The 115,343-nt window shown below is 41.9% G+C and carries 107 protein-coding genes and 1 tRNA gene (2 of these 108 cut by a window edge); 47 read left to right on the top strand and 61 right to left on the bottom strand.

Annotated elements, in window-relative coordinates; all coding sequences use genetic code 11:
- The 5 genes from ureC to H2245_RS08790 all read left to right on the top strand — a co-directional run.
- Positions 1-388 carry the 3' end of an urease subunit alpha gene (ureC, locus tag H2245_RS08810; protein ID WP_182407027.1) on the top strand. It extends 1,319 nt beyond the left edge of the window, so 388 of the gene's 1,707 nt are visible here — the last part of the coding sequence; its start codon lies beyond the left edge, outside the window; it ends in the stop codon at positions 386-388.
- A 21-nt stretch (positions 389-409) separates the two neighbouring features.
- Positions 410-880, top strand: a complete 471-nt coding sequence (ureE, locus tag H2245_RS08805) for an urease accessory protein UreE (RefSeq protein WP_182407026.1) — start codon at positions 410-412, stop codon at positions 878-880.
- Position 881: 1 nt separating this feature from the next.
- A complete protein-coding gene (locus H2245_RS08800) occupies positions 882-1,571 on the top strand; it encodes an urease accessory protein UreF (RefSeq protein WP_182407025.1) in 690 nt (229 codons plus the stop codon).
- A gap of 84 nt (positions 1,572-1,655) precedes the next feature.
- On the top strand, positions 1,656-2,303 hold the full coding sequence (gene ureG / locus H2245_RS08795; RefSeq protein WP_182407024.1) for an urease accessory protein UreG: 648 nt from the start codon (positions 1,656-1,658) through the stop codon (positions 2,301-2,303).
- A 133-nt stretch (positions 2,304-2,436) separates the two neighbouring features.
- Positions 2,437-3,027, top strand: a complete 591-nt coding sequence (locus tag H2245_RS08790) for a HupE/UreJ family protein (RefSeq protein ID WP_182407023.1) — start codon at positions 2,437-2,439, stop codon at positions 3,025-3,027.
- Between the two features lie 102 nt (positions 3,028-3,129).
- Here the strand turns inward: H2245_RS08790 and H2245_RS08785 are convergent, their stop codons facing one another.
- A complete protein-coding gene (locus tag H2245_RS08785; protein WP_182407022.1) occupies positions 3,130-5,133 on the bottom strand; it encodes an Ig-like domain-containing protein in 2,004 nt (667 codons plus the stop codon).
- Between the two features lie 482 nt (positions 5,134-5,615).
- Here H2245_RS08785 and rpmB point away from each other — a divergent pair, with 482 nt between their 5' ends.
- Positions 5,616-5,852 carry a 50S ribosomal protein L28 gene (gene rpmB / locus H2245_RS08780; RefSeq protein ID WP_062533707.1) on the top strand — a complete coding sequence of 79 codons (237 nt, stop codon included), beginning with the start codon at positions 5,616-5,618 and terminating at the stop codon, positions 5,850-5,852.
- 39 nt (positions 5,853-5,891) lie between these two features.
- A complete protein-coding gene (gene rpmG, locus H2245_RS08775; RefSeq protein WP_045444249.1) occupies positions 5,892-6,047 on the top strand; it encodes a 50S ribosomal protein L33 in 156 nt (51 codons plus the stop codon).
- 141 nt (positions 6,048-6,188) lie between these two features.
- Here the strand turns inward: rpmG and H2245_RS08770 are convergent, their stop codons facing one another.
- From H2245_RS08770 to ispH, 10 genes are all read right to left on the bottom strand, one after another.
- A complete protein-coding gene (locus H2245_RS08770; RefSeq protein WP_182407021.1) occupies positions 6,189-6,500 on the bottom strand; it encodes a hypothetical protein in 312 nt (103 codons plus the stop codon).
- Positions 6,501-6,688: 188 nt separating this feature from the next.
- Complete coding sequence (locus H2245_RS08765; RefSeq protein ID WP_182407020.1) at positions 6,689-7,000, bottom strand: hypothetical protein; 312 nt, start codon at positions 6,998-7,000, stop codon at positions 6,689-6,691.
- Positions 7,001-7,090: 90 nt separating this feature from the next.
- Positions 7,091-7,453, bottom strand: a complete 363-nt coding sequence (locus H2245_RS08760) for a hypothetical protein (RefSeq protein ID WP_182407019.1) — start codon at positions 7,451-7,453, stop codon at positions 7,091-7,093.
- 98 nt (positions 7,454-7,551) lie between these two features.
- Positions 7,552-8,250 carry a ribulose-phosphate 3-epimerase gene (gene rpe, locus H2245_RS08755; RefSeq protein WP_182407018.1) on the bottom strand — a complete coding sequence of 233 codons (699 nt, stop codon included), beginning with the start codon at positions 8,248-8,250 and terminating at the stop codon, positions 7,552-7,554.
- 99 nt (positions 8,251-8,349) lie between these two features.
- Positions 8,350-8,613 carry a TIGR03643 family protein gene (locus H2245_RS12185; protein WP_310734130.1) on the bottom strand — a complete coding sequence of 88 codons (264 nt, stop codon included), beginning with the start codon at positions 8,611-8,613 and terminating at the stop codon, positions 8,350-8,352.
- A 267-nt stretch (positions 8,614-8,880) separates the two neighbouring features.
- Positions 8,881-9,771: an S-formylglutathione hydrolase gene (fghA, locus tag H2245_RS08745; protein ID WP_182407017.1), complete on the bottom strand. Its 891-nt coding sequence runs from the start codon at positions 9,769-9,771 to the stop codon at positions 8,881-8,883.
- Between the two features lie 333 nt (positions 9,772-10,104).
- Positions 10,105-11,571, bottom strand: a complete 1,467-nt coding sequence (locus H2245_RS08740; protein WP_182407016.1) for a C13 family peptidase — start codon at positions 11,569-11,571, stop codon at positions 10,105-10,107.
- A gap of 234 nt (positions 11,572-11,805) precedes the next feature.
- Positions 11,806-13,779 (bottom strand): molecular chaperone HtpG, encoded by a 1,974-nt coding sequence (gene htpG, locus H2245_RS08735; RefSeq protein ID WP_182407015.1) that lies wholly within the window; start codon positions 13,777-13,779, stop codon positions 11,806-11,808.
- Between the two features lie 162 nt (positions 13,780-13,941).
- Positions 13,942-14,757 (bottom strand): thioesterase family protein, encoded by an 816-nt coding sequence (locus tag H2245_RS08730; RefSeq protein WP_182407014.1) that lies wholly within the window; start codon positions 14,755-14,757, stop codon positions 13,942-13,944.
- 92 nt (positions 14,758-14,849) lie between these two features.
- Positions 14,850-15,806, bottom strand: a complete 957-nt coding sequence (gene ispH, locus H2245_RS08725) for a 4-hydroxy-3-methylbut-2-enyl diphosphate reductase (RefSeq protein ID WP_182407013.1) — start codon at positions 15,804-15,806, stop codon at positions 14,850-14,852.
- 128 nt (positions 15,807-15,934) lie between these two features.
- Here ispH and gmk point away from each other — a divergent pair, with 128 nt between their 5' ends.
- From gmk to H2245_RS08695, 6 genes are all read left to right on the top strand, one after another.
- Positions 15,935-16,567, top strand: coding sequence for a guanylate kinase (gmk, locus tag H2245_RS08720; protein WP_182407012.1), 633 nt, complete (start codon positions 15,935-15,937; stop codon positions 16,565-16,567).
- A gap of 170 nt (positions 16,568-16,737) precedes the next feature.
- The gene (rpoZ, locus tag H2245_RS08715; RefSeq protein ID WP_182407011.1) at positions 16,738-16,998 is read left to right on the top strand and encodes a DNA-directed RNA polymerase subunit omega; all 261 of its coding nucleotides are present in this window, start codon (positions 16,738-16,740) and stop codon (positions 16,996-16,998) included.
- 412 nt (positions 16,999-17,410) lie between these two features.
- Positions 17,411-19,597 carry a bifunctional (p)ppGpp synthetase/guanosine-3',5'-bis(diphosphate) 3'-pyrophosphohydrolase gene (locus H2245_RS08710; RefSeq protein ID WP_182407010.1) on the top strand — a complete coding sequence of 729 codons (2,187 nt, stop codon included), beginning with the start codon at positions 17,411-17,413 and terminating at the stop codon, positions 19,595-19,597.
- Positions 19,598-19,795: 198 nt separating this feature from the next.
- Positions 19,796-20,176 (top strand): RidA family protein, encoded by a 381-nt coding sequence (locus tag H2245_RS08705; RefSeq protein ID WP_182407009.1) that lies wholly within the window; start codon positions 19,796-19,798, stop codon positions 20,174-20,176.
- A 273-nt stretch (positions 20,177-20,449) separates the two neighbouring features.
- Positions 20,450-22,711 carry a primosomal protein N' gene (locus tag H2245_RS08700; protein WP_182407008.1) on the top strand — a complete coding sequence of 754 codons (2,262 nt, stop codon included), beginning with the start codon at positions 20,450-20,452 and terminating at the stop codon, positions 22,709-22,711.
- Positions 22,712-22,869: 158 nt separating this feature from the next.
- On the top strand, positions 22,870-23,946 hold the full coding sequence (locus tag H2245_RS08695) for a cation diffusion facilitator family transporter (protein WP_182407007.1): 1,077 nt from the start codon (positions 22,870-22,872) through the stop codon (positions 23,944-23,946).
- Between the two features lie 101 nt (positions 23,947-24,047).
- Here H2245_RS08695 and H2245_RS08690 read toward each other — a convergent pair whose 3' ends face one another.
- Positions 24,048-24,365, bottom strand: coding sequence for a hypothetical protein (locus tag H2245_RS08690; RefSeq protein WP_182407006.1), 318 nt, complete (start codon positions 24,363-24,365; stop codon positions 24,048-24,050).
- Between the two features lie 329 nt (positions 24,366-24,694).
- Between H2245_RS08690 and H2245_RS08685 the strand changes: the two genes are divergently transcribed.
- Positions 24,695-25,411, top strand: coding sequence for a hypothetical protein (locus H2245_RS08685; protein ID WP_182407005.1), 717 nt, complete (start codon positions 24,695-24,697; stop codon positions 25,409-25,411).
- Positions 25,412-25,489: 78 nt separating this feature from the next.
- Entirely contained in the window at positions 25,490-27,376 is a 1,887-nt protein-coding gene (locus tag H2245_RS08680) for a monovalent cation:proton antiporter-2 (CPA2) family protein (RefSeq protein WP_182407004.1), read from the top strand.
- A gap of 78 nt (positions 27,377-27,454) precedes the next feature.
- Here H2245_RS08680 and H2245_RS08675 read toward each other — a convergent pair whose 3' ends face one another.
- Complete coding sequence (locus tag H2245_RS08675) at positions 27,455-28,384, bottom strand: pilin (protein ID WP_182407003.1); 930 nt, start codon at positions 28,382-28,384, stop codon at positions 27,455-27,457.
- Between the two features lie 232 nt (positions 28,385-28,616).
- On the opposite strand from H2245_RS08675, the gene trmB reads away from it, so the two are divergent.
- The 3 genes from trmB (at position 28,617) to H2245_RS08660 (ending at position 32,796) form a co-directional block, all read left to right on the top strand.
- Entirely contained in the window at positions 28,617-29,441 is an 825-nt protein-coding gene (gene trmB / locus H2245_RS08670) for a tRNA (guanosine(46)-N7)-methyltransferase TrmB (RefSeq protein WP_404944671.1), read from the top strand.
- 1,246 nt (positions 29,442-30,687) lie between these two features.
- A complete protein-coding gene (gene recA / locus H2245_RS08665) occupies positions 30,688-31,746 on the top strand; it encodes a recombinase RecA (protein ID WP_182407002.1) in 1,059 nt (352 codons plus the stop codon).
- Positions 31,747-31,773: 27 nt separating this feature from the next.
- Positions 31,774-32,796 carry a regulatory protein RecX gene (locus tag H2245_RS08660; RefSeq protein ID WP_182407001.1) on the top strand — a complete coding sequence of 341 codons (1,023 nt, stop codon included), beginning with the start codon at positions 31,774-31,776 and terminating at the stop codon, positions 32,794-32,796.
- Between the two features lie 95 nt (positions 32,797-32,891).
- Here H2245_RS08660 and H2245_RS08655 read toward each other — a convergent pair whose 3' ends face one another.
- The 7 genes from H2245_RS08655 to H2245_RS08625 all read right to left on the bottom strand — a co-directional run bounded on the left by H2245_RS08655 (position 32,892) and on the right by H2245_RS08625 (position 40,511).
- Complete coding sequence (locus H2245_RS08655) at positions 32,892-34,349, bottom strand: anion permease (protein WP_182407113.1); 1,458 nt, start codon at positions 34,347-34,349, stop codon at positions 32,892-32,894.
- Between the two features lie 340 nt (positions 34,350-34,689).
- Positions 34,690-35,409 carry a YidB family protein gene (locus tag H2245_RS08650; protein WP_182407000.1) on the bottom strand — a complete coding sequence of 240 codons (720 nt, stop codon included), beginning with the start codon at positions 35,407-35,409 and terminating at the stop codon, positions 34,690-34,692.
- 204 nt (positions 35,410-35,613) lie between these two features.
- Positions 35,614-36,072 carry a hypothetical protein gene (locus tag H2245_RS08645; protein WP_182406999.1) on the bottom strand — a complete coding sequence of 153 codons (459 nt, stop codon included), beginning with the start codon at positions 36,070-36,072 and terminating at the stop codon, positions 35,614-35,616.
- Positions 36,073-36,201: 129 nt separating this feature from the next.
- Positions 36,202-36,495 (bottom strand): succinate dehydrogenase assembly factor 2, encoded by a 294-nt coding sequence (locus tag H2245_RS08640; protein WP_182406998.1) that lies wholly within the window; start codon positions 36,493-36,495, stop codon positions 36,202-36,204.
- A 64-nt stretch (positions 36,496-36,559) separates the two neighbouring features.
- The gene (gene folP / locus H2245_RS08635) at positions 36,560-37,465 is read right to left on the bottom strand and encodes a dihydropteroate synthase (RefSeq protein ID WP_182406997.1); all 906 of its coding nucleotides are present in this window, start codon (positions 37,463-37,465) and stop codon (positions 36,560-36,562) included.
- 151 nt (positions 37,466-37,616) lie between these two features.
- Complete coding sequence (gene ftsH / locus H2245_RS08630) at positions 37,617-39,512, bottom strand: ATP-dependent zinc metalloprotease FtsH (RefSeq protein ID WP_310734128.1); 1,896 nt, start codon at positions 39,510-39,512, stop codon at positions 37,617-37,619.
- A 366-nt stretch (positions 39,513-39,878) separates the two neighbouring features.
- The gene (locus H2245_RS08625; RefSeq protein WP_182406996.1) at positions 39,879-40,511 is read right to left on the bottom strand and encodes an RlmE family RNA methyltransferase; all 633 of its coding nucleotides are present in this window, start codon (positions 40,509-40,511) and stop codon (positions 39,879-39,881) included.
- A 493-nt stretch (positions 40,512-41,004) separates the two neighbouring features.
- On the opposite strand from H2245_RS08625, the gene H2245_RS08620 reads away from it, so the two are divergent.
- Positions 41,005-41,313: a YhbY family RNA-binding protein gene (locus H2245_RS08620; RefSeq protein WP_182406995.1), complete on the top strand. Its 309-nt coding sequence runs from the start codon at positions 41,005-41,007 to the stop codon at positions 41,311-41,313.
- 189 nt (positions 41,314-41,502) lie between these two features.
- Positions 41,503-42,279, top strand: a complete 777-nt coding sequence (locus tag H2245_RS08615) for a hypothetical protein (RefSeq protein WP_182406994.1) — start codon at positions 41,503-41,505, stop codon at positions 42,277-42,279.
- A gap of 145 nt (positions 42,280-42,424) precedes the next feature.
- On the opposite strand, the gene H2245_RS08610 is transcribed toward H2245_RS08615, so the two are convergent.
- The gene (locus H2245_RS08610) at positions 42,425-43,138 is read right to left on the bottom strand and encodes a CHAP domain-containing protein (RefSeq protein WP_182406993.1); all 714 of its coding nucleotides are present in this window, start codon (positions 43,136-43,138) and stop codon (positions 42,425-42,427) included.
- 183 nt (positions 43,139-43,321) lie between these two features.
- Between H2245_RS08610 and H2245_RS08605 the strand changes: the two genes are divergently transcribed.
- Complete coding sequence (locus H2245_RS08605) at positions 43,322-43,837, top strand: hypothetical protein (RefSeq protein ID WP_182406992.1); 516 nt, start codon at positions 43,322-43,324, stop codon at positions 43,835-43,837.
- Positions 43,838-44,124: 287 nt separating this feature from the next.
- Here the strand turns inward: H2245_RS08605 and lpxC are convergent, their stop codons facing one another.
- The 12 genes from lpxC to H2245_RS08545 form a co-directional block, all read right to left on the bottom strand.
- Positions 44,125-45,042 carry a UDP-3-O-acyl-N-acetylglucosamine deacetylase gene (gene lpxC / locus H2245_RS08600; RefSeq protein WP_182406991.1) on the bottom strand — a complete coding sequence of 306 codons (918 nt, stop codon included), beginning with the start codon at positions 45,040-45,042 and terminating at the stop codon, positions 44,125-44,127.
- A 330-nt stretch (positions 45,043-45,372) separates the two neighbouring features.
- Positions 45,373-46,566, bottom strand: coding sequence for a cell division protein FtsZ (gene ftsZ / locus H2245_RS08595; protein WP_182406990.1), 1,194 nt, complete (start codon positions 46,564-46,566; stop codon positions 45,373-45,375).
- Between the two features lie 181 nt (positions 46,567-46,747).
- Positions 46,748-48,040 carry a cell division protein FtsA gene (gene ftsA / locus H2245_RS08590; RefSeq protein WP_220464403.1) on the bottom strand — a complete coding sequence of 431 codons (1,293 nt, stop codon included), beginning with the start codon at positions 48,038-48,040 and terminating at the stop codon, positions 46,748-46,750.
- A gap of 210 nt (positions 48,041-48,250) precedes the next feature.
- Entirely contained in the window at positions 48,251-49,030 is a 780-nt protein-coding gene (locus tag H2245_RS08585; protein WP_182406988.1) for a cell division protein FtsQ/DivIB, read from the bottom strand.
- Between the two features lie 450 nt (positions 49,031-49,480).
- Positions 49,481-50,467 (bottom strand): D-alanine--D-alanine ligase, encoded by a 987-nt coding sequence (locus tag H2245_RS08580; RefSeq protein ID WP_182406987.1) that lies wholly within the window; start codon positions 50,465-50,467, stop codon positions 49,481-49,483.
- 71 nt (positions 50,468-50,538) lie between these two features.
- A complete protein-coding gene (murC, locus tag H2245_RS08575) occupies positions 50,539-52,011 on the bottom strand; it encodes a UDP-N-acetylmuramate--L-alanine ligase (RefSeq protein WP_182406986.1) in 1,473 nt (490 codons plus the stop codon).
- Between the two features lie 100 nt (positions 52,012-52,111).
- The gene (murG, locus tag H2245_RS08570; protein ID WP_182406985.1) at positions 52,112-53,209 is read right to left on the bottom strand and encodes an undecaprenyldiphospho-muramoylpentapeptide beta-N-acetylglucosaminyltransferase; all 1,098 of its coding nucleotides are present in this window, start codon (positions 53,207-53,209) and stop codon (positions 52,112-52,114) included.
- 274 nt (positions 53,210-53,483) lie between these two features.
- Positions 53,484-54,476: a glutathione synthase gene (gene gshB / locus H2245_RS08565; RefSeq protein WP_182406984.1), complete on the bottom strand. Its 993-nt coding sequence runs from the start codon at positions 54,474-54,476 to the stop codon at positions 53,484-53,486.
- A gap of 86 nt (positions 54,477-54,562) precedes the next feature.
- A complete protein-coding gene (gene pyrE / locus H2245_RS08560) occupies positions 54,563-55,255 on the bottom strand; it encodes an orotate phosphoribosyltransferase (protein ID WP_182406983.1) in 693 nt (230 codons plus the stop codon).
- A gap of 48 nt (positions 55,256-55,303) precedes the next feature.
- On the bottom strand, positions 55,304-56,302 hold the full coding sequence (locus H2245_RS08555; protein ID WP_182406982.1) for a hypothetical protein: 999 nt from the start codon (positions 56,300-56,302) through the stop codon (positions 55,304-55,306).
- Between the two features lie 80 nt (positions 56,303-56,382).
- A complete protein-coding gene (locus tag H2245_RS08550; RefSeq protein WP_182406981.1) occupies positions 56,383-57,240 on the bottom strand; it encodes an NAD-dependent epimerase/dehydratase family protein in 858 nt (285 codons plus the stop codon).
- Positions 57,241-57,290: 50 nt separating this feature from the next.
- Positions 57,291-59,480 (bottom strand): DUF4105 domain-containing protein, encoded by a 2,190-nt coding sequence (locus H2245_RS08545; RefSeq protein ID WP_182406980.1) that lies wholly within the window; start codon positions 59,478-59,480, stop codon positions 57,291-57,293.
- Between the two features lie 149 nt (positions 59,481-59,629).
- Here H2245_RS08545 and ampD point away from each other — a divergent pair, with 149 nt between their 5' ends.
- The 4 genes from ampD (at position 59,630) to H2245_RS08525 (ending at position 63,235) form a co-directional block, all read left to right on the top strand.
- On the top strand, positions 59,630-60,262 hold the full coding sequence (ampD, locus tag H2245_RS08540) for a 1,6-anhydro-N-acetylmuramyl-L-alanine amidase AmpD (RefSeq protein ID WP_182406979.1): 633 nt from the start codon (positions 59,630-59,632) through the stop codon (positions 60,260-60,262).
- A gap of 29 nt (positions 60,263-60,291) precedes the next feature.
- Positions 60,292-60,810, top strand: a complete 519-nt coding sequence (locus tag H2245_RS08535) for a hypothetical protein (protein WP_182406978.1) — start codon at positions 60,292-60,294, stop codon at positions 60,808-60,810.
- A gap of 162 nt (positions 60,811-60,972) precedes the next feature.
- A complete protein-coding gene (murJ, locus tag H2245_RS08530) occupies positions 60,973-62,523 on the top strand; it encodes a murein biosynthesis integral membrane protein MurJ (RefSeq protein ID WP_182406977.1) in 1,551 nt (516 codons plus the stop codon).
- 79 nt (positions 62,524-62,602) lie between these two features.
- Positions 62,603-63,235, top strand: coding sequence for a hypothetical protein (locus H2245_RS08525; protein ID WP_182406976.1), 633 nt, complete (start codon positions 62,603-62,605; stop codon positions 63,233-63,235).
- Between the two features lie 35 nt (positions 63,236-63,270).
- Here H2245_RS08525 and H2245_RS08520 read toward each other — a convergent pair whose 3' ends face one another.
- A complete protein-coding gene (locus tag H2245_RS08520) occupies positions 63,271-63,888 on the bottom strand; it encodes a GNAT family N-acetyltransferase (protein ID WP_182406975.1) in 618 nt (205 codons plus the stop codon).
- Between the two features lie 148 nt (positions 63,889-64,036).
- Here H2245_RS08520 and ribF point away from each other — a divergent pair, with 148 nt between their 5' ends.
- Positions 64,037-65,077: a riboflavin biosynthesis protein RibF gene (ribF, locus tag H2245_RS08515; protein ID WP_182406974.1), complete on the top strand. Its 1,041-nt coding sequence runs from the start codon at positions 64,037-64,039 to the stop codon at positions 65,075-65,077.
- Positions 65,078-65,198: 121 nt separating this feature from the next.
- Here the strand turns inward: ribF and H2245_RS08510 are convergent, their stop codons facing one another.
- The 4 genes from H2245_RS08510 to H2245_RS08495 all read right to left on the bottom strand — a co-directional run bounded on the left by H2245_RS08510 (position 65,199) and on the right by H2245_RS08495 (position 70,069).
- Complete coding sequence (locus H2245_RS08510) at positions 65,199-65,438, bottom strand: DUF2789 family protein (RefSeq protein ID WP_182406973.1); 240 nt, start codon at positions 65,436-65,438, stop codon at positions 65,199-65,201.
- 236 nt (positions 65,439-65,674) lie between these two features.
- The gene (locus H2245_RS08505) at positions 65,675-66,658 is read right to left on the bottom strand and encodes a malate dehydrogenase (RefSeq protein ID WP_182406972.1); all 984 of its coding nucleotides are present in this window, start codon (positions 66,656-66,658) and stop codon (positions 65,675-65,677) included.
- A 197-nt stretch (positions 66,659-66,855) separates the two neighbouring features.
- Entirely contained in the window at positions 66,856-67,563 is a 708-nt protein-coding gene (locus H2245_RS08500; RefSeq protein WP_259365146.1) for a ribonuclease T2, read from the bottom strand.
- A gap of 523 nt (positions 67,564-68,086) precedes the next feature.
- A complete protein-coding gene (locus tag H2245_RS08495) occupies positions 68,087-70,069 on the bottom strand; it encodes a lytic transglycosylase domain-containing protein (RefSeq protein WP_182407110.1) in 1,983 nt (660 codons plus the stop codon).
- Positions 70,070-70,679: 610 nt separating this feature from the next.
- Here H2245_RS08495 and miaB point away from each other — a divergent pair.
- Positions 70,680-72,152, top strand: coding sequence for a tRNA (N6-isopentenyl adenosine(37)-C2)-methylthiotransferase MiaB (gene miaB / locus H2245_RS08490; RefSeq protein WP_182406971.1), 1,473 nt, complete (start codon positions 70,680-70,682; stop codon positions 72,150-72,152).
- Between the two features lie 124 nt (positions 72,153-72,276).
- Here the strand turns inward: miaB and H2245_RS08485 are convergent, their stop codons facing one another.
- The 6 genes from H2245_RS08485 to H2245_RS08460 form a co-directional block, all read right to left on the bottom strand.
- Positions 72,277-72,507 carry a hypothetical protein gene (locus tag H2245_RS08485; protein WP_182406970.1) on the bottom strand — a complete coding sequence of 77 codons (231 nt, stop codon included), beginning with the start codon at positions 72,505-72,507 and terminating at the stop codon, positions 72,277-72,279.
- 38 nt (positions 72,508-72,545) lie between these two features.
- Complete coding sequence (locus H2245_RS08480) at positions 72,546-73,760, bottom strand: RtcB family protein (RefSeq protein WP_182406969.1); 1,215 nt, start codon at positions 73,758-73,760, stop codon at positions 72,546-72,548.
- 716 nt (positions 73,761-74,476) lie between these two features.
- Positions 74,477-75,202 (bottom strand): LysE family translocator, encoded by a 726-nt coding sequence (locus tag H2245_RS08475; RefSeq protein ID WP_182406968.1) that lies wholly within the window; start codon positions 75,200-75,202, stop codon positions 74,477-74,479.
- A gap of 208 nt (positions 75,203-75,410) precedes the next feature.
- Positions 75,411-76,634, bottom strand: a complete 1,224-nt coding sequence (gene argE, locus H2245_RS08470) for an acetylornithine deacetylase (protein ID WP_259365156.1) — start codon at positions 76,632-76,634, stop codon at positions 75,411-75,413.
- 142 nt (positions 76,635-76,776) lie between these two features.
- Positions 76,777-77,256 carry a nucleoside deaminase gene (locus H2245_RS08465; protein ID WP_182406966.1) on the bottom strand — a complete coding sequence of 160 codons (480 nt, stop codon included), beginning with the start codon at positions 77,254-77,256 and terminating at the stop codon, positions 76,777-76,779.
- A gap of 254 nt (positions 77,257-77,510) precedes the next feature.
- Positions 77,511-78,164: a UPF0149 family protein gene (locus tag H2245_RS08460; protein ID WP_182406965.1), complete on the bottom strand. Its 654-nt coding sequence runs from the start codon at positions 78,162-78,164 to the stop codon at positions 77,511-77,513.
- A gap of 215 nt (positions 78,165-78,379) precedes the next feature.
- Here H2245_RS08460 and H2245_RS08455 point away from each other — a divergent pair, with 215 nt between their 5' ends.
- Together H2245_RS08455 and H2245_RS08450 are read left to right on the top strand one after the other, a co-directional pair.
- Positions 78,380-78,838, top strand: a complete 459-nt coding sequence (locus H2245_RS08455) for a hypothetical protein (protein WP_182406964.1) — start codon at positions 78,380-78,382, stop codon at positions 78,836-78,838.
- 89 nt (positions 78,839-78,927) lie between these two features.
- Entirely contained in the window at positions 78,928-79,413 is a 486-nt protein-coding gene (locus H2245_RS08450) for a cell division protein ZapA (protein WP_182406963.1), read from the top strand.
- Positions 79,414-79,458: 45 nt separating this feature from the next.
- Here the strand turns inward: H2245_RS08450 and H2245_RS08445 are convergent, their stop codons facing one another.
- The 4 genes from H2245_RS08445 to H2245_RS08430 form a co-directional block, all read right to left on the bottom strand.
- A complete protein-coding gene (locus H2245_RS08445) occupies positions 79,459-79,782 on the bottom strand; it encodes a hypothetical protein (RefSeq protein WP_310734127.1) in 324 nt (107 codons plus the stop codon).
- 232 nt (positions 79,783-80,014) lie between these two features.
- Positions 80,015-82,108: a glycine--tRNA ligase subunit beta gene (glyS, locus tag H2245_RS08440; RefSeq protein WP_182406962.1), complete on the bottom strand. Its 2,094-nt coding sequence runs from the start codon at positions 82,106-82,108 to the stop codon at positions 80,015-80,017.
- 9 nt (positions 82,109-82,117) lie between these two features.
- Positions 82,118-83,119: a glycine--tRNA ligase subunit alpha gene (gene glyQ, locus H2245_RS08435; protein ID WP_404944672.1), complete on the bottom strand. Its 1,002-nt coding sequence runs from the start codon at positions 83,117-83,119 to the stop codon at positions 82,118-82,120.
- A 402-nt stretch (positions 83,120-83,521) separates the two neighbouring features.
- A complete protein-coding gene (locus H2245_RS08430; RefSeq protein ID WP_182406961.1) occupies positions 83,522-83,734 on the bottom strand; it encodes a PspC domain-containing protein in 213 nt (70 codons plus the stop codon).
- 455 nt (positions 83,735-84,189) lie between these two features.
- On the opposite strand from H2245_RS08430, the gene nadR reads away from it, so the two are divergent.
- Together nadR and pnuC are read left to right on the top strand one after the other, a co-directional pair.
- Positions 84,190-85,233 (top strand): multifunctional transcriptional regulator/nicotinamide-nucleotide adenylyltransferase/ribosylnicotinamide kinase NadR, encoded by a 1,044-nt coding sequence (gene nadR / locus H2245_RS08425; protein ID WP_182406960.1) that lies wholly within the window; start codon positions 84,190-84,192, stop codon positions 85,231-85,233.
- Positions 85,234-85,344: 111 nt separating this feature from the next.
- The gene (gene pnuC, locus H2245_RS08420; RefSeq protein ID WP_182406959.1) at positions 85,345-86,088 is read left to right on the top strand and encodes a nicotinamide riboside transporter PnuC; all 744 of its coding nucleotides are present in this window, start codon (positions 85,345-85,347) and stop codon (positions 86,086-86,088) included.
- Positions 86,089-86,194: 106 nt separating this feature from the next.
- Here the strand turns inward: pnuC and H2245_RS08415 are convergent, their stop codons facing one another.
- On the bottom strand, positions 86,195-86,986 hold the full coding sequence (locus tag H2245_RS08415; protein WP_182406958.1) for a glucose 1-dehydrogenase: 792 nt from the start codon (positions 86,984-86,986) through the stop codon (positions 86,195-86,197).
- Between the two features lie 363 nt (positions 86,987-87,349).
- Positions 87,350-87,424: transfer RNA gene (locus H2245_RS08410), tRNA-Gly, on the bottom strand.
- A gap of 619 nt (positions 87,425-88,043) precedes the next feature.
- On the opposite strand from H2245_RS08410, the gene H2245_RS08405 reads away from it, so the two are divergent.
- From H2245_RS08405 to H2245_RS08390, 4 genes are all read left to right on the top strand, one after another.
- The gene (locus H2245_RS08405) at positions 88,044-88,856 is read left to right on the top strand and encodes a M48 family metallopeptidase (RefSeq protein ID WP_182406957.1); all 813 of its coding nucleotides are present in this window, start codon (positions 88,044-88,046) and stop codon (positions 88,854-88,856) included.
- A gap of 167 nt (positions 88,857-89,023) precedes the next feature.
- On the top strand, positions 89,024-89,353 hold the full coding sequence (locus H2245_RS08400; protein WP_182406956.1) for a BolA family transcriptional regulator: 330 nt from the start codon (positions 89,024-89,026) through the stop codon (positions 89,351-89,353).
- 67 nt (positions 89,354-89,420) lie between these two features.
- The gene (locus H2245_RS08395; RefSeq protein WP_182406955.1) at positions 89,421-89,780 is read left to right on the top strand and encodes a SirB2 family protein; all 360 of its coding nucleotides are present in this window, start codon (positions 89,421-89,423) and stop codon (positions 89,778-89,780) included.
- 154 nt (positions 89,781-89,934) lie between these two features.
- A complete protein-coding gene (locus tag H2245_RS08390; protein WP_182406954.1) occupies positions 89,935-90,336 on the top strand; it encodes a hypothetical protein in 402 nt (133 codons plus the stop codon).
- Positions 90,337-90,428: 92 nt separating this feature from the next.
- Here the strand turns inward: H2245_RS08390 and trxC are convergent, their stop codons facing one another.
- The 3 genes from trxC to H2245_RS08375 form a co-directional block, all read right to left on the bottom strand.
- A complete protein-coding gene (trxC, locus tag H2245_RS08385; RefSeq protein WP_182406953.1) occupies positions 90,429-90,866 on the bottom strand; it encodes a thioredoxin TrxC in 438 nt (145 codons plus the stop codon).
- 73 nt (positions 90,867-90,939) lie between these two features.
- Positions 90,940-91,122 carry a DUF2892 domain-containing protein gene (locus H2245_RS08380; RefSeq protein ID WP_182406952.1) on the bottom strand — a complete coding sequence of 61 codons (183 nt, stop codon included), beginning with the start codon at positions 91,120-91,122 and terminating at the stop codon, positions 90,940-90,942.
- 130 nt (positions 91,123-91,252) lie between these two features.
- Complete coding sequence (locus H2245_RS08375) at positions 91,253-92,125, bottom strand: MBL fold metallo-hydrolase (RefSeq protein ID WP_182406951.1); 873 nt, start codon at positions 92,123-92,125, stop codon at positions 91,253-91,255.
- A 322-nt stretch (positions 92,126-92,447) separates the two neighbouring features.
- On the opposite strand from H2245_RS08375, the gene H2245_RS08370 reads away from it, so the two are divergent.
- The 5 genes from H2245_RS08370 to H2245_RS08350 all read left to right on the top strand — a co-directional run bounded on the left by H2245_RS08370 (position 92,448) and on the right by H2245_RS08350 (position 97,686).
- Positions 92,448-92,825 carry a helix-turn-helix transcriptional regulator gene (locus tag H2245_RS08370; RefSeq protein ID WP_259365144.1) on the top strand — a complete coding sequence of 126 codons (378 nt, stop codon included), beginning with the start codon at positions 92,448-92,450 and terminating at the stop codon, positions 92,823-92,825.
- An 81-nt stretch (positions 92,826-92,906) separates the two neighbouring features.
- Positions 92,907-94,616: a SulP family inorganic anion transporter gene (locus H2245_RS08365; RefSeq protein ID WP_182406950.1), complete on the top strand. Its 1,710-nt coding sequence runs from the start codon at positions 92,907-92,909 to the stop codon at positions 94,614-94,616.
- Positions 94,617-94,871: 255 nt separating this feature from the next.
- Positions 94,872-95,198, top strand: coding sequence for a beta-lactamase hydrolase domain-containing protein (locus tag H2245_RS08360; protein ID WP_182406949.1), 327 nt, complete (start codon positions 94,872-94,874; stop codon positions 95,196-95,198).
- A 60-nt stretch (positions 95,199-95,258) separates the two neighbouring features.
- A complete protein-coding gene (locus tag H2245_RS08355) occupies positions 95,259-95,591 on the top strand; it encodes a TIGR01244 family sulfur transferase (protein ID WP_182406948.1) in 333 nt (110 codons plus the stop codon).
- 544 nt (positions 95,592-96,135) lie between these two features.
- Positions 96,136-97,686: a reverse transcriptase domain-containing protein gene (locus tag H2245_RS08350; protein ID WP_182406947.1), complete on the top strand. Its 1,551-nt coding sequence runs from the start codon at positions 96,136-96,138 to the stop codon at positions 97,684-97,686.
- A gap of 125 nt (positions 97,687-97,811) precedes the next feature.
- On the opposite strand, the gene ahpF is transcribed toward H2245_RS08350, so the two are convergent.
- Positions 97,812-99,401 carry an alkyl hydroperoxide reductase subunit F gene (gene ahpF / locus H2245_RS08345; RefSeq protein WP_182406946.1) on the bottom strand — a complete coding sequence of 530 codons (1,590 nt, stop codon included), beginning with the start codon at positions 99,399-99,401 and terminating at the stop codon, positions 97,812-97,814.
- 483 nt (positions 99,402-99,884) lie between these two features.
- Between ahpF and H2245_RS08340 the strand changes: the two genes are divergently transcribed.
- Entirely contained in the window at positions 99,885-100,133 is a 249-nt protein-coding gene (locus H2245_RS08340; protein ID WP_182406945.1) for a YdcH family protein, read from the top strand.
- Positions 100,134-100,322: 189 nt separating this feature from the next.
- On the opposite strand, the gene ahpC is transcribed toward H2245_RS08340, so the two are convergent.
- Positions 100,323-100,889: an alkyl hydroperoxide reductase subunit C gene (ahpC, locus tag H2245_RS08335; protein WP_182406944.1), complete on the bottom strand. Its 567-nt coding sequence runs from the start codon at positions 100,887-100,889 to the stop codon at positions 100,323-100,325.
- Between the two features lie 295 nt (positions 100,890-101,184).
- Between ahpC and H2245_RS08330 the strand changes: the two genes are divergently transcribed.
- Positions 101,185-102,096, top strand: coding sequence for a hydrogen peroxide-inducible genes activator (locus H2245_RS08330; RefSeq protein ID WP_182406943.1), 912 nt, complete (start codon positions 101,185-101,187; stop codon positions 102,094-102,096).
- A 66-nt stretch (positions 102,097-102,162) separates the two neighbouring features.
- Here H2245_RS08330 and H2245_RS08325 read toward each other — a convergent pair whose 3' ends face one another.
- The 6 genes from H2245_RS08325 to H2245_RS08300 form a co-directional block, all read right to left on the bottom strand.
- Entirely contained in the window at positions 102,163-102,828 is a 666-nt protein-coding gene (locus H2245_RS08325; protein ID WP_182406942.1) for a M48 family metallopeptidase, read from the bottom strand.
- Positions 102,829-102,876: 48 nt separating this feature from the next.
- Positions 102,877-104,274 (bottom strand): DUF1513 domain-containing protein, encoded by a 1,398-nt coding sequence (locus tag H2245_RS08320; RefSeq protein ID WP_182406941.1) that lies wholly within the window; start codon positions 104,272-104,274, stop codon positions 102,877-102,879.
- 105 nt (positions 104,275-104,379) lie between these two features.
- A complete protein-coding gene (locus H2245_RS08315; RefSeq protein WP_182406940.1) occupies positions 104,380-105,528 on the bottom strand; it encodes an imelysin family protein in 1,149 nt (382 codons plus the stop codon).
- Positions 105,529-105,662: 134 nt separating this feature from the next.
- Positions 105,663-107,282 carry a di-heme oxidoredictase family protein gene (locus H2245_RS08310; RefSeq protein ID WP_182406939.1) on the bottom strand — a complete coding sequence of 540 codons (1,620 nt, stop codon included), beginning with the start codon at positions 107,280-107,282 and terminating at the stop codon, positions 105,663-105,665.
- A 315-nt stretch (positions 107,283-107,597) separates the two neighbouring features.
- Positions 107,598-109,046 carry an imelysin family protein gene (locus tag H2245_RS08305; RefSeq protein ID WP_182406938.1) on the bottom strand — a complete coding sequence of 483 codons (1,449 nt, stop codon included), beginning with the start codon at positions 109,044-109,046 and terminating at the stop codon, positions 107,598-107,600.
- A gap of 320 nt (positions 109,047-109,366) precedes the next feature.
- On the bottom strand, positions 109,367-110,020 hold the full coding sequence (locus H2245_RS08300) for an OmpA family protein (protein ID WP_182406937.1): 654 nt from the start codon (positions 110,018-110,020) through the stop codon (positions 109,367-109,369).
- 484 nt (positions 110,021-110,504) lie between these two features.
- On the opposite strand from H2245_RS08300, the gene H2245_RS08295 reads away from it, so the two are divergent.
- The 5 genes from H2245_RS08295 to minE form a co-directional block, all read left to right on the top strand.
- A complete protein-coding gene (locus tag H2245_RS08295) occupies positions 110,505-111,470 on the top strand; it encodes an acyltransferase (RefSeq protein ID WP_182406936.1) in 966 nt (321 codons plus the stop codon).
- Between the two features lie 287 nt (positions 111,471-111,757).
- Positions 111,758-112,840 carry a hypothetical protein gene (locus H2245_RS08290; protein ID WP_310734126.1) on the top strand — a complete coding sequence of 361 codons (1,083 nt, stop codon included), beginning with the start codon at positions 111,758-111,760 and terminating at the stop codon, positions 112,838-112,840.
- Between the two features lie 255 nt (positions 112,841-113,095).
- Positions 113,096-113,998 carry a septum site-determining protein MinC gene (minC, locus tag H2245_RS08285; RefSeq protein ID WP_182406935.1) on the top strand — a complete coding sequence of 301 codons (903 nt, stop codon included), beginning with the start codon at positions 113,096-113,098 and terminating at the stop codon, positions 113,996-113,998.
- A 327-nt stretch (positions 113,999-114,325) separates the two neighbouring features.
- Positions 114,326-115,138 carry a septum site-determining protein MinD gene (gene minD / locus H2245_RS08280; protein ID WP_182406934.1) on the top strand — a complete coding sequence of 271 codons (813 nt, stop codon included), beginning with the start codon at positions 114,326-114,328 and terminating at the stop codon, positions 115,136-115,138.
- A 2-nt stretch (positions 115,139-115,140) separates the two neighbouring features.
- A protein-coding gene (minE, locus tag H2245_RS08275; RefSeq protein WP_182406933.1) for a cell division topological specificity factor MinE crosses the window boundary here: on the top strand, positions 115,141-115,343 show its 5' portion. Its footprint extends 85 nt past the window's final position; only the first 203 of its 288 coding nucleotides appear in the window; the start codon lies at positions 115,141-115,143; its stop codon lies beyond the right edge, outside the window.

The raw sequence follows: 115,343 nt of genomic DNA, 5'->3' as shown, positions 1-115,343 counted from the left end.
TTTTGGCATCAAGCCTGCGCTAATTTTAAAAGGCGGTATGATTGCTTATGCACCAATGGGCGATATTAATGGCTCAATCCCTACCCCGCAGCCAGTGCATTACCGTCCAATGTTTGGCGCTCAAGGTCGCGGTGCAGCTGCTACTAGCATTACCTTTGTTAGCCAAGCGGCACTCGATCGTGATATTAAAACCAAGCTAGCATTAACTCGTGAGCTTAATGCCTGTTTTAATACCCGCTCGATTCAAAAGCAAGACATGATCCATAATGGCGCAACCCCTGAGCTTGAAGTCGATGCTCAGACCTATGAAGTGCGCTGTGATGGAGAGTTATTGACCTGCGAGCCTGCCGAAGTGCTACCAATGGCACAATTATATATGTTGTTTTAAGACGCCTAATGGGGAAAACTTATGTTAAAAATCATTCACTATTTAGGACAAACGACGCAAGCGGTCGACGATAGCGTGACCTTGCCGTTTGAAGTGCGCCAAAAAGGTCGCTTTAAAGCGGTGAGCGAGAACGGAGTTGAATTGGGTGTGTTTTTAGAGCGTGGTCAAGTGTTAGCTGATGGCGACAAACTGCAAGCAGAGGATGGGCAAGTTTTTGCTGTAGTGGCTAAACCTGAAAACGTGGTCACCGCGCATGCTAATGATTGGGCAAGCTTTGCCCGCGCCTGCTATCACTTGGGCAACCGTCACGTTACCTTGCAATTAGGCGATCGCTGGTTACGCTTTCAACCCGATCATGTGCTTGAACATTTAGCGGAGCATTTAGGTCTGCGCTTAACTACTGAAGATGCACCTTTTCATCCCGAAGCAGGCGCATACCATGGTCATGCGCACAGTCCTGAGCACAGCCACAATCATCACCATGAACACTAATATGAATGCCACTAAACAGGCGGCTGTAGACAATGATGCTCAGCAATTACTGGCGCTATTGCACCTGTCCAGTCCTGCTTTACCCATCGGTGCTTTTGCCTACTCTAGCGGCTTAGAGTCAGCCATTGAACTTGGTTGGGTGAAAACCGAAGCGGAATTGCAAAGCTGGCTCGATGGGATGTTAAATGGATTGGCGCATTTGGATATTCCTGTATTGCTGCGCTTGTGTGCTGCTAGAGCTGAAAACGATACACAACAGCTGCAATATTGGAGTGATTTTTTACGCGCCAATCGGGAAAGTTATGAATTGTTATTTGAAGATGAACAACTTGCACTGGCATTAGTACGACTACTAAAAGGGCAAGCGCTCGACGTCAGCTCATTGCCGACTGAGCCTTCTTTTATGGCAGTTTATAGTCTGGCGGCTGAACATTGGGGTTTAAATGCCTCATGGGCGGCGCTTGGCTATTTATGGAGCTGGCTTGAAAATCAGCTTACGGTAGCGAGCAAAACCATTCCATTAGGGCAAACCTCAGCTCAGCGACTCTTAATTGCACTAAAACCTGCGCTATTGGCACATTTTGCCGTGGCGCAACAGCTCGAAGATGACCAACTTGGCTTAAGCTTGCTTGGGCAAGTGCACGCCAGCTGCATTCACGAAACGCAATATTCGCGTTTGTTTCGCAGCTGATTTCGTTATAAAACAATTTTTGGTGATAACGCGCATTGCTTTATCACCACCGTTTTATCACCCTTATTTATTTTGGAGACAATCATGACAACTCAATGTTTACGAGTCGGTGTCGGCGGACCTGTTGGATCAGGTAAAACAGCACTTTTACGTCAGTTATGTTTGGCATTACGTGGTCATTATGATTTGGCAGTAGTGACCAATGACATTTATACCAAAGAAGATGCACAATTTTTACTGCGCCATCAGGCATTGTCTGACGATCGCATTATGGGCGTTGAGACAGGCGGCTGCCCGCATACCGCGATTCGCGAAGATGCCTCGATGAATTTGGCGGCTATTGATACCCTACAAGAGCGCCACCCAAATTTAGAATTGGTATTGGTTGAAAGTGGCGGTGATAATTTATCCGCGACCTTTAGCCCTGAGCTATCAGACCTGACTCTGTATGTGATTGATGTGTGTGCCGGTGATAAGATTCCGCGTAAAGGCGGTCCGGGTATCACCAAGTCTGACTTATTAATTATTAATAAAACTGACTTAGCACCACTGGTTAATGCCTCACTTGAGGTGATGGCACGCGATGCCAAGCTCATGCGTGGCGAACGTCCTTTTGTATTTGCAAATTTAGAGCGCGGTGATGGGGTACTTGAGATTATTAAGTTTATTCAACGTGAAGGTATGCTTGCACCGTTGCCAGCTGATTTTTCAGTGGTCACCAGTGAGGCATAGGCTAAATGCTTAGTTTAAGCACGTAATAAACAGTTCACTTAATCTAACAGCACATATACCATTGCCCTATTGTCTATAGTTAAGTATTGACCTTTAGGCACTTATATTTAGACATCTATATTTAGGAACTCTTATGAACACACATAAAATGCGTCATGCCCTACTACTTGCCTCTTTTGGTCTACTGCCATCAGTCGCGTTTGCTCATCCTGGTCATGAAACCGCAGGTATGCTCTCAGGTATGCTGCATCCGTTATTAGGCTGGGATCATCTGCTGGCAATGGTTGCCGTTGGCATGTTGGCAGTGATGGGACGTCAAAAAATCGCATGGCAACTGCCAGTGGCATTCGTCAGCTTTATGCTGATTGGTGCGTTACTTGGCATGAATGGTTTGGCAATTCCCGCAGTTGAAACAGACATTTTATTATCACTTGTGGCATTAGGCGCGTTACTCGCCTTTGGGCGCGCAAGCTATCTGCCAGCCTTAACAGTAGGTTGTGCGTTGTTTGGTACATTGCACGGTAATGCGCACGGTATTGAGCTACCAGCCAACGCAGCGGCAATGAGCTATGTCTCAGGCTTTATGCTAGCGACCATTGCTCTCCATTTAGCAGGCTGCGCACTTGCTAGTATTGGCGCAAGCAAATGGCAATCTATGGCACTTAAAACCAGTGGTGTTGCTATTGTGGGTGCAGGCTTATTTGGTATCTTAAGCGTGATGTAATGATTACTTTATAAGTTTAGTACAGATTTCATAAGCACAAATAAAAACCCCCGATATGATATCGGGGGTTTTTATTTGGATATTAGATTCCTGAGCTTGGCTTTATATAATATTAATATTTTTAGTAGTGACATTAGCAGATGGTGCAGGTGTTGTTACCGTTACTTTTATTTTATCACCAGCATTACAGTCAGAGTAACTAAACCCGTATCTAACGGCTTTTTCAAAAGCTTCTTTATTACTTAATGGAACAGTATTTGGCACTGTCTCATAGCCACTAACAAATTCAGCTTTACAGCTACTACCTTCAGCAGTGGCACTAATTGTAGTACCTGATACCATAGATACAGACTGCATTGAATTACCGAACATCTGGAAATATCTAGTACCAGATTTGGCAGGCAATGTATCTGGCAACGCTTCAAATACAGGTGTACTGCTAGCTAAGCCCAAGACAAACTGATAGCGTAATGTTGCCGCCAGACCATTGTCACAGGTGCCTGCTATATTGGGCTGATAAACTAACGATGGTGCACACAGAGCGTCTGATGCGCCCTTTCTATATATAAATTCCCCTAAATTAGCATCATATTGATTATTTTCGTTATCATCACGGAAAAAGTCACCAATATTTTGAGTTAATATATCTCCTACACCAAACATGTTATCGCCATCAATATCTGTGTAGGCTTTATCACCTTCTACATAAGCGATAACGGTGACACGATTGTCTGCAGGGTATGGATTTTGAGTGCTAAACTCAACTGAGCAGATACCGTCCTTAGTTGTACAGTTTGGCGATACTCTTCCACCCTCCGAAACAAAACTTACTACCGTGCCATTAGGCACGGGGTTACCAGTTCTATCTACTAAGCTTACTTTAATAGTTGAAACATCACCATCGCGCTCATTAGCTAATACATTTTTAGTAATAGAAACACTAAAGCCATTCTGGGTGGCGCGTCCTGTAGCTACAGAGACATCCTTCGATAATGCAAATATATTGGCATTAGATTTTAAAGTCGCTTTTATTTCTACAGGCCCGGGTAATGCTCCTGGATACAGGTTAATCATAACCTGACCTTGCCCATCGGTTATTACTATTTGAGGAGATTGATTATTCAGTGTGACAAAACTAAAATCAGCAGGTGCATACACTTTACTTATTTCTACTTGTTGATTGGCTGCCGGTCGACCATTTGCGAATATTGTAAACTCTATTTTTCCTGAGCTTGATGACCCACTGTTATTAGCCCCTAATTGCACTTTATTTGTTGTCGTATAAACTACCGAACTGGCTTGTACGTTGGCAATATTAATTGTCACTGCTTGTTTGTTCGATTGGCTATTTATAGGGGTTGCAGTAATAGTTTGTTGTCCTTCACAAAGGTTACCATTTTCGTCTATCGCCTTATAGGTTGTAGCCACATCGCCTTGGTTACTTGATACTACGTTATTGTTGTCAAAAGTACCGCAACTTGCCGTAAAGTTTACAGTAGAATCATTTTTATAAAGACTATTCACAGTATCTTTTGTTTTTAACGTAATGCTTGCATTACCGCCTGATACTAAATTGTAGGAAGACAGCATAATATTTTCTAATACAATATCTACTGACTGTAATGTAAAGTTATAACTAGGCGTTGTCGCTGTCAATCCATTCTCCATAACAGTAGCTTTCACCTGATAACTGCCGGTATCTGTGTTATCTAACGGTTTAACAGAGGTACTCGCCTCTCCTTTCTCGTTTGTCAGTACTGACCCATTACTAGTGCCAAATTTGACTCCGTTACCTTCAAAAGTAACTAAAGCGCTACTGATAGGCTGTCCTTGAGCATCAGTGACAGTAACACTAGCAACTGCTCCTTCAGAGCTAATCGTACGTGTTAAATTGCCATTCGTATCTTTTAAAGAAAGAGTGGTTATATTAACCTTACTAGCTGGCGTTCCTGTACCACTACCACCACCCGTATTACCACCTGTACCAGGCGCGGGCGTAATCACATCCACCGTATCACCACCGCCACAGCCACCTAATGCAAGCGCGCAAGTTAAAGAAGCTAGTTGAAACAACTTAGTAGCAGAAGGTAGTGAAATATGGGACATGATTTAGGCTCCGCGGCAGCAAGAATGTAAAAAAAGCAAAAATAAATATACATCAGTATTAGGTGGTTAACTCAATGTAATAGTTATTAGAAATAGATAAAGGCAAGAGTAACAGAATGTATGCTATATATCACAATAACTTTACTGAATTTTTATCTGACTTACAACTGAATGTTCGGCGCTTGCATCATACAATCAATAACATAGCCACTTAAATTTAGGGTATAATAAGCAGCTTTTATAGCCACCGTCATTACAAAAAATTTGAATATTCATAAAATTTATGGTATAAATGTCGGCTTTAAAATTTTCTGAATTGATATTGATGTTATTAGCCTTTAGATGACAAAAATATCAATTCAACCTTCATATAGTTTTGTTTGGTGCAACGGTGCCGCTTGCTGTGTCCATGCCGCAAATACGTGCAACTTGCCCAGACCTGGTATGAGAAAACCTCATACCTCATAGATTAGGAGTTCGCCATGTCTAGAGTTTGCCAAGTGACTGGAAAGCGCCCTATGGTGGGTAATAATGTTTCGCACGCAAACAACAAAACCCGTCGTCGCTTTCTACCAAACCTTCATCATCATCGTTTTTGGGTAGAATCTGAAAACCGTTTTGTACGTCTACGTATCTCTACTAAGGGTATGCGTATCATCGACAAATTAGGTATTGATAAAGTGCTAGTAGATTTGCGCGCACAAGGTCAAAAAGTTTAAGCCACGCGCTTGCATGCCATCATTTAAAGGAAAGCTATCATGAGAGATAAAATCAAATTGGTGTCAACGGCTGGTACTGGCTATTACTATACCACCACCAAAAACAAGCGCACGATGCCTGGCAAAATGGAGATGAAGAAATTCGATCCAAAAATTCGCCAACACGTGATGTTTAAAGAAGCAAAAATTAAATAATTTTTATTGATTATTTAACGTAAAAAAAGGGTTTATCGATTGATAAACCCTTTTTTATTGTTTGCTGTTTACTATTAAAATCTTTAATCATAACTTAATGACTTTTATTAACATTCGCGATATCAAATAAAGGTTAACTTGTTAGCTATAATGCGTTGGCTCTTTATCATAGACATGAGCATGCCATTGGCTCATCTGCTTTTTCATAATGACCTGAATAGCCGCATGAATCATATGCTGACCAATCGACTGGGTATCACTGCCAAGTATCTCTCTCAGCTTATCAGAGAAATCAATGGTCATTAATGGCTCATCGCTCTTCTCGGCATCACGCAACACCAACTTGCCATCTTCTGCCTCTACCAACTCAAGCGTCGTCTCTTTGGCGAAGCCTGCAAAAGAGTCAGGGCTATCATTGTCTACTTCTATCTCATTATCAATATCATATGGCATTCAGTGTTTTTCCTTATTATCCCGTTTTATCATTTTATATAGCGCCTTACCTTATGACAAAAAGGGGCAAATACATTACCTTTACAATGGATGCTTTGCTTACCAAATTCAAGGGAGTTCTGATAAGTCTTCTGTATAAACCAGCAAAAACAATGAACCAAATAGCCACTTTAACGCTAATAGTTGGCTTAGCGCCAGTAGCGTAACTTAGCTATGGTAAATAAAAACGCTACAAACATACCCAAATAGTAAACCAGTTTTAACTCTAAACTAGGGTCACGATATTTAAACGGTAGCGCGACCGTGGCAGTAGCAGTCGGTAATATTAGTAACATCAATAGCCAATTTTCGATGACGTTCAGCCAGCCTTGTAAGTCGGTGCCATGACGTAATGACGCTAAACCGAGCAACAAACAGCCGATAATCAAGCTGGTAAATAGACCGTTCGGCAAGTCTTTAGGATAAATAATATTGGCAAGAGCTGTCGGTACGATTCGCATGCAAGTTTCCAAAAATAATCACGCATGACGTATAAACATCACATCGATTAAAGACATCAATAGAGTTAAAGAAAAAAATTTAACAAACAATTAGCTGTAGCCACCCATCAACCACAGCATAGCAATACAAGAGGTCAGACAGCCAAGACTAATCGCATTCCAGCCTTCAATATGCACACCATTAAGCTTATTAAATACCTTTGAGCCTAGCCAAAACAGAAGTGGAATACCAACAACAAATGCGGGCACTAAGACAATCGCGTGGCGCAGTACATCGTCAACATCATCGCCGGCTATTATTCGAAAGCCGTAACCTGCAAGGCTTAATATAAGGGCAAATAGTGCTAACCCTATGGTAATACCCTTAGGTACGAGGCTGCGTTTTTTAAAGGATTTTTGATAACCTTGCGCATTTGTAGACGCGGACGGGGTCACCGTATCTTGCGTATTCATAATTTACCTCTGTTGTGCGTATCATGATGATATTGATTAATACTTTAATAAGGCTATATGCTGATAAATCAATAACTTAATAAAACCTTTATTAATCATTATTCACCAATAGCACTGTTTACAAGTGACAGTTCTTGACGCATAGCATCAATAGCGGCACAGTAATCTGTTTGATTAAAGATGGCAGAACCAGCGACAAACATATCTGCCCCTGCTTCAGCAATGGCGCGAATATTATTGGCTTTAATGCCACCATCCACTTCTAAGCGAATATCACGACCACTAGCATCTATCAATTTGCGAACCGCACGTACCTTATCTAAAGTGCTCTCGATAAAGGACTGACCACCGAAACCCGGGTTGACGCTCATCAATAAGATTTGGTCAACTTTGTCCATAACATAATCTAAATAATGTAGAGGCGTGGCAGGGTTAAGCACCAATCCACATTTTGCACCACCATCTTTAATCAATTGCAATGAGCGATCAACGTGAGCACTGGCTTCTGGATGAAAGGTAATAACGCTGGCACCCGCTTCTAAAAACTGCTCAATCATGCCATCGACAGGAGATACCATCAGATGTACATCAATGGGTGCATCAATACCATAATCACGCAGCGCCTTACATATCATACTCCCAAACGTGAGGTTGGGCACATAATGATTGTCCATCACATCAAAATGGATGATATCCGCCCCTGCTTTTAGAACCGTTTCTACCTCTTCGCCTAAGCGGGCGAAGTCAGCAGATAAGATAGAGGGAGCGATTAAATAAGGCTGAGAGGGACAGATCATAGTTGAGCTACCTAGTTAGGGTTTGCTAGAGATTGTAGACAAGTTAAATATTAGAAAAGATAAATATGTTTAAAAATTTAAGATGGCGTAATAATACCATTATTGTGGCTTATATTGCGTTTTGCAATAAGCGCGACCCACTATAAAAGAACGCTTTGCTTGATGTTTGGTCGCGCGACCGCTTACCCGCTGTCGCCACAAACGAAAAGAAGAAGGCTTTAGCTCCTGACGCATCAATATAATCACATCTGCCTCACTAAGCCCATAACTTTGCGCTATCGCCGTAAACGGTGTTCTATCTTCCCACGCCATCTCTATTACACGTGACAGCTCAGGTACGCTTAGTACTTTATTAAACGCCACATTGGTAGCTTTTAATAAGCGCTCATTTGATGTCTCGATACTTTTGTCGCCACCTTCTTTAACAGTATGGGTGACAACCCTTAAATCATCAATATCAGCTTGTCGCTTTGCTCGTATTGCTTTATCTATATCCGCTTGCATGATAGCAAGAGACGACGAAAGGTTTTTCATAAGAACTTCGCTTCTAAGTTATTAACTTCTAAAAAACTAACTTTAAAAAATTATACGAATCATTATGTCGTTGCGCCCTTAAAACACAGGCTCTCGTTAGCTCAACTGTGCCATGCGCCAATGGTGCTCAATATGATCTTCAATTACCGATTGAATAAAATAGTAGCTGTGGTCATGACCTGCTTGATAACGTAGCGTTAATGGCTGTCCTGCCTTCGCACACGCTTGCTGCAACTTTGGCGTTTGTAATTGCCCATCTGCTAAAAACTCGTCGGCAGCGCCTTGATCTACCAAAATACTGGTGTACTGCTGACCGACAGCTTCAATAGTGTGAGCGGCATCGGACGCTTGCCATTTTTCTTTATCATCGCCAAAGTATTCTGTAAAAGCGGCTTGACCCCATGCGGATTCACTGGCGGCGCAGACCGGCGATAAAGCCGATACGCTGACAAATTTACTAGGGAAGGTAAAGCCTAATAGTAGCGCGCCATGTCCACCCATTGAGTGACCCATAATCCCGATACTGGCAATACCAAATTCGGTACGCAACAAATCATATAGCTCATCGGCAATATAGCTTTGCATATTAAAGTTGTCTGACCACGGCGCCTGAGTGGCATCAACGTAATAGCTCGCCCCTTGCCCGACGAAATAACGCTCATCATTTGGCACATCCTGCTCATCACTACTTCTAGGAGAAGTATCTGGCGCAATAAATATCATGCCAAGCTCGCTACATTTTTGTTGAAAATGCGCTTTATGAGTGACGTTATCTGCATTACAAGTTAGCCCCGACAAATATAAGATGGCTGGGCATAAGTGTCCGGCAAGCGCCTCATCGGGCAAATAAATACTGAAGGTCATCGCCGTTTTTGTCGCGTCAGACTGATGGCAATAATAGCGCTGCTCACCATCAAAACAACGGTTTGTACTGATCGTAGTCAGCTTAGTATTGGCAGGCAAACTATGGGCTTGAGGGATACTCATGATAGACGTTCCTTTTATATGACAATAATACAAATCGAAATCATTAAAATTAGTGAAGAGCAAAAATAGCAGTTAATAAAAAGGCGCTAACACTCTGGTGCATAGCGCGTACAAAATATAGGATTAGTATGATTTATTATTATTTTTAGAATCAATCTTAATGCTAAGTTTCCATTATACAAACTTAGTTCCACTAAACTGTAGGCTTTATATAAGAGCTTGTTAAGCCTTTATATAGCCATAAATATTTATATAAGGTTAAGACTCTTTAAAGAAAAATTACTCAAATTCTTTAGCAGCATTGATGGGTAGTATATTTATAGTGACTGCGTGCTACTGTACCGCCTCAGGCACAATACGAATATTAGTATCCTTGATGGCATTACCCACAATAGCATTATCATTACTAACACTGGGAGTAGGCGGACGAGTCTTATCAAACAATACTTGCTCGAATGCAGGTAGCGCGGTTTTCATTAAGCTACCGACGACCATTTGCGGATTTGATGGCTCAAAACCCATAAAGCCTTCACGCTCACGAATCCGTAAGCTAGCATCTTTAAATGCGGCGGCAAAGCTGGTATTTTCACGTAGACTTTCAGCAAAAAAGGCTTGTCCAAAATAAGTCATCTCTGCAGTATTAGTGCAACCAAACGACATTTTATCAGCAGCCGAGGCGGTAATTACCACTGTGGTTGGTGACTGCAATTCATCAATAAAGGAGCCTGAATAACAAGCTGACACTACAATGACACGCCAGCGAATACCGGATGCATCCAGCGCCTGACGCAGCCATACTGGATCTAAATCTTCCATCTCAATAGGTGGGTTAGCAAGCTGCACAATATCTGTGGTGCCATGCGAAGATAAAGTCAATAACAGCACATCTTCATCGGCATTCATTTGCTGACCAATTCGCTTTAACCCTTGCAAAATACTGGTCTTAGTAGCAATTGGCTCATCGAGCCAGCTATAGGTATTATTAATCAATGTGAGCGAGTTGCCACTGGTGCCAAAACGCACATCAAACAACTCACGAACGCGATTAATCTCAGAGCGAAAGACATTTTGTTCAGCAAATCCCGCTACACCCATAAAATACCAATCACTTTTCCCCGGTATATTCGGCTTAATGCTGGCTAACGCTTGCGCTAATAGATGCGGTTGCTTGTACAATGCTGCCTCTTCCAATACAGGCTGTACCGGAATTTGTTTAAAAATAGGCTGGTCGGCAATATTGCCTTGCCAAATAGTCAGTAGTGCAACCGCGCCCACTAAAACGATTAAACGCTCCCACCATGGGGTTCGCAGACGACGAGCAAATAACCACAATAATGCCAGCGTTTGCCATAAGAATAATATTAAAAACAATATCGGTAAAAAAGAATAGCTCCACTCTGGCAACCACCCATGACTACCCAAAAACTGCACCGCGCTTTGCAATAGAGCTGATAACGTATCCGCCACTAACCACAATATGACAGGAACAAACACCAGCGACTGATTACCCGCACGCCGCGCTAAAATGATACCGCCAAGTAAAATAATCGTTGGCCAAATCAGATAGCTAACCAGCCCTTGCTCATTAAACACGCTACCACTTTCGGCAGCCAGCCATGAAAACAACACATTACTACCGAGCGCTAATAACGCAAAAGTAGCAAACTGCATAAAGGTAGGCTTAACCCATGAAAAGGCGCGTGTTGACCCCACCAACATCCACAACGAGGCGATAATATTGGCGGCAAAATTAAGCGAAAAACGCTGAAGAGAGATGGTTTTGAGCGACGAAAGTGACAAAGACTTACACCTCTGGTCAGTCGAGAGAAAAAGAGCGGTATCAATAATTTGATAATACTTTTCAATAGTCTATCTTGGTAATCTATCGCGATTGTAACGGATTGTGAGTAAAGACGATAAGGATGATTTGTAAATCTCATAAAAAAAAGAGGTCTTAAACTAAGACCTCTTTTTTATTCAACGCTCTTATTTTTCTTAGCCTACTATTCAAATTGAATGACAGCTAAATAGATATCAGCGCATTAATAGTTCATTCACACGTTTGAGATAAGCTGCTGGGTCTTCTAATTGACCGCCATCTGCTAACAATGCTTGATCAAAAATCACTTGTGCCAAAGTGTCAAAATCAGCATCAGATTGCTCGCTGGTCTCCAACTTTTTAATCAGTGGATGATTAGGATTAATCTCAAGCGTTGGTTTGCTTTCCGGAACATCCTGCCCCATTTGCTTAAGCATTTGAATCATTTGTGGCGACAGCTCGCCTTCACCAACGACCAGGCAGGCTGGACTATCGACCAAACGTGTTGATACTTTGACGTCTTTGGCACGCAAACCTAATGCGGCTTTGAATTTATCAACCACAGGCTTGAGCGTCTCTTCAGCTTTTGAAGCTTCAGCTTTTTCGGCTTCATCCTGCAAATCGCCCAAGTCTACTGCACCTTTAGCGATATTTTGCAGCGGCATCTCATCAAATGACGTTAAAAAATTCATTGCCCATTCATCAACACGACTGGTCATCAAGATAACTTCGATGCCTTTTTTCTTAAATAGCTCTAATTGTGGGCTATTTTTTGCTGCTGCCAGACTGTCAGCCGTTAGGTAATAAATGGCTTTTTGACCGTCTTTCATACACGCTTTATAATCTTCAAAGCTAGTAGTTTCGCTATCTTGGGTGCTGGTCGCATAGCGTAATAATTTGGCAATACGTTCTTGGTTGCCCATGTCTTCGCCAACGCCTTCTTTGATGACATCACCAAATTCAGCATAGAACTGCGCAAACTTCTCTTGTTTGTCCACATCTTCGCTATTAGCTAGGCTTGCTAATAAAGTCAAAATACGACGGGCGTTACCATCACGGATAGATTTAACATCACGCGATTCTTGTAAAATTTCGCGGCTGACGTTCAATGGCAAATCGGCTGAATCAATGACACCTTTTACAAAACGCAGGTACATCGGTAGCAACTGCTCAGCGTCATCCATAATAAAGACGCGCTTCACGTATAGCTTTAAGCCATGCTGCTGCTCGCGTGTGTATAAATCGACTGGCGCTTTTTTCGGGATATATAACAGCTGGGTATATTGAACCCGACCTTCAACACGGTTATGCGTCCACGCGAGCGGCGCGTCCATGTCATAGGTGATGTTTTTATAAAAATCGACATACTCATCATCTTCAACTTCAGACGCCGTACGTGTCCATAACGCACTGGCTTTATTAATGGTTTCCCATTCGTCGGTCAATACCATCTCGCCGCCAGCTGGCGTATCGTCGTTTTCATCTTCCTTAACGTCTTCTTGCCAAATTTCTTTACGCATCTGAATCGGCAAACTGATATGGTCAGAATATTTATTCACTAACTGCTTAATTTTTCCACGGTCTAAATAGCTGTCTTCGCCTTCAGAGTACTGATCTTTTAGATGTAAAGTGATACTGGTACCGCGCTCTGCTTTGCTAATCTTTTCAACCGTAAAGCTACCCGTGCCATCAGATACCCAGCGCACGCCATTTTCTTCGGCATCGCCAGCTTTGCGGGTTTCAACGCTGATGGTGTCAGCGACGATAAAGCCAGAATAGAAACCTACACCGAACTGCCCGATTAACTGACCATCTTGCTTTTGAGAGTCAGACAATTTGTCTAGGAAAGCTTTAGTGCCAGACTTTGCAATCGTGCCCAAGTTTTCAATCGCATCAGCTTCATTCATGCCAATACCATTATCGGCAAAGGTAATGGTTTTAGCGTCTTCATCGACTGCAATACGAATGCGCAACTCACCGTCATCTTCATACAGGCTGTCGTCATTGGTGGCTTCAAAACGCAATTTATCACAAGCATCAGAAGCATTGGACACCAATTCACGGACGAAAATTTCAGAATTAGAGTACAGTGAATGGGTCACCAAATGTAATAATTGGGCAACTTCTGCTTCAAAGGTATGTTTTTTTAATTCTGGGTTTTGGTTGTCTGCTGAGGTTTGTTCGCTCATAACCGCTCCTTAATGAATAAATAAAAGTAACAAGTTACCGTCGTTCAAACTGACGGACTGTTTATACAAATAGGGGCATAGCAAAAAATTTCAAGCATGAAGCATAGCTTTATTATCATAAACGCCATTATTGATAGCAGTTAACCAAGTAGCACTTACCAATTAGCACGGCATTGGACGCACGGTAAGAATTTGCTCACTGCGCCCAAAGGGACCATAAACATCATGCAATATAGCACTGGTCAGCCCGATGCCATCAGTTCCATACTGCTGGACAGCCTCAAGACCAAGCCACCGACCTTGTGGCAAGCGGTGCATATGAATTTGTAGGTCGGTATTGGGAAACATCCATTGTGCCTCATCCAAGCCCAGCCCGGTACGCGGCACGACGCCATTGGCGGTATCAACCATGCCCATCAAATGGGTTAAATCTTCTGTTGGTACGCCTGATATCATATCGACATCATTCGTAACCCAAACCATGCCACGACCGGGACGGCGATTTGGCTCGGATACCAGTGTTAATGTTTTAATATAACTGCCTGGCCACTTGTGCATCTCTTGCCATTCAGGCAATTGCTCAGGCTGATAAAGAGCAACTGAATCTTCAATTCCAGCAATCGCACGAGTATCTTGCGTCATTAATCGCCACGCACGCGCAATAATGCAATCACGACCTTGACAGCTAAGGACAGATTCTATAAGCGCAATGGTCTTGCCAGCACGGATAAAGCGGGTGGTAATACTGGCTTCTGCTAACGGTATCCGCCCTAAGATATCTAGGCTAATGCGTGCAAGTCGCATATCCTTTTGTGGTGCGAACTGACTTAGCTCATGAGTTAATAATCCAGTTGCTGACGCCATGTGCTGGTCATCAGGATTCCATGTCCCTTGGGTATGATACGTGGGTTGATAACGCGCCACATGGCTACCATCGGCTTGGGGTTCACGATTGATAAACTGGTAATACGCGCTCATGCTTGTCCTTAATCTAGCTTAATTTGGAGTTAGGAGTATTATTAATATCGTCTAATGTAATATTAACCAAACAGCTGTCCTATAATGAACACCTAAAGATTTACTTGGGCTACGGGAATACGCAGCTCTTTTGGCAAGCTAAAGGTAACATTTTCTTCAATACCGGCAAGTTCATCCGGCACTTCTCCACCCCAGTCTTGCAATTGCTGCAGCACTTCTTGAATCAAAACTTCAGGCGCGGACGCACCCGCTGTTACCCCAACGGTTTTTACATTCATGAACCAGCTGCTGTCCATTTCACTGGCGTTATCAATCAGATAGGCTTGGCAATCCATACGTTCAGCAAGCTCACGCAAACGATTGGAATTTGATGAGTTTGGCGAACCTACTACCAGTACTACCTCACAACGACCCGCCAAATCTTTAACTGCATCTTGGCGATTTTGAGTGGCATAACAGATATCGTCTTTGCGCGGTCCCTGAATGCTGGGGAATTTAGTGCGCAGCGCATCGATAACGCGCGCGGTGTCATCCATCGATAAGGTGGTTTGAGTGACAAAGGCTAAACGCTCCGCATCTTGTACAATCAGCTTGTCAACATCCTCTTCATTTTCAACCAAATGAATGTGCCCGCCATGCAGATGGCTAAAGCGCCCCATCGTACCTTCCACTTCAGGGTGTCCTGCATGACCAATTAATACTGCGTCCATACCGTCGTGGGCGAACTTTGCCACTTCCATATGCACTTTGGTCACTAGCGGGCATGTGGCATCAAATACAGTCAAATCTCGGCGCGCTGCTTCATCTTCAACCGCTTTTGACACCCCATGGGCGGAGAAAATCACAATGGCACCGTCAGGCACTTCATGCAGCTCTTCAACGAAAACCGCACCGCGATTGGCAAGGTCTGACACCACAAACTTATTATGCACCACTTCATGACGAACATAGATGGGTGGCTCAAAACGCAGTAAAGCTTGGTTGACAATAGCAATGGCGCGATCGACACCAGCACAAAACCCACGAGGATTGGCAAGATAAATTTGCATAAGACGACCTATCATTGGATAATTTAGATTGGGCTAAAAAAATTAGGCTAACAAGAGTTGCTACTTTAGCATAATTCGCTCTTTCTCCGCACCTTTCAACCCCATTCCTCTCTTTTAGGACACCTTGTATGACAGGTTCATTATTTATTATCACCGCCGCCTCAGGTACAGGCAAGACCTCATTGGTCAAACAGCTGCTTGCCACCACCAATGACTTGACAGTCAGTGTGTCTCATACCACTCGTAGCCCACGCCCGGGTGAAATTGATGGTCAGCATTATCATTTTACTGATATACAGACTTTTACCTCAGCGATTGGTGAAGGCAAATTTTTAGAACATGCTGAGGTGTTTGGTAATTATTATGGCACGTCCGAGCACAGTGTCCGCGCGCAATTAGAATCGGGTATTGATGTGATCTTAGAGATTGACTGGCAAGGGGCATTACAAGTTAAACGCCTCTTTACCGACGCCACCATGATTTTTATTTTACCGCCAAGCGTGGCAACCTTGCGCCAGCGTCTCTCAACGCGCGCCACCGATAGTACAGACGTCATCGAACAGCGTTTAGCTGGCTCAGTACATGAAATGTCGCAGTATGTACATGCCGATTATGTGGTGATTAATGATAATTTTGAAGTCGCATTAACGGAATTAAAAGCCATTATCGTCGCTGACCGACAAACGCTTTCGCGGCAACAAAGCCGTTATCAAACCACCATTGCTACCTTATTACAAAAAGATGGCAGTCAGTCTCAGTAATACCGTAAAAGCATTTGGTAAACTGCGCTAAAAAGCCTCTGCTTGTATGACTAAAAAATGCTATAATAGCGAGTTATTACCCCTACATTTTATGATATATTTTATCAAGGCAGTACGTGCTCCTGTACGCCGTGCTCAGCCGCTGATAAACACAACCGAGGTAGCTATCTATGGCACGCGTAACGATTGAAGACTGTTTGGATAATGTGGATAATCGCTTTGAGTTGGTATTGGTCGCCAGTAAGCGCGCCCGTCAATTGGCTAAAGGTACTGCTGAACCATTAGTAGACGTTGATAATGATAAGCCAACGGTATTGGCATTACGTGAAATCGCTGCGGGTAAAATCACTCGTGATATCCTTAATCAGCCAGAGCATCATTTTGCTGCCAGCTCGTTAGACTTAGCATTATCGGGCAATCACGGCTTCTAAATGTATTTGCTTATCAATAAGCATTATCTTATAAATATTTATGGGTACTAGTTGATAACTAATTATTTATCCATTCATATAACAAGACAGACAAATGTTTATTTTAAGAACCACAGTATAATGCTGTGGTTTTTGCCGTTTATATAACATTGATAACCAATAGTTATAATAACCTTCAGCTTTATTTACCCTCTCTTTGCGGTTAGTGGTTGACATTCATGTCAATTTGCGATTAATTAGAGGGTGGTTTATAAATTATAACTATACCCATTCTAGCAGTACCTTCTTTCGTTTTTCATTATGCTGTGTCTGTTTTATTTCTGAGTTACCTTCTTTACTTCTAAGTTAATTGCTAACTTTACTCTTATAGCCCCTTTAAGCTGTTCAGTAAATACAATAGGATAGTCACTCTATGAGCCAAACCTTGCCCAAACTCAGTCATCATATGGTTGATGAAGCTCAATATAATTTGCTACGTTCGGTCGGCTATTTGAGTGTGGCTGAACGGCGCGATATTATTGATGCTTGTGAGTTCGGTGATATTGCCCATATTAAAGACAAGCGTAAATCTGGAGAACCTTATATCACTCATCCGATTGCGGTTGCTGAAATATTGGCAGGCTTTCGCTTGGATCGCGACACGATTATCGCTGCGATTTTGCACGACACGGTAGAAGATACGGAAGTAAGTGATGAGCAGGTGGCGCAGCGTTATGGAACAGTGGTGGCGCGACTGGTCGATGGTGTGACCAAACTAAAATCCTCGAAGCACAATAAGCAAGAAAATAAGGCAGCAACCTTTCACAAGATATTGACCGCTACCCTTGATGATCCGCGCGTATTGATTATTAAGCTCGCTGACCGTCTGCATAATATGTCTACCCTTGATTCGGTACGCCCTGAAAAACAGCGCTCAACGGCGCAAGAAACGTTGGATTTTTATGTTCCCTTCGCTCGATTGATGGGGCTAAATGATATTGCTGATTATATCGAGGTGCTGTGTTATCGCAACCTTGATTCTGATATGTATAACAAATTGTCTGATAAATTGTTGCAACATGGGCTTGGACGTAATTTTCAGCGAGAAGCCATTCATCGCTATTTAACCATTGTATTGACCAATCTGGGACTGAGCGGACACGTTAAAGTATTGGACAATCGTGTGGTTATTTTCCGCCAATTTTTTCGTAATCGCGGTGAAATCAATGCGTTATTACGCCATTATGCGTTTGAGATTGTGCTCGATAATATTGAGGAATGCGATAAGCTGGCGTATTATTTGATTAAAAAATATCAAATTGATGATGCCCATATCCAAGACAATATTCGCCGTCCGCTACCTGGTGGCAATCAATCGCTGACCCTGATTTATGAGCGCGATAATGACTTTGTTAAAGCCACGATTTTAACCAAACAGATGCAACATGCGGCACGACTTGGGGTCATTGGCGCTGAGCACGCCTCTGATGTGAGCCAATCAGTCATTCAAGCATCACTGCGTAACATGAAAGATTTGGTAGATGAAGACACGTTAAATGAGAATAGCCCAGATTTTTCAGCGGCGGTATCGACTATTAACGATCTTATGGATTACCTGCACTCTAGTAAAATTCTTTGTTACAGTCCGCAAGGGCGTGCTTATGAGTTGCCACAAGGCGCAACCGCGCTCGATTTTGCCTATGCGGTAGGTCCTATGGTCGGTAACGTCGCGGTAGGTACCAATATTGATGGTAAAAAAGCACGTTTGGGTACGGTAGTCAAAAACGGGCAAACGGTTGAGATTGAAGTTGAAAGTGATGCGGAGCCAAAAGCGGAATGGCTTGGCTTTGTAGTGACTAACAAAGCGCGTGAAGAGATTCTGCGTTGGTTCAAAGATTTAGCGCCCGAAGACAAGCAGCGTCATGGACAGCAAGCATTGGACCGTGCGTTACAAACGTATCAGAAGAGCCTTGATGACTTGAGCGCTAGCGACTGGGAAAATCTACTTGAATGGCGCGGTTTGAGCGAAAAGAACACTTTATTTGAGCAAATCAGCTCTGGAACCTTACTGCCCCAACTTGTCGTCTCACGGCTGTTTAGCGATGAAGTCGCCTGTATCCAATCACAAGAGCACGGTACTGATATGGTGCAACCGCAGCAGCTAGTCGCCAATGCTGCGGGCGTTGAACTGGACTTTGCCAACTGTTGTCATCCAATTTATGGTGATCCTATCGTTGGGCACTTATCACGCCACGGACTGGTCGCCCATCGACATAAATGCTTTTCTCTCGATGATATTCGTAAGGACAATCCTTATCAAGTCATCCAATTGCGCTGGCGTGACGATAAAGCCATTCGACGCAATGATAACGGCGAATACGATGAGAAAATCCGTTTCCCAGCGTATTTAAAGCTATCCATTGCCCTAAGCGATGAGCAAATCAGTGAAGTCATTTATCATTTACGTCAGCTAAATATCGGTATCGAAACCGTTGATGTACGCAGTGGCGATACCATCATGCATATTATCGTTCGTAGTCGTATTCATTTAGCCCAAGGTATTCGTAGTATGCGCTCTTTATTGGGCTTCCCTAATATAATGCGTCTATATCAACTATAAGATTACCAGCTTTGAATGATGATTTTTAATGTTAGGGGTTGTAAGATTTTTAGTTAAGGTGATGTGCGATTGCTGCTAAATAAACCATGAAAAAGAGGATAAAACCCTTTATCATGGCTAGGTATAAATTCTCTAGCCAGCTGCTCAAACGTTAGCGATATTAAAAGTTAACCTATTTTAAACCCAAAAGGACATATCATGACTCGTCAAACTATCTCAACTGATAAAGCCCCTGCCGCTGTTGGCACCTACTCACAAGCAGTAAAAGTTGACAACACGGTATACATCTCAGGTCAGCTTGGTCTTGATCCTGTGACTATGGAGCTAAAAGAAGGTTTTGCAGCCCAAGCGAAGCAAGCCTTTGAAAATATCAAAGCCATTTGCGAAGCCGCTGGTGGTAGCTTAAATGACGTGGTTAAATTTAACGTGTCGTTAACCGATTTAAATGACTTTGCTGCACTTAATGAAGTATTTGTGGCAAATTTAAGTGAGCCATATCCTGCACGTGCTGCGGTGCAAGTGGCGGCGCTACCTAAAGGTGGTGTGGTTGAGATTGAGTCTATTTTATATATTGCTTAAGACTTTTATAACTTAGTTATTCGGTACAGCCGAAACATTATTATTAACTTAAAACTTGCTGCTATTGTAGTGAATCAATAAGCCCGAATATATTTATTTGGGCTTATTTGCGTTGAATGGTTTAATAGTTTTTATATTTTATATTTTATATTTTATATTTTATATTTCAGCGTCTATGTTTTAGTTCGTATATTTTAGCTACTGTATTTCGGTTATTATCATTCAGACCCCATACTATTATTTTTACCCTATAAGAGGCTGCTGCCGCGCGTTATGTTGGTACAAGTCGCTCTACCCGTTCCCCTTTACCAAGTATTTGACTATAGCGTGTTGGTAAATACAAATGCTGTGTTGCCTACTATCGGCAGCCGTGTCCAAGTCTCTTTTGGCCGCCAAACGCTTATAGGTATTGTGGTTGCTCATATTGCTCAAGTAGACAGCAGCGTCCCTGCCAGTAAGTTAAAGCCCATTACTCAATGCTTGGACGACACGCCTATTTTAGATGAGCAAATGCTGGCATTGGCATCATGGCTGGCACGTTATTATCATTATCCTTTGGGCGATGTGCTGGCTGTTATGTTGCCAACGTTAATACGTCAAGGTAAACCGCTGGATTTATTGATTACCCATTGGCGAATTTTACCGCATGTGACTGATACTGATTTTCGTGCCAATGCCAATAAGCAAAAGCAGCAATTTGATATGTTAAAGCTGCACGGTGAGCGCGGTGCTAGTGAAGAGGTTTTATTATTAGAAGGTATGCAGCGCAGTTTTTTAACGACGTTAGAGGAAAAAGGACTGATTGAGCGTTATATTAAGCTAAAAACAGCCCCCAAAGCGGTCAGCTTAGCGAAAATGCCGCTTACACTCAATGACGAGCAACAATTAGCGGTTGATAGTATTCTTAGCGCGCATCGTACTGGGCAATATAGTGGATTTTTATTAAACGGTATCACGGGTAGTGGTAAAACAGAAGTGTACTTGCAAGCAATGCAAGCAGTGTTAGAAGCCGGTCAGCAAGTGCTAATTTTAGTGCCTGAGATTGGACTAACACCGCAGACCCGCGCACGCTTTGCCAGTCGTTTTGCGGCGCAAATTGTGCTATTACATTCGGGCATGAGTGATACTTATCGACTGCAAGGCTGGCAAGATTGCCGCACGGGACACGCGCAAATCATTATCGGCACGCGCTCAGCGGTACTGTATCCTTTTGCCAATCTTGGACTAATTATCGTTGACGAAGCACATGATGGCTCTTATAAACAACAAGATAGCCTGCGCTATCATGCGGCTGACTTAGCATTATATCGCGGTATGCAAGCCAAGATTCCTGTAGTGCTCGGTACGGCAACGCCGACTCTTGAGCACCTAAAACTAGCGACTGACGGCAAGTTAATAGAATGCCAACTGCGCACACGCGCTGGTAGTGCCAAGCTTGCCAGCATGCAACTGATTGATGCGCGCTTGCAATCAACCCATCAGCAAAATCAGGATGACGGCGCGCGTTATGATACTGGACTGACGGACCAGCTAATTGGTGCAATAAAGCAAACTTTGGAAGCCGGTGAGCAAGTATTAATTTTTCTAAATAGGCGCGGTTATGCGCCTGTTTTACTCTGTGAAGCCTGTGGTTGGCAAGCTGATTGCCCGCGCTGCGATGCCCATTTAACCGTGCATTATAGTAATCAGTCCAATCACAATTCGTACCTTAAATGCCACCATTGCGATTGGCAAGCGTATATTCCTGCAGTATGTCCCGATTGTAGTAGTCAAAATATAGCTGCTAAAGGCATGGGTACCACGCGCCTAAGTGAAAACCTGCATGCTATTTTTGCTAATCCACAAACCAGCAAACAGCTTTATCCCATTATTCAAATCGACCGTGATACCACACGCAAAAAGGACAGCTGGGAGAAAATCTATCAGCAAATCAATGCAGGCAAACCTGCCATCTTAGTTGGTACGCAGATGGTTGCTAAAGGGCATCATTTCCCCAATGTCACCTTGGTCTGTTTACCCAATGCAGATCGTGGCTTTTTATCCGCTGATTTCCGCTCGCCTGAACATACCGCTCAGCTCATGATTCAAGTCGCGGGGCGTGCTGGTCGCGGTGATAAAGTTGGACGCGTTCTAATTCAAACCTTACAACCTGATAATCCGTTATTGCTTAAACTGGTAAAAGAGGGCTACTTACCTTTTGCTCAAGAGCTATTACAAGAGCGTAAAATGATGGGATTGCCACCGTATAGCCATGCCGCCCTGATTCGCTGTGAAGGTAAAACGCTGGTTGCCACGACTCAAGCACTAAAAGATGCCATTGCGCTCTTGCCAGCCGGACATAATTTAGCGGTACTCGGTCCTATTGATGCGCCTATGACTAAAAAAAATAGCCGTTACCACGCGCAACTGTTACTACTCGCCAAAAACCGCAATCAATTACATCAAGTGTTAAACCACTGGTGGCAACCCGTACTTGCGCTGCCCAGCGCTAAGTATTTAAAGCTCACTTTAGATATTGATCCGGTAGGTTGGTAGTATTTTTTCTTTGTCATTATCTACATTTAACTTTATATTGGTAGTGGCTTTAAGACTGATACTTGTGGTTTACAGCTATTTACTAGCGGATATGTTAAGTTTTTTAGATGCTTTATTAATATAAAACCCTTTTAACTTTTATTATGCTGAGTGTCGTTATGAGTCAACACCATTCCCAGCTTGAATCAAATAATGATAAACGCTTAGACGGTCATTCTGATAACCATAATAGTGGGCAGAGCACCAAAGGCTATCAGCGCACTTTATTATTTAGCTTTATTATCATTGCTGGTTATATGGTGGTTGAAGCCATTGGCGGCTGGCTGACGGGCAGCTTAGCCCTATTGTCTGACGCTGGGCACATGCTGAGCGATGCCATTGCCTTGGGCGCAACGCTACTGGCGTTTAAAATCGGTGAAAAAGCAGCCACAAGTCAAAAAACTTTTGGCTATAAGCGCTTTGAGATATTGGTGGCGGGGGTTAATGGGGCAACGCTGGTAATTATCGCACTGATGATTTTTTATGAAGCCATTAAACGCTTTAATTCACCGCCAGAAATCGCCACCCAAGGGATGCTTATCATCGCTACCATCGGTATGTTGGTTAATATAGGGGTGGCATGGCTGATGCATCGTGGTAGCCATGATGGACATGGACACAATCATGGTGCCACTTCAGATGCTGATACAAACAAACCTGATAACCTTAATATGCAAAGCGCCTATTTGCATGTGTTAAGTGATTTAATGGGTTCGGTTGCTGCCATTATCGCTGCGTTATTAATGATGACGTTGGGTTGGGTATGGGCAGATGCTGCCGCTTCCGTTATCGTCGCAATATTGATATTAATAAGCGGCTGCCGCGTGATGCGCGATTCGGTACATATATTGATGGAAGGCACGCCAAAGGGATTATCACTAGAAACAATTGAGCAGCGCTTGGTTGAGCATGCGCAGGTGCAAAAAGTGCATGATATCCACGTTTGGAGTATTACCAGTGGTCTGCATGCACTATCGTGTCATGTGGTTGTCGATGGCGACATGCGCATTCACGAGGCAAGCAAGCTCATTGCTGAGCTTGAACAACGGCTGCAAGACTTGAGTATTAGTCATGCGACCATTCAAGTAGAAAGCGGCACTCATCCACAAACTGTCGCCCACTCTGACGCGCTCGTTTGCGATATTGCTGCTCGTTCTACAAGCAATAGTAGTCATCATCATGGGCATTCCCATTGATTGATATACCCAATTTTTCCAACTATCATCTTTTTTAGGCGCTAAAAAACTTATCATACAGCCTACCCTTTGGCTTTTTAACTTATGCGTTTATAAGACTGTTAACGCTTATAACTTTGATATTCCTGATAACGCTGATAGCCATAACGAATAGTCGACCAAAAGAACCAAATCGGTGTTAGCAGCCAAATTAGCGTCGCGAGACCTAATAAAGTAAATCGAATTCCCATATCAAATACCCCATCTCTAACATTTGGCAAATAAGAAGAACCCATATTAGAGGTAAAGAACAGCCAATATCCAAAAAAAAGTAACAGTCCGGCGCTCAACAAGTTTGTTATTACTTTACTCAGTATATCCAAGATAAAACGATGTTTTTGATAATCCGTTCTTATTTTTTTATCTTTATTTATATACACATAAAACTCCATAAACGCTGCTGTTTGTTATTGTTGTCGAACGCTTAATATAATCTTTTTTATTATGGATTTATAAGTACTTCTCATTTATTAAAGTTCTCTTATAAAAAGATAAAGATACATATCTCTATGAGAAATTGGCAAGATAAAATCGATAAGGTCAAAAATCATCAACAAATTAATCGCACGCCCGTTTGTAGCGTTGTGTTAGGATGAGAAAAATGATAAAAATAAATGACCCTTTGATTATTGTTTGCCTTTATTGATTTTGCTATCTCTTTATTTACTTTATCCAAGTTGTTACTTACTACCATTTGATGACCACTACCATGTCTAGACGTTCAGCCGCTTTTGTCGCCCCAACTTTATTAGAAGGCGCTATCCTTGACCCTTTATCTACAGAGGGTAAAAAACATGCGAAACTGTTGCTCTCAACGCTGCAAGAGGATATCGCGCGTTTTCGGGATGCTCATTTTCCACCTGATATTTTACGCCAAGTTCGTGATATGCCCATCTATGAAGGTAATTTGGCAGAAGTACAAACCTATCAGCAAGGTTGGCAAGCGCTCATTGACCGTGCGATGGCGTTTTATCCGAGCGCCTACTTGCCGCCAGATTATCTACCGCTTCCTGCCAGCCTTGAAATTCCGCAATTTGTTTATCACGTTCAACGCTTACATCTGACCAAAACTCGTGCTAAAGAATCAAAAAGCTTCGGTTCTGTTGGTGCGGTGATAGATAAATGTGGCGATTATACCCCGCAAGAAATCACACGTATGTCAGCAATATTTGAGGCTAATGATGAGGCACGATTGGTGGCGCATCGAGAGTTTATTGATTTGCGTGCTTATGTGTTTTGCCGTGATAATAAGGGCGAGATGTTAGAGCCTGAGCGGTTACGTTTTTATCGTACCGGTCTTATTGTCCATGCCCTGCCTAATTTTAAAATTGTTGACAGTCGGCAAACGCCGCGCAAGCGCCGTAATGATGCTTATAGCAATCCATTAGCGGACAATGGCGAGTGGAAAATCTATCGTAAAAAATAATTTTTATCACACTTATTCTTAATACTTTTTGTGCTGTTTTTTGTTGTACCATTTTTTAGACACTGCTGAGGAAACAATATGTTCGCTGCCGCTATCGGCTCACCAAACTTGATGTTACAAGCGACTATTTTTCTGGGTGCAGCGCTACTTTTTGTACCGCTGGGCAAGCGGTTTGGCATCGCCACGGTGCTGGGTTATTTAATCACCGGCTTAATACTTGGTCCCAGTGCTTTTGATATCGTTGGCGATGCTGAAAGCCTGCTGCATTTTTCTGAGTTTGGCGTGGTCATGCTGCTATTTATTATAGGGCTTGAGCTACAACCCTCTCGCCTTTGGGCGCTACGGCGATCTATCTTTATGCTTGGCGGTTTGCAAGTCGGGTTGACTGGCGTGCTACTGATGGCAATTTTATATCAGTTTTTCTCATTACAATTAGATACTGCTTTTATCGTCGGCTTTGGCTTGGCACTCTCCTCCACCGCCTTTGTTTTGCAAATTTTGACGGAAAAACAGCAACTCTCTAGCACTCATGGGCGTGAAGCTTTTACTATTTTACTGTTTCAAGATATCGCTGTTATTCCGTTACTGGCGGTTATTCCCTTCTTATCAGGCGTACGTGAACAAAGCTACGATTTAATTTATTTTGGCAAAGTATTTGCTGTTTTTGCAGGTTTGATTTTTTCTAGCCGCTATATCGTGCGTCCATTTTTTAAATTTGTGGCATTAAGTGGTGCCAGTGAATTGCTCACCGCTGTGGCGCTATTTATCGTTATGGGTGTGTCCATATTAATGGAGCATATCGGGCTATCAATGGCGTTAGGCGCATTTTTAACTGGCGTATTACTCGCTGATTCTGAGTACCGACATGAGTTAGAGGCTAGTATCGAGCCATTTAAAGGGCTATTGCTCGGCTTATTTTTTATGTCGGTAGGTATGCTAACTGACGTTAAACTGGTCATGTCTCAGCCACTATTTGTTATTGGCTGTGCCATTGGGCTCATGTTTCTAAAGTTCGGTGTAGTCACTGCAATTGCCAAGGTTTCTGGTAATCGCTGGCCGACCAGTATTCGACTGGGGGTGACGTTGGCACAAGGCGGAGAATTTGCCTTTGTTTTGTTTAGTGTGGCGTCTGCTCAAAATGTCTTGCGCCCTGAGCTAGCGAATATGCTGAACCTTATTGTCACCATTTCAATGGCGCTTACCCCAGTTGCCTTTGTACTATTAGAGAAGTTTGGCGAGCCTTATTTTGCCAAGCGAAAACCCAGCCGTGAATACGACACCATTCCTGACGAAGAGCATGCAGTCATTATTGCTGGCTTTGGACGCGTTGGACAGATTATTGGGCGGGTATTACGGCTGCACAATATTGAATTTACCGCGATTGAACGTTCTGCAAATCGGGTAGATTTTGTGCGTAAATTCGGCAATCAAGTCTATTATGGCGACCCAAAAAATCCTGAAATTTTGCGTGCAGCAGGTATCAAAAAAGCCCGCTTATTTATTATTGCGGTAGATGATTTGGAGCGCTCGATAACCACTGCGCAGTATTTAACCCGCAATTATCCCAATCTGATTATTTTAGCGCGCGCACGTGACCGTCAGCATTACTACCGCCTGCGTGAAGTCGGTGTGCGCCATATTTGGCGTGAGACTTATTTATCATCGCTCGATATGTCGCGTGAGTCTTTGCAACTGCTGGGTATATCGCCGCAAAAAGCACGCGAAACCATTCAAACTTTTCGTAATTACGACGATGATTTGATTGAACGCCAACAAGCCATTTATGGTGACGAAGCCAGTATGATTGAGTCGGCGCAATCCGCCTTGGCAGAGCTTGAGAGTTTGTTTGATGAAGATATTGATAAAGCCCGAAAAATGGATTTGGGTGAATTTCATGAAGCGTTAAGACAACAAGCAACGCCTGTTGAGGTGACAGACTCGCCGAGTCCTAACGATAAAACTTAGGTATCACGATGCTATTAAAATAAATGACTGAAAATCAGATTATTATTTAATTTTCATGGACTTCACACGTTACTGATGTTAATTACTAATACAACTTTTAGGCGCTTGTTTCTTATTCAGAGAGCTGACGCATTGCCAGTTATCACTGGTTGCCTCGTGATAAAAGACTAAAGTTTGACCATTTAAATAGCGAATTGGGAATTGTGCATTTCGTACGGTAGCAATCACCGCGCAATCAGTAACCGGTACACCGTCTGCTTGATTACTCACATGCATGGTGACTTTCTGGGCGTCAGTACTTAGTGGTAAATCAATGGGGCAACTTCCTGTCTGCTGGTAAATAATCGCTACGCGTGTTTGAGCATTTTTGGCAATATCATAAGCGTCAAATAGCACTTCACGCTCCTTTTGCTTGGCAATAATAGGTAAGAACTGTACATTGATGACCATTAGTGCAAAGGCAAAAAACCCAAACCCCAGTCCTAACCCGTATAAACTTACTCCACCTTCACGCTTTAGATGAACCTTTTGTGCGGCCTCATCACGCGGATAATCATTAATCGCATCGGCAATTTCTCGCCGTGCCATCCGGTAATAATACGCATCTGTCCAGCGCGCCACCATAAACGACCAAAACAGCCAAATCATCGCCGCAATACCAATTCGCGTTGCCATATGATAGGCATCGGGGATATAGGACATCGCTGCAAATTCAAAAAATACCAGCACCAATGCCACATTAAGCTGAATAAAAGACCATCCCGCAACGCTATAAACAATCGCATCCATATAACGCTTGCGATACAACAGCCAAGGAAAAGTCATAAAAAAAGCTGCCCAATGCCATTTGGGCGACAAATACCCTTGCTTATCAAACTGCTCAAAGCGCTTTATGTAATAGCGCTGAGTTCGATGTCCAATAAACCACTGGTCTAATTGTTTACGCTTGGCAGCCGTCAGTTTTTCTTGATAAAACGGCGGCGGCGAATCCGTCTCAATGAATAACATAGGAGCCTCGGTTGGCTAATAAATTTGGCTGATAAACCAGAAATCTTATTATCAGTTCTATATTATAAGATAATGCCAAGCCCTATGTATAGTTGACTATAGGTGTAAAATGAATAGATAAGCGTTGATGTGCTGACCTGACTATAAATGAGCGACGGATAGACGTTCACACTAGAAATAATTTCGCCTATAATAGACTCAAACTCTAACCTTATTAAGCCCTAACCTCTTTATGAATAACTTGACCAATCCAGACACTCATACCATGCCCGATAATGACGCTGATATTAGCGTTGATGTTGACATTAATAGTGCAGCGGATGATACCGCTAACGCCCCAGAATCAAGTAAACATATCCGTATAGTAAATACCTTTATGAAGCGCCGTACGCATATGAATAAAAATGCTGAGCAAGCGCTGACTGACCCAGAATTTAGTCAGTATTTGGTCAATAATAGCTGCGGTGATGGCAATCTTGACGGTATTGATGACTTGCGGATTTTATTTGCCGATACGCCAAATGGTATTGAAGCGCAGCTTACACTTGAAATTGGCTTTGGTCTTGGTGACTCATTTATCGAGATGGCAGCAGCCGAACCGGCGCGCAATTTTGTTGGTATTGAAGTCCATGAGCCTGGTATTGGTAAATGCGCTTACATGGCAGGTACACAAAACTTAAGCAACGTTAAAATCATCAATGGTGATGCCATTCAACTGCTTAAACAATTACCAGAAAACCATATCGACCGTATTCAGCTGTACTTCCCTGATCCATGGCAAAAAAAGCGCCATTATAAACGCCGCTTTGTGAGCCCCGAGCGCATGGCAATTGTGTTGCGTAGTCTCAAGAAAGGTGGCTGGTTTCATACCGCAACCGATTGGGAGCATTATGCCTTTTGGATGGTTGAAGTGTTAGACAACATCTCAGGATTGACCAACCTAGCGGGTAATGGCAACTTCACGCCTCGTCCAGATTTTCGTCCGATGACGAAATTCGAGCGTCGCGGCTTAGAACGTGGGCACGGAGTTTGGGATTTAATTTATAGCAAAGATTAAATATTACCGTTTGGTACATCATCTATCCTAATAATAGCGGCTGTATGATACAGTCGCTTTTTTATAGCAATGTACTTTTATCTATTATCCTAAACCGCAAGAAACTCAATATTTACCCGCAACTAGAATTCTTTCTAATAAAGCCACCGAGAAATTCTCATTTTCTTGCATTAATAATTGTTATTAAAAAGTAGAATATATTCTTTTAACATCACTAAGATATTCTCATGTAACAACGGCGTTACTTATCATTTGATTAACTTAATACGCAATCCAAACCTATTATCTTTATGCCTATCATCGATTATAGATGCCAATCTTATAGTTTCTAAACCATACGATACCCATAAATCAGCCATCATAAAGACTGTTTGCTCCGCTAATAAATGCTTATTGATAAACATCAATGATGTGAAACATAGCAATAACTGATGTCTTTTATTGCGGATTAATAGTCTGGAATTCGATTATTTTAATAATATGGCGACTTATCATTATTATTATGCCAAGCGCAAACCTTGGTAACATAAGGGATACACGAGTTCTCCACATTAACTGTGGATAACCTTGTGGATAACCATCTACTTGACACGCAGCTGGCTTGATGGAATAAAGGATAAGATAAAACTGGTTACTTTTTGTACAATTTATTTAGATAATAAAATCAATAACTTACCTATAGGCTAAATAATAGCTTAATTATCTTAAAATAATTTTTAAGCATGAAAATGTTTCACAGTATTTACTGTAAGTACCTATTTATAAGGGTTGATGACCAATTAGATTACTATCATCAATCTATTCACCTTATCATAGTAAACACAGCATTTCATAACGAATAATTCGAATAATAATTAGCTGCAGAAATTTAATAAAACATTGTGCTTTATCGTTTGGATTTTTTATATACGACAGTGAATGTCGTATAGCGTTTCCTATTCTCAGCTATCTTAAGCTGACTTTGATATAATAACCTTAGCCCATCAAACGATGGATAAAACTATAAATGACATAACATAGCGATGTAAGCAATTATCTATAAAATGGACTTTGTTTCACTTTTATTATTTACATTAAAGTAATACGAGTCATTTGTATTACTTTGTGCTTAGCATAATTATCATGACAGATACGATAAAAAACGCGATGACGCCTAAGATAAGTTTCTGGTACAGTTCTTCACTTTTTATCCTCACCTCTACTTCTTTAAGTTTTTATATTATTAATTAACGACAAGGTATCCATTATGGACGACAATAAAGCAAAAGCTCTTAAAGCGGCACTCGGCCAAATTGAAAAGCAGTTCGGTAAAAACACCATCATGCATTTAGGCGATAGTTCCGCAGCGCTTGATGTCGATGTGGTCTCAACGGGTTCGCTCGGTTTAGATATTGCTCTTGGCATTGGCGGTTTACCAAAAGGTCGTATTGTTGAGATTTACGGTCCAGAAAGCTCAGGTAAAACGACCATGACGCTCCAAGCTATCGCAGAGTGTCAAAAACAAGGCGGGACTTGCGCCTTTATTGATGCTGAGCACGCACTAGATCCTGTTTATGCGCGTAAGCTTGGGGTAAATACTAACGACTTATTAATCTCTCAGCCAGATAACGGTGAGCAAGCGCTCGAGATTACGGATATGTTGGTACGTTCAGGTGCCGTCGATATGATTGTCATTGACTCCGTTGCTGCATTGACGCCGCGTGCTGAAATTGAAGGCGAAATGGGCGACTCACACATGGGCCTACAAGCACGTTTGATGAGCCAAGCATTACGTAAAATCACCGGTAACGCCAAACGCTCCAACTGTATGGTGGTGTTTATCAACCAAATTCGTATGAAAATTGGCGTGATGTTCGGTAGCCCAGAAACCACAACAGGTGGTAACGCGCTTAAGTTCTACGCCTCAGTGCGTATGGATATTCGTCGCATTGGTGCGGTCAAAAATGGTGACGAAATCATCGGTAACCAAACCCGTGTGAAGGTCATCAAAAACAAAATGGCACCACCGTTTCGCCAAGCTGAATTTGAAATCACCTATGGTGAAGGCACCAATCATCTAGCAGAAGTAATTGATTTGGGCGTGGAAATCGGTGCTGTTGGCAAAGCAGGCTCATGGTATAGCTACGGCGATGAAAAAATTGGTCAAGGTAAAGCCAATTCAGTGCTGTTTTTAAAAGAAAATCCGGTGATTGCTGAAGAAATTGAAGCTAAAATTCGTGCCGAAAAACTCGGTGTGAAAGATGACAGTAAAGTACCAGATGCAGCCGATCTTAATGAAGAATTAGATGCAGAGCCAATGCAATAGCCATTTATTGATTATCGATTAGCCGTTATGAAGATTCAAACATTAGCCGAAATACTCGCTGAGTCAGAACCTGACTCAGCGAGCTCGTCTGTATCTAAAAAAAAGAGCATCTCTAAAACTGACAGCAACACTAATAAATATCCTAACAAGCCAAAATTAGACTATCAAACATCTGATGGCTACCCGTCTTCCAATCCTACTATTAGTAATGATTCTTTTACTACTCATCTATCATCTAAAAAATCCAAAAAACGCAAAAAAAAATTTCACCCAGCAGCGAATTTTATTGCTGAACCTACCGACGCACCTGACTATCAGACGCTAGCGCCGCAAAGTATCAAAGAGATGCTGGCTGAAGTAAAACGAGATATCCACAACAATAATAACGATATTTCTGTTACCAATTCATTATTATTATCAAGTTCAGAAATATCCTTAATCGACCCTACAGACAATTTACCCTCTGCCCTTAAAGCATATTTACGCTCGCCGGAACAACGCCAAGCAGATATAGACGCTATTAAAGCGGAAAGCCGTTTGCGATGGTTGGCATTTTATTATCTGTCACGGCGTGAATATGGCAAAGCTGAACTGCGGCAAAAACTGATTGATAAAGAACAAGAGCTTGAAAAAATCGACACTTTGTTAGACGAGTTTGAAGAAAAAGGCTATCAAAGTGACTATCGCACTACCTTAATGCTCATCCGTGAAAGTATTCGTAAAGGTCGTGGTCGAGGTCATATTAAGCAGGAGTTTTATCGTAAAAAAATTGAGATGCCAAGCAATATTGATGAGCTGATCGATATGGCAAATGAAGATTCTGATGAGTTTAGAGAGTTTATTGATGATAGCGAAGACAGCTTAGTTGTAGGCGTTGATTGGTTGAAACTTGCGGTCACGGCTCGTACCAAAAAATATGGTGACGATATCCCAACTGAGCAAAAATCAAAAGCGCAACAATTGCGTTTTTTGCAATATCGCGGCTTCGATATGGATATTTGCTTTCAAGCGCTCAAATATACGTTAGATACTTTAGATGAGCGCTTTTAGCATGAATTTTTCACATTTTTTAATTAAGACTTTTATTAAACGTTTTTAATGCCGTATATTTTACGAAATGATTCTGATACATCTAAAATAACGGATTAATAGTAGCCCAGTATCTTCCACCACACTAGCCCAGCGCCAATCCATACTACCAGATTCACTACACTCATTATTGCCCCTATAGTCCACCACTCGCCAAGAGTTATATAATTAGAGTTAAAAATAACAGGCGCGGTTCCCGTTGCGTAATGGGTCAAAGTCATCATAATATTACCTGCTGCCGCTAATATTAATGCGTATAGCATTGGTGGCGCACCTAAGCTTAGGCCTACGGCGTAAAAAGCGGCAAACAGCGCGGTAATATGCGCAGTGGTACTGGCAAAAAAGTAATGAATATATAGATAAACCAAGGTTAAAATAGCAACTGCGCCCATCCAACCAACACCTGTCATACCGATCATATTTTCAATATTACTTGAAAACCAGCTTACCAAGCCCAGCGTATTTAAATATGATGCCATCATAATTAACGCACCAAACCAAATAATGGTATCCCAAGCAGATTTTTCCTTAAGAATATCTTCCCAAGACAACACGCCGGTTAATATTAACGTGGTCAAACCAATAAACGCGGTCGTTGTTGCATCAACACTAAAGCGCGCACCAAAAATTAGCTCGGGGATATTCGCCCACAGCACCAACATCAGAGCAAATACGCCAAGCATTATTTTTTCATCGCGACTGACGTCACCCATCTCCGTTAGATTATCTTTGGCAAAACCTTTAGCATCAGGAGTTTCCTTTACTTCAGGCGGATAAATAAGATAAATCACCAGCGGCATGAGGAGCAAACATAGCATCCCTGGGATAAACATCGCCACTGCCCAAGTCGTCCATGATAGCTCAATTTGGCTGCCTGTAGCCTTATTCACCAAATCGACCACTAATGGATTGGGTGCGGTAGCAGTAATAAACATACCGGAGGTGATTGGATTGGCATGATAATTAACCATCGCTAAATAACGACCAATCTTCTTTTGCGTGCCCTCTTCTGGCGTTGAATGAAAGCTCTGTGCAATAGATTTCATAATAGGGTGAATAATACCGCCACCACGCGCTGTATTAGACGGTGTAATAGGAGCAATCATCAGCTCAGCTGCAGTCAAAGAATAGGCGACCCCTATCGTTTTTTTACCGAAAATAGAGATAAAATAATAAGCAATGCGGCGACCCAATCCGGTTTTGATTAACCCTCGTGAAATCATCACGGCGATACCAATTAGCCAAATCAATGGGCTAGAATAGCTAGATAGGGCATCTCGTATTGCCGCTCCAGGACTCTCATTGGTAACCCCGGTAAGCGCAACCAACGTCACTGCAATAATAGCAATCGCACCAATTGGCAGTACTTTGCCAATAATAGCCACAATAGTTGCGATAAATAACGCCAGCATATGCCACGCTTCTGGCGTTACGCCTGAAGGTACTGGAATAAAAAACCAGATAATCAGACCGACTGATACGGCAATAGCAGCAGGAATAGGCTTAAAGGGCATCATAGAAACCTCCTTGTCACAAACTTGAATCACTATCTAGCACTATTTATAAAGCAAAATAGAATGGGTAATGATGCCATCATATAATAGTTAGCAATAACCGCTATGCCTGCTCACCGTTTTTAACATATCTTTTTATTTCTTATTAAACCAATCTAAAGTTATCGGTTAGATATAATGAGAGATAGCTATGAGTCGATTCAAGATAAAAAATGGACAGATATAAAAAAGAGCACATTAATAAATGTACTCTTTTTTATTACTTTTTATTAAAATCTATTTCATTAAAATACAATTTATTCAAATATCGCCTATCAAAAAGTAATTTATCAAACAGCTGTTACTTTTTCAGCGCACTTAATCGGCTCGATAACTGGCTGATAATTTGATCAATTTCATCATTGGCTTCTGACTCATTGTCCAAATTGCCATGTGGTGTCAGCTGATTCATCACCTCAGGTAGTAGCTCTGCCAACCCTTGACGCACTTCCATATCATTAGCCCCAGTATGCGCTGCCACTTGCTGAATTTCATTTTCATCAAACAGGCGATTGACGTCATTAGGGTCAAGATTGTCATTAAGCTCATGATTACTCATCCAAGATCGCGCTTGCTGCTCATAGCCCATGCCCGTTATTTTAGAGAGTGCACCACTTAAGCCGCCATTACGCTGTATCCAGCTGAGTACCATTGGCATCAGTGCCGCCACTAACATACCTTTACCGCCAAAACCACCTCTAGTGCGTTGACCGCCAAGCACACTACCTAAAATATCGCCTAAACCACCAGACTGACTACCAGCACGACCTTGATTGTTACCGCCAACCAGACCGCCTAATATATCCTCTAGCCCAAAATGATTGTCGGGCTGACGATCATATTGCTGAGGATTATAGTCACGTGGCTGATTGCGACTGCCAGTCAACACGCCACCTAAAATATCGCCAAGACCGCCCGTGCGACGTGGGTTGATACTTTGATTGATAGGATTACGCTGATGATCTTCTGGATCGATAGCACTACGTGCAACTTGCGATACTAAATTCCCTAATAAGCTCATGATATTATCCTTTTATTCTTAAAGTTCTTATAAATCAATAGTCAATAAATCCTTAACCAATATAGCAAATCTCGTTTATCGTCTAGATAGTTGTTTTGTTATAGGATGTAGAGCTTCGTTATTAGATAGAATTGTTAAAAACAATAAATTAAGACATTAATTAGTAAAAAAGAACTAAATATGATTGAATAATTTCCTACTCATTTAATGAGCGGTTATCGGAATAACAGTAGCTAGTATATTTAGCTGTCGCCATTCCTGAACGGTTACTTGGTCGCGAAAGATGGTGACAGACAAAACGCGTTGATGAGGTTCAATAATAATAAATTCAAAGTGAATACAGGACGGATAACGGTGCAACTTAGATAAATGCGCTTGCCATAGCGCATCGTCACGACTGGTACGCATGAGTAATTGCCAATGCTGGTCTACACGATGTTGCAATGGTGGCTGACTAATGTGTAACAATATCGGACGAGTTAATGCCAAATAACACGCAACTCCCGCGGTTACGATAAGCAGTAATACATATTGAGCAAGCGACAACTGGGCAAGCCAAGCCAATAATCCCATTGCAGTTATAAAGCTAGTGTACAATGCTGTCCGTAAACGACTAGACGGCTTGATTGGCGTATCGATACGTAAGGACTTTACGTCAGTCATATTCGTAATACCCATATTGTCATCAGCCGCCTATTTTAGATAAACCATAAAGCTAAATGCATTTTACTTTTGAGACTAGCCTATTCTTTAACTGATATTATTTTTAAATAATAGCGCCACTTATTCACCTTATAGAGATTTAGAATGACGCCATGTTTTAATTTTATTAACCAGCGCCCAAATTGCTTCATCTTCAGGTTGACTCTGATTGGTAAAATAATCCAATAAATCAGGATCTTCATGGGTAAGCATCTGGGCAAAAGTCTCTTGTTCATCTGATGTTGACGTTAGATATAGCTCTTTTACATAAGGGTCAATGTAAAAATCTAATTCTTTGAGTCCACGGCGGGCTTGGTAAATAATACGGCGTTGCTCGTCGGTTGGTGCAGGTGATGATTGATTAGCTGAGTGTATGACGCTCATAACAGTGACCTTTATTTGAAGTTATAATTAAAATCTAGTGTAAAGTAGCATTAATCTTAAAGACTTAAATAATTTTGGTTTCATTGTATTCTACCAATTGCTGCCATAGGGCGACGGCTTGTTGCATCATAGCGACATTATGGGTGCGCAGGATACTGGCACCTTGTTGCAGTGCAAAAACACCAGCAGCAGTTCCTACTGCATCTCTCTCAAGAGCTTGAGTTTGAGTAACAGCTGGTATGCCACTTTTTGTCAACACTTCAGCTAAAAACCGTTTGCGCGATATACCAAACATGATTGGATAACCAAGACTTTGCAGCGAGTTCAGCTCTGTTAATAATGCACAATGATGAGTATAATTTTTAGCAAAACCAAAACCTGGATCAATAATAATGTTTTCACGTTTAACGCCAAGGTTTATTACCTCATCAACTCTAGACGTTAACTCCGCCTTAACCTCTTGAATGACATTTGTATAATGGGCAAGATTATTCATGGTGGTCGGCTCGCCGCGCATGTGCATTAACATCACCGGAATATCAAGCTTTACTGCCATTAGCGGCGCACCTTCCCGACTTAAAGCGCGTACATCGTTCCAAATATCTGCCCCTTCATTGTAAGCCGCCTGCATTACGTCCGGGTTACTGGTATCGATAGATAACCATATCTCCTCACCACACTGCTGTCGAATTGCCTTAACAATAGGAACGACACGCTGCAATTCGTCATCAGTTACTACCGTTTCGGCATTTGGACGTGTAGATTCACCGCCAATGTCAATAATGGTAGCACCTGCTGCAATCATATCTTTACAATGGGCAAATGCCTTAACAATGCTGTTAAATTGACCGCCATCAGAAAACGAATCCGGTGTCACATTTAAGATGCCCATAATATGAGGCTGGGATAAATCCAAACACTTACCGCGACTGCTTATGCTAAAAATAGGTAACGGCTGAAACAATGACATAATCAATCCATCAAAAATAAATAGTATAAAAAATTGAATCAGCCCATCATACCAGCAAATCAGCTAGTTTTTAAAATAGCCCGTGAAATTAGTAGGCACAAAAAAGCCCTTTGTAAAAAGGGCTTTTTATATAAGACAATAACTGCTCACTCTACATTGCTGGAAGTGGCGGCGGTGTTGAACCAGTCGTTTTTATATCATTCTTCGATAAGTTCACTTCAGTATGCTGATAGACTTTAGGTGGACGAGGGGCTTCACCCGCTAAGATATCCTGCAACTGATCACGGTCAATCGTTTCCCACTTCATTAGCGCATCAACCATTGCATGCATCTTATCATGATTGGCTTCAATCAATTCACGAGCAATATCATATTGCTCTTCTAACATTCGGCGTACTTCTTCATCAACTTTTTGCTGCGTGGCTTCCGATATCGTACGGCTGCCCCCACCAAAGTAACCTTGCGAGCTGTCATCATCTTCATATACCATAATGCCAAGTGCATCTGACATGCCGTATTTAGTGACCATCGCACGTGCCATTTTAGTTGCACGCTCAAAGTCATTTGATGCACCAGTTGACATTTGATTGATAAACACTTCTTCGGCAATACGACCACCAAATAAAATAGCAATATCGCTCAGCATTTTAGATTTATAAAGACTGGTCTGGTCATGTTCAGGCAACTGCCAAGTGACACCTAGAGCAAATCCGCGTGGCATGATCGTCACTTTATGCACAGGGTCTGTGCCCGGCAATAACTCCGCTACTAAAGCATGACCGGACTCATGATATGCAGTAGCACGGCGCTCTTCTTCACGAATCACCATTGATTTGCGCTCAGGACCCATATATAGCTTATCCTTTGCATCTTCAAAATCATTCATATCAACGCTACGCTTGTTACGACGTGCTGCAAATAATGCCGCCTCGTTTACAAGGTTGGCAAGCTGTGCACCACTAAATCCTGGCGTACCTCGCGCCAATGAATGAGCATCAACACTGGTCGTATTAGGCAATTTTCTTAAATGCACTTTTAGAATCTGTTCGCGCCCTTTGATGTCTGGCAAGCCTACCTGTACCTGACGGTCAAAACGACCCGGACGTAGTAATGCTTTATCAAGAACATCGGCACGGTTGGTTGCCGCAATGACAATCACACCTTCATTGCCTTCAAAACCATCCATCTCAACCAGTAATTGGTTGAGCGTTTGTTCGCGCTCATCATTACCACCGCCCATACCGGAACCACGATGACGACCGACTGCATCAATCTCGTCAATAAAGATGATACATGGCGCGCTTTTCTTTGCTTGCTCGAACATATCACGTACGCGTGAGGCACCGACACCAACGAACATCTCAACAAAGTCAGAACCTGAGATAGAAAAGAACGGCACTTTGGCTTCACCAGCGATGGCTCTTGCTAATAGTGTTTTACCTGTACCTGGCGGACCTACCATCAAGATACCACGTGGAATCGTTGCACCAAGTTTTGTAAATCGATCTGGCGAACGTAAAAACTCAACGACTTCCACCACTTCTTCTTTAGCTTCTTCACAACCGGCAACATCATCAAAGTTCACTTTGATTTGATCTTCGGTAAGCATTTTAGCTTTCGACTTACCAAAGCTCATCGGTCCGCCGCCTTTACCGCCAGCGCCGCCTTGCATATTACGCATAAAGAATAAAAAGAGACCAATAATCAGTAGAATTGGGAAGCTGGCTATCAATAGCTGCATGAGCACACTTTGACGCTTAGGCGCAGTACCCTGCACTTCAACTTTATTTTCACGCAGTAATGGCATCAGCTCGTCATCCATCACAGCTGGACGGATGGTCTCAAATGCAGAACCATTCTTTTTCTCACCGGTGATCTGCTCGCCGTCAATCTCAATACTGGCTACTTGCTTTTCTGACACTGCGGTCACAAACTCAGAGTAGTTAAGGTTATCCGGCTCAGATGATTTATCAAAGCCGCTAAACACCAGCACTAAAACGCCGATTACCACCAGCCACAATAAGGTATTTTTTACCATGTCGCTCACTAGTTATTCCCATCCCTTACTTATTGGTGTTTTTACTAAACACGTGACGTCTTCAAAGTGATGATCTACTATTCATTAAAACTATTTTTAGATAAATATATAAACGTTTAAAGTACTTTAAAAATTCCGTTCTATCTAAAAACATATAATGACTGCAATAGATGGTTCGCTCTTAAACGACTCTGCTCAAAACAATTTATTGTTAAAAGTGCCGAAAACAAAGTTAATATACCACGATATGTGGTTTTAACTTTCACAATTCAAGCAGAACGCCAGTTTATTCGGTTAACAAATGTAGCTATTTCTGACATAACTTATCACATCACAATTCGCTACATATAGATATTAATTACATTCGTCCAGTCATTATTTAATAGCAATCCAAAATATCTCTTTTGAACGTGCGCGTGATGCGTCAGGCTTGATACTACGGATTTTGCTGAATTTTTCCTGCATCTGCTTACGCAATTCCTGTTCACCCGCTCCTTGAAACATCTTCATAATCAAGGCACCGCCTTCAGGTAAGGTCGCTAAAGCAAAATCTACTGCAAGCTCGCACAGATACATCATCCGTGGCTGATCTACCGCACTATTGCCAGAAGTATTGGGTGCCATATCAGACAACACGACATCCACTTGCCGATCACCAACCTCTGCCATAATGCTATCGAAAACTTCAGCTTCACGAAAGTCGCCCTGTATAAAGGTCACATTCTCTAATCTATCCATTGGTAAAATATCAGAGGCAATCAAAATACCTGTCTCACCAACCAATTTTCCTGCAACCTGTGACCAACTGCCGGGCGCACTGCCCAAATCCACCACAGTCATACCTTTACTAATCAGTTTTGTTTTCTCATTAATTTCTAGCAATTTATAGGCAGCACGCGCGCGATAGCCTTCTTTTTGAGCTTGCTTTACATAAAAGTCATCAAGATGCTCTTTCATCCAAGCACTGCTGCTTTTTGAGAGACTTTTATTCTTAATACGCGTGGCCAAAATAGGTGCTCCTATTTAACAATAAAATCGTTTTGAGTATCAAAGGGTTAGATGAAGGATAAAAGGTTTGGTAATAGACTGAACCTATATAAGTGTCAGCCATTGATTTATATATGTGGTCAACATAAGCGACTACAAGCTGATACGTTAAATTAACGATAGAATGGTCTAAATTAACGATAGTATGAATGATTTAACAGATTTATCAGCCAGTAGCGTTTATAATGTCCTATTAAGGTCAGTTTAACATTTTCATGCTATAAAATCGTGCAGAATCCCAGTGATTTTATCTCAAAACCTTTTTACCTATTACTTATTAAGCATTTAGCATTAACGTTATGATTTTTCATAAACGAGCTGTTTAGATTGATATCACAGTGCTCTTAATCCTAATAATTAAGAAGATAAACCGGCTAATGATGAGCTTGTTAATATAGGTATCATGTTTTACTCTGACTTTTATATTTTTTATTTCTCAACGCTTAGGAATTTTATGGAACTTGATAACGCTACGCTTAAACGTCTAAAAGGTATTGGTCACGAGCTAAAGCCTATTGTCATGATTGGCAACAACGGCGTCACCCCAGCTATTACTGAAGAAATCGACCGTGCCTTATCGGATCATGAGCTAATTAAAGTAAAGCTGCCAGCGGGTAGTAAAGACGAGCGTGATGCGGTGACTACTGCGCTTGCAAAAAATGCTAAAGCTCAAGTAATTCATACTATTGGACGTATGGCGTTATTATTACGTAAAAACCCTAATGCCAACCCAAAGCTGTCGAATTTATCACGTCACGCATAGTTACGTGTCTTGATGATATTAATTGATGATTAAGTTGAAATAATAACTTGCATCATTAGCAGTGCAAAGTATAAAAGCCGCAGTACATGAGTGCTCGCGGCTTTTATATTATCTAAATATTGACTAATAGAAAGTCACTAATTATTCATCTCTAGTCTTATTCATTTTTATTCTTTATGGCATTGCTTCATGACTCAAACCTTTAAATTATGCTTAGCAACAGAAATACTAGAAGTCGATGCCGAACATTTAGGCGTGACAATAACACAGCTAAAGGATATTCAAGTAACTGTTAGTATTACTCTCACTCAAGAGCCAATACCTAGCCTATCTTTTACGTACCGTATTCAACTACCTGATTCTCGCTTGGCTTCCCAATTAAACTGGGCGAAATGGCAAGCTATAAACGTCAGCTTTACCGATTTTTTATGGGAGCAGACTTGTCTGGAATGTTTTATTGCTAGTGGGTTTAATGAGCATAACGAGACGGCAAGTTATATTGAGATTAATGCCAGTCCGAGTGGTCATTATGCGCTGTATCAGTTCGAGAGTTATCGCAATCCCAAATCATTGCCACCCTCGCCATTATTACAGGAAAATAAAAAAGCACGCGCGTACATTGATTGGCATAACGATGAGCAGGGCTATAACGGTAAAACAATATCAAAAGTCGTGCGTGCCATTACCCCTTCTTCAGCTCTTAAGCTTATAGCTAATAGCTGTGATTTAAGCAGTGACCTATTTGTTCCACGTTATTACTATCAGCGTAGCTTTAGCGTACCAGTAGCGCAACTGTTATTATCGTCAGACAAAAATCATACGTATTATGAGCCGAATAAATATATTAAGTATATACATCCATGTGTAATTCTACAGTTTGGTCAGGCACAATTATATTATGCACCGGCTCACGCCTCGCCCCCCGACTTTCATCAGCGCGCCTATTGGTCACGGTTTAAATATTAGACTCTATGGTTTAAAGAAATACTATTGATTAATAGCTATTTAGGACCTGCTCTCATTCCAAAAAAATATAAGCATTAAAAAACCCAGTAATGTTATAACGTCATTACTGGGTTTTTTAATGGGGACAGCTTTTAATTAATAATTACTACTTATCAGCCATCGCTAAATAAATACCACGGTTAGACGCATCATCAACATATTGCGAATCGCGCCAGGTGCTGTAACCATAGATATTACTATACGGACTTATACTATTTTGACGAAAATCAGATATCCAGTTTGAGCCATCAAAAATCTGAATATGACCGTGTGGATGCTTTGAGCTGCGATCAAACACTACGACATCACCGATTTGAGTAGGCATGTCATTGCTAATTTTAGTAAATCCAGCTTGAGCAAGCGTGCCACGGGTAGCATACTGATAAGCGGATGGATTTGGCGTGAAGTCATAACCTGCTGATTGTAGCGCTTTACGAACATAACGCGCACAATAACCAGAACTTCTAGACAGTGCCACTCGTGACGCACGGGCAGCTGCAATAGCAGGCGCCGAATTGTGATCTAATACCGACTTAAACTGCTCTTTCTTTTCAGCATATAAACGACGCGATAACGTATCAAGCTCACTACCTTTTTGCTTTAATACGTTGATGGCGCGGGTAATCTCAGTATTGTTAGAAACATGTACCCCACCATTATTGGTGCTGTAGATGTTTTGCGATGAACCGTAGGAATTTGATTTAGCGATATTTGCTCTGCTATCAGCCAGTGTACTATTTGAGATGATATTGACAGAAGCACCACTCGTTTGTGCTACGCCCATGCTCAATACTGACAAAATTAATAAAGCCTTTTTCATAAATTTACTACCTATTGTTAATGCAAGTGTGCTCATCATCCGTGACAAAGCAGTAATTAATTTAGAAGAGATTACAATCAAATAAACATGATAAAATCTTGATATTCACAGTGTGCGCTTTTCAGTTAAGCAAATTTTCAACCAGTCGCTGTTATACCACCACCTAATAGATGAGTGATTACGATGTCAAAAAAACAGCCTAATCGGCTCGCTCAACTTATCGATCACCAAGCATTTTCTGGTAGCGCTCTACCGCGAAGTTTGGCTGATAACGTGCGTCTTTATACGCAGGCTACCCATGAAGTAAAAACATTATTAATAGACTGTTTACCAGAAGAGATACTAAATAGCTGCTGGGTGGTGCGTCTTACTACAGAGCAACTTACTCTCAGTGTAAACTCAATGACCGCAGCCAATCATATTCGTTATTTACAAAATGCTTATCTTGAAGTATTAACCAAACAGTCTATTACATTTAAACAACTCAAGCAGATTCATGTCGTGATAGCAAAAATTCCTGCTAAATCTCCTTATAATGAGGAGTCACTAACGCCTGTCTCATCCTCATCAAATGCTGTTAGAACCAATGCAAATAAGGGGCTGAGTCAAAATATAAAAAGGACTATATCACAGGCTGCAAAGCATGTCACGGCTGATAAAGACTTGCAAAAGGCGCTCTTACAGCTATTAGATGACTAAAAAGCCTTAAATTACAATGTAAAGTTAGGTAAACCAAGTACCAAAAAGTTGACTAAAAAGACATGTTTTTCGAGCTAGTTAGGTTAAAAAAAACGTCTACTGTTTAAATCGATACTTTTGATTTAAACAGTAGACGTTTTTTTGTCGGTTGAAGGGTTTGTAAACTCTAGCTTTCAGCGTGCTCTTCAAAAACAATAATATTGGAAAGAAAGTACAGCAAACATTATGCGCTTTCGCATTATGTAATCTTACGTAAATGTTGCGATACATCCTGTATAAGCTTGTATTTATCCTTCAACAGTTAAAGCACTTAAAGGTAAATATTCTATAGGACAAGTTACATTGTCATCAAAAGTTACAATTTCAAAGTTATCTGAGTCAGATAAAATTTCACGAACTAGCAAATTATTTAATGCGTGCCCAGATTTATAGGCGTTAAAACGACCCAATAATGGATAACCAATCAAGTATAAATCTCCCAAAGCATCCAAAATTTTATGACGTACAAACTCATCAGCAAAGCGTAAACCTTCGACATTTAATATCTTGGCATCATCAATCACAATAGCATTATCCATGCTGCCTCCTAACGCCAAATTATTTCGACGTAAGGCTTCAATATCATTTAAAAACCCAAAGGTGCGCGCTCCACTTAACTCTTCGATAAAGTTGTGAGTAGAAAAACGCAGCTGAGCATGCTGTAAATCTTTGTTAAATGCGGGATGGTCAAAATCAATCTCAAAATTCAGCTCAAAACCATCGTATGGACGTAACTCTGCCCATTTATCATCGACCTTAACCCGTACCGGACGGACGATTTTTAGAAACTTCTTAGGACTGTCTTGTTCGCAGAAACCAGCTTGTAGTAAAAGATTCACAAACGGCGCAGCACTACCATCCATAATAGGAATTTCAGCAGCAGATACACGGATTAATAAATTGTCAACGCCAAGACCAGCAATCGCACTGAGTAGATGCTCTACTGTGCCCACGCGCGTGCCACCAAATACCAAATTGGATGACATCATGGTATCTTGTACTAAAAAAGCACTGGCAGGAATTGGTGTACAACCAAAAATATCGGAACGCTCAAAAACGACTCCTGTATCAACAGGCTGCGGATAAAACTCTAAATCAACAGGTTCGCCACTATGTAGACCAATACCAGTCATAGATATCATTTGATTAATAGTTCGTTGATTCATGGCTACTTCCTCACATATCTTGTTACAATTATCCTAGTGTACCATTTGCAACCTCTAATTCGCTATAGTTAATAAGAGGTAATTTACTCATTCCAAAGTTTAATTACACTTATCAATAAAATTGTATGTTTACTTTTAGGTAATTTTATTTGTTAAAGATAAACATAATTAAAGTAAACATCATGATAAATACTATTTTTTTGTCAGTTTACCCTTCATAAAACGCAAAAAAGCCAGCAATATCTATGCTGGCTTTTTAACTTTTTTTAAAGCTTAGAACTCATTAAATAATGAAATAAGCGGTCACATAATAAAAAACAATTCTCTTAATTATCTATTCTGTTGGCGCTTTAGATAATCTTGAATGCTGTTAGTTTTAGTCTGTGGCTGTTCTTGCATAGCTGGCGCACGGGTTATACTATCTTGATACAGCTGAGTTTTTGACTGCTGCTGGCTGTTTAGCGCACTGGTATGCTGACTTGGATCAACTGATTGTGTGCTGGTGACAGATGGAATCGGTTGTTGAGTCTTTGGTAATCCAGCATCTTCATCTAAAGTCAAACCAGTCGCAATGACTGTAACATGTAATTCATCGCCCATATCTTCATCGACAACTGAACCGTAGAAGATATTGGCATCATCAGTATCGGTAATACCTTCTACGATTTCACTGATTTTGCTAAATTCATCAAGAGATAGGCTTTGTGAAGAAATCACGTTAACCAATAGACCTTTTGCATTTTCTAAACGTAGATCATCAAGCAACGGCGATTTAATAGCTTTTTCAGTGGCTTCACGTGCACGATCGTCGCCACTGGCGCGACCAATACCCATCATTGCATGTCCTTTAGCTGTCATTGCCGTACGGATATCGTTAAAGTCAATATTAACCAAACCTGAACGCGCGATGGTTTCAGCAATACCTTGTACTGCGTGCATCAATACATCATCCGCTTTTTTAAACGCATCTTGCATCGATAAGTTACCGTAAACACTCATCAACTTATCATTCGGAATAGTGATGATTGAGTCCACAAAGTTGGTCAATTGCTCAATACCCGCTTTAGCGGCTTTAATACGTTTACCACCTTCAAATTTAAAAGGTGTGGTCACGACGGCTACGGTCAATACTTCCATTTCTTTTGCAATACGAGCCACAACAGGTGCTGCACCCGTTCCTGTGCCACCGCCCATACCTGCGGTAATAAACACCATGTCTGAGTGCTCAAGTAACGCGCGAATCGCTTCTTCTTCACTTTCAGCCGCTTCGCGACCCACTTCTGGATTAGCACCAGCGCCCAAACCACGGTTACTTTTAGCGCCGAGCTGTAATTTATGCGGTGCAGTCAGACGATCAAGGGCTTGCTTATCCGTATTGGCACAGACAAACGTTACCCCTTTAATGCCTTGTTGCACCATGTGCTCAACAGCGTTACCGCCGCCACCGCCAACCCCAAACACGATAAAGCGGGCTTGACCATTAGTTTGAGGTTTATTATCATCTGGCATGGTGTATTTTGACATAGAAAAGATTCTCCAGTTGCAGATAGCATAAGGGTCGATAGGTAATCAGGCGCTCGCATGGCATGCTATCGACGTACTATATATAAATGTATACAAATAAAATAGGGTAAAAAAGCATGCTTTATATAGACATGGTAAATTTACCACAATAAATCATGACAATTCTTTCAAATAAAATAGCTTACCGTACCTTTTTAAATAGACCACTAAACCGCTGCCCAACTCCCTGAAAAACGTTGGTAAAGCTTGATTTTTCAATGGATTCAATCTCACTTTGTTCACTATGACGAAATTGCTCGCTTTGGCTGTATAATAAAGTACCGAAAGCGGTATGGTAAGCTCGATCATTTATATAGGTATTAAGCTGCTTTGACGCTTCTTGATTATCAACGTGGTTATATGCACTAATATGAGGATGACTGTTGCTCAAAACTACGGGCATTTTAAGCAGTTTTTTGGCAAAAGGTACCATACCTTTAATGGTGCCACCACCACCTGTTAACACAATGCCACGATCGATATATCCTATTAGCCCTGCTTGATGTAATTGTCGCATGACTTCAGTGAAGATACTGACATAACGGGCTTCTATCGTTTGTGCAAGCTTATACACACTCACGTTAATCTCATCGTTTGACCCTTGCGCTCTGAATATAAAAAAAGAGCTAGGATCAATACTTTGTACATCAACAGTGCCATGTAATTTCTTTAGCTTTTCCGCTTCAATCATAGAGATACCGAAATCTGCTGAAATATCCATCGTAACTTCATGACTACCCGTTGGAACGCAATGCGTAAAGATCAGCTTATTTTCTTTATAGACACAAATGCTGGTGGTGCTAGCACCAATGTCTACCAAACATACGCCTTGCTGACGCTCTTCTGTTATCAGGCTATATTCCGCGCTGGTTACAGCATCAAATACCACATGATCCACACCCACATCACAACTTTGCAAAAGCTTCTGCAAATTTTGACGACTAGCAACTGGCAACATCATCATGTGGTACATAACGGTAATATCTGTGGCAACCATCTCAATAGCGTCATCAACGATGGCGTCCTGATCGTCAATATAAATACCTTGTTGACAACAATGCATCAAATAACAGTTTGACGGTAAGTCTTGTTTTTTAGCATCTGATAGCGCCTTTACCATATCGGTAGTGCGCACCACATCACCTTCAACACTAGCATGACCAGCATTGTTTTTACTCAACAACTCCGGAGTTGATAGCGTCAACCAAACACTATGAACTCGGCAGTTAGCAGTATCTTCTGCTTCTTGAATCGCTTGCTTTATTGCGCCTTGTAAACGTTCTCGGTGTTTAATTTGGCCTTGATAAAAATCACTATTTTTGACATGACCAACACCCATGATGCGGATATCTTTTGCAGACACCACATTACCAATGACAGCATATACTGCTGTGGCACTTAAATGAACAACAACCAAATTTTCAGTATTTTTCATGGTACAAGACAAATTATCGTTAAACAGGAGACTGCATGACGTCTCCATTAAATCATTAAAAAAAACAAAGCCAAACAGCAATACGCCATAAATACTAAACTTAAATAAACACTGATTCTATCTTAAGCAATTCGCTGTAATTACTGTTTAGGTATAGCTGAAAAATAAGATAACAGCCTACAAAATATTGATTAAAATTACTACTGTCACTTAACTTGGTGCGATTGGCGCTGCTGATTGCCAAGCAATACTGAAGCCATTTTTGTAACGTAAATCTATCGATTGTATTTCATGACGACGGGCACTTAACTGATTGCCTAATAATTGACTCAAACTCAGAAGCTTCTGCGCGGTATTTTCATTGTCTACAATTACACGTAGGCCATTACTAAAACGCACCAGCCATGTCATTCGCGGTGATAAAATAATATCTTCAACTTGCATACCAAGAGGCGCATACCACTCATTAATCTGCTGCATTTGCTGCATAATAACAGGAGCTTGCGTAATCTCACCTTGTAACATAGCAAAGTCGTCTTGAATCAATTCGTCACTATCTGCAGGAACAAATACCACTCCTTTAGCATCAACCAGTCTTTCTGTACCAAATTTGGCTACCGCTTGTTTAGGCAGTGCCGTAATCACAATACCCCGTTGCCAATCACGGGTGACACTAATTTGATCCACCCATGACAAATCAACTGCGATATCACGCAATGTCTGCAAATCCGTCGTAAAAAAGCTACTAATCGACTGCTGATTCATCGTTTGCTGCAATGCATGGTGCTGCATAGCTGTCAGCCCTTGATGACTGACTTCAATGGCAGCAGGTGGCGCATCGCGTAATGCTTTGCCCCCCATTATTAGAATTAGTAGTAATAAACCAATCACTAATGCCATAAAAAAGTATTTAACTGAGGGGGGTAATGTCTTCTGATGATTCATAGCATCACTCATCAAGTCAGTAGCGGCTTTGACAGTTTGAGTCATCAGTTCATTTGTTCCTATTTCTACCCTAACTTAGCATGAGAGCAATTATTTAATGAATAAAATGGTAGTTAAGCAAACAGTTTATTTTAAAAATATGCTTAAAAAGAATTAGTACTACTCATTTACCAGATATTACTAAAACTAATATATTGTTAATCAATGGCAAATAAATTCAGTTTATATGTTTTAATAAACTAATCGTGTACCAATAATAATAAATAGCTATTAGATAAATAAAATTACTTGATATTGCTAAAGCAAAGTTGTAAACACAATATTAACGTACTTTGATGATAAACAATAGCTTATCACCAATCGTAGCAGACAAATTTACACAAATTTACACTAAAATATTATTCAGCACAACTATAGAGACATAAGTAGTATTAGGATCAATAAATTATCTTATGTTTTGTACTGTTGGGAATGTACTTTTTACTAACTTGTAGGCTATAAAGTCTGGGATAAAATATGCCAGCATAAACTTTCAAAATCCATGCCACGTGCTTTGGCTGCCATGGGTACGAGGCTATGACTGGTCATACCTGGTACGGTATTAATCTCAAGCAGCCAAAAATTACCCTCTGTGTCTTGCATCGCATCAATACGACCCCATCCTTCAGCATTGACGGCGCGGAAGGCAGCAAGACTTAACGCTTGTAAATGCGTTTCTTCTGCTAAGCTTAATCCACAGGGAATATAATAAGAGGTATCATTACGATTATATTTGGCTTCAAAATCATAAAAATTAGTGATGTCAGCAGGCTCTAAGCGAATAACCGGATAAGCTTCATCATCAATAATAACAATGGTAAATTCACGACCGGTAATCCAGCGCTCTGCCATAACAACATCGCCACACTCTACAGCAGTTGCATAAGCAGGAGGCAGCTCATCTAAATGGTTGACCTTAGTCATACCAATGCTAGAGCCTTCGTGCACGGGTTTGATAATTAATGGCAGTCCTAACGTATCAACCACTTGCTGCCAATCAGTATCAGCGGTAAGCAATGAGAATGGCGCTGTAGGTAAGTCGCAGCCTTGCCACAATTGCTTCGTACGTACTTTATCCATGCCAAGAGCAGATGCTAGAACCCCAGAACCTGTTTGCGGGATATCTAACCATTGAAGCACGCCTTGCAATACACCATCTTCGCCGCCGCGACCGTGCAATACGTTAAAAACGCGATCAAAATTGCGCAGCTCGGTAATGTCTTGATCCTGGGGGTCAAAATGAGTGGCGTCAACGCCTTGGCTTTGCAATGCCTTTAAGACAGCAGCGCCACTATCTAAAGATATGACACGCTCATTACTATTGCCGCCGTAAACTACAGCAACTTTACCAAATACTTTGGCATCTTTATGAGTATGCGCAAGGCTCGTACTTTCTTTGTTGTCATCTTTTTGATTTTCTTGAGTGTTATGTGTTTGCGTCATCAGGAACATTCCTAAAGTTGAGCTTAAAATCTATTTAGTAAAATTGTACTTTCAGTATTATTTGTTAAGAGCTACTTAAGATAAAGCTGATTAGTAACCAAGTCGATAGCAATCTGTCCAATGTTGCCCGCACCTTGGGTTAAGAGTAGATCATTGGCTTGCAGTAAGCGCTGCATCGCAGGCGCAACATTATTCTTATCAATAATCGTTGGTTCAACTGTTCCACGTAATCGAATGCTACGCGCCAGTGCTTTGGTATCTGCGCCAGCGATTGGGCTCTCTCCTGCTGAATACACATCTAATAATAACAACTCATCGACAGTCGATAGTACTTCTACAAAATCGTCAAAACAGTCGCGCGTACGGGTATAACGGTGCGGTTGAAATAGCATGACTAAACGACGCTCTGGAAAGCTTTGACGAGCTGCTTTAATGGTAGCATCAACCTCTCTTGGATGATGACCATAATCATCAATGAGTAAGATATTGCCGTCATCAACCTTTACAGGTTCATGTTGCTCAAAGCGACGCCCGACACCTGCAAATTTCTGTAGCGCGCGTTTAATGGCTTCATCATCAACACCTTCATCGGTCGCCATAGTGATGGCAGCCAGCGCATTATAAACGTTATGAATACCTGGAATATTTAAGGTAAGATGCAAAGGGTTACGGTCGCGGCGCAAGACGGTAAAATGGGTTTTAGTACCTTCACTCACAACATCAATCGCTTGCACATCATTGAATGGTTCCAGCCCAAAGGTCAATACTGGACGTCCAATATCATCAATCATCGCGTACAGTTCAGCATCGTCACCGCACACTACTGCCAAGCCATAAAACGGCATATTTTGTAAAAACTGAATATAGGCAGCTTTTAATTTATCAAAGCTATTGCCATAGGTTTCCATATGATCTTGATCAATGTTGGTTACAATCGCTGCCATCGGGTGTAAGGTCAAAAATGACGCATCAGACTCATCTGCTTCGGCAACCAAAAAACGGCTACTACCTAACGCAGCATTTTTGCCAGACGCATTAAGTTTACCGCCAATCACGTAGGTCGGATCGAGATTTCCTTCAGCAAGCATAGTTGTCAATAGACTGGTGGTAGTCGTTTTACCATGAGCGCCAGCCACAGCAATACCATGACGATAGCGCATCAGTTCACCGAGCATATCTGCACGGCGAACTACTGGCAGACGAGCCTTTAAGGCAGCGGTGATTTCAGGGTTACTGCGGTCAATGGCAGATGAGACAACAACCACATCTGTCTGAGCAATATTTTTGGAATCATGACCGATAAATATTTCAATACCAATATCTTGCAAACGTCTTGTTACAGGACTTTCAGCAATGTCTGAGCCACTCACTTTATAACCCTGATTACTCATAACCTCAGCAATCCCGCACATTCCCGCACCGCCAATGCCCACAAAATGTAAATGCTGAATGCGACGCATCTCTGGTATTTCAATCAGGCGAGTTGGCGATGCTTTATCACTAGGGGTAGCGGCGGTGTCATTAGTAAGAGTGGTTGTGGACATAAGGGTTTCTCGTTATCAAAGCATCATAAAATTAAGGCATCGTAAAATGCGGTATATAGGGTTGGCAAAATAGTTGTTAAAATAATTATTAAAGTTATGCTTAGAGGGCGTGCCAAATAATATCGGCAACCTGCTGGCTAGCATTTCGATTGGCAAGCGCATGACCTTTTTGTGCCATCGCAAGACAAGCTTGTCGATTCAGAACCGATAATTCATCGCTTAAGCGCTTCGGTGTTAGCTCAGATTGTGGTAATAACAGTGCAGCGTTACGCTCTGTTAAAGTATGCGCATTAGCCGTTTGATGGTCGTCTACCGCGCTTGGGAGTGGCACAAAAATCGCCGCGATACCGACATTTTGAATTTCAGTAACAGTCAACGCGCCAGCGCGGCACACAATAATATCTGCCCATTGATACGCTGCTGCCATATCAGTAATAAAAGGCTGCACGGTGGTTTGATGAATGCCCAAATCCTCAGCATCATAAGCCGCTTGCGTCACTGCCTCATTATCACGACCACATTGATGGCGCACTTCAAAAGGCGTAGTGATAAGTGCTAGCGCCTTAGGAACGGTACTATTAAGTACTTGTGCACCCAACGAGCCACCAACCACTAATAACCGCAGTGGCGATTCATCATTAACATCATAACGCTCAGCTGGAGCCGCCACGTCGGTGATGGCATTGCGAACCGGATTACCAACCGTTTCTAACTTACTATTAGAGTCACCATCAAGCTCACTATTGGCAAAGGTATCTTCAAAGGCTTGCAGTACTTTAGTAGCAATTTTGGCTAAATAGCGATTGCTCATGCCAGCAATGGCGTTTTGCTCATGGATAACTAGCGGGGTCCCCGTCATGCGTGCGGCAATACCGCCCGGAGCAGTAACATAGCCGCCAAACCCGACTACCATATCAATCTTATTACTACGAATAATCTTGATAACCGCCATGGTCGCTGATAGTAAAGTAATCGGCATTTTAAGTAGACGCCCCACTCCTTTACCGCGCAGGCCTTGCATAGCAATGGCGTGAAACGCATAATCGGTTGGCGCAACCAAGCGATTTTCCATACCATTTTCTGTGCCAAGCCAATGAATCACCGCGCCACGCTCAGCCAGCAATTCGCTGACTGCCAGCGCTGGGAACACATGACCACCTGTACCAGCAGCCATCATCAATATATGCGGTTTCTTCATTGCTTTTAGCCTTTCTTATCTTTTTTCAAAAAAATGAGTATCTTTACCACACTCATTTTTGAACCATTTATCCATTAAATAGCCGTGTCGTAAAGCCCGCATAGTATAGAGTAAATTAAGGCGCGACATGTAGCGTTTTATAGCTAAATAAACGTCTAAACCTTGATTTTCTATATTCCTAAACCTTTTTATTAAGCAGCGCTTTATGACATAAGCGATTGAGTCGTGCTGACGTCTATTACGCCCATTATTAGCCTTAAAATTTAGGAATAATTTAGAATCGCGCTTCAACGGCTTTTATAAAGTCCGTGGCGATATCTGTACCGCATTGATCATCAATCTCACGAACACACGTTGGACTAGTGACATTAATTTCAGTAATACGTCCGCCAATAAGGTCGAGTCCGACAAACATTAGCCCTTTTTCTTTGACAATTGGTGCAACTACATGCGCCACTTGGCGTTCAATATCGGTCAATGGCATGGCAACCCCACTACCGCCTGCCGCTAAATTGCCGCGAGTTTCGCCTTTGGTTGGAATACGCGCTAAAGAGTAATCAATGACCACACCATCAACAATCAGAACCCGCTTATCGCCTTCTTTAATCTCAGGCAAATAACGCTGTGCCATAATCGGTAAGGTTTCAAGCTCGGTCAACATCTCAAGCGTGACGCCAATATTGTGACTGTCAGCTGTCAGGCGGAAAATACCCGTACCGCCCATACCATCAAGCGGTTTGACAATCACATCTTGCTGCTCAGCGATAAACTTACGGATATGTACCTGTTTACTAGTGACAATCGTTGGGCTCATATAATCGCTGAACCAGGTGGCAAACAGCTTTTCGTTACAGTCGCGTATCGCTTTTGGGTCATTGACGACGAGCACGCCTACCGCTTTGGCATGGTCTAATAAATGAGTGGCATAAGTAAAACGCATATCGAACGGCGGATCTTTACGCATTAAAATCACATCATAGTCTGTAGCTGGACAAGTGGCTTTTTCACTTAACGTATAAAAATTATCAGGGTCACGTTTGACGGTCACGGGATGCGCATCAATCATTAATTGACCACGATCAAGCCACAAATCATGAATTTGACAATAGCCAAGTGTATGCCCGCGGTCTTGCGCTGACCACATCATCGCCAGACTCGTGTCTTTTTTATAATTAATCTGTTCAATCGGATCCATGATGACAAGGATATTTAAAGAACGGCTATTCAAAGAACGACTGTTTGACGCTAAAGGGGCAGCTTGGCTCATGATCGACTCACTTAAGTATGGTAGTTTTGCGTACAGTGGTTACTAATGATGTGGTTATGAATAAACAGGCAAAAACATTCGGTTATTTATACGCCATACTGAGTACGGTAATGCTGCATTTTTGCAAGCTGGCTTGCAACCTGAGTGGCGTCTTGATGGGCGCTTTGTTCACCGGCTAAATAACCGATTAAGTCATCCATATCAACGAGGGCACGAACCGGCACTTGTAAATTGGCAACCAGTTCTTGAATGGCAGAAAGCTCGCCTTGTCCTTTTTCTTTACGGTCTAAGGCGACAAGAATACCAGCAACACTCGCACCTGCGGTTTCTAAAATATCTATCACTTCGCGCATTGCCGTACCTGCGGTGATAACATCGTCCAGTATCCAAACGGCTTTACCGTTTACATCAGCGCCGACTAAATTGCCGCCTTCGCCGTGAGTTTTCACTTCTTTACGATTATATCCCCACTCGGCATTGATACCATGATGGAGCCATAGTGCTTGTGCCGTTGCCGCCACAAATGGAATACCTTTATACGCCGCACCAAAGATAACCAGTTCTTTATTGCTATCACCAGCTTTTTGCATTTGTTCCGCTAAGGCATCGGCATAACCACGCGCCAATAGCGATAGCATCTCGCCCGTTGCTAATAAACCAGCATTAAAAAAATACGGGCTAACTCGACCCGACTTCAGCACAAACTCACCAAACTTGAGTACTTGGTTATCTAAGGCGAGTTGAATAAAGTCATGAGCGGTAAATGATGGGGTGTGCATAAGGCATTCCTATGGGGAAAATTTTTGCATTATTGTACGCATTATTGGTCAGCTTGACCAACCATTGATAGCATAATCTTGCATATTGGCGTAGCGCGTCAGCAGACCACAGCGTGAAGAAACGTTAAAGTAACAGTGACCATCCTCCGCTATCTGCAACTCCCAACCCAAATGCTGCGCTGCTACGATAATGTGTCCAGCAAACAGTCGGATTTGACGATATTGATAGCGTAACGCTGGCGTGCGACAAACTTGGCTCAGTATATAGCTACGCACATACTGACAAATTTGCTCGGCGCTATAGCTGTGATTGATACTTTTACGGGTGGCACATTGGCTCAACACATGTACTGCCACACTACACGCCATAATATCGGTGGCAAGACTACCAACGCCCGATTCAAATTGCTCAGGTTGTAATATGACTTGCCAATCATCGGCATAGATACTGTTTAATAGTTCGTTAGGATTATAACGTTTAATGATTGCTCGTAATGAAGACTGTTTCTCATCCGTATTAATTTTATTGTCGTTATTTTTATCATTATTACTAACCAAGTTATCGACCATAAAACCATAACGCGTTAACTGCGGATGTTTCTTAATAACCTGCCCAATATCCGCCATATCCAGCAACGTCATGGTATCAAGTGACATTAATAAAGGCTGCTCGCTATGGTTATGATAAAAGCTATCCGGAAGCGCTATCAGCTGTGCCGCTTTAAGAAAACCGAGATAGTCGGCAAACGATTCTGACGCCAACAGCTGCCACTTTGATAGATTGTCGGTATGGGGCTTATGAAAACGCCCTGAGCGACCATACAGATGATTGAGCTGACCATTGACGCGCCGCGTAGGTTCTGGAATATCGCTAAGCGGGCGAGCGGGGTCAAGCGCGGTTTGGCGTGGATCAAAATTCGGATGGATAATGGCAGGTTGTGCATTATTAGCCAGTAAAGACAACTGCTCAACGCTACCTTCTGTATGCACACCTTGCCCTGATAGCTTTTGAGCTGAGCGGTCATCAGAAGTAAAAGGCTGAGTCATAATGTTTCCAAGACAATAGTCATATCAAGTAAAAACGAAATCGAAAAAAATTCTGGTAAGCAATTTAGGCTCTTTTTTTATTAACCATCATCATGATATCGCAAAATATCTTGATAACCGGCTTGCCAATCAGGATAAGTGAGCCAAGCTAACGGAATGTTGCTATGTAACCGTTTCCCCGTAACAGCAGATTTTGAAGTATCGACTTCTGGCAATGTGGCACTGATTTGCTGGCTAAGCCACTTAGTTAATTCGAAAATCGTCACCGGCGCGTAATCGGTGGCAATATAAATAGGTTTTGGCATATCTATTGTCAATACTTTTACGATAATCGCGACCAAATCGCTGTCCATAATGCGGTTGCTCCAATCCTCAGCAGCAATCGGCGCTTTTTGTTCTTCGCGGGCTTTACGTAGACGCATCAACCGCTCGCGTCCGTAGATACCACTTGGACGAATAATAATCGCTTTATCGCCAAAGCCCTGTTGTAATGCTTGTTCCGCTTGCAATATAATTTTTGATGCGCCGCGCTCAGGTACGATAGGCGCAGTATTTTCATCAATCCACTCACCATTATTTTGCCCATAAACACCTGTTGATGAGATGAAAATAATACGCTCAAGGTTAATTAATTTATCCGCAAGTGTGGCTAAATGCTGGCAAATTGCTAAATAGCTGGCGTGATAGCCATCCGTTGAATAATCATCAGGCGTCACAATAACTGCAATACGGGTAAACTCTTGCAATTGCTCAGCCGTTAATGTTAATGCGTCCGCTTGGATAAAATCCGCCTTATCATCCAAAGCGTATTGGCTACGTTCACTACGCGCCAGGCCCGTTACGGCGACACTATCTTGTAAAGAATCTTGTACAAGTCGATTGGTCACTGGCAAACCAATATCGCCTTGTCCAATAATCAGCCATTGTTGCGTCGTCATCAGCTATCCTTATTTATATTTATTTTGAATAAATTACTTAAAATTAATTGTTAGAAATAACGCATATAGGCCAGTTTAATATCGTCATTGGCATTGATGCGATCTTGCCATTCATAACTGGCGTCAAGGCGCAATGCTTGCTTTTTATCAATATCATAGTGCAGCCCAAGGGTGGTTATCGGCTGCCAGTAATGACCACGAACATCAGGCGCGTCGCTGCTGCCATGATACCAATACGGCAGTTGCAATTCAGCTTGCGCACGTAACTGATTGTTAATCTGATAGTGGCAACCCGCGTTTACGCCAGCGCCAACACGATAGCCTCTATTCAGCCCGCGCCCGCCTTGCACTGCCCCCGTGCCAAAAGCATAACAAAGCTGCGGCGGCATCTCACCACTTATCAAACCTGAGGTATCGGTACGCGGTGCACCAAATGCCCACGATTTTCCATACTCTAACGTCGTGCTACCCACTAAATGGTCGGTGCCGTCTTGTTGCGAGCCATCATTAACACGGGTCGCTTCAATACTTGCGCCCCACGTTTTGCCTTTCTTAGCAGAATTTACTGGATTAAATGAGCGCCCACGAATCAAGGTGAAATTTTGCAACACAGTACTCTTTGGCGCATTGCCGTTGCTATCTTCATCATTATCGTAAAAACGTAAGGTTGCCGCCAATCCTTCTAAATTAAAAAACTGACCAAATCCGGCGGGGCGATCCAGCGTATCGTGCAAGCCTGCCCGCAGACCAACATCGATATAGCTATTATCGCCGCGCTGCCCAATTCCAACATGGGCGCGTTGCATGGGGTGACGATCAAGCGGATTGTTATCAGGGGCGGAGATGGTCAATGGCAATAAGGTTTGACCATTCTTGGATAGGCTAGATACCGGATTAATAATTGGCGAGGCAATGTTATTGATATCGTCTTCACTCAAAGACTGATAACCCAATCTTGCCTGCTTTTGCGCAGTATTAAGCTGCGCTTGGCGGATGGTATCGTCCGCTGGAGTATAACGAGTGTTGGTTAGTAACTTTTCACGATTCAGTAAATTGACCACATCAGAGGGAATCACCACATAAGGCAGCTGACTTAATAACTGCTGGTTAGGGCGTACCACATCGATAAGACGCAAAATCTCAGAAGCACAGTTATCGGTTGCAAAATAATAAGGTATCGACAAATCCTTAGTTTCCCACACGTGTAACATAATCTGTTGGACTTCTGCAGGCGTCAAATCAAGCTGATACGTCCAAGTATCTCGCTCATCGTTTTTGAGATAATCGGCTAATTTCTTTGGATATGGGTCAATTTCAATCAAATTATCATAACGTCCGCTCATGGCCTTGATGGCAAAAAGCGCAAAATTATCCTTATTATCGCCATCAACGGTATCATTTAGGGCATAAGCATGATGAATTTGGGTAAAGTCTTTAGCGCTGGCTGCCGAGTCAATGCGTAATAAAGTATGCCCAAAAGCAGATATCGGATTGTCCAAATACTCCTGTGCAAACATAACTGACAGCTGCTTTGGCGCTATCGTTGCCATCCAGTCATCGAGCTCTGGGCATGCGACTTGCAGCTCAGCCTTATCAATACTCAATGTCTCAGCAAGCCATTGTACACGCGCTGGAAATCGGCAAAGGGCAGAATCATTTGCAACCGTGCGTGCAGTGTCGGCAGGCAATGCTACTTGTTCCGCCATTGCTACCAATAGGGCATCAAGCTCAGCAGCGGCGTCTTGTTGTCCATTCGGCGTTAAGAAAAACTCGGCATCATCAACTTCACTTTTCGTATTTTTTTTAGCAAACAAGCCTTTTTTATCGTCAATAATATACAGCAGTCGCCGCCACGTTGTATGCTCGGCTAGATTGTCCGTTTGCACTTGCTGCCGCCATGTGGTTAATAATTGCTCAGCATTAGCATTACCACTGGTATTAGAGTTAACCATTTGCTTGCCAGCGCTATTGCTAGTTTTATGATTAATATTATTATCTGCACTGTTATTATTTATAAGGATGCTATTATCCGTGGCGCGTGTAATGCTACGTTTCACGGTAGTGGTATCGGCATTAGTGGGTGCTAATTCGCCAGTGGTCACCAGTGACAAGGGGGTCGGTAATATAGCGTGTGACTGCGTGCTGAATAACAGACCGGCAATAACCAACGGTAAGTAGGTACGCTGACAGATGGGCTGCGACGTATGACAGTGGGTAAAAGCATTAGAAATATTCGACATAGCGTAGCACCTCTTATTTTATGATGTATATGTGATGAGCGATTTTAACACTACTGGGTTAATAAGATTAATCGGCATAATATGCTATAACGTTTGCTCATCATATTCATTGGGTGCACACTTGGCTATCCCTTATAATAGAGGCTGTTATGTCCACTACCTTACCACTGTCAACACCAATAACATTATCACGTTCAGTATCTCCAATGACGATCAGTGATGGGCGCTTATCAGCAGCCACATGGTTATGTTCACCGAACTATAATGAGCGCCCTGCTGGCATGAGCATTGATACGATCGTCATTCATAATATTAGCTTACCACCGAATGAGTTTGGCGCGTGCAGCGTGGATGGTAGGCATTATGTCAAAGCTTTATTTACCAATCAATTAGACTGGCAAGCGCACCCTTATTTTCAAAAAATTGAAGGTGCTGAGGTTTCCTCGCATCTTTTTATTGAACGCAATGGTAGCATCACTCAGTTTGTAAACTTTAATGATCGGGCATGGCATGCTGGCAGGTCGAGCTACCTTGGTAGACCTGAATGTAATGATTATAGCATTGGCATTGAGCTTGAAGGCTCAGATTTTGTGCCGTTTACCGAGGTTCAATATGAGATTCTGGCACAAGTGGTGACTGCAATCTATCATGCCTACCCTAAAACACGGCGGCATTTAACCGGACATAGTGATATTGCGCCAAATCGTAAAACGGATCCAGGTGATTATTTTGAATGGACAAAATTGCGCGCAGATATTGCGGGATTATTAGAACAAAATTAATCACCCCACTTTTATAAATTAGGAAAGCTATGACTTGGATTGAAGTGGTCGATTCAGCCGTAAAAATAGGATTAGGAGCGTTGATAGCTGGCGTTATTGCTTTTTTATTGTCTTCAACCCAACATCGTAATGAGCTTAAAAAATCTAAAGTAGAACGCGAGTTCGAGATGCTAAAAGAAGTTGCAGAGAAAGTGGAGAATTTTAATACTATTACTTTAAACTACTGGGCATTCGTCACTGATTGGCGGCGCAGGTTAATTTTGGATACTTCTATCCCTATGTCTAACAGTTTGAGAGATACTCAACAAAAATTATTTGACAGCTTCAGTGAATTAACGACAGCAGAGTCTTTACTACTCTTATTTGGATACAACAATGCTTCAGTTAAACTAAGAGAATATGGGGAAACGGTAATAGCATTTAAAAAAAGAGTGGAATCTTTAGATGCACATTTCGATAACAATGATACAGCCAACTATAGAAAAACTATCATTGATAAACGCTCCGAATTATTTAATCTACTGAATGAGATTTATAAGACGATTTAGTTATCAAGTAATCTACTAGGATTATAATCATAATTCAGCTAGCCAAGCCATTTGTATGGAAGCCATTTATCTATGTTATGAAAATGCTATAATCCGACAGTTTTTTCGACCTCAGCATATTAATAAACAACATTAATAGATAAATTCGCATAATAGGTTCTCATGGCAAAAAGTCGGTTATTTCGTTCAACGATGGTGGTTAGTAGCATGACCATGCTGTCGCGTATTTTAGGTTTGGTACGTGACATCGTATTATTAGGGGTATTTGGCGCTGGCGGATTGATGGATGCCTTTTTGGTCGCCTTTAAAATCCCCAATTTTTTGCGCAGACTGTTTGCCGAAGGGGCATTTAGTCAAGCGTTTGTGCCAGTGTTATCAGAGTACAAAGAAAAATATAGTCTGCAAGAGGTGCAGATTTTAGTCAGTCGTACTTCAGGCGCATTGATGTTAATTTTGTCTATGCTGACCTTAGTAGTCATCTTGATGGCTCCGTGGGTGATAACGTTATTTGCCCCTGGTTTTGCTGACCAACCTGATAAATTTGGTATTGCCACTGAGCTGCTGCGCTTGACCTTCCCCTATTTATTATTTATTTCCATGACTGCTTTTGCTAGTGGCATTTTACAGAGCTACGGACGCTTTGCTGCACCTGCTTTCGCACCAGTATTACTCAACCTATGTATGATTGGCGGTGCGCTGGTTTTTGCGCCCATGTTTGATACACCGATTATGGCGCTTGGCTATTCGGTAGCGATTGCAGGATTATTGCAGCTGCTTATCCAATTGCCACAATTGTCGCAGCAAAAACTGTTGGTACTGCCGAAAATCGACTTTCAACATGAAGGGGTTAGACGTATCTTAAAGCTGATGCTGCCCGCTATTTTTGGGGTTTCAGTAACGCAAATTAATCTACTGTTGAATACCGTCTTTGCCTCGCTGATGATTGGCGGTTCGGTATCGTGGCTGTATGCTGCGGAGCGTATGAGTGAGCTGCCGCTGGGATTAATCGGTGTTGCTATCGGTACGGTTATTTTGCCAAGCTTATCAAAAAGTGAAGCGCAAAAAGATGATATCAGCTTTAGAAAAACGATTGATTGGGCAGCACGTTTGATTATTTTGGTGGGTTTACCGGCTGCTGCCGCTTTATTTATACTGTCTGACGTACTCATGCAGGCGTTATTTATGCGCGGTGAATTTACGCTGCGTGATGCGCAGATGAGCTCACTGGCACTGCGCAGTATGTCAGGTGGTATTTTAGGTTTTATGTTGATAAAAATCTTTGCGCCAGCTTTCTTTGCCCGTCAAGACATTCGTACACCAGTACGTATTGGTATTATTTCTGTCTTTGCTAACATGGTTTTTAGCGTCATTTTTATTGGTATCTTTTACTTTTTCGATATTCCATTGCATGGTGGTTTGGCACTCGCCACTACAGCTGCTTCGTTTGTCAATGCAGGCTTACTCTATTACTTCTTACATCAACGCGAAATTTTCCGTTTTGGCAGCCACTGGAAAAAGCTATTTACGCAGTTCTTCCTTGCGGCAGGCGCAATGATTGCGGCACTTTATGCCATGCTGCCCTACTTCCCAACCGATTCAGCACAATGGCAGCGCGTCGTTGCGTTGATGATCATGTGTGTCGTTGGGGCGGTCATTTATGGCGGCGTATTATTGGCAACTGGCTTTCGTCCGCATCAACTTAAGCATGGTTAAAGCTCAGCAACTACCACATTTATCACTAAATATACACATGCCTATATGCTGACTGTATCCATAAATTTTGAGGTTTGTTATGAAAGTATCTTCGTTAACGTTGCAACGATTACCTATGCTGTTTGCGACCAGTATATTAGGTGCGGGATTATTATTAAGTGGTTGTAGCAAGGACACTGACGATAAAACAGAGGTAGTAGTAACGGAAAAAGATGTTAACACTACGCCAGTAACTGAGACAGTAGACACTATTGATAGCAGCACGATTGATGATCCTGACGCTGAAGCAACTGCGACGACTGACAGCACGTCTGATTCTACAACGAGCACCAGCGACACGGAAATGGTTAGTAAAGCCATCAGCCCTATCGCAGCCGCTACTAAGCAGCCAAGTTTGCTAACCAATCCTACCGAAGTGGGCACAGCAGAAGATACAGTAAAACTGGCGCTAGACACGTTATATTATGGCGATGTTAAAAAGGCAGCAACTTATTACCAAGTGGACATGGCAAACTTTGAGGAAGAGCTGAAAAATACCCAGTTTGCCTTTCAGCAAACCGTTGAGTCCGTTACCATCATTGAAACTAAATATAATAAAGACAAAACTCGCGCCACAGTTATCGGTGAATTAAAACTAAAAAACCAAAGTGAACCTGCGCCATTGAGTTATATACTCCAAAAAATAGACGGTCAGTGGAAAATTTTGGGCTAAAACAGTAAGCACAGATAAAGCAGCTAAAGTACGATTTAATCATCAACAGATACCGCTTTACCAAGCATCACCACATCGGCAATAAACCCTTGCATGTCACAGACTTGCGGCATATAACCCCACTGCGTAAAGCCAAGCTTGGTAAATAAACCCAAACTTGGCTGATTGTGGGCAAAAATCAGTGCCACTACATTTCGAATGCTCAGACTGGGTGCTTGGGTCAACATCCATCGTGCCAGTAACCCGCCCAGCCCTTTCCCGTGATAGTCTTGATGCAAATAAATGCTGATTTCACTACTAATATGGTAAGCCGGACGCGCATATAAATCACTAAAACTACCCCATGCCACTATTGGCGAAGCAAAACCCGCCTGCTTACTATTCTGAATAGTAGATTGCTCAGTATTTTGTGTTGCGATATCAATAGCTTTAACCACGTAAATTGGACGCTTTTCATTATTGATATGCTCGTTAAACCAATCAATTCGTTCAGCCATCGTCACTGGGGTTAAATTTGCCGTTGCTTGTTTGCCCGCGACGCTTTGATTATAAATCGCCAAAATCTCTGCTAAGTCAGCGTCCTGGGCGCGTTGTACTACAAATTGCTCATTAAGCATGACGGCTGTCGTATTGTTGTCAATCAAAGCAGTCATTGCAAGCCTCTTACTATATATAGCTAGTGATTTATGGTTAATGATGTCAGTCTTGCTATTTTACTTTATAATGGCAAGTTTTGGACACAGCAACCTCTTAGCTAACTGTGTTTTTATTTTTATTTGGTCTTAGCATAGCTGCAAATATATGAAAACTTACTTTCTTGAGCAATTGCTTGCGCCACCAGCCGGTCTAGCCACTGAACGCCAACCGGTAGCGTTAGCGCCTTGTGTGCTGACTATTGGCAACTTTGATGGGGTTCATTTAGGGCATCAAGCCATGCTCGCCCAAATGCAGACGTTAGCCAATACGCACAAGCTTAGCTCAGCAGTGATGCTATTCGAGCCGCAGCCGCGAGAGTTTTTTGCACCCGAATCCGCACCAGCGCGCCTGACCAATTTGGCAGAAAAACAAGCCTTATTAGCAGCCTATGGTGTTGAGACTTTAATCGTTGCTAGCTTCGATGCAGAGTTTCGAGCGCTCTCCGCGCACGCCTTTGCTGATTTATTAGTGCAGCGTTTAAACGTCAAAGCTTTGGTGCTCGGAGATGATTTTCGCTTTGGGCATGATCGGACGGGCGATAGTGAATTTTTGCGTCAGTATGGTTTGCTGGTCATCAACTTGGATACGGTTACTGACCACAGCGCCGCCAGTGAACGTATCAGCTCAACCCGCGTTCGTAACTTACTACTAGCCGGTAATATCAATGAAGCTAGTCAATTATTAGGCCGAGATTATACAATCACGGGAACGGTTATTGGCGGTGATAAAATCGGTCGTACCATGGATTTCCCCACGGCAAATATCGACCTTGCTCGTATAAAACCTGCACTGCATGGTATTTTTGCGGTCGATGTGGTGATACTGGATACTAATGGACAGGTAGTAGAAAACGGTTTTAATGCACTCATAGAAGATGGGCAAATAGGGCTATCAGGTCTTCGTGCGCACAGCTTATTTGGCGCTGCGAATGTTGGTATCCGACCGTCAATAGATAAACCACACGACTGGCGCTTAGAAGTACATTTCCCACACTTACACGCCAATCTATACGATCAGACTTTAGAAGTACGGTTTTTGCACTTCTTGCATGGTGAGCGCCATTACGGCGGTTTAGAGGCATTAAAGACAGGTATTAAACAGGACGTGGTAGAGTTACTAGCGTGGCGGGAACAGCAGTTAAAGTGAAAAGCATCAAGGCTATACCTGATTATTACTTTAAAAACAAAAAACCCACGATGATAATAATTGTGGGTTTTTTATACGATTCATATAATTTTAAACTATCAGCTTATGACCAAAACAGATATCAAGCTTGCGGATGTAAACGCACGTTTAAATCATCAATCACTTCAACCCAAGCGGCATCTTTCTTCCATTCTTCTTGTAGAAACATACATTGCTGTGCAGTCCAAATACTGGCATCAGTCAAAGACTCATCTTTTGCCAACTGATTCTTTTCAACAAACGCATCAATCGCGTCATCTGAACTATCTAAGCCTAATTGAGCAAATAATTCATTAATACTGTATTCAGGTTCGCCTAACATTTTTGTTCTCCTTGAGTTTTCTACTTATGGTACTAACCATTATTTAATTTTTAAATTAAAAACTTTGTTAACGCATTTATTGTAGCAAGCCTTATTCCAAGAACTGTTATTCAACGTTACCACTTATGTTAACATCTAGAATCTAATAGCTTAAATTAAAGACGTAAAAAAGCCCTCGAATTAAAGAAGGCTTTTTTATACCAAACGTTCAAAGCAGATTAGCTACCATCTACTTATTATGGTAGTAAATGAGATACCGCATCACGCTCTTCGTTAAGCTCTTGCTCAGTGGCTGCCATTTTCTCTTTTGAGAAATCAGATGACACATCAACGCCTTCTACGATAGTCCAATCACCATTGCTGCAAGTACATGGGAACGAGTAAATCAAGCCTTTAGAGATGCCATATTCGCCGTTTGAGTAGACACCCATTGATACCCAATCATTCTCATCAGTACCCATAACCCATGTACGAACGTGAGCAATAGCGGCATTGGCAGCAGACGCAGCAGAAGATGCACCACGCGCTTTAATAATAGCAGCACCGCGTTGTTGTACTTCTGGGATATAAGTCGCTTCGTACCAGTCACGATCTACCAAATCTAACGCAGGCTTGTCGTTCACAGTACAAGACGTCAAATCAGGATACTGAGTCGATGAGTGATTGCCCCAGATGGTCATTTTTTTCACATCATTAACGGTGCTGTCGGTTTTTTGCGCCAACTGCGCCATGGCACGGTTATGATCCAAACGGGTCATTGCAGTGAAATTACGCGGGTCTAAATCTGGTGCGTTACGCTGAGCAATAACGGCGTTGGTGTTCGCAGGGTTGCCGACGACCAATACTTTTACATCACGGCTTGCTACGTCGTTTAATGCTTTACCTTGCGCTGAGAAAATAGCCGCGTTGGCTTCTAACAAATCTTTACGTTCCATACCTGGACCACGCGGACGTGAACCAACCAATAACGCATAATCAACATCTTTAAAGGCAACGGTTGCATCATCCGTTTGTACAATACCTGCCAATAACGGAAATGCACAGTCTTCTAATTCCATGACCACACCCTTTAACGCATCAAGCGCAGGCGCGATTTCGAGTAATTGCAAAATAACCGGCTGATCTTTACCTAACATCTCACCAGATGCAATGCGAAAAAGCATGGCATAGCTGATATTACCAGCAGCGCCAGTTACGGCAACACGAACAGGCTGTTTCATAGAATATTCCTTAATTGATTATTGGATGATTCATGATTATGTAGATAGCGACCGGCTATATGCATAATAGCAGTCATAAACCGAGGGTTAGTGTAGCACTTCGTTTAGTAAATCGTCTAGAGACAATACAGTGAATACACGGCTACTGTTTGGCTATATTGTTACATTTTATAATGATACGATTTATCTCAAGTTGGTCACTTACCACCAGAAATAATAAAGTTTTTACCGCAATTATCCACCACATTACTACAATTTGCATACTGCCCGCCTTCATAGCAGACATGGACATCGGTCAAAACAGACTGACGACGGCGGCTGTCTTTTTGACAAATCAAGTCAATACCAGCAGGTGTCATGCCATTATTTAGGCGCGCCATTTGTCCAACGAAGCGTGATTTTGATACCGTATAGCTGTTACCCGTATTCAGTTCATTGGGTAGCTTGAGTTGACCGGCATGATTGACAATTAGCCGAAAATAGCTGCTCGAGCTCAGTGGGCTACAAGCACCATAACGTTGCCATGCTTGGCTGCGTACTGTGCTGTCCGGCATGATACGATTAACCACTTTTAACTGGAGTGGCGTCAAACGTGGCTCACTGCCGCGTCCACAGCGCTCGCCATAACCTAAGTCCAACCCAGACACTGTTAATGAGTAACCTTCAAGACATTGTCGCATTCGCGCGCGCGACGGTTGCAGACTACATAATGCGGGCGTCATCTCAATCATCAGCACTTGCTGACCTGATCTAACCGGATTTGCTGCTTGAGCAGGTAATAATACTATTCCCTGTAGCAGTAGCACAGTGCCAGCAGTCACTACAACGTGCGTGTTGTTACTGGCGCTATTATAAGAAGTTTGAGTAATGGTCTGCAGCATTGACTTAAAGTGTTTTTTTATCATAAGGAATATGGCATCTAGCGGTTCTCGAACAGGAATAATGACATTAGAGTCGAAAAAAAGTGATAGAAATCTTTAACTTACCCAGCTTTTTTATAATGCACTTATAACTCAGCAATGTTCTAACGTAATGAATTCAATTAAACAAACTTAAGAAACACGTAAAAATACAGTTAATTGAAGAATAATCTAGCAAATAATAAGTAGCTGATAATTCTGACAATAGTAGCAATTTTATGGTTTTAATCTATAGCAGAATCGTAAGCTTGATATGATTGTCGGTATATTCCAACCAATAGTCGGGAGATAAGAAAGCAACATTCAGTGTTATTGATTTAATAGTCAGTGGTGAGCGCACCGCAATCCACGATAAATGGTCAAAAAAATAAGCACTCAGTTATCAATAACCAAGCACTTATATTATGAGCTCTGTGAGCAAAAGCTGTCTAAAACGTTCCTTTATTTATCAAAAATCGCTAAGCCCATCAAGCCTTTTATCATAAAACGGTACGCTCAAATAATCTGATTAAAACCCAGCAGGAATAGTGCCCATGCGCTGACTGATGCCTTGTGGGCGACCAAGTAAACTGCTATAAATCGTGGCGTTTTCCATCACGTGCTTGACATAATTTCGGGTTTCAGGATAAGCAATCGATTCAACATATTGATCAGCGGCTAACGCGCCATAATTGGGCTGCCAACGTTTGGCTTTATTAGGTCCAGCGTTGTAACCCGCGGTTGCCAATACAGGCTGATAATTTAGTTTTGCAAGAATATCACTCATGTACCATGTGCCATAACGGATATTGGTATCGCCACTATTGGCACGGCTGGCGCTATAAGACTCACCTAAATTACGGGCGATATATTTTGCGGTATCGGGCATGATTTGCATCAAGCCACTAGCGCCAACATTCGAGCGCGCGGAGCTGACAAAACGGCTTTCTTGACGCATAATGCCATATGCCCACGCAGGATCAATACCGACAGATTGACTATATCGTACTACAGAGCTTTGGTGCGGCATCGGATGCGATAGTGCAAGGTTGGTAGCCGTATTGGTATTGTCAGCAGCATAAACCGCACGGTCAAGCCAGCCCATATCGTGTGCTTGGCGAGCGGCGGCAATGATTAAATTATCATCACGATTATCGCGTGCCTGCTTCACCGCCCAGTTCCATTCGCGGTTGGCATCGTTACGATTGGCATCGGCATTGTATAAGGCAAAAGCACGAGCGAAGTGTGGATTCTGCATCACGCGGGTGCGATCTGAGCCACTTATATTCGGCAAGCTATTGCCCAAACGATTAGCATCTAAGCGCTGTCCGACTTTATCTTTCGCCATTAAGCCATAGTATTCGTTACTCTTCGCTAAATGCTGATACATTTTTTTGGCGATATTACGTTTGTTATTATCATTTGATTGCTCGTAGGCACGCGCAAGCCAGTACTGCCATTGGTTGGACTTTTGGGTTTCAGCATCCATTCTGGAAATGGCTTCCACAACGTCATCCCAGCGGCTAAAGCGAATCGCGGCTTTGGCGTATTCTTCAGCTTCTTCTTGATTAAAATCATTATCTAAGCTATTACGAAACCAGTTTACCGCTTCGATATCAAAGCCATCATCGGTATTAAAACCCATGCGCTTGACCGCCACAGTGCGATAGGCATAACGGCGCGTTTCTTCATTTAATAATTTTTGAGCGCGTTGGTTGTCTCGGCTGATGTCAAACTCAACTTGCTGCGCCGCCTCCCGGTAAGATTTATCGGCAATGCGTCCAATGGCGTAAAGATAAAGGTATTGATTGACTTGGCTGGCGGGTTGGCTAGCAAAACGAGTTAGAAACGCATTGGGATTGAGCTGAATCTCACTTAATGCCGAATACGGAATGGACAGCCCTAATCGTGATGACAACGCCATGATATCGCCGGTACTGCCTTTACGCAGCATTCTCTTCAGGCGCGCTGTCCTATCCTTATTGCTAATCAGTGGATTATTATTCATCTCGGCTGCCAGCTGGTCACACAACGCAGGTTGCTTTGTGGTGTTCAGCCAAACAAATGGCTTTTCTGCCAGCGCACGCATAGTATCGCCACCGTGGTTGAAGCCAAGGGCAATGGCACAGCTTTCACTCCGGTCTGGATTGGTCACTAAGTTTGCCACTTGGCGCACAGATGCATAATCTCCAGAAGCCGCTTTGGTCTCAGCAAAATCTGCCACCAGCTTTTCTGCCATGACCGTCTTTGGATACTGACGAGCAAACTGTGCCACTGCCACTGAACTTTGCGTATTCAAATCTAAATTCATCCGCCAGTAAGTCGGATACATGGCAAATAAGCCGCCACTCATGATCTGCTCATAATTATAAAGCGCATTGATATCACCGCGACTGGCAGCTTGCGCGGCAGCATTAAAAGAGCTGGCACCAGTGTCTGGCGCGTAGCTGTTTTGCGAATAACTGCCATAAGGGTCAGCGCAAGCCACTTGCGACAAGCCAAGCGCACTCATTGCGGCTGCCACACTAAAGGCGCCTAAACGTAGCGAGCGCTGCTTATTATTAAACTGAGGATTTTGATTGGCAGCAGGCTGCTTTGTCATACGTATTCTCTTTATTAACTGAATGTTTGTTTGATGTCTATTTAATATCTGTTTTTTAAATTTAAGACATTCTTGATTTAGAGTATTTTCAAATTTAAGGCTTTTTTAAGAATTTTTTGATAGTTTTTGATAGTAACGGTTGTCACTATGGCACTTAACACCCCTATCATACCGCGTTCATTCTACTATATTCTTTTCACTTGCAGCCACTATCCTTACCATTTATCTCTGAATAAGACAGTACGGGGTAACACAAGTTGAATAATACATACGATTTAACTTATTTTTTGCAAAAACGTACCTTGGTTATTTATTAAAAATAGCTCACTGTTGCTTATAATAAGCGCAGCACTGTGTACGATTATACGTTAAGCAGTTGATAGTATTATTAATAATTTTTTATCCTTATCGTTAATCATAAACGGTTACTTTTCACATTGGTAGTCGATTATGATAAAATACGCCACCTATAATGGCGTGCTGCTACTATATTTTGTTTGCTAATCATGGACTTATCCTTATGAGTGTTTCTGTATTCGACCCCCGCACCGTTGACGCTGCAGTCGCAACCCCTGCTGTCACAGCACTCGTAGAGCCAAGTGCTGCGCAAGCAGAGGTTAGCGCGGTTAAAAAAGTCTTTATTACCACCCAAGGCTGTCAGATGAATGTCTATGATTCTGACAAGATGCTTGATGTGCTGGGTGACTCACACGGCATGCAAGTGACGCATAATATCGATGAAGCAGATGTGCTGTTAATGAACACCTGCTCCATTCGCGAAAAGGCACAAGAAAAAGTATTTTCAGAACTTGGACGCTGGCGCAAATTAAAAGAAAAACGTCCTGATTTGGTCATTGGCGTTGGCGGCTGCGTGGCATCGCAAGAAGGCGATAACATCCAAAAACGCGCGCCGTATGTTGATATGGTATTTGGTCCACAAACCTTGCACCGCTTGCCTGAGCTGTATGATCAATCTAACGAACAAAAAGACATCGCACCCAAAAATCGTATTGGTACGGTGGATGTATCATTTCCAAGTATTGAAAAATTTGACTTCTTGCCAGAGCCAAAAGTCGATGGGTTTAAGGCCTTTGTCTCTATTATGGAAGGCTGCTCAAAATATTGCTCATTTTGTGTCGTGCCTTATACACGCGGTGAAGAATTATCGCGTCCGCTCGATGACGTATTGGCTGAGATTGATACTCTAGCCGAGCAAGGCGTGCGTGAAATTAACCTTCTGGGTCAAAACGTTAATGGCTATCGTGGCGAAAAAGACGATGGAAGCATTTGCCGATTTGCCGAGCTGTTGCATTACGTCTCGCATGTCGATGGCGTTGAGCGCATTCGTTATACCACCAGCCATCCACTAGAATTTACCGATGATATCATCGATGCTTATGCACAATTACCACAATTGGTATCGCATCTACATTTGCCAGTACAAAGTGGCTCAAATGCGATTTTAGCAGCGATGAAACGTAACCATACCATTGATGTCTATACCACTCAAATTGACAAGCTCAAAGCGGTGCGCCCCGATATTCATTTATCCAGCGACTTTATCATTGGCTTTCCGGGTGAGACGGATGCTGATTTTCAAGATACCTTGCAATTGGCAAAAGATTTAAACTTTGACCATTCTTACAGCTTTATTTATTCTAAACGTCCGGGTACACCGGCATCAGAATTACCCGATGATGTGAGTTTTGCCACTAAAAAAGCGCGCTTAGCTGAATTCCAAAAAGTAATTATCGACTCAACGCTACAAAAATCGCATGACATGGTCGGCACTACCGCTCGCGTCTTGGTCGAGCAAGTTGCCAATCGCCATCCTGATTGCTTGATCGGTACGGCGGATAATACGCGCACCGTAATGTTTCCTTATGACGAAGATAAAATGGATGAGCTACTGGGTAAAATCGTCAACGTCCGTATCACTGATTTTGTTAGTCCGCATATGGTAAAAGGTGAGTTGGTAGAAGTAGTCGCTTAGATTTTAAAATTTTAACGATTAAAAACTTAATCATTAAAAAATTATCGTAATAAAAAGCCGTACACTAAGTTAGATAGTGCACGGCTTTTTTGTGGATGAAAACGGCTTGGCGTTTGATTAACCTTTATTCTGATAACCAATCTGTCTGCCGCAAGTTTTGCTTGGTTTCACGGCGACGTTTTTTACGCACACAGTCAATATCTTCTTTTTCATGAATACCGCCTTTTTTTAATAGCGGATTCAGTACCAAGTAATTACGCGGTTTGACTGCGCCCAGTGAAAATGACTGCTTTTCTTGCTGCTCTAACTGCCGTTCAATTTTTTTGGCTTGTTTAAGCGTTTCTTTTAAGCTCATTATTTTACCTATCTTAGTCTTTTAAAAATTTGAAGACGTTAGCCTTTCACACACATGACTTGCTTGAGCGTATGCACCACTTCTACCAAGTCCGACTGGTTTGCCATCACCTCATCAATGTCTTTATACGCACTCGGTATTTCGTCGAGTACGCTTTTGTCTTTTCGACATTCAACGCCTTCGGTTTGCGCTTTTAGCTCATCAACAGTGAACGAGCGCACCGCCTTACTACGGCTCATGCGTCGCCCTGCGCCATGTGAACAGGAGCAAAACGATTCATCATTACCCAGACCACGCACAATAAAGGACTTGGCGCCCATTGAACCAGGGATAATACCCAGCTCGCCTTCGTAAGCACTAATCGCGCCTTTACGAGTGACATAAACCTGCTCGCCGAAATGCACTTCTTCATTGACATAATTATGATGGCAGTTAATCGCCTCTTTGGTCAGCTGAAACAGTGGCAATCCAGATTGACGTGATTGTAGGGCATCAATTACCAAGCGCATCATCTCGCGGCGGTTTTCCAAAGCATAGTCTTGCGCCCACTCGACAGCCTCAATGTAATCGGCAAAACTTTTCGACCCTTCAGCAAAATAAGACAAGTCTTGATCCGGCACATGTCCAAAGCGTGATTGGCGCTCCTTTTTGGCAAGAGCAATAAAATATTGCCCGATACAATTACCAATACCACGACTGCCCGAATGCAACATCACCCAAACGTCTTGATTTTCATCCAAACATAGCTCGATAAAATGATTGCCACCGCCCAAAGTTCCTAACTGTTTTGCCCACGTCCGCTCAAAACCTCTGAGCATTTTTAATAGCCCCGGATGTTTATCCGTAATCGGCTGCAGGCGTTTATTAAGTGGGTCAAGTGTCGACATCTTAGCCGCGATTTGCTTATGCATATTAAAACCGACCGGCACTTGCTGCTCAATGGCAAGGCGCAATGACTTTAAACTATCGGGTAAATCACTGGCTGTCAGGGACAAGCGCACCGCATTCATCCCGCAACCGATATCCACCCCCACCGCCGCCGGAATAATCGCCGATTTGGTTGGAATTACGCTGCCCACCGTTGCACCAATACCCACATGCACATCCGGCATGACCGCGATATGTGAGTGGATAAATTCTAATTTTGCCACATTGCGCAGCTGATCCATCGCGCCTTGGTCAATATCAGTGGTATAAATCTTGACGGGTACACCGTGGTGTCCACTATCATTTAGTATTAATTGAATACTCATGAATTCATTTTTCCGTTTTTCTATTTATATTTTTTAGTTATTTTGGTATTTTATTAATTAGCTTATTTATTAATTCATAGTCTTAATTATTTAAATTTAGGCAGCACTAATTCACCTTAACTTAAAAAGGTTAAAAAATAGAATTAGTAAATAATAGACAATAAAAAACCATTATCTTTATTTATTCTAAAAAATAGAATCCATAAAAATAGGTTTATTTTATAAGTTCTTGTTAGACGTTTAAGAGGATGAGAAGTGGAGTCATATACAGCGGCGACCAATACTGCAAAAATATAATGCGTATACAAACCATATCAACAAAAAAATGGCTGACAAGTTTATAAACACAATGCTTTTAGCAAAAAGGTCTAAGATAACGCAAAGGCAGTCGGATAAAGCGAGTGCTACTTAGCCTAACCATAGTGAGGTTATCATCACTGATGTTCTCTCCACATACTCCATCTTTAAAAACGTTTGAATATTTAGGTGTGACATTATGATTCCTCCCTTGGTTGTGGCTTATTGCCAATGATTGACAACAGCAAATAAAACTGGATACGCTAAACAATAAATATTGTTAGGTATGATTGGATAATAGACGATTATAATAAACCTTTAAAATTAAATGTCAATTATTTTTTATAGTGAATATAAATTTTATGTATTAGAAATAAATAATTTATTAAATGCTTTTCTAAAAAATTAATATTTATTAGTTAATGAATAAAATGATTTCCCACTTCAATTAATAAAGCCAGTGCAATGATGACGAAGATTACGCCACAACCGCGATTCAACCACGCCAAACGCGCGCCAACATCCAGCCAACCTGATAGTTTTTTGCCACCGATGGTATAAATTAGCTGCCAAATAGTCTCACTCAAATAAAGCGCTAGCGTCAGCACCACATATTGCGCCCAGAGTGAACGAGAAAAATTAATAAACTTGGGGAAAAATGCGGCAAAAAATAAAATCGCTTTAGGGTTGGATAAGGCAACCCAAACGCCGGTACGAAACAAAATAAAGTTGCTGGGTGCTATCGTCACGGCAGCACTCGATAACGAGCGCGGAGCAGGAATATTCAACGGCTTATCAGGGTAGCTAGCTGCCACTTCGTCACTCAGTATCTGTGCATCGTCCATCAAGCTGCTATTATTTGCCGCATTACGCCAAGCACTAATGCCCAAATACAGTAAATACAATCCGCCTACCGCTTTAATCAGCGTCAAAATCCACGGCGATTGGCGACTGATGACATCTAGCCCCAATAAGGTTGATAAGAGTAAAATAAACAGCCCTAGGCTAAGCCCTGCCAGCGTCCATAACGTCCGTTTAACGCCATAATTCAGCCCATACTGGAACGCCAGCAACATATTAGGACCTGGAGTTGCCGATATAAAAAACGTACTCACAAAAAATACCACAAACAGATGCCAAGACATCAACTAACCCCTACTTTTTGAATAGTGCACATTTAGCTAATGCACTCACTGCCCTAAATATAAAAAGCAAACACCGCCATGAGGGCGGTGTTTATTGAGACAGTTTAAACCATAATAGGCGCTAAAATAAACTGCTTATTCAGCTCCTGCTAAAATATCAGACTAAAAGTGACGTAAAAGTCTGATTCTAAAAACAGGGACAACCCTCCTAACGGCAACGTTCTAATAATTGCGCTAAGAAATTATCACAACGTTCGAGCTCGCTCAGCTCGACATACTCATCGGCTTTATGTGCCTGTTCAATGCTGCCCGGACCACAAATGATAGTAGGAATACCGGCATCGGTAAATTGCCCGCCCTCAGTGGCATAGGCAACTTTATGACGCTTATCATCGGTGACGAGTGCGGCAATAAGATGTTGCAGCTCAGCACTGTCATCATCGGTCATTGCCGGTACGCTTTCTTGCTGTTGTAACTCAATACCTGTCTCGGGTGCACGCGCTTGCATTTGCGCCGTTAACTCAGCAACTTTAGCTTGAATGGGCAGCAAAATATCGTCTTGAGTCATGTGTGGCAAATTACGATAGTCAAAGGTAAACTCACATAAATTTGGCACGATGTTGGTTGCCGTTCCCCCTTGAATAGTACCCACTGATAAGGTCGAATAAGGCACATCAAACAACGGGTCATTATCATCGCGGTGGGTTAACTGCTCAGCTAACGTATCGACAAAGCCCACCAAACGACTGGCATAACTGATTGCATTGACCCCTTGCGGGGTTAAAGAGGAATGCGCAGACTTGCCATGCACACGGCAGCGATAAACTGCAATGCCCTTATGCGCGACCACCATCGTCATATTGGTCGGCTCTCCCACGATACAATAATCAGGCGTGATATTGCGCGCTGCCAAATCTGCCAATATCAATGGCGCACCAAGGCAACCCACCTCTTCATCAAATGACAAAGCCAAATGCAACGGGCGACGTAGTTGACCTTTGTTAGACAACGCCACCGCATCCGGTAACATCGTCAACGCACAAGCAATAAAACCCTTCATGTCACAAGCCCCGCGTCCATAAAGACGCGACCCACGGATAGTGGCGGTAAAGGGATCAGACGTCCATGCCTGCCCATCGACAGGTACAACATCGGTATGACCAGATAGCACCAAGCCACCCGTAACGATATCAGCTTGTTTGCCAGCAGGAACAGTGACAAATAAATTGGCTTTACTTCTTGCCTCATTAAAGGTCAAATCAACGCTTAAGCCTAATCGCGCACAATAAACCTGCACATCTTCAATCAACGTAAGATTTGAATAGCGGCTGACCGTATCAAATGCAATCAGACGCGTGAGCCAGTCAACACTATTACTGGGATAACTATTCGTAATGTCATTCTCCATAGTATTATCAATCATATCACTCATTGTATTCTCACTCTTATTATTGGTGGTCATCACAAATCCTCAGTCAGCCTAATTCAACGATTACGCCTTATTGACTAACAACCTTGATTGGTAACGTTAATTGCCAATATTAAAGGTCAATATGAGAGATCGATGTCAATTATCAGTATTTAAATGCGCGCAATTGCAATGCTTTCATCTCTTCATCTAAGCCTGCAATCGGACCGTCAACGGGTATATGTGGCGCAACTTCTTGGATGGATAATGTGTTAATCGGTGATGTGGATTCCACACCCACCTCATCCATCCACTCGCCCAATTGTTTTGAAGAGCTAATATAGACAATACGACCGAGCCCTGCCCAAGCATGAGCAGCTGAGCACATAGCGCAATGCTCACCTGACGTATAAACCACTGTTGTTTTTCTGGCTGCTGCACTCATGTTTTGCGCTGCCCATTTCGCTACGGCAATCTCAGGATGGTACGTGGCATCCACACTATTGGCGCGATTCCGATCTTCGTTCATCACGTTACCATCACTATCCACTAACACACTGCCAAACGGCTCGTCTCCTGCCTCTAATGCTTCAGTCGCAAGCTCAATACAACGGCGCAAATGAGCGTTATCTTTATCAGTTATCATAACTCCATCTCTCTTATATCTTGTTATCGCGGCATACTGTTATTTCAACACAACGTTATCGCCACCTATTTTATACCACGACTATGATAACAAAGGCTCATCACATAGAGAGTTACCTTATTTATGAATAAAGTAACTCTAGTTGCAAGCCATTTCACTAAATAAAACAGCTATTTTACAAAGTCTTATTACTAAAAAAAACAGCGGCTGGTGACCACTGTTTTATAAAAAATACTGTTCGCAAGTTAGTTCACTTACGACGGATTATTTTGATTCATCACATCAATGACAGGTGGCATTGGCTTTGGCAATTTGCCTTCTGCTTGCAGCTCTTTGGTGGTTTTAGCATCCATTTTTAGCCCAGCAATCAATGCTAAATCTTTGACCGATTTACGTTGGCGCGTAGCAAAGCTGACTGGAATCATGCGCGCAAACTCATAAATATAAATATAAGATTCCTCGCCGCCTTCATATTCTTCATCGTCTTCTAAACGAATGCCGCCAATTTTTGCCAAGTCCATCAGCATCTCATTTTCTTCGGCACTGATTCGACAGTCAGAGATACCAAAACCCGTCATAAAGCCATTTGCCCACTGTTTTAGTGCAATTACTCGCTCATATAAGTCATGGTCATCATCAGGCACGAGTGGCGTATAGGCATAGGCATCATCTTTATCTTTAAGCTGAAAAACCGTATCTTCTGCCTCTTCGGTCAACAGCGTTAACGCAGCATCAGGTAGCGACGCAAAGCTCAACTCTTCTAAAATAGTTGCCCAACCTTGCTCATCAGGGGCATCACATGCGGTCATCAATCCTGTCATAAAACCATGTATTTCACTGACAGATACATCTGTCCAATCCTCAAACGCCTCACACCATGTGTTCCAGCCAGAGATATTGTCATTCATAAAAATTATCCTAATAAGTCATGCGCGTATAATAAGTATTGCGCGGCACACTAGCGACGCTTGGACGCTACGTTACTAATGCGATTCTACCGTAAAAAATAAAGTCCGGAGTGCAATTACTTTGTTGATATAGCTATAATGCGGTCACCTGTGGCATTATTAAACATATCACACAAAATTCATTCACATTCACACGTTAAGGGTAAAAACTGACTATGTATGAGCACCTGTTACATTTAGAAAAAACGATACTGACGATTAAAAAACAGCATCGACTGGTCAGTGCTGAGCTGAATATGCTAAAGCAACAAAGTAGCGGCTCAAAAGAGTTTAACGCGCTGAAGACCAATCTTGAAAGCACTCAGACAGAACGAGATACCCTCAAAAAACAATTGAGCGCCTTTGATGAGCGTTATCAAAATCTTGCCGAAGCCCATCATATGCTTGGCGAAGAGCAAGACAAATTGCAACAACAGCTTGCTGACTTGCAACAGCAGAATAAAGCACTGCAACAACAAAATGCTGATATACAGCAGAAAAACGCGACCTTGCAACATCAAATAGCAGAAGTCGATAAGAAAAACATCAACCTACAAGAAAAAAATAGACTGGCATCTGAGCGTACTCAAGTGGTCTTAGATCGACTGACACATATTGATCAAGTAGATGGTTAAGAATGGGTGAATTTAACCAATAGCTGTCTCTACCATTATTTTTATCGACTTATGCCTTTAACCCAACTTGATACCTTGTAGGATTTCTTATGACCGACGCCAATAGCGATACTGATATTAATGACTATATTGACCCACAAATCAGTGAAAATATTTCAGCAGACTCAGTAGAAATAACTGAAACCTCTGATTCTGAGCTCACTTTGAACAGCAATGATAGCCAAGATTTAGAATCTAGTACCACGGAGTTAGAGCAAGCTGACGACGAAACACCAGAGCCACAGATGAAAAAAGTGGATATCGTCATTGCAGGTAATACCTATCCAATCTACTGCCCTATCAATGAAGAAGAAGCATTGCGCTCAGCGGTATATGTTATTAATAACTCCGTTCTGGATCTCAAAGAGCAAGCGCCAAATTTAACCCAAGAAAATCTGCTGGTATTATGCTGTTTAAATCTTCAAGAGAAAATTCATAGCCAGCAAAAAGACGTTGAGCAACATTATCATAACGCTGAACAGTCAGAGATGCTGTTGAATAAAATCATTGATGACGCTGATTCTGTTTTACTATAGATCGTCTTTGTTACCGTTAAGTCTCACCCAACGGTAAACTGCATATTAAACGTTGTCTTGTTTAGTGGCGTGCTTTTTGCCTGCGTGGAAGTCCGCTTGGTGTTCATAATTGCAGAAGAATAAGTCGCCTTCAGTATAAGTAACGATATTACTATCGTTACTTGCTGACGCTGATTCTAATGGCACTGATTGCGGCTCTAGAACACCACGATACTCCGCCAAACTGTGACCACAAAAGTTGCATTGGCGCGGTGTAGTGATATCGCCTTTTTTCGGCATCATACTTTTGGGTGGACGCGGATACATAACTTTATAAAAGCCCCACATCACAATCCAGACGATAATTAAGATAGTAATCACGGCAAACACGGCAGTGCTCCTGTAAATTATGGGAATAAATGCAAATCAATAAAAGTAAGGGTTATTGCTAAAGTTTACTGCAATTTAATTTATCTACCTAGCTATTGCCTGCTTTAATCATGCAAACAATAAGACTTGTTAGAAACTCAATAATAACAAATAAAAAAGATTGGTATAAAAAAACTGGCTCTAGGTAGCCAGTTTCTTTATTTTAAAAATCACGATAATTTAGATAATCAGCTTATAGCTGCAACTCACTAATATCAGCCACGGTTAAAAACAGTGCGCGTACTTGTTTTAATAATGCCAAGCGGTTATTTTTCAGCGCCGTATCTTCACTATTCACCATAACCCCATCAAAGAACTGAGTTAACGGCTCATCTAAGCTGGCTAAGGTTTGCAGCGCTTGCGTGTAATTGGCTTGCGCTAATAGTGGCTGTACAGCGGTTTGCGCGTGGCGAACGCTGCTATATAACGCTTGTTCAGCAGGCTCAGTTAATAGCGTCTCATCTACGCTTTCAGAAACTGCGCTTTCGGATTTTGCCAAAATATTTGCGACACGTTTATTAGAATCGGCAAGCATTGACGCTTGCGATAACGCTCTGAACGCTTGTACTGCACGAATACGCTGGTCAAAATCAAGCGGCATATGCGGATTAATTGCTTGTACCGCTTGAATGGTATCAACGCTGACGCCTTGCTCGGTATACATTGCCCGATAGCGAGAATTTAAAAAGTTCATCACTTGGGTAAAGGTATCGCCCATATTAGTAATTTTACTACCGCTCGCATCGTTATAATTTTTTATCGCTTGCTCAACGAGCACAATTAAATTAATTGGCAACTGTTTTTCGATTAAAATACGTAATATTCCAATCGCTGAGCGGCGCAAGCTAAACGGATCCTTTGAGCCTGTTGGCGGTTGACCGATGGCAAAAATACCGACTAAAGTATCTAAGCGATCCGCCAATGCCAAACAAATACCAATTGGCGTTTTTGGCAACGCATCACCGCTGAATTTCGGTAGATACTGCTCCTCTAAACTGGCAGCAACGGCTTCAGGCTCACCGTTTAAGCGGGCATAATACGTGCCGGCAATACCTTGTAAATCAGGATATTCACTAACCAGCGAGCTTGCCAAATCTGCTTTCGATAACATTGCAGCACGTGCCGTTTCATCAATATTAACTTGTTGACCTTGCTCTTGTAACAACGTGGCGATAAAGGTCGCAAGCTTAGCAATACGAGCCGATTTCTCCCAAATGCTGCCAAGTTGGTCTTGAAAAATACGGGTCTTTAAATTTTCGGTCAGTGCTGATAAAGGCTGCTTTTGATCTTGTAAGAAGAAGAACTCGGCATCAGCCAAGCGCGGACGCACCACTTTTTCATTGCCTTCAATAATTTGCTTAGGGTCTTTAGAGGCAATATTGGTAATAAAAATAAAATAAGGCTGCAATTTACCGTCTTTATCGGTCAAGCAAAAATACTTTTGATCGGCTTGCATGGTTGAGATGAGCGCTTCTTGCGGGACTTGTAAAAAGCGCGGCTCAAAATCTGCACGTAAGGCAATTGGAAAATCAACCAATGCCGTCACTTCATCTAATAAATCTTGCGGTACAATAGCAGTCGCATTGATTTCGTCCGCCAGCGCTTGAACTTGATTGTTAATAAAGGCTTGGCGCTTATCAAAATCCGCTACGACTTTAAGACCCTCTAATAGCGCCTCGTAGTCATTGGCATGATTGATAGCGTGATAGTCGGGGCTATGAAAACGATGTCCGCGCGTCTGCTGACCGCTTTGATGACCCTGAATGGTGGCATCAATCACTGTATCGTCAGCCATTAATACTACCCACTGTACAGGACGCACAAACTCATTACGGCTGGTACCTGAACGCATACGTTTGGCAATCGGTAAATTATCGAGCGCCGTTTGGAAAATTTGCGGTAATAAATCAGCCACCGCTTTACCATGAACCATTTGCTCATAGCCCACATAATCGCCTTTATCAGTATTTATAATCATCAGCTCACTGGCTTCAATACCCAAGCCCTTAGCAAAACCAATAGCGGCACGCGTTGGATTACCTTCAGCATCGAACGCAGCTTTAATTGCAGGTCCACGTTTTTGCTCACTACGATCAGGCTGCTTGTCAGCAATACCGTGAATCTGCAAAGCCAAACGGCGCGGTGCGGCAAAGGCTTTAATAGTGTCAAAGCTAATATCAGCGTCTGATAATTGCTCAGTCACGCTGTTTTGGAGCGCGTCACGTAAGGTCTTTAAACTTTTTGGCGGCAGTTCTTCACACCCCAGTTCAAACAGAATAGTGGTCATGGGATGCTCCTATTTATTATTATTTTTAGTAGATTTGCTTTTAGCAGCTTTCTCATTAGTACTAGCATGGACATTCACATCATCAGCAGCTTCTTTTGGCAAATACTTATCCAGCGCTGCTTGACGATGGTCATCATCTGCCAATGGGAAGCCTAGTTTTGCGCGGGATTCAACATAACCGAAGGCAACTTTACGCGATAAGGTACGTACGCGCAGAATAAAACGCTGACGCTCAGTGACAGAAATCGCACCGCGCGCATCGAGTAAGTTGAAAGCGTGTGAGGCTTTTAGCACCATCTCATACGCAGGTAATGGCAATCCAGCATCGACCAATTTATCCGCTTGCTGCTCATAAAAATCAAACAGCTCGCCCATCTTCGGCACATCGGCATGCTCAAAGTTATAGGTTGATTGCTCAACTTCGTTTTGATGGAAAACGTCACCATAGGTCACACGACCGAACTCGCCATCCGCCCATACCAAATCATAAACACTATCGACGCCCTGCACATACATAGCCAAGCGCTCAAGACCATAAGTAATCTCGCCAGTGACAGGGAAACATTCAATGCCGCCCACTTGCTGGAAATAAGTAAACTGCGTCACTTCCATACCGTTAAGCCAAACCTCCCAACCAAGTCCCCACGCGCCAAGCGTTGGCGACTCCCAATTGTCTTCAACAAAACGAATATCATGCACCAAAGGGTCAATACCAATGGCTTTTAGCGAACCCAAATAAAGCTCTTGAATATTAGGCGGATTAGGCTTAAGCATTACTTGAAACTGATAGTAATGCTGCAAGCGATTGGGGTTGTTACCGTAGCGACCATCGGTTGGACGACGTGACGGCTGCACATAGGCGGCATTCCAGCGCTCAGGACCTAGTGCGCGCAAAAAGGTCGCAGTATGAAACGTACCCGCGCCCACTTCCATATCATAAGGTTGCAATATCACGCAGCCCTTATCCGCCCAGTAATTTTGTAAGGTTAAAATCAAATCTTGGAAAGTCATCGCTTGGGAATTCATAGGAAAATCACTGTGAAATGAGGAGTATTTGACGAAAGGAAAACATAATAATCGATTAATCAGGCGCAGCTCATTTGCCTGCAACACGACTGGTCTGCTTACCTTACTAAAAAATGGCTATTTTAGCCATATCTACGCCAATTAAATTTATAGTCAGCTCATGACTTTATTGTCATTAAGCGCAACTATAGCTTAATTAATAATTGAGTACGAACAAGTAACCCTTAACACTATAGTGCAAATAATTAGGCACGAAAAAAATACCCAGATGAGTAAACATCTGGGTAGGAGGAAAGGTTTATTACTGGTATCCTGTTTCGACAGGCTTTTTATTTCTTATAATTAATTTACTCTTACAATTTTTCGATTCACTTACACTTCAGTAGCCTATCGATACGACTCGTTACCTGCTTTTGGCATGACTATCCATAGCACAATATAAATCAGAATACCCGGTACTGCTGCACTCAATGATGAGATAATTACAAATAACAATCGCACCCACAGTGGTGACCAGCCCACATATTCTGCAATGCCACCCATCACACCAGCTATCATGCAATTATTTCTTGAACGATGTAATTTTGCTAATTTAGCCAACGCTCGCACCTCTTATTATTTGTTTTTTATAAATATATTTGTTATTTGCCATGTATTTATTTGGCTTACGTTTAAGTATAGCAACCCTTAGGCTATTCACTGTTGATTATGTGGATGTGCTTTGTGACTTTATGATACATAAACTTGCTTTTAACTGTCAAATAGCTTAGTTAAGCTGCTGATTTTAAATAAGTATTTCAAAATATTTCAAAGTTAGTAGCTTGCTTTGGTAAACCCAAATTAATAGATTATCCTCGAATTATAGTTTGTTCTTTTTTACATACTGTCATCATAGTCCCATTAGCGTTTACAATAACCCACCTGCATCCTTTATTAAACCTTTATACCATAACAGTTTGTTGCTTATTTAGGCAATATTCGACTATCTACACACGAAACACGAATCCCTTTAATTAGTGACACCTATACAATAATGACATATAACAAGGATAATTATGTTTGCTACTGGTTTGATGATCGGTCATTTTGAACCACTCCATTTGGGGCAAATGCGCAGTATATTAGCTGCTGCTGGGCAAGTGCGGACCTTGCATATTGTGATTACTTCGCACCCTCTGCCGCATCCTAATTTTAAGATTACGCTGCAAGATAAGGCGCGCTGGCTACAAATGGCCTGTGCTGACCTGCCTTTTATCCAGATTCATATTCATGATGACATTACATTGCCGCTGCACGAAAGTTTTATTAACGTGTCGATTGATATTGAAATGAGCAATACAAAATTGCAGCGGTTGGTTGAGACATTAAACTTGCCAACAGAGACAGTATTGTTTGTAGCAGCCAATCATCCTTTAGCACAACAATCTGTACGCTCGCAGTTAATAATGGAAGTTATCGCCACCCCATTGCAGCCAGAATTTAACTCTTATGATATTGCCCTTGACCCTATTGCCCATTGGTCAGCAATTCATCCGCAAGCGCGCGGCGATTATACCAAGACTGTGGCTATCGTTGGCGGTGAAAGCTCAGGAAAGACTACCTTGGTGCATAAGTTAGCTAATTATTACGGGGCAAGCTTTGCGCTGGAGATGGGGCGATTATATGTGGCAACCGATTTGGGCGGTACGGAAACGGGTTTGCAATATAGTGATTATGCCCCCATTGCGCTCGATCATGCCGAGGCAATACGAGCTGCTAAAGCCGCAGCTACGGCACCGGTGACGATTATTGATACCGACTTTGTCACCACGCAAGCGTTTTGCGAAGAATATGAAGGACGAACTCATCCGTTTGTAGGCGCGTGTATTGATGAATTTCGTGTAGACCACACCATTATGCTCGATAACAATACACCGTGGGTTGCCGATGGGATGCGCTCATTAGGCGATTCTGATGCGCGCGGACGTTTTGAGCAGCGATTATTAGATATTTTTAATCGTCATGATATCGCGCCTTACTTGATTGACAAACCCGATTACGATGCTCGCTATCAGCAGGCGCTTGCCTTTATCGATCAGCATATCTATGGTAAAAAATAAACGCGATAATAATAAATCGTTATAAGCCAAAAAAATTTATAATAATAATTTTATTATCAGTATCTTAATACATATAGGACTGATAGCACTATTTTCTAGGACAACAAATTTATGCGCATTCAGCTATTGGATAATATTACGGGAAAATGGGCGCTGCAATGGATTGTAATTTGGTTTCTTTGCGGGGTTGCTGCGTTATCAGCAGGATTTTGGTTAACCACTGAACACTCAACCCTAGATATATTTTATTTGGGCGTGTCGTTTATTGGTTTGGTATGCGTGGTATCGCTGTCTTTTCGCAAGAATGTGTTAGGCAATGGTTTTGGTATGGCAGCAACGGCAGGTGAAGTTGTAGTGCAAGGTACTGCCGGTTCAGTCGGCTTAATGCTCGCGCCGCTGTTTAACTTTTTTACCCACGTTTATGGGCTGTTTTATTGGTCAAAGCATACCGACCCTGACGGTGACATGGTGCCCAAATCTGCAAACAAATGGGTATGGATGTTAACCGCTGCTTTTATCGTCATTGGTTTAGCCCTGTTCCCCACCGTTAATAGATTGCTGGCAAGTTATGGGTTTGCCGTGGTTGCAGAAGATGACAGTTTGTTTTTAGGATTTATCTCTTTCTTCTGGATTAACGTCATTGCCTTTGTATTATCAATTACTGCTCAAGCAGCCATGATTTTACGCTACTCCTTTAATTGGTGGCTATGGATTACATCAAACTTCGTTTGGCTCATTGTAAACCTCATGTCTGGTAATTATATTTTTGCGATTCAAACCATGGTCTATCAAATCAACTCATTTATTGGACTTTATGAATGGTATCGCAGTGAGCAAAATGCGTTGAATGCTTAATGAGATTGAACGAAAAATAGCATAATAAAAAAAGGGTCGTTCCAACTGGAACGACCCTTTTTTACTTAATAAGCTAGATAATTATAATTAATAATTATCACTCAATTTAGCTTAGTGTCTGTACACCGCCACCATTCACAAATATCGTCTGGCCACTCACCCACGTTGAAATTGGCGAGGCAAAATACAACATCGCACCGGCAATATCGTCCGCTTCACCCAAACGTTGAATCGGTGTATTCGCCAGCATTTTCTTTTCAATCTCTGGCGTCAGTACGGTTTTTAGCGCATCGGTACGTGTGGCACCAGGACCTACAGCATTAACGCGTACTTCAGGACCAAAATCATGCGCTAAGTTCGCTACCATATGATTAACCGCTGCTTTTGAACCTGCATAACCGCTCATATTCGGATCTTTATTAATACTAGACATCGAGGTCGTAAATACGATAGAACCATAACCTGATTCTTTCATATAAGGTACACATAACTGACACAAGCGCCAACCGCTAAAGACATTTAGCTCAAAGTCACGGCGAATATCATCAACCGATGCTGTAGCTGGGTTTTCACGACCACCACCGCCGCCGCCCGCATTGTTAATCAGAATATTAATAGTGCCAAACTCAGCGACCACTTTCTCGACCATAGCAACCAAGTCATCATCTTTTAAAATATTACATTCTACGGCAAGTGCTTTTACACCAAGCGCCTCAATATCTTTTACTGCTGCTTGTGCATCTTCAAGTTTTAAATCGGCAATGGCAATGTTAGCACCCGCTTCTGCAAAACGTAGCGCCGTGGCTTTACCAATACCATTGGCGCCGCCCGTTACAATGGCAACTTTACCTGACAAATCGAATAGTTCGTTAAAGGACTGATGTTTAAATTCTTGCATAATAATTCCTTAATATAGATGTGCTCAGATGATTTACAGCATTATTAAATAGATACGTATTGGAAAAAGATGACTAACATATACATTAATCTTAAAATTAACCAATTGCTAATACGACCATTTTCAACGTGATTGTAATTGCAACGCTGAGTAGAAATAATTATGCGCGGAATAACCAAGCTAAATGTTCTAAGTTCACACACTTTTTGTAATGATTTTTATTTGACCCGCTATCAAACCATTATAGGCATTGTTATTAGCTGTATATGCTGCTAACAGATTGTTAACTCAAATTTTAGGCATAAAAAAAGCCCCACTTCTTATAATAAGAAGTGAGGCTTTAGTGCTTTTTACAGCCATATTTGGAGCGGGAAAAGAGATTCGAACTCTCGACCCCAACCTTGGCAAGGTTATGCTCTACCACTGAGCTATTCCCGCTTAGTATCTAGCTATAGTGTTATTGCTAACAGCTACGTCTCGATAGGCTGGCTATTCTATCAGATATTCGTTACGTGTCAACAGCTTTCTTGATTTTATTTTATGATTATAAGGTATTTTCATCTATAAGAAGCATCAGGACAATCTATCTCATTGTTTTGATAAATAATTTTATACTTACTTGTTTATAAATAATTTTGAATAAAAAAGCGTTGTTATAGATAAGACCGTAGGGGAATTTAGGCATTGCGATTTTAATGGTTAAATATAGCGATAAATTAAGGTAAGAAAGTATCTTGTTACTTACTGTTACGCATTGCTGACAAGTGACAAGCTCAATTACATTGCCGCGTTATATTGTTACTGTCGTTGCACTAGTTTTCTGTGCTTATGGTTATTATACTGATAGCGATTATAAACACGCTTATTTATTAGTATAGCCATTCAGCGTTATTATAAAAAATTATTTACAAAGTATCATTATAACTCTCTATTATATAATTGCTTTTTGTTGATCAGCTAAGCTTATCTCTAGGCAACTTATTCTATTATCTCTATAAATGTCTACTACCTGCAGTACCTTTGTTCGATTTTATATTTTACAGTGAGGATGTTTTTTATGAAAAAATTATTAACCACGACGATAATGGCTGCATCATTATCGGCATTGACCTTAACTGGTTGCACTAGTACGACCAGCACAGGCGCGGTTGGCGTTGATCGTCAGCAGCTATTGTTAGTGTCAAGTGAGCAAGTATTACAGCTTTCAGCACAAAGTTATAATAAAGCCATTCAAGACGCCCGTTCGAAAGGCGTACTAGACACAAATAAAGCTCAATTAAGTCGATTAAAAGGCATTGCCAATCGGTTGGTGAGCCAAGTGAATGTATATCGTCCGGATGCGGCAAAATGGAATTGGGAAGTGCATACCATTAAGTCTAATGAGTTGAATGCTTTTGTCATGCCAGGTGGTAAGGTAATGTTCTACACGGGTATTATTGATCGTTTGAATTTATCTGATGATGAAATTGCCGCGATTATGGGACATGAGATGGCGCACGCACTGCGTGAACATTCACGCGAGCGTCTGTCACGTGAATACGCGACTCAAACCGGTATTGGCGTTGCCGCTAGCGTCTTTGGTCTATCGCAAGGTCAGGCGCAATTGGCAGGTCTAGCGGGTGACTTAGGTCTGAGCCGTCCACACAGTCGTACGCAAGAAGCAGAAGCCGATCAAATCGGTCTTGAGCTGATGGCACGTGCTGGCTATAACCCGCAAGCTGCGGTCACTTTGTGGCAAAAAATGCAACGTGCCAGCCAAGGCGAGCCACCACAATTCCTAAGCACGCATCCAACGAGCAGCAACCGTATTGCACAGCTACAATCTTTGATGCCAAAAGTGGTGCCACTGTATCAAAAGGCACGCCGTTAAGTCTTATTTATCAGTGACAGCCATGAAAAGCAGAGCGTACTATATAAAATATAGCGCTCTGCTTTTTTTATGTGCCCTATATAAGTATGATGCACCAATATCAGGCTCTGCTATAATCAATAAAATTAATTCGACCATTGTTAGCCATTATTGAGTAAAGGAACGCTATGAGCACCTTATCTGCCCCTACTGCTACTGCCCTGCAGCATTCATTACAGCCACTACAACCCACTCATTTATCTCTGGTTAACGAATCCATGAGTCATGCAGGATATTTTGATGGAAAAGAGAGCCATTTTAAGCTGACGCTTGTTAGTGATGCTTTTATTGGTAAGCGCTTAGTTGCCCGTCATCAATTGGTTTATGACTTGGTCGCTGACTTACTCACTTCGAAAGGTGGCAATGTGCACGCGCTGGCAATTCATGCCTATACGCCAGATGAGTGGCAAGGTCAGAGCCCTAATAGCCCAAATTGCGCCGGTCAAAACGCAGGCTAATTACCCTTATTATTATTCATCCCATAGTTGAGCGTAAACACTGTCAAGGTAAAGGAAATAAGATTTAATGAAACATCTACATATGTTATTGGCGGTATTGGTTATCGCTCTTTTTTTATATCAAAGTTATTTGGTATTAAGCACCAAGGATCGCGCGCCTCGAGCGGTTAAAATCGCCAATCATATTGTATATGCATTGGTATTACTGTCAGGCGCTTGGATGCTTTTACAACTGCTGAATGCGAATGCCCCTGTACAATGGGTCATTGCCAAAATGGTATTATTTGTGGCTGCTATTAGTGCGAGTATGAAAGCCTTTAATCCGCGTTCGACCCCTGTTCAAAATAAAGCCGGTATTTTTATCGCTACAGTTGCTTATATTGGTATCGTTATCTTAGCGTATGTAAAACCTGACAACTTATTTTAACTAGGCTCTAACTTTAAATAGTTATAAGCTTATTTAACATGGCTTCTAGATTTTATTTAAATGGGTCATATATTTATTTTTACTATCTTAAGTTGAGCTAACTCCTTAAAATAGAATGTAATGTTACAAAATACTTTAGCCTTATGGAGTCACTATGAAAACTCTTACTGCAGCGACATTATTGGCGACAGCCGGCATCTTTGTTCTTACTGGTTGTGCATCTACTGGCAATATTACTCCACAATATGTACCACCTAATACTTACCAAAGCTACGATTGCCAAGCACTGAACCAAGAATATATACGCGTCAATCGCTACGTTGATGCCGCGCGTAAAGAACAATCATCTTTATCAACATCAGGCGTTGGCGTTGGCGTGTCGGCTGGACGCTGGGGTATCTCGCCAAACATCAGCTTTGGTGTTGGCAAAAGCAACGATACCAAAGGTCGTGATGCTAAATTATCACGCTTGTATGGCGAGCGTGATGCCATTATCCAGTCAGCACGTATCCAGCGCTGTAGTTTTGCCAATGGTATTAAGATTTATGGCGAGTAATCCTTTATAAGCGCGTAAACAATAAAAAGCCAATACGTGATAAACGTATTGGCTTTTTTAGTTATGATAATACAAAAAATATCAGTTATTTATTAAGCTTTTAAACTTCGTACCCACTGCACAATCTGGTCAGTAGGCAACGCACCTGATTGCCTCGCCACTTCTTTACCATGCCTGAATGCAACCATCGTTGGCAAACTACGTATATTATAAGGCGCAGCGTCTTGCTCATACTTGTCTGTTTGCAATTTCGCAAAAACCACGTGCGGTAACTGACTTGCCGCTGTCTTAAATTGCGGCGCCATCATAAGACATGGCTGACACCAGCTTGCCCAAAAATCCACAATAGTCAGAACATCATTTTTCTGAATGACCTTGTTGACAGTTTGTCCAGTGAGCTCAAGTGGACTACCCGTTAATAAAGGCTTACCACATTTACCACACTTCGGCGTGGCGCTTAGTTTTGCAGCAGGCACACGGTTGGTAGCTTGGCAATGCGGACATATCACATGGCAATCTTGCTCATTCATAATATAACTCCTATTCTGACTTATATATTCTGACGGTATTCATTTTACATAGCTATTATATGAGTGATGCCAATTATCTTCTACAGGTATTCATACCTAGTATCGAATATAGTGGGCAAAAGCGGAATAGTCCAGTTAATAGAGGCACCACACCAATCACACCCCACCAGCTTTGATAATAAACGCCAATACCAATAATAATGATACCAGCGATAATACGAAGCGTTCTTTCAGTACTGCCCACATTAATTTTCATGACTGACTCCTTATAAGTTATAAAAAAACAAAGTTTTTGCAAGCAAACCAGTCATGGCTTATAGCGTAGACTAGCATTATTGTGACGACTATGCGTTTCATACTTACTTAATGCTGGCTATAATTACGATTTACTGACCAAACACATTAATCGGTACTTTTAAATAACGTGTTCCATTGGCTTCAGGCTCAGGAAAATGACCTGCATCAATATTGACTTGTACAGAAGGAATAATTAGGCGCGGCATCTCTAATGTTGCATCACGGCGTTCGCGCATCTGTACAAATTCAGCTTCGTTAATACCCTCTTTAACATGAATATTATTTTGTTTTTGTGCGGCAACGGTTGCCGTTGGACAATGCTTGCGCCCCTCGCTTGGATAGTCATGACATAAATACATTACTGTATCTTCATCCAGTGATAGTAGCTTTTGGATGGATTGATATAACGTCTTGGCATTTCCACCGGGAAAGTCACAGCGCGCAGTGCCAACATCGGGAGCAAATAGCGTATCACCTACGAAAACTACCGCTTTTTCATCATCAGTAGCAATGTAAGCCATATCTGCTGGTGTATGCCCCGGAACGTGCATGGCAGTGATTGTAATACTACCAAGCGCTAAGGTATCGCCTTCATCTGTTAAGATATCAAACTGACTGGCGTCAGTGCGAAAGCTGGTGTCAAAGTTATAAATTTGCTTAAATATCTTTTGTACTTCAGTAATATGGCAGCCCATCACTAACTGTCCGCCTAATGTTTCTTTCAGATGAATGGCCGCTGAAAGATGGTCAGCATGAGCATGAGTCTCGATAATATAAACCAACTCCCAGCCTTGACCCTGAACAAATTCAATCACCTCATCAATACCAGTCGTTGCAGTACGTCCCGACTTCGCATCAAAGTCCAATACAGGATCAATTACAGCGCATAAATTCTGTTGAATATCCGCTAGAATATGAGTATAAGTCTCTGTGTCGTTATGTAAGAAGGAATGAACTTGCATGGCTGCCTCACTATTGTATTTATATATTTATTTTTATCAGTGCTTAATTTTCATGATTAAGCTTTAATTAGTAATATAGCAACGATCAAACACTTTATCAATTTATATAATGTAAATGAATATAACCTGATATAATAAGTCATGTTATTGATAATTCATTACCTTTTATGCACTAAAACTATTTTATAGTTTTAAACATCTCTACAAGACAACGGATTGCAGATCGTCACCGTTAACTTTTACATTGGACACTCAAATGACTATAGCCAATCAATCTAAAATAATTACATCTGCTAATACTGTCTCCTATCAGGAGCATCATATGAATACATTTTCCCAAGAAATTGGTAGTACTGAAGTTGCTATGTCTGACCTTACTCCCAGTCAAGTTCCTAATGACCTTGCCGCACAAATGAAGCAAGCCTCTATGCAGGCCAGCCAGCTGTTAAAATCGCTTTCACACCCTGATCGATTATTATTACTTTGTCAGCTGACTCAAGGCGAATATTGCGTCAGTGAGCTTGAAAACTTAGTCGGTGTCGGACAACCAAGCCTATCGCAGCAGTTGGGCATTCTGCGTAAAGACGAGCTGGTAACTACGCGCCGTGAAGGCAAGCAAATTTATTATAGTATCGCCAGTGACGATGCCTTGGCAGTATTGCAGCTATTGTATGAGCGCTTTTGTGCCAAAACAAAATAGTAATGACCAGTTATAGTGAATGAGAGGTTTTTTAACATAATGATAAAACGTAACGACAACTTAATATGATGATAATTTAATATGCCTACTATCGCTGCTCGACTAATTCCCAATTGGCTGCGTCACTATCAGCTAAAAATGCTACCTACTGATGTGGTGGCTGGACTGGTCGTGGGCGTGTTGGTGATTCCTCAAAGCTTAGGTTATGCGGTATTAGCGGGATTGCCACCAGTTTATGGCTTATATGCAGCAATTGTACCGGTGCTGATTTATGCGTGGATTGGGTCAAGCAATGTACAAGCGGTGGGACCTGCGGCAGTGACGGCAATTATGACGGCAAGCGCGCTGCATCCTTATGCTAATCAAGGGGTTGAGCAATATGTACTGATGGCGGGGCTGCTAGCAATAATGGTTGGCGCATTACTATGGGTTGCTGGACAGTTAAAGCTTGGCTGGATTATGCAATTTATCAGTCGTGGGGTTTCGGCAGGTTTTGTCAGTGGTGCCGCAGTGCTTATTTTTATCAGTCAGCTAAAGTATCTGACCGGTATTCCGATAGCGGGTAATGGCTTAATCGGTTATTTATCGAGTATGGTCATGTATGCGCGCGAGCTGCATCCACTAACCTTAGTTATCGGTGTTGTTACCTTTGCGCTTATGGTGATGAACCGCTACGGGAAGCGCTGGTTTTGGCAATCTTGGTTATCACCTTCGTATGCTAAATGGGCGGAGCGTCTATTTCCTTTATTACTGTTGGGTATTGCCATTATTTTGAGTGCGTTGTTGCACTGGTCAGCGCATGGCGTAGCAACAATTGGCAGCATTCCACAAGGATTGCCAACGTTCACCGTACCCTATGTGCCAGACTTTCGTGAAGCGCTGAATTTATTACCTACAGCTGGTTTAATGGCATTAATTGCCTTTGTGTCAAGCAGTTCAGTCGCAAGTACCTATGCGCGGCTGCGTGGTGAAAGCTTTGATGCCAATCGCGAGCTAAAAGGATTAGGACTGGCAAATCTGGCTGGCGGTCTTTTTCAAAGCTTTCCCATTGCCGGTGGTTTTTCACGTACTGCTATTAACGTGGATTCTGGAGCAAAAACGCCACTTGCCAGCATCGTCACAGTGCTAATCATGATTATCGCCTTGATTGCTTTTGGCGATGTCCTTGCCCCGCTACCCTTTGCTATTTTGGGCGCGACCATTATGGCAGCCATCATTGGTCTGATTGATGTGGCAACATTAAAATCAGCTTGGCAACGTGATCGCTTGGATGCCGCCAGTTTCTTAGCCGCCTTCATTGGAGTATTGGTATTCGGTTTAAATACCGGACTGGTTATTGGCTTAATGGTGTCCTTTGCCAGCTTAATTTGGCAATCGAGCCAGCCGCATGTCGCTATTGTTGGGCAACTTGCCGGTACCAGCCACTTTCGCAATATCAATCGTCACGATGTGGTCACTTATCATAACTTATTGATGCTGCGTATTGATGAGAGCTTGTTTTTTGGTAATAGTGAATCGGTGCATCGACGCGTAATTGATGCCACGAAGCAATATCCAGACGCACGCGAGATTATCTTTATCATGGCAGCGGTGAATCATATTGATTTGACCGCACAAGAGATGCTCATAAGCTTAAATAAAGAGCTGCTGGCACAACAAAAAAGGCTGCACTTTAGCTTTATTAAAGGACCTATCATGGATGTTATCGGTGACACGCCACTGATTACTGAGCTGAGCGGAGCGGTTTATTTAAGCAATATGGATGCGGTTAATGCCTTAAAAGACGGCTAAGTTTTTCAATTGTTTTTCAGCACTTAGCTTGTCGTACTGATAGTACATAACTGATATGGTGATAATCATAGTCTAATATAGCTATCACGATACGGACATATCTATTGCCGTCTGCCACAAAATACCGTTATGATAGGACGTTGTTGTGCTAATGATGGGTATATATACAGCATTTTGAACCTAGCTGTATGATTCCTGCCTCCATCGACACAACTTATCCTTTGCTGCTTTTTCACGAAAAAATAGACGTTATTTATGACTGATACTCTCACGATTTATAAACAAATTCATCCTACCCAGTGCGCTAAAATTGCAGAACTCGGCTACCGCTCAGTGATTAATGTGCGCCCTGATGATGAGCATATCTCTCAGCCACGCAGTACTGATTTGGCAGTGGCTACCAAAGCAGCAAACCTAACTTATCATCATTTACCGTTCGATGATGAGCGCTTAAGTATGGTAACCGTTGAGCAATTCGCCGCGTTTTATCATGCTATCCCCAAACCAATACTCATGTTTTGTGGTACGGGTGCGCGGGCAAAATTGCTGTATCAAAGCGCGTTGATGCAAGGCTTGCTATAAATCAGATTAACCATAAATTGATTTTAAAATCATTTAAATCATTCTAATAAAGGAAACTTCATGAGCCACGACATTAGCATTACCGGACAAATTACCCCTGAACAAATTCCACAGATTGCTGAACAAGGCTTTAAGACCATTATCAATAATCGTCCAGATGGTGAAGAGCCCAATCAGCCGACCAGTGCTGAGCTTGCTGCGGCAGCGGAACAAGCAGGATTGGCATATAAAGAAGTATCCTTTGCTGGTAATGAGCTGAATCAAAATCACGTCGAAGAGTTTGCTGACTTTTTTAATCAAGCAGAGCAGCCAGTATTGATTTTCTGCCGTACGGGCAATCGCTCAACCGGTATTTATGAAGCGGCGAAACGTATGGATTTGTTGGATGACTAATAAAGTTTTTTACTTAGCAAAAAACTGATGAATGCACAAATTAAAAAATGCCTGTCCAAAATTTGGATGGGCATTTTTTAAAATTACAATTTCGTTAATAAAAAAATCAGTGTATGTGACATAAGTATTAGCAACCTATTCTTCTGCATTAACTAATTAAACTATATTCACCATAAACTAATTTTACAGCATAGTAAGAATATGATAACCTCAGCACATAAAGGATGAAGCAGATAATTTAAGTTTGTGTTTGAACTGAAGCACTTTTAGTGTTGCTGACTAGACAGCTAGTTCAGTTAAATCAATATCATCATCGGGCGATACAGTCAAGCGATAGATAAGATATATGATTGGTAATATGATTGATGAGAGCATAGAAATATGAGTCCTTAAGTTGATTATTATTATTATATTAATTTCCAAAAAACAAAAGGGGTGTTACTTCCAATAGTAACGGCTAGCACAACTTTTATTATCCGCTATATGCGCAAAATGCTAGCCCCGTCATCCTTTATTCTTACCCTTTCAACTAGATTTTAATAATATGCCACTTGAAGTTAAAGAAGAATTAAACGATTGGTATAAGATTAAAAGATATCCACATATTGGCCTTCCTTCTAATAATCATAGCATGACTATTTCCTATATTAAAAATCAGGAAAAGATAGCTGTGCATAGTTTTACACCATTTATTCACAAAGTGATTTCTACAAGACGGTATAGAAAAGAATATGATTCTGATGGAAAAGTAAAAGATAATGGAAAACGAGTCAATAAAGGGGCAAAAAATCGAAGTATTCATTACGCTAATAACTTAGACTCTAATATTTACTCTTATTATTCCTATTTGTTACATGAAAAGTATGAGATTATTTTAGAGGAAAAAGGCTTAAATAACGTTGTTACTGCTTATAGAAAAACTCCAACAGATGTAAAGCAAAAGAACCTAACTAAAAAAAATAACATACATTTTGCAGATGAAGTCTTTAATTACATTAAAACTCATGCAATTAATAATGAACTTGTCGCCATTACTTTTGATATTGAAAACTTCTTTCCTAGCCTCGACCATAACATTTTGAAAAACAGATGGTGCGAAGTAATTGGAGAAAGAATACTACCCAAAGACCACTATAATGTATTTAGGAATATCACAAAATTCTCTTACGTTGAAGAACAACACCTTTTTAACTTGTTTAAGAACAAAATCTTAGTAAGAAAAAATGATGGTAAGACTGTATTTAAGCCAGTGAAACGTATTGACCATTTATATAATAAGAATGCTATTGGCTATTGCTCAATGAAAGATATACATACTATTCGGAAAAGAGGGTTGATTCGTTCAAATAAGCATACTGCACCAAAAAATGATCCCAAAAGTGATATTAGAGTTTCTGGTATTTGCCAAGGCTCTGCTATTAGTGCAACTCTAGCCAATATATATATGTTGGGATTTGATGAACTAATCCATAGAGAGGTATCTAACATAAATGGTATCTATCGGCGCTATTCTGATGACATGGTTGTTGTATGTCCGATAGAATACAAAGCAGACATTATTGAGCTATTCGAAGAGAAAGTTGAAGATATAAAACTGACAATTCATAAAGATAAAACACAGGTTTTTCACTTCAACTATATCAACGATAGGTTGATTTGTGAGCAAGAGTTTAATGGGGTACTAACTCAATATAGTATCAATAGAAACTTCGAATATCTCGGTTTTAGCTTTGACGGTGAGAATGTTTACCTAAAAACAAGCTCTTTAGCTAAATACTATCGAAAAATGAAGAAAGGCGTTCACAGAAGTGAATTCTATAGTAGTACTATTAATAATAGTACAAAAGGAGAGATGTTCAAAAGAAGGCTTTATAAAAGATACTCTTATATTGGTTCAACACGCTGTATAAAATACAAACGAATTCAAGGCACTACAAATCAATGGCAGCCTGACAAACATGCAATCAATTGGGGAAACTACATTACTTATGCTAAAAATGCCCATAAGATAATGTCGGACTACAGTAAAATTGATTCTCAAATTAAAAACCATTGGAAAAATTTGAATCAAGAGATTAATCGTTCTAAACCATAAAAGCAAAATAATAAATTTAAGATTTTTTATCTTAGCTCATTAAATTTTCCGAACTTATATTACAAAAGCCACCTCAATAATGAAGTGGCTTTTTATCTACATCTTAAGATATATTCAGCTCAAAATTACTGCATCACCAAATATTCAAACGCTGACAATGCCGCTTTACTGCCCTCACCCATGGCAATATTAATTTGCTTAAACGGTACGGTGGTCACATCACCACAAGCAAAGATACCTTTTCTCTCTGTGCGGCAACGCTCATCAATCTCAATCTCGCCAAAGCGATTTAAATCAATAAAGCCTTTAACGAACTCGGTATTAGGCACTAAGCCAATTTGTACAAAGATTGCCGCCAAGTCCAACTCTTTTATATCACCTGAGCTGCGCTCTTCATAGACAATAGAGGTCACTTTACCATCCGTCGCTTTAATCTCTTTGGTTGCCGCGCCCGTGATAATTTCGATATTGGCTTTTTCTTTTGCCTTATTAATCAGTACTTGGTCAGCTTTTAGAGTGTCTGCAAACTCAAATACCGTCACGTGCTTCACGATACCTGCCAAATCAAGCGCAGCTTCAATACCTGAGTTACCACCGCCAATCACTGATACGTCTTTGCCTTTAAAGAACGGACCATCGCAATGTGGGCAATACGCCACGCCTTTACCGATATTTTCTTCCTCGCCCGGGACGTTCAGCTTACGCCACTGCGCCCCAGTCGCTAGTATAATGCTGCGCGTGGTAAACGTCTCGCCCGTATTTAGCTGGATGCGATAGTTCTCATCTGCCGTCTCGGTAATCTCTTTCACGCTGACACTCTGTTTTAGCGTGATGTCGTATTCCTGCAAGTGCGTGACAAAATTATTCGATAGCGTCGTGCCTGTGGTTAACGGAATCGAGATAAGATTCTCGATATCTTGCGTGTCTTTCACCTGACCGCCGATACGATCCGCCACCATGGTCACTTTTAAGCCTTTACGCGCGGTGTAAATCGCAGCAGCAACCCCAGCAGGACCAGCACCAATAATCGTCACGTCTTGCTGCTCTAACTGCTCTGCTTCATCAGCGCTACCCTCGCTTAATAAGTCTGAGAACTGTTCTTGCAACTTATCAATCAATTTACCCGTATCGATTAGACCATTGGCAAAAGGTTTACCGTTTAAAAATACGGCGGGTACGCCTTGGATATTATTGGCATCGACTAGCTCTTGAAATAATGCACCATCAATCATCTCATTGCTAATACCGTCATTTAATAATGCAAACTGATTAAGCGCTTGCACCACATCTGGGCAGCTATGGCAAGACAGTGATACAAAGGTTTGAAACTGTAGCGGCTTATTAATACGTTTGATAAGCTTTTGAATACCTTCATCTAACTTTAGCGTATGACCACCTGCCTGCAAAATCGCTAGGATAAGTGAAGTAAACTCATGCCCACCTGGGATACCACTAAACACAATGCCCGTATCCGTTAGCGCATCATCAATGTGACTACGAACGGCAAAGCTGATTGGACTTGGCAAACTACTATCAATAAACGCATCATCTTGGACATTAAATTGAATTTTTTCCGTCGTGCCCGCAATTTTAGTCAAGAAATCAATCAACTCAGCACGTTTAGCATGTTCGCCACTGCCCAATACAAAACTAATCGGACGGGTCATGTTTGCGCTATAACTTTTAACAGCATCTAATAAGCTTTGGTCTATCATAAGTGTTCCTCATTATTATTAAATATGTAACGCAGATTTAATAAAGGTATTGATAAGATTAGTAATTTTAGCGGCAGTTATCGTTGCCTGCCTTACTGCAATGGGTCTATTATCAGGGCTTAACAGGATTTCGGCAAGCACAGATATTTAAAGCCTATGTTTTATAAAACAAATCAATATCCCTTTAAAATATCATTATATCAATATACAGCCAATTAGTAATAAGCATTGTTTAGGATAGATATAGCGCAAGTCATTTTATTTCGCTACACTCGATAGAGGTTAGTGAGTATTATTAGCTTATATTAATAAACTCATTTACCTCATTAAAAAGCAGTACCTGTTGTAATCATTAAGATTAAATAGCCATTACCATTAAATAGCCAAAACCCTTTTTTCAAGTATGAGGGTTAGTAAGGTGGCAAACTGCTCCTTACACCCTTTGCGTCTAATTACCCTTTTTTTAATTACAAGGATGATCACATGAGAAAGACTGAGACCTGGCAAGACAACCGCGAAGCAATCGCTGAACTTAAGCTAAAAGACAGCCACTTCGCGACTATTTTTGATGAGCATACGCAGCTGGATCAACAAATCAATCAGCTTGAAAAAGATGTGGTGCTGCATGCGAGTAGAGAAGAAGAGATCGAACAAATGAAAAGGCGAAAACTGCATCTTAAAGATGAAATTTATAGGGCGCTAGAAAATAATAATTTAAAAACCAGTGCCTAACGATAAGCATTAGTGGCAATTATAATAATAATTATAAACGCGTTATGAATATTGATATCTATTGATAATACGCCAATAAAAAGACCCCACAAGCCAGTGCTGGTGGGGTCTTTTTTAACAATTACTTTTACAATCATTTTTCAGTCTTATAACCGTTAATACAATGGTCATAACTTAAATAGTAACTGCTTAGATTTTACCAACCAAATCAAGACTTGGTTTTAGCGTTGCTTGACCAGCTTCCCATGCTGCTGGGCACACTTCACCGTCATTCTCACGCACGTATTGTGCCGCTTTTACTTTACGCAGCATGTCTTTTGCGCTACGACCAATGCCGCCTGCATGAATTTCAGCCACTTGGATAAAGCCATCTGGATCAACTAAGAACGTGCCGCGCTCAGCCAAGCCTGCTTCTTCAATCATTACGTTAAAGCCGCGAGTGATTTTACCAGTAGGATCGCCAATCATTGGGTATTGTACTTTACCAATGGCGTCTGAAGAGTCATGCCATGCTTTATGGGTGAAATGAGTATCTGTTGATACTGAGTATACTTCTACGCCCAAACCTTGTAGCTCGTCATAATGAGCCGCCATGTCTTCAAGTTCAGTTGGGCAAACAAAGGTAAAATCAGCTGGGTAAAATAGGAAAATCGCCCAGTTGCCTTTCACGTCGTCTGAAGTGATGGTTTTGAACTCACCGTTAACGAAAGCTTGTGCTGAAAATTCTGGAATTTCTTGATTGATAATAGACGCCATGAGTGGCTCCTTTATTGTTGGTTAATGATATTAATTTATTTAGTCATTCGAACCGTTTATATTAAAGTCAACTGACTAAACAACTTACTTGACAAACTATACGTGAATTTTAGGGTTAATCCAGTTAAAAGTTTTTAATATGATGTTTTGTTTTATCAAACTTGTTAAACTATTCTAACCAGTATTTCTCATCATACAACGAGACTGACTGTTTATATTAGCCAAATATAAATCACTTTTAAAGGGTTATTCACTCCCGATAAGCCTGTTAAAACCTTAATAAAAAAGAGCCCTTATGATTACTTTACGTCAACTTGAATTTGCTTTAGCGGTGGCGAAACATCGTCACTTTAAACGAGCCGCAGAAGACTGTAATATCTCACAATCTGCGCTAAGTCTAGGGATTGCAGAGTTAGAAAAACAGCTGGATACGCAGATTTTTGAGCGTAATAATAAGCAGGTACTGATTACCCCGATTGGGCAAGATATCTTAACACGCGCCCAGCGAGTATTTTCTGAGATTAACGACTTGACCACGCGCGCGCACAGTCATCAGATACCGCTTGCTTATCCGATGACCGTCGGCATTATCCCAACGATTGCGCCTTATTTGCTACCGAAAGTATTGCCTGCGCTCAGACAGCATTATCCAGAATTTCGGATGTCGATAGTTGAGCAGCAAACCGAGCGCTTGCTTGAACAAGTACGTTACGGTCATATTGATACGGCGATTATTGCTCTGCCTTATGCGGTAGATGGTCTGCATAGTTTTGAGTTTTGGAGCGAAGATTTTTTTGCTGTTTTCCCACAAGATGATGTGCATGCAACCCTTAAAACCATTAATGCCGATGAGTTGGCAACGGCTAATCTGATGTTGCTTGGTGAAGGGCATTGCTTGACGGATCAGACGTTATCGGTATGTCATTTTGACCGCGAACAAATGAAATCAAGCTTTTCTGATGCAAGTTTAAACACCCTTATTCAGATGGCATTGGCAAATATGGGCACGACATTGGTGCCAGAAATGGCACTCAATCAGTTGCATCTGCAAAACCAAAATGCGGTTGCTATCCCCTTAGCCGAAGCAGGACCACACCGTCATATTGCCTTTGTCACGCGCCTTAATTATGCGCGAGTTGATGATGTTAATCTGCTGGGTAAAGTCTTTAAGCAAGCGCTTACAGAGGCGGCAAATACAGCGGAATAGGGTTTTTAATGCTTTAGTCTTAACTGCTGATTACGACACTTTAACTTATCAATGTGACTTAACACTTTAATCTAACTTGCCAGACTTACCTGCCAGCATATGATGCCAATGGCAATAGTCTGGCATTGCTGTCGCTACGGTTTGCCAAAAGGCTGGGCTATGATTGGCATGATGTAGATGACACAATTCATGGACTATCACGTATTCGGTACACTCAATAGGATAAGCTGGCAGGTGGACAGATAGCCAAATGCGTCGAGCGCGAGTATTACAACTGCCCCATCGCGTCTGCATTTTTTTAATGCGCGTCTCATTGGCATACGCGCCCACGATTGGTTGCCATTTTGCAAACAATTCTGACATCACGATAGATAATTGCCAGCGATAATAAGCTAATTTTTCATGTTGATTGAACGTATTCGATTGTGGCTCGCCCCACAATAAAAAACTGTCTTGAGTGTCTATCTCTTTGCTAATACGCTGGTGACGTTTTAGCACTTGCGGATGATGGATTAATGCCCATGATATGCGCCGCTCAACTGCTTGGGCGAGCTCAGCGTTGCTAATATAAATCGGTACTGAAACTGCCAAATGATAAGGCTTTAGACGAAAATTAATATTCTTAACGCTCTTTTTAGTAATATGTAAGCAGATATTGGCATGAGCGAGTCTCTCCACGATACCTTGTAATAAGGGATGTCTGTATCCTTGAGGCAAACTGGTGTTATCCATATATCACTCAGACCTTTATCATAGCTTTATGGCTGTTTTTCTTAACGGTTATAGCGCTTGTAAATGATTGTCAAATGACATGGTATGAGTTTGGCTATTTTTAATAGTGCGCTTGAATAATGGATTCTTTTTATCATTATTAGACATATTATTAGCAACATCGTCAGTTACATGTAACGTTGTTAACTGCCCTAGACCATCACTAACTATAAATCCTGCTTGCATTTCACTAGCCAATACTGACACGCCAGCACAATCAGAAATACTGTCTGCGCTAATAAGCTCACGCGTCGTTAAGTCAAAAACAGCCGCACAGCCGCCAAATGGTGAAGTGGCACAGAGCAGATTATGCTCATTATCCACCGCCACACTGGCAATATAATGATGAAAACGCTGCCATTGATTGTTTGGCATAAGCAATGGTTTAAGTTCATTCTCACCGCGCTGATGAGTCAGTACTAACGGCACATTGATATGCTTGTCACCTTGGAATTGAATCCCAATTACTACCATACCATCATGATTTACGGCTAAATGACGGACACTCATCTGCTTGTGCTCAGGGGCAACTTGCTCTAATAATGCGCCATTATGGCGATTGAGATAAACCAATGATGGTTGCATGCTGTCTAAGTTTAATTCTTCCCGCGAGGCTTTTTCCGTCTTAATACCACCATTAGCAATAATCAGGGTTTCGCCATCAGGATGCATAATAAGCTCATGTGGACCAATACCATAAGCGTCAAATTCTGCTATTTTTTGATAGCCTTTATTAACTTTATAAACACCGATTGTACCCACTAGATTAACGGTGTCATTTTCAGTGACATACAACAGAGTGCCGTCTAAGCTATAACACGCATGACCATAAAAATGGCGATTAACTTCCGCTTGAATCGCAAACTTTACTTGCCCATTAGCAGTACCTAGTACCCAGAACCATTCGCTTGGACGACGCCCCATCACGACGACATCACGCTTATACGCATTCTTTTTACTGCTGCTATCTTTAGCAATAGGTTGAACGACGATATCATGGACACGTTCTGGCATGGTGGTTTGCCAAACGATTTGTCGATCGGCATCGATACCAACGACGCCAAAGTTACTTTCATCACAGTCGCTTTCATCATAGTTACTGTCATCATCTTTAAGAGGCGCTGATTTTTTTGGCTTCGGCATGGCGGCAATCCCACTTACCCAACAAACAGGACGCGGATGCATGGTTGTGATATGCGCTGTTGTTGTCTTGTGCGTACGGGATTTTTGAGTGGCATCAGTGAAGCGCGGCCCACCTAATGCTACCAGCCCTTCTACGTAGTCTTGTAATCGTGCCTCAGGCTGCGTCATCCTGCGATAGTAATGGTGAACACCAACCAAAGATACCGTGCCCAGCGCCGTCAGCGCAGTGGTAGTAAGTACTTCATAGATAGGAGACTTCGCCATGGTATAAACACCTTTATTCACTTAACACACTGGGCACGGATTTTGTCATTTCCTCGTGGCACTATTTTAATTATTAGCTTATTAGTAATTTAATAATTTAATAGTTTAATCACCATCATTGCTATTAAAGTTTACGCGCATTCCCAGTGTCGGCATTAGCTGGCGCTTAAGTAAACGAGTAATTGCTGTCATCTGATCAAAAAGCTGCTGCTGGGTCGCTTTATCTGCAGTCGCTAAATCCTCCGGCATTTGCGCCAGTAACGTTGTGGTGTCAGCCAGAGCTGTTGCTAATTCATTCCCAACGTTGCTTTCATTATTGCTACCAAGGATTGCAGTCAACACTGGATCAGTCAGGGTTTTATTCAGCATTGCCAATTTAGCGGTGACAATAGCGCGGCTTTGCCCAGCGGTAGCGGCTGGGAGGTGACCTTTGGCTTTGCCCGTCGTCAGACCAAGCGGCTGATCAATGGCAATGGTCTTCATGTTTTCAACCAAAGCAAGTAAAGAGTTAAACCATTGATTCAAACCATCATCGTTACTATCAGCTTTATCAATAGCTAATAACGTCATAGCATTTTGTTGCCAGTTGCTTTCAATCTCTTGTAGTCGGCTACTTAATGCACTACTTGCACTGATCACATAAGCACATTGTGCCGCGTTTAAACTGTCGTTGGCATACAGCGCTTCCTCTAAGCCTGGTACACCTTGGACAATAGCGCTCTCATTTGCCAATTGGGTTGGTGTTAAGTTAGGGTTAGCCGCAATTAGGTCAGCCACCCCACTATGAACCAAACCACGCTCATCGGGATAGTAGTTGATATATAGGTTGCTCATGCTTTCAGTAGCAGGACCAAAGTTAATCATTTCAGCGCCTGCCCATGCTTGCGCTAATAGCAACCACTGATGACGCAACGCTTGTAGGTCAGCACCACTGACGGGCGCTTTTTGGCAATGCTGCTGCGCCAACTTATGTAATATATCGCTTTGTTTTACCGTGTCGGCATAGGCAGGAATGACCATATCTTTCGCCACATGGGTGAGATACGTTTTTTCGCTTTCAGCACTTATTGTCACAGGTGTAATCGGGGCATTTTGTACAGCGCCCTTACTATCGTTGGCTGTTACTGAATTTTTTGCCACTTTTTGACTGTCCGTATCAGTGGCTTTATTATCTTCAGCGGGTTTGGCGCAGCTAATCAAAAGCCCCGCACTAAGTGCTGATAGTGCCATTGCTAAGACATGGTTCTTTTTCATAAGTTTCTCGGTATGATGTCAATATGATTATTAATTAATATGAATGGCTTAATAAAGCGGATAACCGTACTTCAGCCATTTCATGATTTACCTGTTGCTAAGCAATGTGCTCAGCAGTGGCGTTAATCGTTCGCCTATAGCGACTTTAAAAATGCGTTCAGCTCAGCTCGACCTTTTTTATCAAGTTTTAATACCTGCTCGCGCTGCTTAGCCGCTTCCCCACCATGCCACAATACTGCTTCCATTAACGTACGCGCGCGTCCATCGTGTAAAAAGGTAGCTTGTGAATCGACGGTTTGCGCCAGCCCAATGCCCCATAGTGCAGGTGTTCGCCATTCATACGAATTGGCTAAAAACTCAACCTGCGCGTCTTTTGGTGGCAGCTTGCCAGCAATAGTACGATCTGCCAAATCATCACCCATATCGTGAAGCAACAGATCCGTATACGGATAAATCACTTGCCCATGCTGCTCATGATGATCATCATCCGTTTTTGGTAATTGATAGCGTGGCGTATGGCAACTTTGACAGCCCATGTCATAAAAGCGTTTTTTACCTGCCAGCACTTGCTTATCATCAGCATTGCGGCGGTGTGGCACGGCAAGATTACGGGTATAAAACTCTACAAATTTCGCTACCTCATCGCTGACTTCTACCGCAGGTTTACCATCGCCTTGTTCATCCGCACCTGTCGTTGCTTTAAGACACGCAGTTTGCATTGGCATACAGGATTCATGCGGTCGAATACTTGAAGTCAGCCCCATATCTTCGTTAAAGGCACTTTGATTTTGGGTTAACAGCTTGGTTTGTCCGGCTTTCCAGCCAAAGCGCCCTAGCCCAACCTTGCCAGTTTGCGGATCCATAGCTAAGTTAAATTTGCCTCGAATAAGAGTGCCCACATTATCGGCTTTCTTATTATTGACGGCTTGTTTTTTGATATCGGCATCAGGAATTTGATCCAGTAAACCAAGTCCAATCATTGGCAAAGCAATACGCGGTGATACCATCAGCTCATTATCAAATGCACCATATCCAGGATTGGTTAAATGAAAGGTTGGCGCACGTAAATTTTCAACATGACCATCGGCAAAGGTAACAGGCTTATCCGTCCACTGTATTTTAATACGCGCTTCAGCTGGAACACCTTGGATACCGCGATCTTGCAGTTGACCGCCATACATAGGATGGACAACCTTTTCGATAAGTGAGTTTCGTAATTGTTCACGCTGCTCATCAGTAGTTGCTGGCATGGCAAGACGAATCAGTAAACTATCGGCATCGGAATCACTAGTCATCGGTGCATGACCGCGCCCATCTTTGATATGGCACGACTGACAAGCCGCCACATTAAATAATGCGCCGAGTCCATCTCGGCTATCGGTACTAGCAGGCGCAATCACCCACGGCTGCTTAAAAAAAGCATTACCCACAAAAAAGTCACCTTTGCGCGATGCGGTCAAGTTTGATGAAGGCATCGAGTAACTCTCACTACTGATAATACTAATCCCCGTATCCCCACCCTGTTTAATCTCTTGCGGATCAAAGGTTATCAGTTGCTGCATCGGCACGCCCGCAAGCGCTTCAATAGTCTGTGCACGCTCGGTAGATACCAGTTGATTTTGACTATCACTATCCTTTTGCTGACAACCTCCTAAAGATAGAATACAAAACAGACTAACGGCAAAAGAAGATGAAGAGAGATATCGCACTGGAGAGAGAGAGAAAGTAGAACGCTTGGCTGTCATGATGGGCATAAAAAAGTTACCTTTGTTCTAATCAAGGATAGAACCATTAAAATCGCATGTTACAAAGTGAGTCACTTTTAGTCGATAGGGTCAGCAGCTTTAACCTTTATATCAATATATATTCACATATATACAAATCGTTGACCTATCAGGCTATTTTAATACGGTATAAAAAACACGTTGCCAACCACAATTGACAACGTGTCTATTATACCTAACTTTTTGGTCTATGAAAAACGTTCTCATTATCTTATAAAGAACTAAGTAGGCACTTTAGTTAAGATGCACCAGCTAAAAGACCATAAATAAAATACAAGTCTTAACCTAGAACTGTGTTCCAGCATCCGCATCTAAGTTATCAATACCTACAGCGCTTGCAGCCGTTTCAATGCCTCCCGTTAGCGCTTTTAAACCATTAATAGCGTTTTCAATTAAACCGCGACGCATATTTTGCTCTTCAGCTGAAATGCCAAATTTACTTGCTTGCCCAACGGTTGCAATCATCTGATCGACTTTAATACCTTCTTTCTCCCCTTTATCGACGATAACATTAAAGGCATCTTCTACAAGCTTAAAGTCAGCGGTTAGCTTATCCGCTGCATCTTTATGATTGGTATCAATCAGATACTGTTTGATACCATAACCACCAACATTCTTACCTGCCACCGTCTTATAACTGCCATCAAAGATATTCTGGATACCGCGTGCATTATTAGCATAGCTTAGATGGGTCAAGTCACTAAAGCACTCATGCTCATCTTCGGTAGAGCCGGTGACAAATGCCACTTGCATTCGCTGAGAGGCAAGCTCGCCCAATGCCAAGCTACCCATTTGATACAGAATTTGGCGCAGACTATTATTACCTTTGCGTGCCATAATGTCGCTACGTAGCGTATTTTCGCTTTCTGGCTGCCACTGAGCTTCCATGGCGGTTAAATCGTCAACCAATAACTGCGATGCTGCTTTAAGATATTGACCACGGCGCGTACAAGTGCTTTCATCGGTATTTACTGTCTCACCACTGGTACATTTGCCCTCTGTAGTCATATAATCGCTAACCGGACGATTACCCGCGCCTTCGCCAACACCATTAGTATCTTGACCCCATAACAAAAACTCAATCGCATGATAGCCTGTAGTGACATTGGCTTCACTACCACCAATCTCATTCATGTCTGCCAACAGCTCAGGGGTAATGTTTTTGGTATCTTGTTTGATACTGCCAACAGAAATGCTGTCACTATTGATGATATTGTCTTTTTCTTTATACTCACCTTCATAGCTGTCGCTAACATAATCAATCAGTGCCTCATCAAGTGGCCAAGCATTTACCTGTCCTTCCCAACCATCGATACTGCCAATCGCGCGTTTATCATCGGCAGTGACAAAACCTTCATCGAAACGAAAAACCTCCGTTTGTGAATATGGTATACGTGCTGCTTTATAAGATGCTTTTGCCGCATCGAGATTGGCTTGAGTTGGGGCATCGACATAAGTATTGACTGCCACTTGTAGCTGTTTTGCAGTTTCAAGCGAATCTTGATAAGCAGCCTGCGCCATATCAGAATAGCTGAGTAATAACCGATCGACATTGGCCTGATCCGCAGCCGGCGTTTTAGTAGTGGCACTGCCTTGTGCTGTTTCTGCCTGTGTTTCTGTCGCCTTATCGTCAGAGCTTTGCTTGGTACATCCTGACACCATCAACATGGCAGCAAGTGCCGCTGCTAAAGTGGTTGGCAATATCTTACGGCTTGTCGCTGCGATGATAGGCATATGCGTCCTTTATAAGGGGTAGTAAATCAAAAAATGAGATGAGAAGGCAGAGTCTCTGCTTCTTAAAAGTGCTGTAAATTATAATGTTATTGATAACTATTATCAAATTTAAATTAATGATGACTTGTTTAACTGATGACCTAAAAAAATTCAACGAATGACAATAATCGCTAATCTGGTAAATATGAAGAAATTGTCAAAATTTACGCATAAAAAAAGGTCAGCTGATAGCCGACCTTTTTATCATTTTAACTTAAGCGTTTACCTAATTTAAGTAACTGTATCTACTTACCTAAACTTAGTATTCACCCAAGTATTAATTAACGTACGCTGTTAGGTGCATTAACCGTTAGCTCAACACGACGGTTTTGCTGACGTCCGTACTCACTGTTATTATCAGCAACAGGACGTGACTCACCGTAAGCCACAACATTGATACGGTTAGAGGCAACACCTTGCGCTGTCAAGTAGTTCGCAACGGCATACGCACGATCACGTGACAAGCGCATGTTATAAGAATCATCGCCTCTACTATCAGTATGACCAGCGATAGTAACGGTATTTTGATTGTATTCCTTCATCGTTGACGCAAGTTTATTCAACGTTGGTTTGAATGAGTTATTCAAAGTAGCATCATCAAATGAGAAAGTAATGTTACCCGGCATAACCAAGTCGATATTACCATTAGCATTTGGCTTAACAGTCACGCCTGTACCTGCCATTTGTTGCTCAAGCTGGCGAGCCTGACGCTCCATGTAATAACCAACACCAGCACCCAATGCAGCACCGATAGCGGCATCACGACCAGTCTTGCTACCACCAGTTGCTTTCGAAATAGTAGCACCACCTGCAGCACCAGCTAATGCGCCAATAGCAGATTTGTTGATACGTTGTTGTCCAGTACTTGGATCAACAGCACAACCAGTTAGTGCAATGCCTGAAGCGACAGCTAAAACAATCATTTGATTACGCATAATACTTTCCTCTTAATAAACAATTTGATGTAACAAATATCACATTTGCAAGTATCGTGTTTGAATGAATTATTATTTATTTTTAACACTTATGATTATTATCGCAAGCCGAACCTATCTCTGTGTAATATTTTGTCACATCTATGTATAAGATGTGCAGGGTATCTTACGCCTTTGACAGAATATCTGTCTACCTGCTTTCTCTTTCAACTATTTTGCAATTAAACATGATTAGCAATTTTTTAAAAATGACTACCCGCATGTTATTACCAGTCACGTTACAGTCGTACACTGGACTTGATTTCTGCTAAAATTGTCTAAAATTATTTTTAACCTACTTTTTTTAGAGCTGTGACCTTAATAAAAGTAAGTCCTAACATAAAGTACTAACAGATACTCTCAACTTGAATGATGACCGCTCAGCTTTTAGTGAGAGACTGCTTAACGTCGTCATGTTGGACTGATATCTAGAGAAGGATTTAATATGAAACTGACCTCCGCCATTCAAAAATTGCATCAGCGCGCGCCTAAACTGGGTAAAGTCGCCTCATTAACGACGGCTACCGGTGTCATTATAGTGAATAGTTTGGGCGCAGGTCTACCTATCTGGTTGATGGGTGCGGCAAAAACTTTAACTGGTGCACAAGTTGCAGATGATGCCTTGATTAAAGTGACCAATTACTGGATTCATAGTAACAATGCGCTGATTAATAATATTTTGCCAAAAAAAGACTGGCGCATTACACTGCCTGACGATGTACATATGGATGGTAAGTATCTGCTGATGAGCAACCATCAGTCTTGGGTAGATACCAGTATCATGCAATATATCAGTGAGAACCGTTTGCCATTAACGCGGTTTTTTACCAAATTTGAGCTGATATATATTCCAGTGATTGGGCAAGCCTTTTACTTTTTAGATTTCCCAATGATGCGCCGTCATTCAAAAGAAGCGCTTGCTAAAAACCCAGCACTCAAGGGACAGGATATTGAAGAAGCAAAACGTGCTTGTGCGCTGCTGAAAAGCAAACCCTTTACCCTGCTTAACTATTTGGAAGGCACACGTTTTACTAAAGCCAAACATAAGAAACAGCAGTCACCGTATCAGCATCTATTAAAGCCGCGCGCAGGCGGCTTGTCATTGGCAATCAATGCGTTAGGCTCAGAAATCGACGGCATTTTAGATATGACCATTGTCTATCCGGACGGCGTGCCTACTTATGGTGATTTATGGAAAGGCAACATCAAACGCTTAGGAGTTGATGTGCGCTACATTGAGATGCCAAAGCCGTTATTTTTCGCCATTGAAAGTGGTAGTTATGACACTGATGAAGATATTAAAGCACAATTGTATGAATGGCTTGATGAGGCATGGCAGCAAAAAGACAAGCGCATTGCACAGATGCTGGCGGATTTTGAAGAATCGTCTATGAGTGATGCGGTGTTGTAAATGCTAGTTTAAAATTAATATAAAGAAACCAGTCGTTTATTTAGTTAAATATAGAGAAGATGAAGGGCGACATCCACATCTTCTCCGCTATATGCTTTTTCGGCGTCTTCTCTTTGAAAAACTTTCGTTTATAATGACAATTAGTATTTAACTTGAAATAGTAGTTAGCTTAAAGCACTTCTTATAGGTCAAGTTTATGAATCATGCTATTTTTTATAAGTAATGATACTTTGCATAACGATATTACCAATACCTTACTAAACTTCTAACCATCATAAGGCATGACTGTGTCCGTTCCGAGTAATGCCAATTCACCTATAGACTCCAATCCTTTGCCAAATCAAATGAATGAGCAGCCCTTAAAACCGCAGCGTCCAGCGCCCAATCGCTTAAAACTCACTTATGACATTGTGATGATTATCGCCATCAGTATTGATTTACTATTGATTAGTATTGATTCGATTTTGATAAGCAGTTTTAGTGTTAATACCGCAAATTGGTTAGCGATTGGCGATTGGCTGACGTGGTATCAGCTTACTTTACATGAGCCGCTACGCACAGCTGGTGGATTTTTTACTGTCTTTTTGATTATCGAGCTGCTATTACGTTGGGCGGTGGCAATCAAGCAGCAAGTGTATTATCGCTGGTTTTTCTTCCCCTTTGTGCATTGGTATGAGGTGCTAGGCTGTTTTCCGCAGCTGCGTGCCCTGCGCTTATTTCGCGTGGTGATTATCGGTCGCCGCTTATATCAGTTGGGCTATCAAGTGTTGCCGCAACCGTGGCTGAATCGGATTAAATTTTATATTAATTTATTGTTAGAAGAGCTGTCTGACCGCGTGATTTTGACCACGATTCACAGCTATCGTGAGCAGCTGACCGATCCTAAAATGCAAAAATCTTTGATTCAGTCCACAATAGGTCGCAATCGGAATGAGATTGAAGCGACGCTCCTCTCCATGTTACGTCAAGAGTTGTCACCGCAGCTGCAAAAGCTTACTGGACAATCAGTGGCAGGACAGCTGATTGCTAGCGAAGTGGGTAGTGCGATTCAAGATGGACTTAAAAATACGCCTGAGCTGCACCGCTTGCTGCGCATGATACCGATTGCTGGTGGCTTAATTGAAGCTCAACTGTTGCAGATTGGGCATAATGTTGGCGAAAATGTCGTTCATTCTATCAACGCACGCCTACTTGATGCAGAGCGTATCGACAGTCTAATGGCAGGTATCGCCCATAGCGTGGCGTATATTAATACTGACAACAGCGCACTTGAAACGCTCATCGCCAGCATCATTGCTGATAGTTTGTCTGAGTTTGAAGCGCAGATAAAAGTACAACAATGGAAGCATCAAGATTTACTTGATTTTTAGTAAGTGTTTTAATTAGAAAGAGTGGCAGCATTTATTATCTTTTGCTCTTATTGTCTTTTATACGCTTGAGGGCTTGTGAAGGCTAAGGTCTATTAGTACACTGCTCATCAATCAAATAATTTTTATATATCTTAAGCAAACAGTATAAGCACATAGCAATCACTCACCTGACGACCATACTTTTAATAATAAAAACTGTCATTAACTGTGCCGTGATTGCAGCTCTAATATAGGTAACTTTTAAGGACTGACCTAATGACGATTTCGGATACAGACATGCAAATTCCAAGCAATAGCAACCAAGCCATGACGTTTTACGGCAAAATGCTGACCTTTTCGCGTTTGCAAATCAACACTGACGATTTGACCGAAATTGATAGCCAGCTTGCCGGTATGCTCAGTAATAAAACCAGTAATATTCCTGTGGTTATCGACAGCGACATTGAGCAAGATTTATCCGCATTGGTAGATTTATTATGGTCTTGGGGGCTACAGCCGATTGGTGTGTTAGCGGGTGTACTTGAGCCACAAGCTCGCGAGCAAAGATTGGCGATATTTCCGGCTGATGGTAAACGTATCGAACGTATCTTACCGAGCAAAAAAGCAACGGCGCAGCTTAGCCAAACGCCAGAAGATAATGCAACTCCTATTAACGAAAATAATGCTTCGGAAAATGGTATTGCTGAAAGTGATGCTGCCGTGAATAATGCGACTGGGAATGATGCGGTAGACAAGGCTGAAAGCATTACAGACACAACCCTTCAAACAGCTGCAAATAATGTTGCCAATCATCCAGAGACCTTACTCAGCGTTGAACACATTACTAGCCTAATTTATGACCAAATGCTGCGCTCGGGTCAAAGCCTAAACCATGTCGGCGGGGATTTAATCGTTGCCAACAGTGTCAATAGTGGCGCTGAAGCCATTACGGATAACAACCTACATGTTTATGGGCGCGCGCAAGGGCGTTTGGTAGCAGGCGCAACAGGTGATAAAGACGCACGTATTTTCTGCCAGATGTTTAATCCGTCTTTGGTTTCAGTCGCGGGCACCTATTGTTTACGTGATAACTTACCAGCGGATGTGATTGATAAGCCCGTACAAGTAAGCTTTGTAGAGGGTAAAGGTCTAGTTTTCAAAGTTATTGATAATAGCTAAATTAAGCCATTAATGATTAAAAAAAATACCTAAAAACTGGCGTAATATAAAGCTTATTAATGAGCTGCCATATGGCAACGGCTTTATTTTAAAAGCTTTTTATTGTTTGCTGCTGACATGGTATAAATTCCTCATTATTTATGCTAGGCTTGCATGCTCAGAGAGCAGATACCGATGGCAAAATTCACGTATTATATAAGCGTATAAATCGGTCATTTTGCTGCTCTTAAGTGAAAGAATTCGTAATAAGTAATAGCGTCATCTGTAATAAGCAAAACGGCTGTTCTTTTGAACAGATATCTCATTGATTGATAGGAGCGTGCCATTGTGGCAAAGATTGTTGTAATCACTTCAGGTAAAGGCGGTGTGGGCAAAACCACGACCAGTGCCTCTTTTGCTGCCGGTTTGGCATTGCGTGGCTATAAGACAGTGGTTATCGATTTTGATGTGGGCTTGCGTAATCTAGATTTGATTATGGGCTGTGAAAATCGTATCGTTTATGACTTCGTCGATGTGATCAGTGGTAATGCGCGCTTGTCTCAAGCCTTGGTAAAAGACAAACAGCTGGAGAATTTATTTATTCTACCCGCGAGCCAAACACGTGATAAAGATGCGCTCACTGATAAAGGCGTGGCGGACGTGATGGAAGAGCTTTCTAAAGAGTTTGACTATATCATTTGCGACTCTCCTGCTGGTATTGAACGCGGTGCACAGCTTGCCATGTATCATGCTGACGAAGCCATTATTGTGACCAACCCTGAGATTTCTTCAGTCCGTGACTCTGATCGCATCATCGGCATTTTGCAAAGTCAGACTAAAAAGGTTGCTGAAAACCAAGGTTCGGTGCGTGAGCATTTGATCATTACTCGTTACAATGCTGAGCGCGCTGCGGCCAACGAGATGATGAGTATTGAAACCATCTCTAATGACATCTTAAAAGTGCCTTTATTAGGTGTCATTCCTGAAAGTCATTCTGTACTTGAAGCCTCGAACCATGGTGAGCCAGTCATTCATTATACTGACTCAGTTGCTGGTCAATGTTATGACGATATCGTCGCCCGCTTCTTAGGGGAAGAGCGACCACTACGTCATATTGACGTGAAGAAGAAGAGTCTCTTACAGCGCTGGTTTGGGGGTTAATAATGAGTAAGAAAAAAGGATTTTGGAGTAATTTATTCGGTGCAGAGGACAACAATGCGGGCAGTGCTAATATGGCAACTGAGCGTCTCAAAGTAATTGTTGCTACTGAAAACCGTCTAAATAACCGCTTAACCGCCGATCGTATCGAGAAAATGAAACGTGAAATATTAGAAGTGGTTAATAAATACGTCAATGGCGTACAGAT

It is taken from the genome of Psychrobacter sp. GP33 (assembly GCF_014119005.1).
Classification (GTDB): Bacteria; Pseudomonadota; Gammaproteobacteria; order Pseudomonadales; family Moraxellaceae; genus Psychrobacter.
This window is presented reverse-complemented; position numbering and strand designations above follow the sequence as displayed.

Bases quoted from the DNA above. Each gene is read 5' to 3' on its own strand.
- trmB (WP_404944671.1), top strand. From the start codon at position 28,617: ATGAATAACTTGACCAATCCAGACACTCATACCATGCCCGATAATGAC.
- H2245_RS08480 (WP_182406969.1), bottom strand. From the start codon at position 73,760: ATGAGTATTCAATTAATACTAAATGATAGTGGACACCACGGTGTACCC.
- murJ (WP_182406977.1), top strand. From the start codon at position 60,973: ATGGCAAAAAGTCGGTTATTTCGTTCAACGATGGTGGTTAGTAGCATG.
- H2245_RS08485 (WP_182406970.1), bottom strand. From the start codon at position 72,507: ATGAGCTTAAAAGAAACGCTTAAACAAGCCAAAAAAATTGAACGGCAG.
- ahpC (WP_182406944.1), bottom strand. From the start codon at position 100,889: ATGGCGTCTATTATCAATCAAGAAATTCCAGAATTTTCAGCACAAGCT.
- lpxC (WP_182406991.1), bottom strand. From the start codon at position 45,042: ATGAATCAACGAACTATTAATCAAATGATATCTATGACTGGTATTGGT.
- H2245_RS08760 (WP_182407019.1), bottom strand. From the start codon at position 7,453: ATGAATACGCAAGATACGGTGACCCCGTCCGCGTCTACAAATGCGCAA.
- H2245_RS08650 (WP_182407000.1), bottom strand. From the start codon at position 35,409: ATGAGCTTATTAGGGAATTTAGTATCGCAAGTTGCACGTAGTGCTATC.
- H2245_RS08615 (WP_182406994.1), top strand. From the start codon at position 41,503: ATGACTCAAACCTTTAAATTATGCTTAGCAACAGAAATACTAGAAGTC.
- H2245_RS08640 (WP_182406998.1), bottom strand. From the start codon at position 36,495: ATGAGCGTCATACACTCAGCTAATCAATCATCACCTGCACCAACCGAC.
- H2245_RS08495 (WP_182407110.1), bottom strand. From the start codon at position 70,069: ATGAGTGCGCTTGGCTTGTCGCAAGTGGCTTGCGCTGACCCTTATGGC.
- H2245_RS08770 (WP_182407021.1), bottom strand. From the start codon at position 6,500: ATGCCATATGATATTGATAATGAGATAGAAGTAGACAATGATAGCCCT.
- H2245_RS08300 (WP_182406937.1), bottom strand. From the start codon at position 110,020: ATGCGTAATCAAATGATTGTTTTAGCTGTCGCTTCAGGCATTGCACTA.
- H2245_RS08315 (WP_182406940.1), bottom strand. From the start codon at position 105,528: ATGAAAAAGAACCATGTCTTAGCAATGGCACTATCAGCACTTAGTGCG.
- H2245_RS08460 (WP_182406965.1), bottom strand. From the start codon at position 78,164: ATGAATGACAATATCTCTGGCTGGAACACATGGTGTGAGGCGTTTGAG.
- H2245_RS08325 (WP_182406942.1), bottom strand. From the start codon at position 102,828: ATGGATAACACCAGTTTGCCTCAAGGATACAGACATCCCTTATTACAA.
- H2245_RS08455 (WP_182406964.1), top strand. From the start codon at position 78,380: ATGTATGAGCACCTGTTACATTTAGAAAAAACGATACTGACGATTAAA.
- H2245_RS08405 (WP_182406957.1), top strand. From the start codon at position 88,044: ATGAAAAAATTATTAACCACGACGATAATGGCTGCATCATTATCGGCA.
- H2245_RS08305 (WP_182406938.1), bottom strand. From the start codon at position 109,046: ATGCCTATCATCGCAGCGACAAGCCGTAAGATATTGCCAACCACTTTA.
- H2245_RS08390 (WP_182406954.1), top strand. From the start codon at position 89,935: ATGAAAACTCTTACTGCAGCGACATTATTGGCGACAGCCGGCATCTTT.
- H2245_RS08610 (WP_182406993.1), bottom strand. From the start codon at position 43,138: ATGAAAAAGGCTTTATTAATTTTGTCAGTATTGAGCATGGGCGTAGCA.
- H2245_RS08730 (WP_182407014.1), bottom strand. From the start codon at position 14,757: ATGAGCGCGTATTACCAGTTTATCAATCGTGAACCCCAAGCCGATGGT.
- pnuC (WP_182406959.1), top strand. From the start codon at position 85,345: ATGCGCATTCAGCTATTGGATAATATTACGGGAAAATGGGCGCTGCAA.
- murG (WP_182406985.1), bottom strand. From the start codon at position 53,209: ATGAAGAAACCGCATATATTGATGATGGCTGCTGGTACAGGTGGTCAT.
- htpG (WP_182407015.1), bottom strand. From the start codon at position 13,779: ATGAGCGAACAAACCTCAGCAGACAACCAAAACCCAGAATTAAAAAAA.
- argE (WP_259365156.1), bottom strand. From the start codon at position 76,634: ATGAGTGATATGATTGATAATACTATGGAGAATGACATTACGAATAGT.
- H2245_RS08535 (WP_182406978.1), top strand. From the start codon at position 60,292: ATGACTTGGATTGAAGTGGTCGATTCAGCCGTAAAAATAGGATTAGGA.
- H2245_RS08375 (WP_182406951.1), bottom strand. From the start codon at position 92,125: ATGCAAGTTCATTCCTTCTTACATAACGACACAGAGACTTATACTCAT.
- H2245_RS08355 (WP_182406948.1), top strand. From the start codon at position 95,259: ATGAGCCACGACATTAGCATTACCGGACAAATTACCCCTGAACAAATT.
- H2245_RS08510 (WP_182406973.1), bottom strand. From the start codon at position 65,438: ATGTTAGGCGAACCTGAATACAGTATTAATGAATTATTTGCTCAATTA.
- rpmG (WP_045444249.1), top strand. From the start codon at position 5,892: ATGAGAGATAAAATCAAATTGGTGTCAACGGCTGGTACTGGCTATTAC.
- H2245_RS08685 (WP_182407005.1), top strand. From the start codon at position 24,695: ATGTCTAGACGTTCAGCCGCTTTTGTCGCCCCAACTTTATTAGAAGGC.
- H2245_RS08655 (WP_182407113.1), bottom strand. From the start codon at position 34,349: ATGCCCTTTAAGCCTATTCCTGCTGCTATTGCCGTATCAGTCGGTCTG.
- H2245_RS08790 (WP_182407023.1), top strand. From the start codon at position 2,437: ATGAACACACATAAAATGCGTCATGCCCTACTACTTGCCTCTTTTGGT.
- H2245_RS08660 (WP_182407001.1), top strand. From the start codon at position 31,774: ATGAAGATTCAAACATTAGCCGAAATACTCGCTGAGTCAGAACCTGAC.
- ampD (WP_182406979.1), top strand. From the start codon at position 59,630: ATGTCCACTACCTTACCACTGTCAACACCAATAACATTATCACGTTCA.
- rpe (WP_182407018.1), bottom strand. From the start codon at position 8,250: ATGATCTGTCCCTCTCAGCCTTATTTAATCGCTCCCTCTATCTTATCT.
- H2245_RS08680 (WP_182407004.1), top strand. From the start codon at position 25,490: ATGTTCGCTGCCGCTATCGGCTCACCAAACTTGATGTTACAAGCGACT.
- H2245_RS08310 (WP_182406939.1), bottom strand. From the start codon at position 107,282: ATGCCCATCATGACAGCCAAGCGTTCTACTTTCTCTCTCTCTCCAGTG.
- ispH (WP_182407013.1), bottom strand. From the start codon at position 15,806: ATGCAAATTTATCTTGCCAATCCTCGTGGGTTTTGTGCTGGTGTCGAT.
- recA (WP_182407002.1), top strand. From the start codon at position 30,688: ATGGACGACAATAAAGCAAAAGCTCTTAAAGCGGCACTCGGCCAAATT.
- H2245_RS08580 (WP_182406987.1), bottom strand. From the start codon at position 50,467: ATGACGCAAACACATAACACTCAAGAAAATCAAAAAGATGACAACAAA.
- H2245_RS08465 (WP_182406966.1), bottom strand. From the start codon at position 77,256: ATGATAACTGATAAAGATAACGCTCATTTGCGCCGTTGTATTGAGCTT.
- rpoZ (WP_182407011.1), top strand. From the start codon at position 16,738: ATGGCACGCGTAACGATTGAAGACTGTTTGGATAATGTGGATAATCGC.
- H2245_RS08700 (WP_182407008.1), top strand. From the start codon at position 20,450: ATGTTGGTACAAGTCGCTCTACCCGTTCCCCTTTACCAAGTATTTGAC.
- ftsZ (WP_182406990.1), bottom strand. From the start codon at position 46,566: ATGTCAAAATACACCATGCCAGATGATAATAAACCTCAAACTAATGGT.
- H2245_RS08525 (WP_182406976.1), top strand. From the start codon at position 62,603: ATGAAAGTATCTTCGTTAACGTTGCAACGATTACCTATGCTGTTTGCG.
- glyS (WP_182406962.1), bottom strand. From the start codon at position 82,108: ATGACCACTATTCTGTTTGAACTGGGGTGTGAAGAACTGCCGCCAAAA.
- ureE (WP_182407026.1), top strand. From the start codon at position 410: ATGTTAAAAATCATTCACTATTTAGGACAAACGACGCAAGCGGTCGAC.
- H2245_RS08475 (WP_182406968.1), bottom strand. From the start codon at position 75,202: ATGTCTTGGCATCTGTTTGTGGTATTTTTTGTGAGTACGTTTTTTATA.
- H2245_RS08695 (WP_182407007.1), top strand. From the start codon at position 22,870: ATGAGTCAACACCATTCCCAGCTTGAATCAAATAATGATAAACGCTTA.
- H2245_RS08520 (WP_182406975.1), bottom strand. From the start codon at position 63,888: ATGACTGCTTTGATTGACAACAATACGACAGCCGTCATGCTTAATGAG.
- H2245_RS08585 (WP_182406988.1), bottom strand. From the start codon at position 49,030: ATGACTCAAACTGTCAAAGCCGCTACTGACTTGATGAGTGATGCTATG.
- miaB (WP_182406971.1), top strand. From the start codon at position 70,680: ATGAGTGTTTCTGTATTCGACCCCCGCACCGTTGACGCTGCAGTCGCA.
- H2245_RS08320 (WP_182406941.1), bottom strand. From the start codon at position 104,274: ATGGCGAAGTCTCCTATCTATGAAGTACTTACTACCACTGCGCTGACG.
- H2245_RS08370 (WP_259365144.1), top strand. From the start codon at position 92,448: ATGAATACATTTTCCCAAGAAATTGGTAGTACTGAAGTTGCTATGTCT.
- nadR (WP_182406960.1), top strand. From the start codon at position 84,190: ATGTTTGCTACTGGTTTGATGATCGGTCATTTTGAACCACTCCATTTG.
- gmk (WP_182407012.1), top strand. From the start codon at position 15,935: ATGACAGGTTCATTATTTATTATCACCGCCGCCTCAGGTACAGGCAAG.
- H2245_RS08800 (WP_182407025.1), top strand. From the start codon at position 882: ATGAATGCCACTAAACAGGCGGCTGTAGACAATGATGCTCAGCAATTA.
- H2245_RS08295 (WP_182406936.1), top strand. From the start codon at position 110,505: ATGAAACTGACCTCCGCCATTCAAAAATTGCATCAGCGCGCGCCTAAA.
- H2245_RS08395 (WP_182406955.1), top strand. From the start codon at position 89,421: ATGAAACATCTACATATGTTATTGGCGGTATTGGTTATCGCTCTTTTT.
- ureG (WP_182407024.1), top strand. From the start codon at position 1,656: ATGACAACTCAATGTTTACGAGTCGGTGTCGGCGGACCTGTTGGATCA.
- ftsA (WP_220464403.1), bottom strand. From the start codon at position 48,040: ATGAAAAATACTGAAAATTTGGTTGTTGTTCATTTAAGTGCCACAGCA.
- H2245_RS08550 (WP_182406981.1), bottom strand. From the start codon at position 57,240: ATGACGACGCAACAATGGCTGATTATTGGACAAGGCGATATTGGTTTG.
- H2245_RS08710 (WP_182407010.1), top strand. From the start codon at position 17,411: ATGAGCCAAACCTTGCCCAAACTCAGTCATCATATGGTTGATGAAGCT.
- glyQ (WP_404944672.1), bottom strand. From the start codon at position 83,119: ATGACTTTCCAAGATTTGATTTTAACCTTACAAAATTACTGGGCGGAT.
- H2245_RS08545 (WP_182406980.1), bottom strand. From the start codon at position 59,480: ATGTCGAATATTTCTAATGCTTTTACCCACTGTCATACGTCGCAGCCC.
- minC (WP_182406935.1), top strand. From the start codon at position 113,096: ATGACGATTTCGGATACAGACATGCAAATTCCAAGCAATAGCAACCAA.
- folP (WP_182406997.1), bottom strand. From the start codon at position 37,465: ATGTCATTGTTTCAGCCGTTACCTATTTTTAGCATAAGCAGTCGCGGT.
- H2245_RS08380 (WP_182406952.1), bottom strand. From the start codon at position 91,122: ATGAAAATTAATGTGGGCAGTACTGAAAGAACGCTTCGTATTATCGCT.
- H2245_RS08675 (WP_182407003.1), bottom strand. From the start codon at position 28,384: ATGTTATTCATTGAGACGGATTCGCCGCCGCCGTTTTATCAAGAAAAA.
- H2245_RS08765 (WP_182407020.1), bottom strand. From the start codon at position 7,000: ATGCGAATCGTACCGACAGCTCTTGCCAATATTATTTATCCTAAAGAC.
- trxC (WP_182406953.1), bottom strand. From the start codon at position 90,866: ATGAATGAGCAAGATTGCCATGTGATATGTCCGCATTGCCAAGCTACC.
- H2245_RS08505 (WP_182406972.1), bottom strand. From the start codon at position 66,658: ATGAAACAGCCTGTTCGTGTTGCCGTAACTGGCGCTGCTGGTAATATC.
- H2245_RS08340 (WP_182406945.1), top strand. From the start codon at position 99,885: ATGAGAAAGACTGAGACCTGGCAAGACAACCGCGAAGCAATCGCTGAA.
- H2245_RS08645 (WP_182406999.1), bottom strand. From the start codon at position 36,072: ATGACTGACGTAAAGTCCTTACGTATCGATACGCCAATCAAGCCGTCT.
- H2245_RS08500 (WP_259365146.1), bottom strand. From the start codon at position 67,563: ATGATAAAAAAACACTTTAAGTCAATGCTGCAGACCATTACTCAAACT.
- H2245_RS08620 (WP_182406995.1), top strand. From the start codon at position 41,005: ATGGAACTTGATAACGCTACGCTTAAACGTCTAAAAGGTATTGGTCAC.
- H2245_RS08450 (WP_182406963.1), top strand. From the start codon at position 78,928: ATGACCGACGCCAATAGCGATACTGATATTAATGACTATATTGACCCA.
- H2245_RS08415 (WP_182406958.1), bottom strand. From the start codon at position 86,986: ATGCAAGAATTTAAACATCAGTCCTTTAACGAACTATTCGATTTGTCA.
- gshB (WP_182406984.1), bottom strand. From the start codon at position 54,476: ATGAGCCAAGCTGCCCCTTTAGCGTCAAACAGTCGTTCTTTGAATAGC.
- pyrE (WP_182406983.1), bottom strand. From the start codon at position 55,255: ATGCACACCCCATCATTTACCGCTCATGACTTTATTCAACTCGCCTTA.
- rpmB (WP_062533707.1), top strand. From the start codon at position 5,616: ATGTCTAGAGTTTGCCAAGTGACTGGAAAGCGCCCTATGGTGGGTAAT.
- ahpF (WP_182406946.1), bottom strand. From the start codon at position 99,401: ATGATAGACCAAAGCTTATTAGATGCTGTTAAAAGTTATAGCGCAAAC.
- H2245_RS08705 (WP_182407009.1), top strand. From the start codon at position 19,796: ATGACTCGTCAAACTATCTCAACTGATAAAGCCCCTGCCGCTGTTGGC.
- H2245_RS08400 (WP_182406956.1), top strand. From the start codon at position 89,024: ATGAGCACCTTATCTGCCCCTACTGCTACTGCCCTGCAGCATTCATTA.
- H2245_RS08605 (WP_182406992.1), top strand. From the start codon at position 43,322: ATGTCAAAAAAACAGCCTAATCGGCTCGCTCAACTTATCGATCACCAA.
- H2245_RS08785 (WP_182407022.1), bottom strand. From the start codon at position 5,133: ATGTCCCATATTTCACTACCTTCTGCTACTAAGTTGTTTCAACTAGCT.
- murC (WP_182406986.1), bottom strand. From the start codon at position 52,011: ATGTCCACAACCACTCTTACTAATGACACCGCCGCTACCCCTAGTGAT.
- H2245_RS08360 (WP_182406949.1), top strand. From the start codon at position 94,872: ATGACTGATACTCTCACGATTTATAAACAAATTCATCCTACCCAGTGC.
- fghA (WP_182407017.1), bottom strand. From the start codon at position 9,771: ATGAGTATCCCTCAAGCCCATAGTTTGCCTGCCAATACTAAGCTGACT.
- ribF (WP_182406974.1), top strand. From the start codon at position 64,037: ATGAAAACTTACTTTCTTGAGCAATTGCTTGCGCCACCAGCCGGTCTA.
- H2245_RS08555 (WP_182406982.1), bottom strand. From the start codon at position 56,302: ATGACTCAGCCTTTTACTTCTGATGACCGCTCAGCTCAAAAGCTATCA.
- H2245_RS08330 (WP_182406943.1), top strand. From the start codon at position 101,185: ATGATTACTTTACGTCAACTTGAATTTGCTTTAGCGGTGGCGAAACAT.
- H2245_RS08365 (WP_182406950.1), top strand. From the start codon at position 92,907: ATGCCTACTATCGCTGCTCGACTAATTCCCAATTGGCTGCGTCACTAT.
- H2245_RS08350 (WP_182406947.1), top strand. From the start codon at position 96,136: ATGCCACTTGAAGTTAAAGAAGAATTAAACGATTGGTATAAGATTAAA.